The organism is Bradyrhizobium sp. UFLA05-125 (assembly GCF_059803515.1).
The window spans coordinates 114,211-226,118 of sequence record NZ_JBANBJ010000002.1 but is presented as its reverse complement, the minus strand read 5'-3'; the positions used below and the strand labels follow the sequence as shown (position 1 = coordinate 226,118).

Here is a 111,908-nt window from a genome sequence, read left to right as displayed (position 1 = left end):
GCCATTGCTCAAGAAGGCTGCCCGCGTCGACTCCGGCAATCCCAACGTTCTTTTCAACTATGCCAACGTGCTGCGTGCACTGGACAAGACGGACGATGCGCTCGCCTTGCTTGCGAAAGTGATTGCCCTGTCGCCTAACTTCGCCGATGCGCATCTCAATCGCGGAGCGATCCTGCTTGCACGGCAGGAGCTTCGCGGCGCCATCGCGGAATTCGATCGCGCCATTGCGATCGCGCCATCGAGCGCAGCATTCGCAAACCGAGGCAGTGCGTTCCATCAGCTCGGTCAGCTCGACGAAGCGCATGATAGTTACCGAAGTGCCGTCGAGCTCGCGCCGTCGAATCCACAATACCATTTCGTCTTGTCTGAGGTTCTTACCCAAATGGGCCGACACGACGAAGCGATCGCAGCGCTCGAAAGAACTGTCGCACTGAACAAGGCTTTCCCATTCGCATTGAGCAAGCTCGTTGGTTCCAGGCAGAGCCGTGCCGACTGGCGCAGTTTCGAACGTGAACAGGCCGCCCTGGACGAGGCCGTCGAATCAGGCGTGGCGATCGATCCCCTCACCTTCCTTCTTGCCTCGTCCTCTCCGGCACACCAATTGACCTGTGCGAAGACATATGTCGCCAACGTCGCCCCGGAGCGAGGTGCAGCGATACCAAGAACGCCGTCGCCGGCTTCCCGGCTGCGGGTCGCGTATGTGTCTGCCGATTTTCGCAATCACGCCACCGCGCATTTGATGGCCGGACTTTTCGAGCAGCACGACCGCGAGCGCTTCGAGATTAGCGCCATCTCCTACGGACCGGATGACGGCAGCAAGATGCGCAACCGCCTGAAGGCAGCATTCGAACGCTTTGAAGACGTCAACCATCTTACCGACGAGGACGTGGTCAAGCTGATACGCCAGCTCGACATCGAGGTCCTCGTCGATCTCGGAGGCTTCACCGCCTTTGCGCGGCCAAAAATCCTCGCGCACCGGCCGGCTCCCATCCAGGTCAACTATCTCGGCTTTCCCGGCACGATGGGCGCCTCATATATCGACTACGTCATGGCCGACCGGATCGTCATCCCCGAAGGCGAGCAGAAGCATTACGCCGAGAAGGTGATTTATCTCCCCGACAGCTATCAGGCGACCGACGCGAGGCGACCGCCCCTGCCGAATGCACCGACCCGGAGCGAGGTCGGACTGCCGGACGATGCATTCGTCTACTGTGCGTTCAACAAAATGTTGAAGATCACGCCCGTGCTGTTCGATGTCTGGATGAGGCTGCTTGCCAAGACCACCGGCAGCGTCCTTTGGCTGTTTGATGGGGGCCAGATCGCCAGCGAGAACCTGAGGCGTGAAGCCGTTGCGCGTGGCATCGCCGCCGAGAGGATCGTGTTCGCCCCACCCGTCGCTATCGACGAACACCTGGCACGCCACCAGCTCGCCGATCTGTTCCTGGACACGTTGCCCTACAACGCCCATACCACGGCCAGCGACGCCCTTTGGGCTGGCCTGCCGGTCCTGACCTGCCTCGGCACCGCCTTTGCGGGACGTGTTGCAGCCAGTCTCCTGAATGCCGTAGGCCTTCCTGAGCTGGTGACGCGATCGCTGGACGAATATGAGGCTTTGGCGCTTCGGATCGCGCACGATCCCGAACTTCGAACCGCCCTCAAGAGCAAGCTGGCGACGCATCGGTCCACTTGGCCTCTCTTCGATACTGCCCGCATGACGCGACATATCGAGAAGGCCTTCACTGAAATGTGGCGCCGACATCGTGCCGGCGAAGCGCCGGCCTCGTTTGCCGTCTAGAAGGTCGCCTCGGCGCAATCGCACCGATCGGTCAAAGTTCGGTTGCCTACCTTGAGTGAGCCGGTCAGTGCATGGTGACCCAGGCCCGCGCCTCACGCTGCGCGGCCGCGATCTCGGCATCCGACATCTGCGCCGCGACTTCCTGGCGATGGGCAATCGCATCCTTGCGGCCCTTCAGCGCCGAGAGGTTGAACCATTTATGCGCGGCGACGAGATCGACGAGGCCGGAGCGGCCGCTCGCCCAATACATCCCCCGCTCGAACAGCACGTCCGACAAAGCGCTCGCGTCGACCGGCGTCGCGGTCTCCAGATCGAAAGTCCCCTGAAACATGTCGCATCCCCTTTATTGTTGTGCCGCCTCGTTCCCCCGAGCGCGGCTCCCGTCCAAACTGTTCAACTCGTCCCAATGCCGTTCCTGCCGGCTTGTTGAGGGCGATCTTGGCGAGCAAATTTGAATGGCAGTTTAAGTATCGCGATGAAGGGGACGTAAACGCGAGGCCACGCGGCACGGCCAGGAAAATGCAAGAAGTCCGGGATTCTCAAGCACTTCTGCGATTCGTCAGACTTCGTTTACCGTCTGGATCTTCGGACGATGATAACCATCACGTGTGGTGAGGTGCGCACGATCATAGCCAAATTCCGGCGTCATCGCCCGGCCCGGGCGATCCAGTATTCCAGAGGCAGTGACGCATACAGAGAAGCCGCGGCGAACTGGATTCCCCGCCTTCGCGGGGAATGACAGTTCAGAGTGTGGGCGTGCTGTCTGACCACGGCGACCGCGAGCCTGTTCGGCTGCTCTGTGGCGACTGGGATGTGAAATTTGAGAAATGAAACGCCGGCGAGGATCCCGGCTACTCGAACGAGGGCGTCGGCGAACACGTCAGGACCAGATTTCATTTTGGCCGCGAGGCTACTCATGAAATTGCGGGGCCGATAAAGGCGAACCGCACCGAACGAAGAAAACTCGTTTCTTCTGCCGGACCGAACCTTGACGAGCAAGCTCGACAAGCATGGATGATCCGACCGTTGACCTGATGTCTCGCCGACACCCTCTATCGCCGATCAGAGCCGAATTGACCGAGACCTGTCCTGCCGAAGGCAAACCAGATCGCGGAAGGCGCTGATGACGTGCCGGCCATCTGAGAGGCCGGCGACTTCAGAAGCGAAGTTACTTCTTCTTCTTCGCGACCTTGCGGGTCTTCTTCGCAGTCTTCTTCACTGCGCTCTTCGCCTTCTTCGCCTTCTTCGCTTTCTTGGCCATGTTGCCCTCCGATGTGTGAGATGGCTTTAATCGCTGCGTGCATTCGGGGATCGAATGCACTTCATCCCGAATACACCAACACGGCGAAAAAAACATCTTCCGGCTTAAGGAAGTGTTGACGCAGCAAAGCGCGCAACTACTTCGCGCTTCGCGCACGCGCTCGACGAGTCGTTCGACCGTCTATGCGGAAAGTGCCTGCCGCATCGACGCCGGCGAAAGCATCGATTGCAAGAAAACCCTATGATGCAAGCTCATTCCGCATTCGCACGTTGCGCGCGATCGACGCTCCGTCGCGCGTTGCGTCTTGCGCGAAGGCGCACGAAACGCGTTTCGCGGACTCTGAGTCGCGAATTTTGGCAACGAAAATATTTTCATGCTTAACGGCGCGATCGCTCGCCGGAGCGTACTCGAAGCCGCCGTTCTGTACGAATCGAAGACGGCGATTCGGTGAGGCTTGGACGGTGCGATCGAGGCGACGCTGGTGTCGCCAGTGCGCGCGACGGATGCGCGAAGGCGGGATTGTGGTGACGGCACGCGCCGTCACCACAAAGGTCAGACGCCGAGCTTGGACTTGAGCAGGTCGTTGACGCTCTGCGGGTTGGCCTTGCCGCCGGACGCCTTCATCACCTGGCCGACGAACCAGCCGAGCGACTGCGGCTTGTCCTTGACCTGTGCCGCCTTGTCGGGATTGGCAGCGATGATGTCGTCGACCACCTTCTCGATCGCCGAGAGGTCGGTGACCTGCTTCATGCCGCGGCTTTCGACGAGCGCGCGCGGATCGCCGCCCTCCTGCCAGACAATCTCGAACAGATCCTTGGCGATCTTTCCGCTGATCGTGCCCTCGCCGATCAGATCGATGATCGCGGCAAGCTGCGAGGACGTGACGGGAGAGCCCGCAATAGCCCGGCCTTCCTTGTTGAGACGGCCGAACAGCTCGTTGATCACCCAGTTCGCCGCCATCTTGCCGTCGCGGGCGCGATTGGCGAGCCTGTCCAGCACGGTCTCGTAGAAGTCAGCGCTTTCGCGCTCGGCGACGAGCACGCTGGCATCATAGGCTGACAGGCCGAAATCGGCGACGAAGCGCATCTTCTTCTGGTCCGGCAGCTCGGGCAGGTTCGCTTTCAGCTCGTCGACGAAGCTTTGCGAGAACTCCAGGGGCAAGAGATCGGGATCGGGGAAGTAGCGGTAGTCGTGCGCCTCTTCCTTCGACCGCATCGAGCGCGTCTCGCCCTTGTTGGGGTCGTAGAGCCGTGTCTCCTGGTCGATCTCGCCGCCGTCCTCGAGGATCTCGATCTGGCGCCGCGCCTCGTACTCGATCGCTTGTCCAATGAAGTTGATCGAGTTCATGTTCTTGATCTCGCAGCGGGTGCCGAGCGGCCCGCCGGGACGACGCACCGAGACGTTGACGTCGGCGCGCAGGTTTCCCTTCTCCATGTCGCCGTCGCAGGTGCCGAGATAGCGCAGGATCGAGCGCAGCTTGGTCACATAGGCCTTGGCCTGCTCGGCGTCGCGGATGTCCGGTTTTGAGACGATCTCCATCAGCGCCACACCCGAGCGGTTGAGATCGACATAGGACATCGTCGGCGACTGGTCGTGCATTAACTTGCCGGCATCCTGCTCCAGATGCAGCCGCTCGATGCCGACGTTGACGCTGCGGCCGCCGTCGAGCTCGACAAGCACCTCGCCCTCACCCACGACCGGCGACTTGTACTGGCTGATCTGATAGCCCTGTGGCAGGTCGGGATAGAAATAGTTTTTTCGGTCGAACACCGAGCGCAGATTGATCTTCGCGTTCAGCCCGAGCCCGGTCCGGACAGCCTGTCTGACGCATTCCTCGTTGATGACGGGCAGCATGCCGGGCATCGCCGCGTCGACCAGCGACACATGCGTGTTCGGCTCGCCGCCGAACGCGGTGGACGCGCCCGAGAACAGTTTTGAGTTCGACGTCACCTGGGCGTGGATCTCCATGCCGATGACCATCTCCCAGTCGCCGGTTGAGCCCTTCAGAAGCTTGTGCGTGGCCGTGCTCATGTCGTGCTCCCGAGCAGCGTGGCAGCGATGCGCTCCCACTCCGCCTGCAATGAATCCTTCGCGGCCGGCTGGCCCGCCTGGCGATACCAGTAGCCGGCATTGCCGAGATCGCCTTCGACGCGATGCAGATAGGCATGCACCCAGGCGGCATCGCGGCTGTCCTCGTCCTGGACGATCTTGTGCGCCTTGTCCCAGTCGCCCTTGGCGGCCCACCAGAGCCCTGCGAGCGGCGCGCTGAGGTTCGGCGCAGGCGCTGCGCCGTCGAGGCTGGCGATGTACGCCGCCATGTTCACCACCACCTCGCGGGCGTGAAGCGGCCGGCGGCCTGCTCGATCACTTCGCCGAGCGAGAACAGCGTCTCCTCGTCGAAGGGACGCCCGATCAGTTGCAGGCCGAGCGGCAGGCCCTGCGCGTCCTTGCCCGCCGGCACGGCGATGCCGGGCAGGCCCGCCATGTTCACTGTCACCGTGAAGATGTCGTTGAGGTACATCTCGACCGGATCGGCGCCACCCTTCTCGCCAATGCCGAAGGCGGCCGACGGTGTCGCCGGCGTGAGGATCGCGTCGACGCCCTTGGCGAAGCAATCCTCAAAATCCTTCTTGATCAGAGTGCGCACTTTCTGCGCGCGCAGATAATAGGCGTCGTAATAGCCGGCCGAGAGCACGTAGGTGCCGATCATGACGCGGCGCTTCACTTCCGCGCCAAAGCCTTCGGCGCGCGTGTTCTCGTACATCTCGATGATGTTGCGTCCCTGCTCGCGCAGGCCGTAGCGCACGCCGTCATAGCGCGCGAGGTTGGACGAGGCTTCCGCCGGCGCGACGATGTAATAGGCCGGCAGCGCGTATTTGGTGTGCGGCAGCGACACCTCGACGAGCTCGGCGCCGGCCGCTTTCAGCCAGGCCGCGCCCGCTTCCCAAAGCTTTTCGATCTCGGCCGGCATGCCGTCGAGGCGATATTCCTTGGGAATGCCGATCTTCATGCCCTTCACGGACTTGCCGACCGCGGCTTCGTAGTCCGGCACGGCGCGGTCAACGGACGTCGTGTCCTTCGGATCGTGGCCCGCCATCGAGCGTAGCAGCATCGCGCAATCGCGCACGCTGCGCGCGATCGGACCTGCCTGATCGAGTGAGGATGCAAAGGCGACGATGCCCCAGCGCGAGCAGCGGCCATAGGTCGGCTTGATGCCGACGGTCGCGGTGAACGCTGCCGGCTGGCGGATCGAACCGCCGGTATCGGTTGCAGTCGCGCCCATGCAGAGCAGCGCTGCAACGGCCGAGGCGGAGCCGCCGGACGAGCCGCCCGGCACCAGCGTCGTGTTGGAGCCCTCGCGCCGCCACGGATTGCCGACCGGACCGAAGCAGGAGGTCTCGTTCGACGAGCCCATCGCGAACTCGTCGTTGTTGAGCTTGCCGAGCATGACCGCACCGTCGCGCCAGAGCTGCGAGGTGATGGTCGACTCGTAGGTCGGCACGAAATTGCCGAGAATCTTCGAGCAGGCCGTAGTGCGCACGCCCTTTGTCGCAAACAGGTCCTTGATGCCGAGCGGAATGCCGGCGAGCGGGCCGGCATCACCCCTGGCGATCTTGCTATCGACTTCACGCGCCATGGCGCGCGCCTGGTCGGGCGTCTCCAGGACGAAGGCGTTGAGCGCACGTGCAGCTTCCATCGCGCTCAGATGCGCGTCGGTCAGCTCGAGCGACGTGAATGTCTTGTCGGCGAGACCCTTGCGGGCCTCGGCGAGCGTCAGCGATGTCAAATTGGTCATTTATTGATCGGGCTACAGAAGAACGGAGACAGGGTCTTGTCGTTGGCCGGGTCGTCTTTCTTGGTGGACGCACTCGCCGCCGCCTCGAGCTGGTCGAGCACGGCATTGACGGCCACGTTGGGATCGGCAGCCTTGCCCTGCCGCTCCATCGCGTCGAGATAGTTCATATAGGCCTGATAGGCCTTCTCATCGTCGCATAGCAGGCACATCGAACAGCGTCCTGAACTAGAAACTCACTCTACGACTTTCGGCACCAGGAAAAAGTGACCTTCGGTCGCTGGCGCATTGGCAACGATATCGTCGGCGATCTCGCCGTCCTTGATGACGTCCTGACGCTTCTTCATCTCCATCGGAGTCACGGACGTCATGGGATCGACGCCCTCGACATTGACCTCCGAGAGCTGCTCGACGAAGGCAAGCATGGCGTTGAGCTCGCCCTGGAGATGCGGAACCTCGTCATCGGAAACCGCAATGCGCGCGAGATGCGCGATGCGGCGGACGGTAGCGGCGTCAACGGACATAATATAAGGCCTCGAACGGCAGAAATCAGGTCTGCCGTATAGCAGAGGCCGGTTTTGCGCCGCAACCGGCGCTGGGCGCATGATCCGGAAAAGTGCGCAGCGGTTTTCCGAAAGATCATGCGCAAACAATAGCCTAAAGCGCGATGACGATCCTCCTGGATCTCATCGGGCCTAGCCGGCCAGCGCTTTCAGGCGGGCCTGCGCGGATTTGGCCAGATCCCGGGTCAATTCGGCCGCTTGTATCTCGCGCCCCATACCGATGGCCTGCCCGGCCCAGAGATTGGTGAAATCCACCCTGCCTTGCTTCTCGGCTGCCGCCTTCAACGGCCCCAGCGCGGTCGCGGCATGGGGAAAGGCCGGCGCGTCCGGCGAAATCGGGCCGGCTTCGCGCATCAGGCGGTTCTGCACGCCGCGCGCCGGCCGCCCGGTCATCACATTGGTGATGACCGTGGAATCGTCCCGCGCCTCGGCGAGCGCCTTGCGACCGCCGGCGCTGACCTTGGATTCCGGGCAGCGCAAATAGGCACTGCCGATCTGCACGCCGGCCGCGCCAAGCGCGAAGGCGGCCGCGATACCGCGCCCATCCGCGATACCGCCGCAGGCGATCACCGGCACCCTGACGGCATCGACCACCTGCGGCACCAGCGCGAAGGTGCCGGGCTGCTCCGAGATATTCTCAGTGAGGAACATGCCGCGATGGCCGCCCGCCTCGGCGCCCTGCGCGATCACGGCATCGACGCCGTGCTGCTCCAGCCAGACCGCTTCCTTCACGGTGGTAGCGGAGGAAATCACGAGGCAGCCAGCCGCCTTGACGCGCTTCAGCAGCGCCTCCGCCGGCAGGCCGAAATGGAAGCTGACGACTTCCGGCTTCAGCTCCTCGACGACCTCGCAGAACGCCGCATCGAACGGCGCGCGGTTGGCGGCATTGATGGGCGCCGCCGGATCGAGACCATGCTCTTTGTAATAGCCCGTGAGCCGCTGCTTCCAGCGCGCATCGGCCTCGGCCGTGAGTTCGAGAGGCTTGTGGCAGAAGAAGTTCATATTCACCGGCGCAGCGACACGCTGACGAATGAGATTGACCTGCTCGCGCGCCTTCTCTGCCGACAGCATCGCGCATGGCAGCGAGCCCAGCGCACCGCCTTGCGCAGCCGCGATCACGAGCTCCGCATCCATCACGCCAGCCATCGGCGCCAGCACGATCGGGAATTCGGTCTTGAAGAGGTTGATCAGTCGACGGTCAGGCCACATGGTTGTTCTCTCTTGTTTAAGCAGCAGAAGCGACCGAGTTGCGCCGGCCGGCCAGCAGCTGCTCGGCCTCCGTCGCGATCCGCTCGACGATTTCGGCCGCCGGCGGAATATCATGGATCAGGCCGACCGCCTCGCCCGCGATCACAGCGGCGACATCGAAATTGCCGCTCGCCTTTGCGGCGGCATAATCGGCCGCAACCTTGGCGACATTCTGCATCAATTCGACCTCGCGGCCCATCCAGCGCTGGGCGTGATCGTTGATCAGGCACCGCCCGGTAAACGGCGCCGGCCAGACATTGTTGCGGGAGAGATCGAAAACGATGCCGCGCACGGTCGAGCCGCTCGTTGCATCACAGATGCGCCGCTTCGCCTCATCCGCGCCGTCGGCCTCCTGGCTCGCATAAAAGCGCGTGCCGAGCAGCACGCCGCTTGCGCCCAGCATCATCATGGCGGCGAGCCCGCGCCCGTCGGCGATGCCGCCGGCCGCGACCACCGGCACGCGACCCGCCGCGAGATCGACGATAGCAGGCACGAGGTCGACGGTGGTACGGGATGCGCCATGGCCGCCTGCTTCGGTGCCTTGCGCGACGAGAACGTCCGCGCCGGCATCGAGCGCCTGTCGCGCCATGGCCTCGTCCTGCACCTGGCAGATCAGCCGCGCGCCGGCAGATTTGATCTTTGACGCGAATGGCGCGGGATCGCCGAACGAGAGCATGATAGCGTTGGGGCGCGCTGCGAGCGCGATGTCGAGAAGTTCAGGGCGCCTGGCGAGGCTCCAGGTGATGAAGCCGATACCGAACGGCGCGCGCAGCGCGTTCAGCTTCGCCGTCTCCTGCTCCAGCCAAGCCCTCTCGCCATAGCCGCCCCCCAGAACACCAAAGCCACCGGCGCGGCTCACCGCCGTCACCAGGCTGCTTCCCGCGATGATATCCATCGGAGCAAGCAGGATCGGGTGCTCGATGCCGAGCAGCGTGGTCAGTGGTGTGGTGATCGACATGGCTCCTCCCGTATGGACAGCAAGGCTAAGTGGGAATAGCATTCTCGAAAATTGAATTCTTGCGAACGCTGCCATCTCTAAAACGAAACGACGCCATGGAACTCAGCGATATCAAGACCTTCGCCGCGGTAGCCCGCACCGGCGGCATCACCCGCGCCGCCGAAGAACTCAACACCGTGCAATCGAATGTCACCCAGCGGATCAAGGCGCTGGAGTCCGAAATCGGCACGCCGTTGTTCGAGCGCCACAGCCGCGGCATGACGCTGACCGGCGCCGGCAAGAGGCTTTTGCCTTACGCGCAACGGATGGCGGCGCTCTCGCGCGAGGCCGTGCTCGCCGCGCGCGATGACGGCGAGCCCAAGGGTCCGCTCGCGATCGGCTCTATGGAGACGACCGCCGCCGTGCGCCTGCCGCCGTTGCTCGCCGATTACCATCGCCGCTTCCCCGCCGTGCGGCTGAGCCTGCGCACCGCGACATCAGCCGATCTCGTCGCCACCGTGCTCGATGGCGCACTCGACGGCGCCTTCGTCGCGGGTCCCATCGAACATGTCGATCTCACTGCCGTCAGCGCATTCCGCGAGGAGCTCGTGCTGGTCAGCGCGCGCCGCTGGGCATCACTGAAGGAGCTGCGCGCCGGCACGCCGGAATCCGGGCCGACGGCGCTGGTGTTCCGCACCGGCTGCACCTATCGCCAGCGGCTCGAGCAGATCTTCGTCGAGTTCGGCTGGCCGTCGGCCGCGCGCTTCGAGCTCGGCACGCTCGACGGTATGATCGGCTGCGTCGCCGCCGACATGGGCGTGACGCTGCTGCCGCGCGCGGTGGTCGATCGCAGCGCGATGATCGACAACGTGTCGGTCCACACGCTTCCCGCAGCCTACGCGCGCGTCGAGACGCTGTTCATCCAGCGTCGCGCCGGCCACCAGTACAGCGCGCTAAAGGGGTTTGTGTCCTGCCTGAACAGGGATGACGAGGTCATCGCGGCCTGAGCGACCAACGCCGAAGCGCTACGACTGCCCAGATCGCCTCCACCACGCCGAACGGCCAGGCGCCTTGCAGGAAACCATAGGCCGAGCCGAGCGCACAGGATGCGGCGAACAGCATCACGAACCAATGGCTGCGATCGTCCAGCGCATAGCAGACCAGCATCGCCGTCACCGCGAACAGGCCGAATAGGGTCAGCGCATCCATTGTTCTCGGTTCACTCCGCAGCGCTTCGCATGGTATGCGCTAACGCCATGCCGGCTCCTATCCTACCTCTCATCGACGCTGCAACCCACTGGCCCGCGCGCGGTGCGCTGATCGGGCTCGATCTCGGCACCAAGACGATCGGCGTTGCCGTCTCCGATCCGGACCGGCGGCTCGCGACCGGCGTCGAGACCATCCAGCGCAAGGCGTTCAAGCAGGACGCCGCGCGCCTGCTCGCCATCGCCGCAGAGCGCAAGGCAGTCGGCTTCGTGCTCGGGCTGCCCATCAACATGGACGGCAGCGAGGGCCCGCGCGCGCAATCGACCCGCGCCTTCGCCCGCAATCTCGCCGGCCTCACGGCACTGCCGATCGGCCTGTGGGACGAGCGCCTCTCGACCTCGGCCGTCGAGCGCGAGCTGATCGGCATGGACGTCAGCCGCGCCAAACGCGCCGAGGTGATCGACGAGCACGCCGCGATCTTCATCCTGCAAGGCGCGCTCGATCGCCTCGCCAATCTTCGCACGGCCTCGGGGACGGACTGACCCATGGCGGTGGTGATTGCGGCGCTGCTGCCGGTCTTCATTCTCATTGTGCTCGGCGTGGCGCTGAAACACAGCCTGATGCGGCTCGACACGCAATGGCACGGGCTGGAGCGGCTGACCTATTACGTGCTGTTTCCGATGCTGCTGATCCAGACGCTGGTCAAGGCGGATCTCAGTCGGGTGCCGGTCGCAGGCGTCGGCGGCGCGTTGCTGCTGTCCGCGCTCGCGATGTCGCTGCTCTGCCTGGCGCTGCGCCCGGCCCTGGCGCGGCTCGACATCGACGGCCCCGCCTTCACCTCGATCTTCCAGGGCGCGACCCGCTGGCAGACCTATGTCGCGCTGTCGGTCTCCGCCAATCTGTTCGGCGATGTCGGTCTCGCCCTCGCCTCCGTTGCGATGGTCGCGATCATTCCGCTGGTCAACGTGTTCAGCGTCGCTGTGCTCGCGCATTACGCCTCGCCAAACAAGCAGCCCGTCGGCGCCATCGTCATGACCGTGGCGAGCAACCCGCTGATCTGGGCCTGCGCGATTGGCCTTCTCGTCAACGGCCTGCACCTGCCGCTGCCAAAGATCTGGCACGAGGTGGCGGATGCGCTGAGCCGCTCCTCGCTTGCGATCGGCCTGCTCGTCACCGGCGCCGGCCTGCATCTCAAGGGTCTGCTCCGCCCCAGCGTGGGCGCCGCCATCGGCGTCGCCTTCAAGCTCGTGCTGATGCCCGTGATCGCGCTTCTGCTGGCACTGTGGTTCGGACTGACCGGGACGAGCCTTGCGATCATCGCAGTCTGCGCGGCGGTGCCGACCTCGCCCAGCGCCTATGTCCTGGCCCGTCAGATGGGCGGCGATGCGCCGCTGCTGGCACAGATCATCACGCTGCAGACGATTTTGGCGGCGATCACGATGCCGATTGCGATCGCGCTGGTGGCAGCGCGCTAGACGTACGGACCCATTGCAAAGAAGACGACGATATTGGAAGTTGAGTGGGCTATCACTGTCAGCCAGGTTGAGGCACTTCTCCAACGGATATAGCCAAGAGCAAGTCCAGAGAGGAAAATATTGGTCTGCCCAATCCAGTTGTATTGGACGTGGCAGATCGCCCACAGAGCGGACGTGAGCACAATGGTCCCGATCGCCCCTAGAAATGTCTCGGACCACCCGCGGAACATGAAGCCCCGAACGATCAACTCCTCCACAACCGGCGCGGCGATGCACCCCCCGACAAGCATGATCAACAATCCGCCCGCACCGCCGATGCTGATGTACGAGTTCGTCGTTTGCTCCTGCGGACCAAGCACGAGGTAAGACAACACAGACTGCAGGCCGAATACGACGGCCACAATGCCCATGGCCCTAACTCCCCAGCCACATCGTCAGCACCACCGCCGTCAGATTGTTCAGCGCGTGGAGCACGATCGTGAGCCACAGCGAGTTGCCGCGATAGCGCATGTAGCCGAACCACAGTCCGATCGAGAACACCTCGGCAAGGAAATATATGTCGTACTGGAGATGCACGGCCGACCAGACCAGCGACGACAGGATGATCGCGCCGGGCACGCGCAGAAAGCTTTCCGACCAGCCGCGATAGAGGAAGCCTCGCGCGATCACCTCTTCGGACATCGGTGCTGCCATGCTGAAGGCGAGCACGAGCAACGTCGCCGCACCCTTGTCGCGGCCTGACTTCAAGAGATCGGTCATGAATCCCGGCGTCGACTCGCGGCCCAGCGCACGCGACAACGTCTCCCAGATCACCACGATCAGGATGAGACCGACGGCACCGAGCAGAATCTGCAACCAGGATGGCCAGCGCAGCGCGAGGTAGTCCGCGAAGGAAGCTCCCTTCAGGCGAATGGCCAGCCACACCGCAGCCAGCGTCGTCGGCAAGCCCGCGATCACCGACAGCGCGAGCGCCTGCGGATCGCGGCCGACGGACTCAAGCGACGCCATATCGATCGGGCCGCCACGATGCGCGACGAGATAAACGACCGTGCCGATCTGGCCAACGAACATCGCGGCGAAGACGAACAGGCCCCACAGCGCCGTGCCCCAGAATTTCCAAACGCGCGGCGCGCCGTCTGCAGGCGTCACGATGAGCGGCGGGTGGTCGGGATTGAGAGTGTCCATCAAGGGGCTTTCGTTGGGCGTCGCAAACTATCGAGAGATCGTCATGCCCGGGCTTGTCCCCGGCATCCACGTCCTTCGTGCCGCGCTGTGACACGTGGATGGCCGGGTCAAGCCCGGCCATGACGGGTGGTGAGAGCGTCCCCCGATCAAGGAAGCGCCCGCCCCAGAAGATTGCGAACATCGTCCACGTCCAGCTCCACCGCGCCATACATGCTGGCGTGGGTGGTGCCGAGGCGTGTCGCGGCGAACAATTCGGCGTTGCGGGGGGAGACGATGTTGAGCGCCGCGGCGGCCGACAGCAGTGCCAGCTTCTCGACCGCAAGCCGCGCCACGCGCTCGCTATCGGCGCGACGGAAGGCCTTGCGGAGGACGCTTACCGTTTCGCCTGAGCCAGGCAGCCCCTCGGTCTCGGCCTCCAGGTCTAGCAGCACGGCCATCGCGGCCTCCGGCTCGCGGGCGAGGGCGCGGAGAACATCGAGGCACATCACGTTGCCCGAACCTTCCCAGATCGCATTCACCGGCGACTCCCGATAGTGGCGCGCCAAAATGCCGTCTTCGACATAGCCATTGCCGCCGAGGCATTCCATGGCCTCATAGAGAAACGCCGGCGCACACTTGCAGACCCAGTATTTGATCGCGGGTGTCAGCAGCCGCATATAGGCGGCTTCGGTCGCATCGTGCGGCGTACGGTCGAAGGCGCGGCAGAGTCGCATCACCAGCGCAACGCTCGCCTCGACATGCAGCGCCATGTCCGACAGCACCGCCTGCATCAGCGGCTGATCGGCGAGATGTTTCTGGAATACGCTGCGGTGACGCGCGTGGTGCAGCGCATGCACAAGCCCCGAACGCATCAGACCAACCGAGGCGATCGCGCAATCCTGCCGCGTCAGCTGCACCATCTGGATGATGGTGCGGATGCCCTTGCCCTCCTCGCCGACGGCTTCGGCATAGGCGCCGACGAACTCGACCTCCGAGGAGGCATTGGAGCGGTTGCCGAGCTTGTCTTTCAGCCGCTGGAACTGGATCGCGTTCACCGATCCGTCCGGTGCGAAGCGCGGCATGAAGAAGCAGGTCAGCCCGCCCTCGGCCTGCGCCAGCACGAGGAAGGCGTCGCACATCGGCGCCGACATGAACCATTTGTGGCCGGTGATACGGTAAGCGTTCCCATCGCGCACCGCGCGCGTCATGTTGGCGCGCACGTCGGTACCGCCCTGCTTCTCGGTCATGCCCATGCCGAGCGTCATGCCGCGCTTCTCCCACCACGGCGCGAAGGTGGGATCGTAGCTTTTCGTCGAGAGCACCGGCATCACGCGCGCAAGCAGGTCGGGTTGCATCGCCAGCGCCGCGACGGAAGCGCGTGTCATGGTGATCGGGCAGAGATGTCCGGTCTCGACCTGCGAAGCGACGTAGAACTTTGCCGCGCGGATGACCTCGGCCGCATCGCCCGCAGGTTTTCCGTCCGCAGCCCAGGTGGAATTGTGCACGCCGGCATGCGCGCTGTGCGCCATCAGCTCGTGATAGGCGGGATGAAACTCAACCTGGTCGCGGCGGTTGCCCTTGGAATCAAAGGTGCGGAGTTTGGGGGTGTTTTCGTTGGCGATGCGCCCACGCTCGGCCATCGCTGCCGAGCCCCAATGCCTGCCGAACGCGGATAGCTCCTGTTCGGCAGCGGTCCCACCATTGGCCTTCACCGCCTCGACCAGCGGCCGGTCCGCAGCAAACAAGTCGACGTCCTCCAGGGGCGGCGACTGGTTGAAGACCTCGTGGGTTGCGAAGCTCGGCTGGGTCATGACGTGTCCTCGGACCGGAATCAGTTCCGCCGCGGGTGGATGGGGAAATCATAGGCTGCCCCGCCCGCCCCCGGCAGGGAAAAATGCCACCACTCCTTCGAATAGTTCACAAAGCCTTGCCGGGCCATCGCAGCGACCAGCCGCTTGCGCCAGGCGCGCTGATCGGCCGTGATCGTCGGCGCGGCGGTATGGCCCTTCGCATCCGTGCAATCATAGCCCGTGCCCATGTCGACGCTGCCTTCCGGCGGCCGGGCCTCGACCGGCGCCGTGCAGTCGTCATAGGCCTTCGCGGGATCGTATTTGGCGGAGTTGTCAGCGTTGAGATCGACGAGCGTCAGATCGAGCGCCGCACCGGTGGAATGCTGCGAGCGGCTCGCGATGTAGCCGAGCCGGAACAGGTCCGTCTTGGGAATCTTCGGGTTGTAGCGCCGCTCGGCCGCCGGCTCGCGACCGTTCTGCGCCCACGCCACCATATCGAGCGATGCGCGCACCGGCCGGTAGCAATCGAACATCTTCAGCGAGAGGTTTTGGCCGGCAAGCTCCTGCTGGATGGCCTTCAGCCGCAACCCCACCTCTCGCTTCACCACGCATTCGCCGGCACTGTAGCCTCTCAGCGGATGGCCGGTGAAATTGTTCGAAGTCGCGTAGCGGATGTCCTGGATGATGGTGGGATCGATGTCGCGCAAATACACGAAGCCGCCGGGGAGCGATTGGGCTGAGACGCAAGCGATTGAGATGATCGCAACAAATAGAGTGAAAATCGCCTTCATGTGCATCGAGCCTTTCTCGCGTCATTCCGGGGCGATGCGAAGCGTCGAACCCGGAATCCCGAGATTCCGGGTCTGGCGCTTACGCGCTATCCCGGAATGACGGTGTATCAGACAGATCAGGGGATAACTCACTTCCCTACCTTTGGCCCTTGCCCCCTTACCCATCCCCGCCTATAGCTCTGCTTTTAATGACCCCTGCATCGAAATCGACCTTCGTCCTTGGTCACCGGCATCTGCTGGGCATCGAGGGCCTTTCCGCTGCCGACATCACCGGCCTCCTTGACCTGTCCGAAGAATATGTCGAGGTGAACCGCCAGGTGGACAAGAAACGCGCCGTCCTGCGTGGACGGACGCAAGTGAACTTGTTCTTCGAGGCTTCCACCCGCACCCAATCCTCGTTCGAGATCGCCGGCAAACGCATGGGTGCCGACGTCATGAACATGTCGGTCTCCTCGTCCTCCATGAAGAAGGGCGAGACGCTGATCGACACTGCGGTGACGCTGAATGCCATGCATCCGGACATCCTGGTGGTGCGGCATCACGCCTCCGGCGCGGTGGAACTTCTGGCCCGCAAGGTTGACGGTTCCGTGATCAATGCCGGCGACGGCGCGCATGAGCACCCGACGCAGGCACTGCTGGACGCGCTGACCATCCGCCGCAACAAGGGCCGGATCGAGGGCCTCGTGATCGCGATCTGCGGCGACGTGCTGCATTCGCGAGTCGCCCGCTCCAACATCATCCTGCTCAACACGATGGGCGCCCGCGTCCGCGTCGTCGGGCCCTCCACGCTGCTGCCGCCCGGCATTGAGCGGATGGGCGTCGAAGTTGCGCGCGACATGCGCGAGGGCCTGGAAGGCGCCGACATCGTCATGATGCTGCGGCTCCAGCGCGAACGCATGAACGGCTCCTTCGTGCCGTCCACCAGCGAGTACTTCAACTATTTCGGACTAGACCAGAAAAAGCTCGCCTACGCCAAACCCGATGCGCTGGTGATGCATCCCGGTCCTATGAACCGCGGCGTCGAGATCGACACCGCGGTCGCCGACGGCGCGCAGTCCCTGATCCGCGAACAGGTGGAGATGGGCGTCGCCGTGCGCATGGCGGTGCTGGAAGCGCTCGCCCGTAACCTGCCAAACGCGTGATGCCCATGCTGACCGACCGCCGCCCGATCCTGCTCGCCAACGCCCGCGTCGTCGATCCCTCCAGGGATTTTGACGGCGTCGGCGACGTCCTGATCGCCGACGGCACCATCCGCGAGACCCGCCGCGGCATCGGCGCGGCCGGCGTCCCCGAGGGCACCGACATCGTCAACTGCTCCGGCAAGATCGTGGCTCCCGGTCTGATCGACATGCGCGCCTTCGCTGGAGAGCCAGGCTATGGCCATCGCGAGACCTTTGCGAGCGCGAGCCAGGCGGCCGCGACCGGCGGCATCACCACCGTGATCTGCCAGCCGGATACCTTACCCGTTATCGACAATTCGGCGACCGTCGACTTCGTGATGCGCCGGGCCCGTGACACCGCGATCGTCAACATCCAGCCGATGGCTGCGCTGACCAAGGGGATGCGCGGCGAGGAGATGACCGAGTTCGGTCTCCTGAAAGCCGCCGGCGCTGTCGCCTTCAGCGACGGTGACAGGAGTGTCACCAATGCGCAGGTGATGCGCCGCGCCCTCACCTATGCCCGCGATTTCGACGCGCTGATCGTGCATTACACCGAGGATCCCAACCTCGTCGGCGAAGGCGTCATGAATGAGGGCGAGTTCGCAACCCGCCTCGGCCTGATGGGCATCCCGAACGCTGCGGAAGCCGTGGTGCTGGAGCGCGACATGCGCCTCGTAGCGCTGACCGGCGGCCGCTATCACGCGGCCTCGCTCTCCTGCATCGACTCACTGGATATTCTCAAGCGCGCCCGCGACGCCGGCCTTGCCGTCAGCGCCTCCGTCTCGATCAACCACCTCGCGCTGAACGAGAACGATATCGGGCCTTACCGGACCTTCCTGAAGCTGTCGCCGCCGCTGCGCACCGAGGACGACCGCCGGGCACTGGTTGCGGCCGTCGGCTCCGGCCTCATCGACGTCATCATGTCCGACCACAATCCGCAGGACGTGGAGGGCAAGCGCTTGCCGTTCGCGGAAGCCGCTCCCGGCGCGGTAGGCCTCGAGACCATGCTGTCGGCGGGCCTGCGGCTGGTGCATAATGGTGAGATGGAACTGAAGACGCTGATCCGGGCAATGTCGACGCGGCCGGCCGAGCTGCTCGGCCTGCCCGGCGGCACCTTGCGCGCCGGCGCGCCGGCCGACGTCATCGTGATCGACGCCGACACACCCTGGGTGCTCGATCCCGCCGATCTCAAATCGCCCTGCAAGAATACGCCCTTCGACGAAGCCCGCTTCTCGGGACGGGTCGTGCGCACCATCGTCGGCGGGCGGACGGTGTTCGAGCATGTCTAGCGTAGCGTTTTCAAGCGAAGTGCATACCGGTTCGCGTCAAGAAAACGCGTCAGGACAAGGCGATGCGTGGGAAATACGCCGGACATGGAGATGCGACGATGGGACTTGAAGCCTTCCTGCCGGTCGCCTTCGTCATCGGCTACCTCCTCGGCTCGATCCCGTTCGGGCTGCTGCTGACCAGGCTTGCCGGCACGCAGGATCTCCGCTCGATCGGGTCCGGCAATATCGGCGCCACCAACGTGCTACGCACCGGCCGCAAGGGGCTTGCCGCGGCAACGCTGCTGCTCGACGCGCTCAAGGGCACCGCGGCGGTGGTGATCGCGGGCTATCTCGCCGGGCCCGATGCGGCGATGATCGCCGGGCTCGGTGCCTTCCTCGGCCACCTGTTCCCGGTCTGGCTCAAGTTCAAAGGCGGCAAGGGCGTTGCGGTCTATATCGGCATCCTGCTTGGCCTGTTCTGGCCGGGCGCGCTGTTCTTCTGCCTGCTCTGGCTCGCGACCGCCTTCACCAGCCGCTATTCCTCGCTCTCGGCGCTGGTCGCAGCCTTCGTGACGCCAATCTTCCTGTGGTGGTTCGGCCACCTCGCACTCGCCTCGCTGTCCGCGGTGCTGACGCTGCTCCTGTTCTACATGCACCGCGAGAACATCAAGCGGCTGCAATCGGGCACCGAGAGCCGGATCGGTCAAAGATCCTAATCCGGAAAAAATACGGATATCGCCGCACCTCTTCCGCAATATATGCCAATTCCTGTTCGCAACTTTCGGCCGGTTCCCGGCCGGAGTGGTCAACGGGTTCCAGGCCTGTCATTCTGGCGGCAGAAATGGCGTTACGCGGTAGCTCAGAATGAGCGAGAAGATTGTCGGCGCGCATGACGAGGGTCGCTTGCAGGGTGCTGCGCGCACGCCCGCAAGCATGCTGCTCTCCGCCGCGGACATCTGGTCTAGCGAGCCCTCTCCGCCTCCTGTCGCTGAGATCGCGCCCGCATCGGCGCCGTCGCCGCCTGCTCGTGTTGCGCCGACAGTTCCCCCAATCGAAGCTGTGACCCCCGTCGCGCCGAGCGCGACACCCTCCGAGCAATGGCCGCCGCGAAAATTGTCGCTGGCGCTCCAGGGCGGCGGCACCTTTGCTGCTTTCACCTGGGGCGTGCTGGAACGCCTGCTGGAAGAGCCGGGAATCGAATTCGACACCATTAGCGGCGCTAGTGCGGGGGCCATCAACGCGCTGCTGGTCGGCTGCGGCCTCGCCGAGGGCGGCCGCGAGGGCGCGCGGGCCCGCCTCGACCGGTTCTGGGTGCGGCTGATGCACGAGGCCTCGTTCCGCTCGCTGATGCTGGTCGGCGGCTTTTCGCCGGCGGGAAGCTCCGTGGCATTCGGGCCGACGCTGCGCTCCGGCCAGTTCGATCCGTTCGATCTCGATCCGCTGCGGCGCGCGCTGTCGCGCGACGTCAATTTTGGGGCGCTGCGTGGCAAGGCCTGCCCGAAACTTCTCATCGCGGCGACACGTATCCGCGACGGGCACCAGCAGGTATTTTCGAACGATGCCATCACCACCGACGTCGCGCTGGCTTCGACCTGCCCGCCGCTGGTGCATTGCGCCATCGAGATCGATGGCGAGGCCTATTGGGACGGCGGCTATGGCGGCAATCCGCCGCTGGTGCGGCTGGTGCAGGAATCGCGCGCGTCCGACGTGCTGGTCGTTCAGGTGACGCCATCGCGCGACAGCTACGTGCCGATCACGCTCGCCGCGATCGACCGCCGGCTCGACCAGATCGCTGCCAACGCCGCGCTCTACGCCGAGATCGCCGCGGTGGAATGGGCACGGGCCGGCTCGGCACCCGCGCTACGGCTGTTCAGGATCGCGGCGGAAGACGAGATCGAGGGGCTGGCGCAGCGGTCATCGACCGATCTTGGCCGCGGCTTCATCCGCCTGTTGCATCGGAGTGGCCGCACTGCTGCCGATCGCTGGCTGCGGCAAGAGACGCGTACCGAGCCATCCGTTCAGCGCACGCCCGCCGAGCCTGCGCTAGCTTGACGCCGCGAGTGCGTTCTCGAGGAAGCGCGCTGCGGCCAGCGCGCCCGCATCATTGCCAAAGCGCGCGATGACCTGCACGCCGACCGGCAGTCCCTCGACCTTGAGCGCCGGCACGTTGACGCAAGGATTGCCCATCAGTGTCCACAACCGGTTGTAGCGGGGATCGCCGGTCGACGAGAGCCCCTTTGGCGCGGTCCCTGGCGCGGAATAGGTCAGCAGCACGTCGACGCCCTCAAAGACTTCGCCGAGCTCGCGGCGGCCACGGCGGCCGATCCGGCGTGCCTCGTCATATTCGCGCGGCGTGACTCCGACTGACGCATCGAGGGTCGCGCGCAGCATCGGCGCGATCTCGTCATGACGCTCGGAAAACTCCCAGGCGAGCGCACGATGCGCCTCGAAATTCTGGATCACGGGGTGAATGCGCCAGGCCTCCTGCACCATCTCCGGCAGGTCGATATCCTCGACGCTCGCGCCGGCGCGCGCGGCGGCCTTGATCGCCGCGTTGAGCCCCTGCTCGGCTGCGGGCTCGACCGGACCGGCGAAGGCCTGCCTGACTACGCCGATGCGCGGCGAGGTCGCAGCGATGTCGGAAAACTCCGTCCGGCCGGTCATCCCGAACAGTCCGCGCGCGAGGTCGTCGACGCCAGCACCGAACAGGCCGACGGTGTCGAGCGCCCAGGAAAAGCACTTCACGCCCACCGTCGGCAGCAGGCGGAACGACGGCTTTATCGCGGCAACCCCGCAATAGGCCGCGGGCCGGATCACCGAGCCGCCGGTCTGCGTGCCCAGCGCCAGCGGGATCATGCCGGCAGCGACAGCAGCCGCCGAGCCAGCGGAAGATCCACCCGGCGTGTGGCCGGGATTGTGCGGATTGAGCGTGACGGTCGGATCGCGCGAGGCAAAGGCCGTCGTTGTGGTCTTGCCGATGATGGTCGCGCCCGCGCGTTTGAGCATCATCACCACAGGCGCGTCCGCGCGCGGCCGCCACCCGCGATAGATCGCCGATCCCATCTCGGTCGGGAAATCCGCGGTGTCGATGATGTCCTTGATGCCAACCGCGACGCCCCGCAGGGGACCTTTTGCTGCCGTGTTCGCCGGCTTGGCGTGGCAGACGAAGGCCCGGACCTCCTTCTCCCGCGTCTCGATCGCCTCCAGCGACTGCGCGATCGCCGCATCCGGCGAAAGCTCGCCCCTCTCGATGCGGCGCTGGAGGTCGGCGAGTGAGATCATGGCCAAATCCTTCTTGTTGGGAGCGCTTTTAGCATCGCGCGGAGGTCGCGCAAGCGCAGCGCCCTGTTGCCCACGCGCCCAGGTTGTTCCATGCTGCATCCGCAAGGAGACGCCGTGGACGCCATCACCACCACAACACCCCTCACCGAGGCCGACAGGATCGACCGCTTGCGGCTGATCCGCTCGGACAATGTCGGCCCGCGCACGTTCCGCTCGCTGGTCGATCATTTTGGCAGCGCGCGCGCCGCGTTGGAGCGGCTGCCGGATCTCGCGCGGCGCGGCGGCGCGGCGCGATCGGGACGCATCTGTTCCGCTGACGAAGCGAGAGCCGAACTCGCGGCAAGCCGAAAGTTCGGCATCAGCTGGCTTGCGCCCGGCGAGGACGGCTATCCCCCGCGCCTTGCGACGATCGACGATGCGCCACCGCTGCTCGCGGTGCGCGGTGATGCGGCCGGCTTGATGCGGCCGATGATCGGGATCGTCGGCTCACGTAACGCCTCCGGCGCCGGGCTCAAATTTGCAGGGCAGCTCGCGCGCGAGCTTGGCGAGGCCGGCTTCGTGATCATCTCAGGGTTAGCGCGCGGCGTCGACCAGGCCGCACATCGCGCTAGCGTCGCGAGCGGAACGGTCGCCGTGCTCGCCGGCGGACATGACTGCATCTACCCGCCCGAGCATGGGGATCTGCTTGCCGCGATCCTCGAGCAGAGCGGCGCCGCCATCTCCGAGATGCCGCTCGGCCACGAGCCGCGCGCCCGCGACTTTCCCCGCCGCAACCGCCTGATCTCGGGCGCCTCGCTCGGCGTGGTCGTGGTCGAGGCCGCGCAGCGTTCGGGCTCGCTGATCACTGCGCGCATGGCCGCGGAACAGGGCCGCGAGGTCTTTGCCGTGCCGGGCTCGCCGCTCGATCCGCGCGCCGCCGGCGCCAATGATCTGATCAAGCAGGGCGCCACGCTCGTCACCGAAGCCGCTGACATCGTCAATGCGGTGCAGCCGATCATGGAACGGCCAGTCATGCATCCTGCCGGCGAGCCCGACAGCGAGCCGTTTGAAACAGATCCGCAAGGACACGATCGCGAAGAGATCACCGGCCTGCTCGGCCCCGTACCGATCTCGATCGACGATCTCGTGCGGATGTCCGGCGCCTCGCCTGCTATCGTCCGCACCATACTGCTCGAACTCGAACTCGCGGGACGCCTGGAGCGTCACGGCGGAGGTCTGATCTCGCTGCTCTAAAGCGCGATGAGATTGGCATGAATCGTCATCGCGCTTTAGGTTAGTTGTTTGAGCATGATCTTTTCGGAAAACCGCTCCACACTTTTCCGGATCATGCTCTAAGGCACGATCGAAAAGGTCGAAAACAACCCCATGCAAAGTACAAAGCCCGCCATGGGCGGGCGTCGCAGGACTTCGCGCCGCCCAAAAGGTGGGCTAAATCGCTCCAACCAAACGTGATTCAGCCCAACAGCTCGCATCAGCCCTCATTGCGCTTGTCGAACCGCGCCCGCGCCGCCTCGATCTCGGTCTGGTGCGCCTTCGCCCACATCCCGAGCGCCTCGACCGGGCGCGCCAGCCCACGGCCAAGATCGGTCAGCTCGTAATCCACGCGCGGCGGAATGGTCGGGAAGATCGTGCGCGTGACGAGCCCGTCGCGCTCCAGCCCGCGCAGCGTCAGGGTCAGCATCCGTTGCGAGATCCCGTTGATCATGCGCTTGAGCTCATTGAAGCGCTTCGGCCCGTCGCCGAGCATCATGATCACGAACACGCTCCATTTGTCGCCAACCCGGGCGAGGATCGAGGCAACGCCACGGCAGTCGGAATGGTCCGGATGCGGCACCGGCAAGGCAGGCAAATGGCTGTGTGTCGGTTTCAAAAATGTGCCCTCGGCTCAAGAAAGTGCGTTCTTGCGGGGATTTCGGTAGTCACTCATGTAGTGCGGGTTACAAATCTATACCATGGGTGACCCAAATGAAACTCCTCCACATCGACTCCAGCGTACTCGGCCCCCACTCCGTCAGCCGGCAGGTTTCGGCGGCCGTCGTCGACCGGCTGCGCCAGGCCATGCCGTCCCTCGACGTCGTCTATCGCGACCTGACCCAGGTGCCGCTCGCGCACCTCTCCGGATCGCATCTCGCCGCTGCGCAAGGCGGCCCGGCGCCAGCCGAGCTCCGGCCCGACCTCGCCGCCAGCAAAACCGTGCTGGATGAATTTCTCGCCGCCGAAATCGTCGTGATCGGTGCGCCGATGTACAATTTCACCATCCCGAGCCAGCTCAAGGCCTGGATCGACCGCATCATCGTGGCAGGAAAGACCTTTCAATACGGCGCCACCGGACCTGAAGGGCTCGCCGGCGGCAAGCGCGTGATCGTGGCGATCTCCCGCGGCGGCTACTACGGCGCTGGCACGCCGCTCGCTGCTTTGGAGCACCTCGAAACCTACCTGCGCAGCGTGTTCGGCTTCATCGGGATCAGCCCGGAGTTCATCATCGCCGATGGCATTCAGGTCGGGCCGGACCACCGCGAGAAGGCCATCGCAGGCGCGCTTCAGGCCGCGACCAGCCTGCGCGCGGCATAGGCTTCACGCTAACGCCATCTGTCGCCGCCACATGCGGGCGGCGGCAGTTGCATCAGCACCTCTCTTGCCACGCTAAAACCACATCCCCTGAATGCCGAGGATAACGGCGACGAGCGAGATGAACAGTCCGATGCACGAGAACAATGCGACCGCAACGAGCTGGTGCGTGTCGGATTTCTTCGCGGGAATGGCGGAACGTTCGGTGTAAATACGCGGTGCTGAAATCGAAGAAAAAATACGCGCTGCTTTCGGCATAACGGGTTCCCTTAAAGGGGTCTTATGACCCTGCCCGTAGAAATGTCTGCGCAGCGCACGCCAAGGTTCAACGCATCACGCACTGTTTTGGAAATACGTCCCAGAGATGAGGGAACCGGCCGGCGCAACCGCGCGAGGCCGGTTCAATTTTCACTTCATTCGATCAACCGCGAAAGATCGGCGCGCCCGCAGGCGAGCCGGTCGCGCCGCCATCGACGAAGATCTCAGCACTCTGGACGTGCGCGGAATCATCGGAGGCGAGGAACAGCACGGTCTTCGCAATGTGATCTGCTTCGCCAATTCGGCCGAGCGGCGTCGTCTTGGCGATGCGGTTTTCCAGCACGGCAAACGCCTGCTCATTTGGCGCCCGGCCGTTCCAGATCGGTGTGCGGGTTCCGCCGGGTGCGACGACGTTGACACGGATGCCGCGCGGCGACAGTTCGGACGCCATCACGCGCGCCATCGCACGCACGCCGGCCTTGCTCGCTGCGTAGGCGGAATAGCCGGGATTGCCGAGCACCGAGATCACCGAGCCGTTGAGAATGATGGAGGCGCCGTCATTGAGATGCGGCAGCGCCGCCTGCACGGTGAAGAACACCGAGGTGATGTTGGTGCGGATCACCTGCTCGAAGGCGGACAGCGTGGTGCCGCCGAGCGGCGTGTCGCCGGGGATGCCGGCATTGGCAAAAACGACGTCGAGCTGGCCGAATTTTTCGACCGCGCGCGCGATCGCCTTCTCGGTCGCGGCGACGTCGTTGATGTCGGCTTCGACCGCAAGACCGTTGACCCCGAGCTCCTTCGCGGCAACCGCCAGCGTCTCCTTGTTGCGTCCTGTGATGGTGACCTTGGCGCCCTCGGCCACGAACAGCTTTGCCGTTGCCAGACCGATGCCGCTGTTGCCGCCGGTGATGAATGCCGTCTTGCCTTTCAGTCTCACGCTCGTCTCCTTGGTTGCATAATGAAACTGGATTGCCATTTAGGCTATTTGGTTTTATAATGCAACCACACAAGCGCGTGATCCGCGCGATAGCGGGAACGAGACGATGGTGAAACGAACGAGCTTCGAGGGGGACTCCTGCCCGATCGCGCGATCGCTGGAAGCAATCGGCGATTGGTGGTCGCTTCTCATCATTCGCGAGGCGCTCTTTGGCGTACGCCGTTTCGGTGAGTTCCAGGCCAAGCTCGGCATGGCCAAGAACATCCTCGCCACGCGGCTGCGCGCGCTTGTGGACCACGGGATCCTGAAGACCGCCCCCGCTTCCGACGGTAGCGCCTATTCCGAATATGTGCTCACGCCGAAGGGACGCGGCGTCTTCCCGGTCCTGGTCGCGCTCCGGCAATGGAGCGAGGAGTTCGACGACCACCCGGAGGAGATCGCGACCGTCCTGGTCGATCGCGACAAGGGCCGCCCGGTGAAGAAGCTCGAGCTGCGCGCGGAGGATGGACGGGTGCTCAGTGCCACCGACACCACGCTCAAGGCGCGGCGGAGCCGGAGCGCAGGTTAGCGGATGTCAGCTTGTCTGGAAACACTCTGCTTGTCAGAGCATGCCCGGCTCTGACCAGAGAAGATCGGCCCACTGAGCAATCCAATAGTTGGGCGCGGACTCGTTAGCACGTAGCCAAATGCGGATTGATGCGAGCTTGATGAAGGCCAGATAGTTGGCCGCGAGTTTGTCATATCGGGTCGCGACGCGCCGACATTGCGTGATCTTGTTGAAGAACCGTTCGATCAAGTTGCGCGCTCGATAAAGAAACGGGCTGAAGCAGATCGGGTCTTTACGATTGCGTTTCGGCGGAATGTTGGCTCACGCGCCTTGCTGGCGGGCAAGCTCCCTGATCCAATCCGCGTCGTATCCACGATCCGCGAGCAGCATCGTTTGTGGAAGCAAGGCGCTGAGGAGAACCGAACACAGCCGATTGTCGTGCGCCTCACCCGGCGTGAGCGCGAGATGGACCGGCAGGCCATTGGTGTCCACCACCGCGTGAATCTTGCTGGTCAGGCCCCCTCGCGAGCGACCCATATCTTGATGATTATTGTCGGTGATGCAGGCTCCGTGCTGGTGCACGCGGACGACCGAGGTATCGATCATTTGCACCGTCGCGTCACGACCGGCGGCCAGTGCATCCATGATCCGGTCCCAGACGCCAGCCCGCCGCCACCGAACGAAGCGATTGTAACAAGTGGTGCGGGGACCGTAGTTCTCCGGCAGGTCGCGCCATGGCGCACCTGAACGCAGGACCCAAAAGATGCCATTGAGCACGCGACGGTCATTTACGCGCCGAACGCCGCGCGGCTTGTTCGGCAGCATCGGTTTGATGGCGCTCCATTCGTAATCGCTGAGTTCGTAGCGCATGATTCGAGGCTCCGGTTTCGGAGCTTGAATCACGTCTCGGGCAGAGCCATCAACCGGCAACGCCCGGTGGGAGTGCCGCTAATGTTCTGAATTTACTTCCGCTTTCGGCGGCACAGCGGACGTGACTGGACTCTCTGCTGGCTCGCCCCAGTCGCGAATGACCCGAAGCCGACCTTGCGCCGATGCTGCCGGAGGCGCGGTGCGGACTCGAAAATAAATTCGTAGAGCATGTCGTTTTGGCGGTCCGCCGTTCGACTGGGTGTCGGCGGAGCCACTTCGGTTGTGGCTGGAGCCCACAATGTGACTGACTAGCTATCAGATCAATGATCTTGCGGAGGTTGGCAATGAGGATCTCGCATCGATTTATCGAGACAAATGGCATTCGAATGCACCTGGCCGAAGCAGGGAGCGGCCCCACCGTGCTTCTCTGCCATGGCTTTCCGGAGTGCTGGTATTCGTGGCGGCACCAATTGGAAGCGCTCGCTGCCGCCGGATATCGCGCCATCGCGCCCGACATGCGTGGTTACGGGCAGACGGACAAACCGGATGCGATCGATCAATACACTCTATTGCATTTGACCGGAGACATGGTCGGATTGCTCGACGCGATCGGCACGGATCAAGCAGTCGTTGTCGGACATGATTGGGGAGCGCCGGTCGCTTGGCGCTGCGCTCTGTTTAGACCGGATCGATTTAGGGCCGTCGTTGGCTTGAGCGTGCCGTTTCCGGTACGTGGTCCCGACCGACCAAGCACTGTCATGCCGAGGGCCGAAAAGCAGCGCTTCTATCAACTGTATTTCCAGACGCCGGGCGTTGCCGAGGCAGAACTCGAAAAAGACGTCCACAACGCAATCAAGACGACATTGTTCGCCCTATCTGGCGATGCGCCGGTTGAAGATCCTGCGTCGCTCACGATGCTTCCTCGTGAGGGGGGGTGGCTTGATGGGAAGCCTACAACCCAATCATTGCCGACGTGGCTCACAAAAAGTGACATCGAATTTTACGTTGAGGAGTTCAAGCGCACCGGCTTTGGAGGAGGTTTGAATTGGTATCGCAACGTTGATCGCAATTGGGAGTTGCTCGCACCATGGTCCGGCGCACAGGTTCAGGTCCCGGCACTCTATGTCGTTGGCGATCGAGACGGGGTTTACAGATCGCCGAGTTGGAGCCATCTCGTCCCTAGCCTGAAACAGTTCGTGCCCTTGCTTCGCGAGACAATAGTCTTGAAAGGTTGCGGTCATTGGACTCAGCAAGAGCGCGCCAAAGACGTAAGCAATGCGCTCCTGGAATTCCTTAAACCGTTATAGATCGCGAACGGGGATTTGCGTAGACGCGGCAAGCAACGCAGCGTCGCGTTTTGGCCCATCGCGTCATTTAGCTGCGCTGCAGAATTTGGTCGCTATTGGTGAATAGCGGACACTGGCAAGCCGTCCGCTCGGCAGATTTATGGGTTCACGGCCTAGAATCAAGCTACCATTTTCTCACCCGACTTGGGCGCAAAGGGTGCTTCATTGCGTGGCCGCTTGACAATCTTGTCGATCTTTTTCGACCAGTCGCCGTAGTAGGCCAAGGCGCATAGAATTCCGATCCCCGCGGCGCTAATCAGGATCTGAGTGAGCAGCGCTCCTGAACTGATCGTCAGCAGGAAATAGCCGAGGAACGAGAGAAATATGCCGACGCAAAACACCCGCAGGGATTGTTGACCGCATTTGATCAACGGATCGCAAATGGGGCTCTTCAGCCCCTTCCAATCCATTGGCATGAAGCGGATCACGAGTAATGCGATCACGATGAAATGCAGGACCCGGTAAGGCGCAAGATTTGTCTTGTCGTTCGGGTTGACGGCATCAATCAGCCAGTCTGGAACGATCTGCCTGACGCTTCCGAAGGAAGCCGCCAGCGTCAGGATGAGAGCAAAAACCAGATAGCCGATGCCCAAACTTACGACCCACCGTGAAATGAGGAAAGGTCGGATTTCTGTGCCTCCACCGAGCGCAGTCCACGCGCCCAGACAGAACGGGAATTGCCAACAGAAGGGATTAAAGAACCAAGAGCCTTCAGGATAGGCGGCAAGATTCCAGCCGAAATGACGGGCCGCGAGATAGAGCAAGAACGACGCCAGTAGCGTGAGACCAGGACGTCGCAGCATCATCCATAGCACCAACGGAAACAGCGCCATCAATACGATGTAGAGAGGTAGGACGTCGAGGTTGACCGGCTTGAACCGCAACAGGAGGCCTTCTATCAGCGTCGTGAAAGGCCTGTCGCCCAGTCTTGCGACGTTGAATTGATGGACAAGGGTGTCAAATTGAAAGCGATAGGCGACATATCCGACCGTCGCGATGTAGATCACAAGCACCATGACATGCGCGACGTAGAGTTGCCAAACGCGCCTCCATAGCCGCGTCGCACCGACGACAAACCCGTGGTCCCGCATCATGCGGCCAAAGACGAGCGCTGCCGTGTATCCTGATATGAACACGAATAGATCGGCCCCATCGCTGAAGCCGTAGTTGCGCGTGGTGATCCAGTTGACCACGTTATTCGGCATGTGATTGAGAAAAATCGCCCAATTTGCCACGCCTCGCAGCAAATCGAGACGCAGGTCGCGGCCCTGCGAAGGAAAGACGGCTCTAATCTTCATCTTGGCTCGTGAGCCTCAATCGAAAGCAACGCAGCGCGTTCGACTGCAAATCGTACCTCCCGTTTCTTTTGGACGTTTGATTCAAGTCAACCGTCAGAGCGTGTTACTAACAACGTTCGCATCTGACTGGAGTCCAATCCAACCGTGCCTTTGATGCCCCCATGAGGGATGGAAGCACATCAAGAACCAAAATGGTCCGTATCTCGGGGCGTGGCTTGGAATGTCAGCGTCGCGGCTCCGCTGTTGCCCGCCTATGTCGCGAGCTGACGCGAGCCAAAGTCGACTACGGTTGGCGGGCTTTGACGCTTTATTTTAAGACACCCGAAAACGGCTCATTCCTGATCCATGCCGAAGTCAAATGTCTCTGCGGGTGCTCCTTTCCGAACGGTGCCAAATTGATCGAGCGATAGCGTCAGCGCGATGGATGAAGAGTTCAGGTCCGCAAGTTCGAGCTTCAATTGCTTCCCGGAGTCTAGTTTCGCGATGAGATCAGAGTTAACCGGGGCGGCTGCAATACAGATGTTGGTCAGACACCAATTGAAGGGAATCTGAGTCGGGAGGCCTTGATCCACGCTGACTTTGACGCCCTTTTGCAGGTTCGCCCCTTGTGGAACGAAAAGTTGCATGCGAGCAGCGCCGTCCGCGCGCCGGATCAGATCGACTCTGGTCACGACCTGACCAAGATCGTCGGTGCCGGTCGATGTCGTACGGCAGATCGCAGTCCCATCACTGGAATTGAAACAGAGCTTTCTCCAAGCGGAGTACTGAATCGTTTGAGGTAGACTCACTCTGGGAGCTTTTGCTTGTAGCTCCGCACCGGAACGGGTACTGCCCATTTGTTGCTGCGCGCTGCTCGTTGCTGAATGCTTCTCAAGAAATTGGCTTACGAGCGGAGACCAGATGGGTACTGCGTCGGGGGAATCGATCATGAAATGGCCGTCGCCTCCGAATGCCGGCAGCACGTGATATTCGGCGTTTCCTCCCGCCGCTACGAAAGCGTCATGCATCCGCTTCGTCAGCTCTGGCCCGAAATAGGTGTCGTTCTCCGTGTATAACCATAGCATCGGTGCTCGCGCCGACCGGCCGAACTCGCTTGTAGTCGCGACGAGTTCGTCGGGAGCGCAGTTGTTGTTCGGTTTGCCATCTACTCTGCCTCCACGTCCCGCCGCAAAGGTAATGACGGCTTGAACTGACGATGGGTTCAAACTCGCAAGAGCAATCGATCCCCATCCTCCGCCGGACTGACCAACCACGACGACCTTGCCGGGCTGAATCGCCTTCTTCTTGCTCATGTAATCGATGACCCACTCATTCATGGTGGCGATGGCAAGTCCCGGGCCTTTGAAGTTCGGGTTGTTGCAGGTGCCGATGTGCGCAAAGACCGCTCCATAGAGCCCCTGATCTTTGTCATCCAGGCTGCTGGCTCCATATCTCACCGGTGATATCACAAAATAACCGCGACTCGCGAACCACCGCGCTGCCGCGCGGTATTCGATGGTCGGGAACATCGTCCGTTCCTGAAGGCCGAGCGCAATTCCGTGATTCATGATCACAAGAGGAAATGGGCCATCGCCGACCGGCCTTACTACGAAGGCAAGCATAGGAAGTGGGAAGGGGAGTGCCCAGATTTCCTCTTGGATTGTTGGCGCTGCTGCAACGTCTTCTGCGGCGGCCGGGGAATAAGAAGCCGGTAGAGATGCCAGCAAAGTCAGAGCAATCAGAAGGCGCTTCAGCATCTTCTTACTCCGTTCACAAGGATCAATTGCCGCAAAGAGCAGAAGGATCGTGTGCAGGAAATTTATCGGAATGTTCGTTCCATTGCTCAATTGGTCAATTCGAGGCTAAGTAGCTGCGCCGTGAGCCCTTTGACATAGATCAAGCCCGGCAGGGCGCGCGTGATCGGCGCACGATGGAGACGCCACGATGGTCAAACGAACAAGCTTCGCCGGTAAAGAAGCTCGAGCGGCGCGCGGAGAATGGACGGGTGCTGAGTGCCGTCGACACCACGCTCAAGGCGCGGCCGCGGCGGGGCCGGAGCGCAGGTTAGGGATGTCAGCTTTTCCCGGCGGAGCGGAAACGCTCCGGTTGTCGGAGGATACCCGGCTCCGGCCCGGAGCGGACATCGCCAAATCACCTTTGGTCTCCAAAGTGCCTGCTCGAGCCGGTAATATGCCTTCCTAAAACTTCGGAGCGGCCATGAGGCGGCGGGCTTTTCTCGGTGGCGTATGTGGTGCGGTGGCATGGCCGCTCGCTGCGGCGGCGCAGCAGAGCACCAACAAGAAACGTCTGGCCATCTTCGCCCCGTCCGAGCCGAGCGCGGACTGGCACGAGCATAGCGAAAACAAATATTCTCAAGCCGTTTTCGCCGAGCTTCGACGGTTGGGACAGATCGAGGGACAAACCCTCACGGTCGAAAGTTATGGTCGAGAGCAAAACACGTCCGGCCCCGATGCCCTGGCGACGCAAATCGTTCGGAGCAACCCGGATGTTGTACTTGTCGGTGGCCCTGGCGCACTCATCTTCAAAAAATTGACATCGCGGATTCCGATCGTAACGATAACTGCCGACCCCGTTAGTCAGGGGGTTGCCGAAAGTCTGGCTCACCCTGGCGGCAATATCACGGGAGTCAGCATTGACGCCGGTCCATCGATTCATGGAAAACGGATAGCACTGTTGCGCGAGATGTTTCCGGCGATATCGAAACTCGGCCTTCTCGCTCTTCGCATTCAATACAACGGGCTCTCGACGGATTCCCCAATCCCCGCGGCAGCCGAGGCGGCGGGTCTCCCTATCGCAGTGTCCTTACTGGAGGTTGGTGCCAAAGAAAAAGACTGGCGGGCGGCGGTCGAGAGGCTCTCCCGAGACGGCGCAAATGCGGTCATGGTGGTCGATTCGCCTGAGACCTTTCAAAACAGCACTTTGATCGCCAAGTTGCTTGCTGACGCGAATCTTCCGGCGATTTTCGGAGTAGCTGAATCCGTCGAGGCCGGGGGCTTGATGGCCTATTCCTTCGACCTGATCGAATTGTATACGCGCGCGGCCAACGACATCGGCGCAATTCTTCGCGGAGCAAAGCCTGGCGACATTCCGTTCTACCAGGCGACCAAATTCGATCTGTCCATCAACCTGAAGACGGCCAAGCAACTGGGCCTTTCGGTACCTCCTGCACTCGCCGCGAGCGCCGACAAGGTCATTGAGTGAACAGGCAACGGTCTGGTTATGGGCCAATCAGAGAAGTGGCTCCGCGCCTCGTCGGGGTTCGGACACGGGGGCATAACGACTAGATTGGTCACACTGCGTTCTTCGCATTTTTTCGCCCCAAAGCCGAAGTCCTCCCAAGCACGCCGCGTGGTCAGCACCCGTAGGGCGGGCAAAGCGAAGCGTGCCCACCAATTCTGTCGACGCAAGAGGGGCGGAAGTGGTGGGCACACTTCCGCCTTCGCTCTTCGATCGAAGGCGGAAGCTTCGCCCACCCTACAGCAGCTGGTGCCGCGGCGGAGCCGCAGCGCAGGTTGGCGGATGTCAGCTTTTCCCGGCGGAGCGGAAATGCTCCGCTCGTCAGAGCATGCCCGCGCTAACCCATGAGGGACAATCGCGAAGTGGCCCCCTTTTCCCGAGCCTCCTTGACAAGCCATCAACCTCGTAACCCACCGATGCAATTGAGTTGGAGCGTGCTCCAAGGTATTCGGACAAGCTCAGTGTGTTGGATCAACGAGTTGCGCCAATGACACAGGCCCCCAGGAATCTCCCGCTTCGCTGCCGGTGCGGCCACTTGCGCGGGACCGCAAACAGCGTTGCGCCAAAGTCCGGCTTCCGTTTCGTCTGCTACTGCCACGACTGCCAAGCATTTGCGCGCTTTCTCGAGCGGCCGGACGTGCTCGATGAAGCGGGCGGAACGGATATCTTTCATATGCCAGCGGGCCGGGTGAAGCTTACCGCAGGCACGGACAGCTTGCGCTGCCTCCACTTCTCCAGCCGCGTCTTCCGCTGGTACACTGATTGTTGCCAAACACCGATCGCCAACACTGCTGGCCCGCGATTTCCGGTTGTCGGCCTCATTCATTCTTTCATGAACCATGATGCTGATGCTCCCGCCCGAAACGAGATGCTTGGCGCGCCACTTTGCCGAGTTTTCGAGCACTCTGCCGTCGGGCCGCTCCCGCCAAACGCGCCTCCGCCACGTTCGCTAAGCCTCATCGCCCTTCGCCTACCGACTCTTCTCGCCTGGTGGTTGCGCGGGCTCGGTCGGCCGAACCCGTTCTTTGACGAGCATACGAACGCTCCACTCTCCGTGCCGCGTATATTTGCGCCAAGTGAACGGGCCATTTTCGCCAACGACCCAATGCACCGTCCCCCGGGACATTGATTGCTACATTCGCGCGACGATCTTCATGCCGCCGGGCGGGACACGATGTCTGCCTGTGGCCTTCAGAGAAGTGGCTCCGCGCCTCATCGAGGTCCGAATAGGGGGCAGAGCGGACTAGATTTGGTCGCACTGCGTTCTTCGCATTTTGCCCTAAAGCCGAAGTCCTTCGCAGGGTGGGCAAAGCGAAGCGTGCCCACCAATTCTGTCGACGCAAGGGAGGCGGAAGCTTTGCCCACCCTGCAGCAGCTGCAACCGCGGCCGCGGCGGAACCGGAGCGCAGGCTAGCGGATGTCAGCTTTTTTTCGGCAGAGCGGGAACGCTTCGCTCGCTGGGGCATGCCCGGCCCTGATCCAAAAGAGACCTCGCTTCGCTCCAGATAAGGTGCGAAGTTCAAGTCAAACATCGCTAACAACCTCTCCGGCTTGGAGAATGATGAATCAACGACTTTTCCGGAATTGAGGAGAGGGCCGCAATGATTGACCACACCGGCATTGGAGTGGCGGACGTCGCGCGTTCGGCCACCTTCTACGATGCGGCATTGGGAGCGCTAGGTATGCGCCGAGTGATGCAGATACCCGATGATAGGGGGACTGATGGCGTCGGCTACGGTTTCGAGTATCCTGTCTACTGGATTGACCGATTTCACCAACACTCGGTCAAACAGCACACCGCCTTTGCGGCCAAAAGCAGAGCCGAAGTCGATGCGTTCCACACAGCCGCCCTCAAGGCAGGTGGCGTCGAAAATGGAGCGCCCGGTCTGCGGAGTCCGAATTACTATGCTGCCTTTGTGCTCGATCCAGATGGCAACAACATTGAGGCGGTCTTCCGCGGCGCTCTTGCCAAATAAAATTCATCAACGTCCGTTTCTGTGCGATGTCACCGGCGATACGGACCTCGATGACTTCATCGAAGTGACTTTCACGGTATCCCCGCAGCTTCGAAGGCTTCCCTTTCACGATCCGACGTCGCTTTCGGCAGCAGCAACTGGGATAGGTCGCGGCGAATAGTGCCGACATCGAGTCGGGAACGGGTCAATGTCCCCTGTTGGCCCATCGCGATAGCTAGCGCAGTGCGGCGAGATGTCTGGAGTTGAGGTGCACCGGAAGCGACTGGTCCAAGCGGTCTCACGAGGATGCCGGCGAGCCCACGCCGAACCTACTCTCGTCTGGGTCATCGGTTTGCCGGCGTCTCCCCAGATCAGTGTTTTGTCGGACGCCGCCGTCCTTCCACTAGCGTGATAAGACCAGCAGCCACCACGGCAATAACGACGACAGTGGCAAGCGCCTCGATCGAGGCCAAGGTCTCGTAACATTTGTTCCAAAGCTCAACCATGCGCTGGCCTCCATCGAGAGCGCATACGATCGATAAAATCCCCTGTCAAAACGACGTGTCTTTGCGACAAAAACAATGTCACCTATCGTCACGCGGGTTTTGACCGCGCGGCCACATGACCTATATTCCATGGATATGCAGGCCGCTGTCTCGGGCGCCACGGTGACAGTGCCGTAGTTCGCAGTCTGACCGGGAGGACACAATGGGATGGTTTGACCGGCTGTTTGGAAGAACCTCGGGGCCTACTAGCCAGCTCTTTGGCAGATTCAGACGAAAATCACGGGCACCGACTGATCCCGATCTTCTGAAGATTGCCAAAGACCGAAAAGGGCATATTTCACGGAGAGCTGTGAGAGATGAGTATAATCGGCTGGTCTTGGAGAAGTACGCGCACGATAAGGCATAATCTCTAATGCCACCTGGTGGTGCCACTACGTGGCACCCAAAATTTTTATATGTCCGCCTCAGTGGGCAGTCTTTTTCTTGCGTCGCTTGTTGGCCCATGAGCGACGTGGCGGCACATCTCGTTGAGGTCCTCTCAGCGAAGCGGACCAGATTTGCTCATGTTACCCCTGGCCCGGACCCCAAAGCATGCATTTGTCCCTGGAGTTTTATGCTACGCTCGGGCGGTCGGAGGATGGCGCCATCTTCGCCGACACGTGAAGTCCCGTTCAACTTCCTCGACGACTTGGGTGGGAAAAATGCATCACGTTCACGAGCGGCTCCTCGAAAGCAGGATGACCGAGGTCGAGCAGGCCCGGTCTTGGAGCCCGCGGGTCATCTCCAAATTCGAAGGCTTGATCCGGGGTGGCGACGACCTCTCGCTTTATCGCGTCAATCCGCTTTCCTTTGCGCGTGACCGCGCCGTCAGCGAAGCAGAGAGCATCGACCTGTTTCTCCATGCAACGCGGAGCGGTCTGTTCGACATGAGCTGGGACGTCGTCTGCCCCCAGTCCGGCATGGTGCTCGACAGTTTCGGCGCCTTGCGAACCCTGAAAACCCACTACGTCTGCGGCCTGTGCGATGTCACCGGCGATACGGACCTCGACGACTTCATCGAAGTGACTTTTACGGTATCCCCGCAGCTTCGAAGGCTTCCGTTCCACGATCTGGCGTCGCTTTCGGTCGAAGATTTCCACTGGAAGGCTCGCTTTCTTGCCGACGGGCGCTTGCCGGGTCAGCCGATCCGCTTTCTCGACGTTCTGCGCGGTCTCGTTCGCGGCATGTCGTTCCTGCCTCCGGGCTCCGCCACGTCGCTCATGGTCGAGCTCGGTCCCGGCGCACTCGCCGGGGTCAATGTGCAGACGCAGGCCAGCTTCGCAGTGAGTGTGGCCGGCGAGCCCGCATCGGCTCCGGCGCGCTTGCCAATCAAGTATGATGGACACCGTTTTTCTCCGCTCACATCCGCCGTGCCGCCCGGACCGGTGGTGGTTGAGGTGGAGAATAGCTCCGACACACGCGGCTCCTTGCTCCTGATCAACTGGCCGCCGGAGATCCTGGCGCAGACGGTCAAGCCGGCGCTCGACTTCGATCCCTATTTGTCGGGCGGCATGCTGCTCGCCCGACAAACTTTCCGACGGTTGTTCCGATCGGAGCGCGTCGATGAAAAGGAAGGCCTTGGCATCCGGCAGGTGACCTTGCTGTTCACGGACCTCAAGGGATCGACCGCCATGTACGAGCGGCTTGGCGACCTCAATGCCTATGCGCTGGTACGCGAGCACTTTGCCCTGCTGGGCTCAACCGTGCAGGAGCATTCTGGCGCCATCGTCAAAACGATCGGCGACGCCGTGATGGCCGTGTTCTCCCGCCCGGCCGATGCCGTCTCGGCTGCGCTGCATATTCTGGCAGACATCGAGCGCTACAATGCCGAGCACGGCGATCCCAGCATCATCCTGAAGATAGGAGCCCATTGCGGCCCCTCGATCGCGGTCACGGTGAACGAGAACCTCGACTATTTCGGGCAGACCGTGAATGTTGCGGCGCGTGTCCAAGCACTGGCCGATGCCGGAGAAATTTGCCTTTCGGAAGCGCTCTATTCGGCACCAGGGGTAAGTCAGCTCCTCGCCGGCCGCAACGTCGTCGCGTTCGACGCACCGCTTCGGGGAGTCGAGGGAGCCGCCTGCGTCTATCGCGTGACGGACATGTAGACCGCAGCCGCCCTGCTCAGTCGTTGCGAGCGCAGCAATTGCAATCCGAGCCTTCCGCGCAATTCGCCAAGCGCGAACTTTGGCTACTGCGATGCACGCGCTGAATAGCCACCGCGCTGCGCGTTGCTGCTTGATCTAAGTCAAGATCGGGCGGCGGCTAAGCGAAAATGCTCGGTGTGATAATATGAAAAGAGGAACGATGTCCGGCGAGAGCAACCAGTCACTCCGTATCGCCGTTCTCGGAGCCGGTGCAATGGGATCGTTGTTCGGGGGCAGTCTCTTCGAGGGCGGAGCAAATGTTACCCTAATCGACCTCGACGTCGCTCATGTCGAATCGATCCGCAAGAACGGCCTCAACCTCAAGACGGACGCAGGCGAACGCCGCATTCACGTCCCGGTTCTATTTCCCTCGGAGGTGAGTGGGGTCTACGACCTCGTGATCGTCTTCACGAAGGCGATGCACACGAGACAGGCACTAACCGCCATACGTAGCGCGATCGGCCCAAACACGGCGTTATTGAGCCTGCAAAACGGACTCGATAACAAGCTTGTTCTCACGGAGTTCGCCGATCCCAAAAATGTGCTGATCGGCATTACAACTTACCCCGCCGATCTCAAGGGGCCGGGCCGCGTCGAATCTCATGGTCACGGCGTTGCCCGGCTTGCGGCGGCAGGCGAACCAGCCTCGCCGACACTGGACCTCCTACCCGACCTGTTCGCGCGCAGCGGGCTCGATGCAGTAGTCGATCCACATGCCGAAGCGGCGATTTGGGAAAAAGTGGCGTTCAACGCCGCATTGAACGGCCTTTGCGCAATCACCGGCTCAGCGGTGGGGCAAATCGGCGCTCACCCGGAAACGCGGGCGTTGGCTTTTCAGATTGTCTCGGAGGTCTGTACCACGGCGATCGCCTGCGGCTTTGCGGTTGAGCAGCAGCACGTGGAGGTGATGTTGGCCGATGCACTGGCACACCACATCCATCATAAGCCTTCCATGCTTCAAGATGTGATTGCAGGTAGACCCACCGAGATCGAGGCGATATGTGGCGCGGTGGTCCGCCGCGCAGACGAGCGGGGCGTAGCAGCCCCAATTACTCGTACGATCCTGGCGCTCGTACGGCATATCGACTGGCGTGCAGCCACTGCGCGAAGATCGGCCGACCAACTCAGGCGTGATCCTACAGAAGTCTAGATTATTAGCGCAGCGCCGAATTCCTCGATTCGGCTCCTCACGACAGCTTGCGCTTGCTGCGCAGGCGGAGGTGCTCGTCGGCCTCTAACTGGGTCATGCCGAGGAGATAATGCAACACGTCGAGCTTGTGGCGCTCGGCGACCTGCCGCAGATGAACCACCTGTTCGGCGATGAACGCGACAGCCTCATCCGCCCCGCCCTCACCCGGTTCCTCACTCCGCGAATGCTTTCTTCCGGCCGAGGCGGCCTGCGTCCGCTTCCTTGCTGGTTTTGTCACCAGACCCCATCCGAATCCTTGCTCGCCTCCAACTCTACGCCGCCCCGCCTCACAACTCAAAGGCGGTATTTTACAACTTATCCGATATGAAACTTTGCTCATTTTCGGCCTCTTCTACATCGCTCGATTTGACAGGGACGGCCTCACCACCCATGTTCGGGTCGAAACGGCCGACCCGAGTCCCTTCGAATTTGGCCTAAATTTCTCCCGTAAGTTACTGGAACTACATGAATATCGTCATTGTGGAGTCGCCGGCGAAAGCCAAGACGATCAACAAGTATCTGGGCTCGTCCTACGAGGTTCTGGCCTCATTCGGCCATGTCCGGGACTTGCCGGCGAAGAACGGATCGGTCGATCCGGACGAAAATTTCAAGATGATCTGGGAGGTCGACCCCAAGGCGGCCGGCCGGCTCAATGACATTGCCAAGTCCCTGAAAGGCGCCGACCGCCTGATCCTGGCCACCGACCCCGATCGCGAGGGCGAGGCGATCTCCTGGCACGTGCTGGAGGTGCTGAAGGAAAAGCGCGCGCTGAAGGACCAGAAGATCGAGCGCGTGGTGTTCAACGCCATCACCAAGCAGGCGGTCTCGGAAGCGATGAAGAATCCCCGCCAGATCGACGGCGCGCTGGTCGACGCCTATATGGCGCGCCGCGCGCTGGACTATCTGGTCGGCTTCACCCTCTCGCCCGTGCTGTGGCGAAAGCTGCCGGGCGCCCGCTCGGCCGGCCGCGTGCAGTCGGTGGCGCTGCGCCTCGTCTGCGACCGCGAGCTCGAAATCGAGAAATTCGTCGCGCGTGAATACTGGTCGCTGATCGCGACCCTGCTGACGCCGCGCGGCGACGCCTTCGAGGCCCGTCTCGTCGGCGCCGACGGCAAGAAGATCCAGCGGCTCGACATTGGCACCGGCGCGGAAGCGGAAGAGTTCAAGAAGGCGCTGGAACTGGCCACCTACGCGGTGACTGCGGTCGACGCCAAGCCGGCCCGGCGCAATCCGCAGGCGCCCTTCACGACCTCCACCCTCCAGCAGGAAGCCAGCCGCAAATACGGCTTTGCGCCGGCGCATACGATGCGGATCGCGCAGCGGCTCTACGAGGGCATCGACATCGGCGGCGAGACCACCGGACTCATTACTTATATGCGTACCGACGGCGTGCAGATCGCCGGCGAAGCGATCACCCAGGCGCGCAAGGTGATCGGCGAGGACTACGGCAACGCCTACGTGCCGGACAGCCCCCGCCAGTACCAGACCAAGGCCAAGAACGCGCAGGAAGCGCACGAAGCCATCCGCCCGACCGACCTCTCCCGCCGGCCCGCCAGCATGGCCCGCAGGCTCGATGCCGATCAGGCAAAACTCTACGAGCTGATCTGGAAGCGCACCATCGCGAGCCAGATGGAGGCGGCCGAGCTCGAGCGCACCACCGTCGACATCACGGCAAAGGCAGGCTCCCGCACGCTGGAGCTGCGCGCCACCGGCCAGGTCATCAAGTTCGACGGCTTTCTGGCGCTCTACCAGGAGGGCCGCGACGACGAGGAGGACGAGGACTCCCGCCGCCTGCCCGCGATGAGCGAAGGCGAAGCCGTGAAACGGCAGTCGCTGTCCGTCACCCAGCATTTCACCGAGCCGCCGCCGCGCTTCTCCGAAGCCTCGCTCGTCAAGCGCATGGAAGAACTCGGCATCGGCCGGCCCTCGACCTATGCCTCGATCCTCCAGGTCCTGAAGGACCGCGGCTACGTGAAGCTCGAGAAGAAGCGCCTGCATGGCGAGGACAAGGGCCGCGTCGTGGTCGCGTTCCTGGAGAGCTTCTTCAGCCGCTACGTCGAATACGATTTCACCGCTGATCTGGAAGAACAGCTCGATCGTATCTCCAACAACGAGATCTCCTGGCAACAGGTGCTGAAGGATTTCTGGCGCGACTTCATCGGCGCCGTCGACGAGATCAAGGATCTGCGCGTCGCGCAGGTGCTCGACGTGCTCGACGAGATGCTCGGGCCGCACATCTATCCGCCCCGCGCCGATGGCGGCGACGTCAGGCAGTGCCCGAGCTGCGGCAGCGGCCGGCTCAACCTGAAGGCCGGCAAGTTCGGCGCCTTCGTCGGCTGCTCGAACTATCCGGAATGCCGTTACACCCGCCAGCTCGCCGCGGACGGTGAAGCCAGCGCCGACCGCTCGCTCGGCCAGGATCCCGACACCGCTTTCGAGGTCTGGGTGAAGGCCGGCCGTTTTGGGCCCTACATCCAGCTCGGTGAGCAGAAGGACTATGAGGAAGGCGAGAAGCCGAAGCGCGCCGGCATCCCGAAGGGCACCTCGCCCGGCGATGTCGATCTCGAGCTTGCGCTAAAACTGCTGTCGCTGCCGCGCGAGATCGGCAAGCATCCGGAGACCGGTCAGCCGATCACCGCAGGTCTCGGCCGCTTCGGACCGTTCGTGAAGCACGAGAAGACCTACGCCAGCCTGGAGGCCGGCGACGAGGTATTCGACATTGGCCTCAACCGCGCGGTGACGCTGATCGCGGAGAAGGTCGCGAAGGGCCCGAGCCGCCGCTTCGGCGCCGATCCCGGCAAGGCAATTGGCGATCATCCGACACTCGGCACCGTCACCGTAAAGAGCGGTCGCTACGGCGCGTATGTCACGGCAGGTGGCGTCAACGCGACGATCCCTGCCGAATTCGAGAAGGACGCGATCACCCTGCCCCAGGCGATCGCGCTAATCGACGAGCGCGCGGCCAAGGGCGGTGGAAAGGCTGGCGGCAAGGCCAAAGCAAAGAAGGCGAAGGCGACCAAGACCACGGCAAAGACCGCCGAGGGCGAGGACGCGCCCAAGCCGGCAAAGAAACCGGCCGCGAAAAAAACCGCGGCCAAAACCAAATCTGAATCAACCAGCAAGGCACGCGCAGCCGTGTCGTCGACCGCCAAGACGTCGCCGACAAAGGGACCTGCCGCAGCCAAGGCACCGGCCAAGAAGAGTGCCGGCAAGAATTAGAGGTTAAGTGAAACGTAAGAATGACCATGGCTTTCCCGATCGGAACGCCATCGTCGCCTTCATCAAGGCAAATCCAGGAAAGGTCGGTACTCGCGAAATAGCACGCGAGTTCGGCCTGAAAAACGCCGATCGCGTCGAGCTCAAGCGCATGCTGCGCGAACTCGCCGACGACGGAATCATCAAAAAAAAGCGCCACAAGGTTTCGGAGCCGGACAGCCTGCCGCCGACGCTGCTCGCCGACATCACGGGCCGCGACAGCGATGGCGAGTTGATCGCCTCCCCCGCCGAATGGGACGAGGTCGAGAGCGGCGAACCGCCAAAGATCCTCATCGAGATGCCGCGCCGGCCGAAGCCGGGCACGGCGGCCGGCGTCGGCGACCGCGCTTTGCTTCGCATCGAGCGCTCCGACGAGACCGAAGGCCCCGCTTGGCGCGGCCGCATCATCAAGGTCATCGACAAGGCCAAGAGCCGCATCCTCGGCGTCTTCCGCAGCCTGCCTGAAGGCGGCGGGCGGCTCGTGCCGGTCGACAAGAAGTTCGCTGACCGCGAGCTCAACATTGCCAAGACCGAGACGCAGGGAGCAGAGGACGGCGACCTCGTCAGCGTCGACATCGTGCGCTCGCGTGGCTTTGGCCTTGCATCAGGCCGGGTCAAGGAGAAGCTCGGCTCGGTCAAGTCCGAGAAGGCGATCAGCCTGATCGCGATCTACGCCCACGACATCCCCCTGCAATTCTCCCCCACCGCGGAGCGCGAGGCAGAAGCGGCGGAGCCGGCGAACCTGAAGGGACGCGAGGACTGGCGCGACGTCCCGCTCGTCACCATCGATCCGCCCGACGCCAAGGATCATGACGACGCGGTGCATGCGCAAGCGGACGATGATCCCAACAACAGGGGCGGCTTCATCGTCAACGTCGCGATTGCGGATGTGAGCTTCTACGTCCGCCCGGGCACTGCGCTCGACCGCGACGCGATCGACCGCGGCAACTCCGTCTATTTCCCCGATCGCGTCGTGCCGATGCTGCCGGAGCGGATCTCCAACAATCTGTGCTCGCTGGTACCGGGCGAGCCGCGCGGCGCGCTTGCGGTGCGGATGGTGATCGGTCCCGACGGCCGCAAGCGCTCGCACTCGTTCCATCGCATCCTGATGCGCTCCGCGGCGAAGCTGCACTATGCGCAGGCGCAGGCCGCGATCGACGGCCGGCCGGACGACACCACCGGTCCCCTGCTCGATCCGATCCTCAAGCCGCTCTATGCCGCCTATGCCTGCGTCAAGCGCGCCCGCGACGAGCGCGATCCGCTCAATCTCGATCTGCCCGAGCGCAAGATCCTGTTGAAGAGCGACGGTACGGTCGATCGCGTCGTCGTGCCTGATAGGTTGGACGCGCACCGGCTGATCGAGGAGTTCATGATCCTCGCCAATGTCGCGGCGGCCGAGATGCTGGAGAAGAAGTCGCTGCCGCTGATCTATCGCGTGCACGACGAGCCGACGCTGGAAAAGGTCCACGCGCTCCAGGAGTTTCTGGAGACGCTCGACGTTCCCTTTGCCAAGAGCGGCCCGCTGCGCCCGACCCTGTTCAACCGCGTGCTGGCCCAGCTCGAGGGTCACGACTACTACCCGCTGGTGAGCGAGGTGGTGTTGCGCGCACAGGCGCAGGCGGAATATTCGGCGGAGAATTACGGCCACTTCGGCCTCAACCTCCGCCGCTACGCGCATTTCACCTCGCCGATCCGCCGTTACGCCGACCTCGTGGTGCATCGCGCGCTGGTTCGCGCGCTGGGCCTTGGCGAAGGCGCGCTGCCCGACAGCGAGACGCCGGAAACCTTAAGCGAAGTCGCCGCGCATATTTCGGTCACCGAACGGCGCGCGATGAAGGCCGAGCGCGAGACCGTCGACCGCCTGATTGCGCATCATCTTGCCGATCGCATCGGCGCGACGTTCCAGGGCCGTGTGTCCGGCGTCACCCGCGCCGGCCTGTTCGTCAAGCTCGACGACACCGGCGCCGACGGGCTGATCCCGATCCGATCCCTCGGCACGGAATATTTCAACTATGACGAGAGCCGCCACGCCCTCGTCGGCTCGCGCAGCGGTGCCATGCACCAGCTGGGTGATGTCGTCGACGTCCGTCTGATAGAAGCTGCTCCCATTGCCGGTGCGCTGCGCTTCGAGCTGCTATCGGCCGGCGAGAGCGCGCCGCGCAGCCGCAGGGATTTTCGCACATCGCGCAAATCGGCAAAGGCGCGCCCAGGACGCAGTCCCGAGAAGAAGCACAAGCCGGAGAAGCAGAGGAAGTCCGGCAAGGGGAAGAAGGGCAAGGGCGCGAAAGGCAAGGGAAAGAACAAGGCATGGAAGCGATGAGCACCGCGCCGAAGATCTGGACGCGTGAGACCGGCCTCGTCGAGAAGCGCGACGTCTGGGATGCGATGAAGCGCGGCTTCCGCGGCCGCTGCCCGCGTTGCGGCCAGGGCAAGCTGTTCCGCGCGTTCCTGAAAACCGCCGACAACTGCTCGGCCTGCGGGCTCGACTTCACGCCGCATCGCGCCGACGACCTGCCCGCCTATCTCGTGATCGTCATCGTCGGCCACATCGTGGTGCCGACCATCCTCTGGATCGAGACCAACTACACCACGCCGGCCTGGATCAGCTTTGCCGCCTATCTGCCCTTCACCTTCGTCGCCTCGCTCGCGCTGCTGCAACCCGTGAAGGGCGCCGTGGTCGGCCTGCAATGGGCCCTGCGCATGCACGGCTTTGACGAGAACCCGCCGGATGGTATTCCGCCGGTCTAATCACAATAAGCAAAACACGTTCGGTGAGGAAATGACGGATACGGCGCAGGCGGAAAAAGAGAAGGTTCACGACGAGAAGGAGCCCGATCACCATCCTTATTTTCGGCCGAAGGATGCTGCCACCCTGATCCTCGTGGATCGCAGCGGATCCATTCCAAAAGTGCTGGTCGGCAAGCGCCACGACAAGGTGGTGTTCATGCCCGGCAAGTTCGTGTTCCCCGGCGGCCGCGTCGACAAGGCCGACTATCGCGTGCCCTGCGCGGCGCCGATCACGCCGGAGCTTCAGGCTAATCTGTTCAAGGGCAGCCCGAAGACGGAGGCCTCGCGTGCAAAATCGCTGGCGATCGCGGCGATCCGCGAGGCCTGCGAGGAAACCGGTCTCTGCCTTGGGCGTCAGCACGACGGCAAGGCGCCAAAGCTTGACGGCCCCTGGAAGCCGTTTGCGGATGCGGGACTGTTGCCTGATCCCTCCGGCCTGTTCCTGATCGCGCGCGCGATCACGCCGCCCGGCCGCGTCAAGCGTTTCGACACGCGCTTCCTCACCGCGGATGCCTCCGCAATCACCCATCGCGTCGAGGGCGTGGTGCATGCCGATGCCGAACTGGTCGAGCTGGTCTGGGTCGAGCTCGGCTCACAGCCGCTCGCGGACCTGCATCCGATGACGCGGAACGTGCTCAACGAGCTGGACAGACGGCTCGCCACCGGCCCGCTTCGTCACGACGCGCCGGTGCCGTTCTTCCATTTCTACGGCGGCAAGATGCAGAAGGATATTTTGGGCTGACCTGAGACGGATCACTCGTCCGCGTCAGGCTCCGTGCCGACATAGTCGCGTGCCGGAATCTTGATCTTGCGACCGAGCTCATTCGCAAAGTCGGTCGCGTCTTCGCGCCTGGTGAAGCTCGACAGCGTGATGGGCGTGGTACCCTTGTCGCCGCAGAGGTTGACGTCGTACGTCGTCAGCTCCGCATCGCCGTCATCGGTGATGCTGATGAAATGATAGTCCGCCAGGTTGCGCCGGCTGCGGATATTCAGCAGACCGAACTGTCTGGTGATGACAACCCGGCGCTGCGTGTCGTTCAGAACGATGAAATAGCGGAACGTCAGCAGGATGAGGCCGGGAATGCCGACCGCAAGGCCGAGCCCAGCGAAAACCAGCACAGGCACCCAGTCATCGGCCAGCCGTCCGAAGCCGGACAGGTCCTGTCGCAGCCCAAGGGCGACGTTCCAAAGCAGGTATGCGCTCGCCGCCAGCAGCGGCAGCGACAGCAGCCGGCCGATCCAGGGCATCGGCCGATCGATGCGAATTGTGCCGTCCAATATGGTTGCGTCGGCGATGGGCATTGGCTCTCGTCTCGCGGAAACAAGACTTTGTCGGCCGGGACGGCTGACAGGTTCGAGAGGAGTCCCCTCCTCCCTGTCATTCCGGGCTCGCCGCTATGCGGCGCCCCGGAATGACAAACGTGCTGAATTGCGAGCGAAAAACAAAAAATTGTTCTGCGCATGGCCGATGGCGCAACTCCGCGCCGCACCTATGTCATGTCGAACGACACCCAGCACGGACACGGGGCGATGGCACAACGGCAACTCAAGCTCGGGGCGTTCATGCGCCCGATCTCCATCCACACTGGCGCCTGGCGCTATCCCGGCGCCTGGCCCGACGCCAATTTCAACTTCGGGCACATCAAGCAGCTGATCAGGAAACTCGAGGCAGGCAAGTTCGATGCCTTCTTCATGGCCGATCACCTCGCCGTGCTGAACATGCCGATCAATGCGCTCAAGCGCAGCCACACCGTGACGTCATTCGAGCCATTCACGCTTTTGTCAGCACTCTCCGCCGTGACCGAGCGCATCGGCCTGATCGCGACGGGCTCGACCACCTTTGACGAGCCCTATCACGTCGCGCGTCGCTTTGCTTCGCTCGACCATCTCAGCGGAGGTCGCGCGGGCTGGAATATCGTCACCACCTCGAATCCGGACGCGGCGCTGAATTTCGGTCTGGACGACCACATGGAGCATGCCGAACGCTACAAGCGCGCGCGCGAATTCTATGATGTCGTGACGGGCCTCTGGGATTCCTTCGCCGACGACGCCTTCCTGCGCGATGTCGAACAGGGCCTGTTCTTCGATCCCGCCAAGATGCACGTGCTCGACCACCAGGGCAAATATCTGAAGGTACGTGGGCCCCTGAACATCGCCCGCCCGGTCCAGGGCTGGCCAGTGATCGTGCAGGCCGGCGCGTCCGAGGACGGCAAGCAGCTCGCGGCGGAAACGGCAGAGGCCGTGTTCACAGGCGGCGGCAGCCTTGCCGACGGGCAGAAACTCTATGCCGACATCAAGGGCCGCATGGAGAAGATCGGCCGCGATCCAGAGCATCTCAAGATCCTGCCCGGCGCCTTCGTCGTGGTCGGCGATAGCGTCGATGAAGCCAAGGAGAAGCGCGCGCTGCTCGACAGCCGCGTGCACTACGACAGCGCCATCGCCTCGCTCTCGGTGATCCTGGGCACCGATGCGAGCGGCTTCGACCCCGACGGGCCGCTGCCGCCTATCCCCGAGACCAACGCCAGCAAGAGCGGCCGGCAGCGGATGGTCGATCTGGCGGCGCGCGACAAGCTGACGGTGCGCCAGCTCGCGCACCGCGTCGGCGGCTATGGCGGGCTCGCCTTCGTCGGCACGGCGAAAACCATCGCCGATCAGATGGAGGAATGGCTCCTCAGTCGCGGCTCCGACGGATTCAACATCATGTTCCCGTTCGTCCCTGCGGGCCTCGACGACTTCGTCGACAAGGTCGTCCCGGAACTGCAACGGCGCGGGATTTTCCGGAAAGAGTATGAAGGGCCCACTTTGAGGGAGAATCTGGGCCTGCCGCGGCCGAAAAACCGATTCTTCGAGGGTTAATCGGGCCGATTTGAGCGAGTTTCTGGCCGCAAAACCTTGACTTTGGGCGGTTTGTGGCTAGGTTGCCGGCCAACGCGGGCCGTTTGGCCGGCTCCTCAATCCCCTATTTTCAGAGGTCCTGAACATGGCCAAAGCGGTCACCATCAAGGTCAAGCTCGTGTCCTCGGCTGACACCGGCTTCTACTACGTCGCCAAGAAGAATTCGCGCACCATGACCGAAAAGCTGGTCAAGAAGAAGTACGACCCGGTCGCGCGCAAGCACGTCGAATTCAAGGAAGCCAAGATCAAGTAAGATCGGTTAGGCGCGTAGAGTTTGCGGGGCCCTCTGGGCCCCGTTTTTATTTGCGGCCGTTTTTATTTGCGGCTGTTGGTCCAGCCGTATTGTTTGCAGTCCTTTCACTCATAGGCTGGCGCAAGCTCAATAAGGGGATTTGGAACGCAGATTAGAAAACACATCGCGACGTTGTGCACGCTCCCATTTCTTGCGAGCTTGGCACTGCCGGGGTGGCGCTCGTTTGTCACTACGGGTTTCGCCGATCTCACCATCGCGGCATTGGCGGGTGTGACGACTGACGGCGGTTCGCGTCGATCGTCACGATAAGTGAGGCGGCGATGCCGTGCACGAGTCCCTGCTACTCGTTGACTGCGTCCTTCAATGATTTGGCTGCAAAAAACAGCGGCCTATTGAAAGCCCTGACCTTGATCACAGCACCAGTTGCAGGATTGCGGATCTCGGTGCCCTCACGCTTTTCAATCGCGAATTTTCCAAGCCCCGGAACCGAAACGGCTTCGCCTTTCGCGAGTCTGCTCTCGATGAACGTTACCAAAGCCTCGACTGCCACTTCTGCCTTGTCCGACTCGATGCCGGATTGCCGGGCTACCCAATCAATCAGTTCCCCCTGCATTGGATCTTGCACCTTGGCTATCATCGTACCGAGTCTATGCTCCACAAAAGCATAGGTCTTTGACGCCGCCGTCCGGATCGAGGTTCAAGCAATGGTGCCAATTTCATCGGCCCTTGCGCGCCACTTCTCACCGAAGAACCCGCGAGCACACGCCCCCCTAGGCGGTCCGCAATACCGGCGGCGCCGTCGGCCGAAGCAAGGCGAACGCGATCTGGACGATGCCGGCGGCAAGCCCGACCGCGACGCCAATACGCCAGGCCATGTTGTACGAGCCGAGCGCGTCATAGATCAGTCCGCCGCCATAGGCGCCGACGAAGCTGCCGATCTGGTGGCTCATGAAGGCGAGCCCCTGGATCATTGCCTGCCATTGCAGGCCGAACATCTCGGCCACTGCGCCCGCAACGAGCGGCCCGACGCCGAGCCACAAGAATCCCATCAGCGCACCGAACACCAGCGTCGAAGCCTCGGTCGGCGGCAGCATGAAGTACCAGGCGAGCACTAGCGAGCGCGCGACGTAGATTCCGCCCAAGAGTGCGAGCTTGTTCCAGCGCTGGCCGGCCCAGCCGAAGAACAGAGAGCCCAGCACGTTGAAGCCGCCGATCACGCCGAGCGTCTTCGCGCTCAGCATCGGATCCATGCCGCAGATCTGCAAATAGGACGGCAGGTGTGTGGTGATGAAGACGAGTTGCATGCCGCAGACGAAATAAGCAGCCGTCATGACCGAGAAGGATGCGTTGCCGAAGGCCGTGGCAGTCGCAGTCGCGGCCGACACGTTGCCGAGCCCGCTCGTCTTCGGCAGCGGAATGCGATCGATGCGCCCAGCGAACCAGGCCGCCGGCAGCATCAGAAGCGAGAGCAGCACGAAACCGGCGAGCCCGATCCGCCAGCCGTAGCCCTCGCTGAGCACCTGTCCGATCGGCGCCGACAACAGCGCGCCGAGCGAGCCCGTGGCCGAGACCATGCCGAGCACCGTCGAACGCACGGTCTCGGGTGCTGCCCGCGCGGCCACCGACATCGCCATCGCCGCCGCCGTGCAGGCGAGCGAGGTGCCGATCAGCACCCCTGCCCCCAGCATCACGAAAATCATGCCCTGCGCACTCGCCATCAGCGCAAGGCCCACAATGTAAATGAGCGCACCAGCCATCATGATCGCGCGAAAGCCGTGGCGCACGGTGAGCGCGCCGGCGAGCGGCTGCAGGAAGCCCCAGGCGAGGTTTTGCACGGCGATTGCAAGGGTAAAGTCGGAAATGGAGATGCCGACGTCGTGGGTCAGCGGCTGCATGAAGATGCCGAGCGATTGCCGCAGGCCCATGCTGAGAGTGAGCATCAGCGAGGCGCCGATCAGGATCGGAAGCGTTGGGCGGAGCACCTGCAGCAGCGGCATGGTCGTTCTCCCTTTTCTTGTCACGGCCGCAGGATTCCTCCCGAAGCCGCGGCCTGCGACCGCGTCCGGCTTGATTACACAGGTCTGTGTAATTAGGATTGGAAGATGGAATGGCTGTCAAGCGCCGAGTAAACAGATCTGTGTAATGGCTGCTACCACAAAAACGGATATGAAGGAGCGGATCCTCGAGACCGCCGATAGGCTGTTTTATCTTCAGGGCATCCGCGCCATCGGCGTCGATACGATCGCGGCCGAGATCGGCATCTCCAAGCGCACGCTCTATAACCACTTCCAGTCCAAGGACGCGCTGATCGCCGCCTATCTCGAGCGACGTTTCGTTCACGCCCGTCCATCGGATAAGCCGCCGGCCGAGCAGATCCTCGCCACCTTCGATTCGCTGGAGCGCCGCTTCGCCGCCAAGGATTTTCGCGGCTGCCCGTTCGTGAATGCGGTGGCAGAGCTCGGGCCTGCGGATCGCGCGGTGAAGAAGATCGCAAAGGCGTTCAAGGAAAGCCGGCGGCTCTGGTTTCGCGATCGGCTGAATGAGCTTGGCGTCGCTCAGGCCGAGGCACTCGCGACACAGCTCGTGCTCCTGGTCGATGGCTCGATCGCACAGGATCTCGTGCGCGATGATCCGGCGATGGCGCGGGCGGCGAAGGAAGCCGCGAAGGTGCTGCTGCGGAATGCGGGGGTGGATGTGGGGGATGCGGCGGCGCCGGCAGCGAAGCGAGCCAAGTGCTCGCCAAATTCATCTCCGTCGTCCCGGACAAGCGAAGCGCAGAACCGGGACCTATAACCCCAGGAAGTCGTTTGGCGAAGACTCGCGGTTGGCTGTGTGCGCCACTCTCTCTAGGGTTATGGGTCCCGGCCTTCGCCGGGACGACACCGAAATTGTTGCACGGCCGTCGTGCAGGACATCGCCCGCGTCACGCCGCCTGCGACACCACGCGGTTGCGGCCGTCGTGCTTGGCGCGATAGAGCGCGGTATCCGCGCGCTTGAGCACGTCGGCGACGGACTCGCCCTTCTGCTCCAGCGTAGTCAAGCCGATCGAGATCGTGACCTCGATGCGCTTGCTGCCCTTGTGGACGGAGAACGGCTCGCCCGCGATCGAGCGGCGCAGGCGCTCGGCGACCATTCCGGCGACGTGCAAATCGGTTTCCGGCATCACGATCACGAATTCCTCGCCGCCATAGCGACAGGCGAGATCAATGCCGCGGATCGATTTGCGCACGCGCACCGCGAACTCGCGCAAGACGTCGTCGCCGGCATCATGGCCGTAATTGTCGTTGATCGACTTGAAATAGTCGATGTCCAGAATCATCAGCGCCAGCGGCTTGCCGCGCGTCGAGGCCTGCTCGGCAAGCGTTGCCAGATGGCTCTCCATGTAGCGGCGATTGTGCAGGCCGGTGAGCGCGTCGGTGATCGCCATCTCGATCGAGTTCTGCACATTGTCGCGCAGATGATCCGTGTAGCGGCGGCGGCGGATCTGCGTACGGGCGCGGGCGAGCAGCTCGTTCTTGTCGACGGGGCGGAGCAGATAGTCGTTGACGCCGATTTCGAGCCCGCGGAGCAGCCGCGTGCCGCTGTCGGCGTCGGCAATGGCGAGGATCGGCACGTGGCGGGTGCGCTCCAGCGAGCGCGCCTGGCTGCATAGCCGAAGCCCGTCGAAATTGTTGAGGTCGAGCGAGACGATCAAGAGGTCGTAATTGCCCTCGGCGGCGTGGAACAGCGCCTCCGTCGGGTTGGACTCGACGTCGACGGTGTGCTCGGAGGCAAGCAGGTTCGCCAGCCGTTCATAGGAGGATTGGCGGTCGTCGACCAGGAGGATACGGCCGCCCTTGCCGGTATCGGCCACCGCGCTGCGCTCGGGCGCCTGCACGCCGATCTCGAGCGAGGTGATGGCGCGCATGCGCAGCTCATCCGTCATCATCTTCAGCCGCGTCAGCGAGCGCACGCGCGCGATCAGCACGACGTCGGAGACGGGTTTTGTGAGAAAATCGTCGGCGCCGGCTTCCAGCCCGCGCACGCGATCGGCGGGGCTGTCGAGCGCGGTCACCATCACGACGGGGATGTGATGCGTTACCGGATCGGTCTTCAGCCGGCGGCAAACCTCGAACCCGTCAATGTCGGGCATCATGACGTCGAGCAGGATGATGTCGCACTCGGCTCTTCGGCAGATCGCCAGCGCCTCGGCGCCGTTCGCGGCCGTCATCACGTCGAAATATTCGGCGGAGAGGCGGGCTTCCAACAGTTTGACGTTGGCAGGGACGTCGTCGACGACGAGGATACGCGCGGACACCAGAATTACTCCCTACCCGATAAAACGCCGGACCGTCTCAATGAACTTGCCGACCGAGATCGGCTTGGAAAGATACGCCTCGCAGCCGCCCTCGCGTATGCGCTCTTCGTCACCCTTCATCGCGAATGCGGTCACCGCGACGACGGGAATGTTGCGCAATTCCGGATCGTCCTTGATCCAGCGCGTCACCTCCAGCCCCGACACCTGCGGCAGCTGGATATCCATCAGCACGAGATCGGGACGCATCTTGCGAACGAGATCGAGCGCCTCGTAGCCGTTGCTGGTGCCCGACGTTTGATAGCCGTGCGCCTCCAACAGGTCGCGGAAGAGCTTCATGTTGAGCTCGTTGTCTTCCACGATCAGGACGGTCTTAGCCATCCCGTTCCTCCCCATTGTCAGGAGACCTGTTCGACATGTAACGCCTCAGGCGCCTTCCGCCGGCGCTTCGAAAACTGGATTCAAACTAGCGTCAGATTCGCTCTAGTTTCGTTAAACCCGAGGGCCAACTTTCCGCGATTTGGTTTCCAGTTGCTTGTCTGGGCTCACCAGACTCGGGCATGATGATTCCAAATTAGAGCCCGAAAGTTAACGGAAAGGCAAATCGTCCGCTTGAAAAAGCCTGTTCAAAACCCCCGCGAAGTGGCTGAAATCGTTGCGATTCAGGCATTATCCTTCGTCGCCGGCGACCCCGAGCGGTTGGGCCTGTTTCTGGCCGAGACAGGCATTGGCCCGGAGACGCTGCGGAACGCCGCCTCCGACCCGAATTTCCTGATCAGCGTGCTCGATTTCGTGCTGCGCGATGACGCAACCGTGAAGGCCTTTGCCAGCGCCTCGGAGCTGCATCCGACCAACATTGCCGCCGCCCGGCAGGTTCTGGGCGACCCGCATTGGGAGCGCGACGTGCCGTGAGCGCGCCCGAGGCGGCCGGGCCCCGCTGCTTTTGCCGGGATTGCCTGGCCGACCAGGGCATTTCAACGCGGCGCTGTTCCGCCTGCGGCTCCCCGCGCCTCGTCCGCCACCGCGCGCTCGCCGCGCTGACGATCGCCCATATCGACTGCGACGCGTTCTACGCGACGGTCGAGAAGCGCGACAATCCCGACATCGCCGACAAGCCAGTGATCATCGGCGGGGGAAAACGCGGCGTGGTGTCGGCCGCCTGCTACATCGCGCGCACCTTCGGCGTGCGCTCGGCGATGCCGATGTTCAAGGCGCTGGAGGCCTGCCCGCATGCAATCGTGATCCGCCCCGACATGGCGAAATACGTCCGCGTCGGCCGCGAGGTGCGCCACGCCATGCAGGCGCTGACGCCGCTGGTCGAGCCGCTCTCGATCGACGAGGCCTTTCTCGATCTTTCCGGCACAGAGCGCGTTCACGGCATGATCCCGGCAAAGGTGCTGGCGCGCTTCGTCCGCGACGTCGAGCGCGACATCGGCATCACCGTGTCGGTCGGGCTGTCTTGCAACAAGTTTTTGGCCAAGATCGCCTCCGACCTCGACAAGCCGCGCGGCTTTGCGCCCCTCGACCAGGAGGAAGCGCACCTGATGCTGGCTTCGAGGCCGGTCGGATTCATTTTCGGCGTGGGGCCGGCGACGCAGGAGCGGCTGGTGCAGCGCGGCTTCCGCATCATCGCCGACCTGCAGAAGGCGGACGAGATCGAGCTGATGCGACAGTTTCCGAGCGATGGCCGCAGGCTCTGGCGGCTCGCTCGCGGCATCGACGATCGCCGCGTCGAGCCGGACCGCGGCGCCAAGACGATTTCCAGCGAAACCACGTTCGAGAGCGACATCCGCGACTTCGCCACGCTGGAGAAGATCTTGTGGCGGCTCTGCGAGAAAACCTCGTCACGGCTCAAGAGCAGCGAGCTTGCGGGCTCCACGATCACGCTGAAGCTGAAGACCGCCGACTTCCGCCAGCGTACCCGCTCGCAGTCGATCAACGCGCCGACGCAGCTCGCCGCAAAAATCTTTTCGATCTGCCGCGAGATGCTGGCCAAGGAGATCGACGGCACCGCCTTCCGCCTGATGGGCGCCGGCGTCAGCGCCCTGCGCACGGGCTCGGCCGCCGACGACACCGACATGCTCGACCGCCGCGCCGCCCACGCCGAACGGGCGGTAGACAGTTTGCGGAAGAAGTTCGGCAGCGCCGCCGTGATCCGCGGCATCGCATATGACGGACCGGAGAAGACGGAGCGGGAGTGAGCAGCGCGCCTGTTGCTGTGGTTATGGCCGATCGCCACGTGCCTCGGTGTCGTCCCGGCGAAAGCCAGGACCCATTTCCACCGGCCGTGGTTTGGCGAAGATTCGTTGTCGACAGCTCGGCGCCGCAACTTTTCCCTGGGGTAATGGGTCCTGGCTTTCGCCAGGACGACGTCGAAATAGCAACCCCTCAATCCGCGACTGCCACCGCCTCGATCTCGATCAGCCATTCCGGCGCCGCGAGCGCGGTGACGCCGACGAGCGTGCTGGCCGGCGGCTCCATGCCTTCGAAGAAGGCGGAGCGGGCCTTGCCGATGATGGGGCGCAGCTCCGGCTTGTAGCCGACCACGAAGGTGGTGATCTTCACGATGTTGGCGTAGCTCGCACCCGCAGCCTTCAGTGCAAGGCCAAGGTTCTGCATCACCTGCGTCGTCTGCGCGGCAAGATTGCCTTCGCCGACGATCCTGCCCTCCTCGTCAGTCGATACCTGCCCCGAGATGTAGATGGTGCGCGCGCCGGAGGCCGTGACGACGTGGGAATAGGCCGGATTGTGGTGCAGGCCGCTCGGGCGGAGATGATCGATCTTCGGCATGTGTGCCTCCCTGACGTTTGTGGTTGGGAGGGAGCGTAGCGGGGGACAGTGCTCAAAGCCAGACCGTCATTGCGAACACTGCAAAGCGACGAAGTGCCGGACCCTCGGCCTGAGGAGCGCGCTCTTCGCGCGCGTCTCGAAGGGCGAGGCCACCAGCGGAGCCTTCATCCTTCGAGACGCGCGTTCCGCGCTCCTCAGGATGAGGAATCAAGGTTGGACGATCTCGCGCGCCCCGGAAGGACGACGCTTTGTCAATTACAAGGCTTGGCATCCTTGACGTCGAACTTGCCGAGTGCACCCGAGATGACGAAATCGTTGTAGTCGAGCACCAGCGCGCGGGAAACGCCGTTTTCGTAGAGCTCGAACGACATCGCGTAAACCGGAGTCTGCTCGCCCTCTTTCTGCTGGGCTTCGCGGTCGAAATAGCTGACGGTGACCGGCCAGCGCGTCAGCGACTTCATGTGCTCGTCGGACGTCGTCGGATCGGGCGAGAACGCTGCGCGGTCGGCCGGGATCGGCTGGCCGATCACGGTCAGCGTGTTGTAGACCTTCTCGCCATTGTCGGAGCCGTCATAGACGGAGAGCTCGAGCAGCGACTTGCCCTCCTTGGCGGCGGCAATGATGCGCTGGATCTGCTCGGTCGGAAACACCGTCGTGCCGTCGAGCGTGAAATTCTTCGTCACCGGCAGCTTCAATTTGACGTTGATGTGGTCGCCATCGCGCTCGGCCGATCCGTCGACCTGGCTCGAGTCGGCGTCGTTCATCCGCGTCTCGATCTTGAAACGATAGCTTTTGCCGGCCGCATCCTCCCAGGAGTTGGAACGGAGGTCGCTGAGCGTGACCTTGCCCTCGCCGCTGTCGAGCTCGGAGACCTGGCGGAATTCCGACGTGTAGCCCTCGCAGGAATTGCCGGCGAAACTGTAGAGGATGCGCCCGCGCGCGCTGTTGATCGAACTCGAACGCGACTTGACCAGGCTTAAATCGTACAGGGCCTGATGCGAGAGGAACGGACCATTCGCGGCCTCAGCCCCGCCAGAAACGCCAACAGCGACAACCGCGAGCGCCATGACACCGAGCGACGTCCGGAAAAGGTGCACCATGAATATTCCTTGGGGAAATCGAGATTCGTTATTTTAATGACCGTCGCATTACGTCGCAACTGCGGCCGCTTCACGGAAAGTTGCGCTTTTCCCCCGAAAATCGCTGCCTTGCCTCGGAAACATGCAACACTGCCGGGCGCCCGGGCCACCGTTTCGCCGCCTTGCATGTCACTGCGCAATCGGCGAAACAGGCGCGCTGGCCGGCTTGAGGCCGGGCAGAATTTTCCAGAAGACATCGAGGTCGGAACATGGCGGGCACGGTCGAGCAGAAACTGGCGGAACAGGGCATCAAGTTGCACGAGGCCCCCACTCCCGTGGCCAATTACGTGCCGTTCGTGCGGACCGGCAACCTCCTCTTCGTCTCGGGCCAGGTCTGCTTCGATCCCGCTGGCAAGCTGATCGCCAAGGGCAAGCTGGGCGCCGGCGTCTCCATCGAAGAGGGTGCGGCGGCGGCGCGCGGCTGCGCCATCAACCTGCTGGCGCAGGTCAAGGCGGCGCTCGGCGACCTCGACAAGGTCGTGCGCGTGGTGCGGCTCGGCGGTTTCATCAACTCGGCGCCGGATTTCGTCGACGGGCCGAAGGTGCTGAACGGCGCCTCCGACCTGATGGTGGCGGCCTTCGGTGACAAGGGCCGCCACGCCCGAACCACCGTCGGCGTTGCCTCGCTGCCGGCGGACGCCGCAGTTGAGGTCGAAGGCCTGTTCGAGGTCGCCTGATCCGGGAGCAAGAGGCGTGCGTGCTCCGGATTGGCTGACGGCGCGACCGGTCGCCCATCGCGGCCTGCATGACATTTCACGTGGGATCGTCGAGAACATGCCGGGCGCAGTGCAGGCTGCGATCGCGGGCAATTTCGCCATCGAGGTGGACATCCAGCTCTCCGCCGACGGCGAAGCCATGGTGCATCACGACCATGCGCTCGGCCGGCTCACAGAGGGCGACGGCGACCTGATCGCAAAGACCGCGGCCGAACTCAGGGCCGTCAAGTTCAAGGACACGTCCGAGCGGATGATGTCGTTGTCCGACCTTTGCACGATGGTCGCCGGGCGGGTTCCGCTGGTGATCGAGGTCAAGAGCCATTTTGACGGCGACCGCAAGCTCGTGAAGCGGATGGCGGAGGTGCTGGCCTCCTATGACGGGCCCGCCGTCGGCATGTCCTTCGATCCGGACCAGGTGCTGGCGCTGCGCGAGCTGTTGCCTTCGCGCCCGCGCGGCATCGTCGCGCAGCGGACCTATGAGGACGAATATTGGGCGAAGCTGACGCAAGCCCAGCGCGACAGCATGTTGTACTTGCGGCACGGCTTTCAAACCCAGCCGCATTTCGTTGCCTTCAAGGTCGACCATCTGCCGGCGCCCGCGCCCTGGATCGCGCGCAACATGTTCGGCTGCGCGCTGCTCGGCTGGACCGTGCGCACGCCCGAGCAGCGGACGCGGGCCGGGCAATATGCGGACCAGATGATCTTCGAGGGGTTTGTGCCGTAGCGTGCCCGTCACGTGTCCCGGGCGCGCTGCGCTGCATCCGGGCACGAGAGCGTCAGTTCCCACCCCTTGAAGTCGCTGCTGCAATGCACGATCTTCGGCTAGTGGGTTCTTCAAGACACGCAATGGCATCATCCGAAATCACGCTCGAGGCCGTGCCTTCCATTGGCGACGTTTGCGCTGAGGATTGGGACGCCTGCGCCAATCCTGCGCGTGTCTGCAATGGCAAGGACGCAGGAACTTCATCCGGGCTGCCCGGCGCCTCCCTCGCGCTCTCAAAACCCGCCTATAACCCCTTCGTCTCCCATGCCTTTTTGTCCGCAGCGGAGAATTCGGGTTCGGCCACGGCGCGGACCGGCTGGGGGCCGCGGCATCTCGTTGCAAAGCTCGATGGCCACGTCGCCGGCATCGTGCCCTGCTATCTGAAATCGCATTCGCAAGGCGAGTATGTGTTCGACCGCGGCTGGGCGGATGCCTATCAGCGCGCCGGCGGGCGCTACTATCCGAAGCTGCAGGTCTCGGTTCCCTTCACCCCCGCGACCGGCCCGCGCCTTCTGATCCGCGATGGCGTCGATCATGAGCGCATTGCGTCTGCGCTGGCGAGCGGACTGATCGCGCTGTGCGGGGTGAGCAAGGCCTCTTCGGTGCACGTCACCTTCGCGCGCGAGGCCGAATGGAGGCTGCTCGCCGAGCACGGCTTCCTGCAACGGACCGACCAGCAGTTCCATTGGCACAACGAGGGCTTCGCATCCTTCGACGACTTCCTCGCCACGTTGAATTCGCGCCACCGCAAGTCGATCAAGCGCGAGCGGCGCGATGCGCTGGCAGCCGGCATCACCATCCACTGGCTCACCGGCAGCGACATCACCGAGGAGGCCTGGGACGCGTTCTTCGATTTCTACATGGAGACCGGCTCGCGCAAATGGGGCCGGCCGTACCTAACGCGAGAATTCTTCTCGCTGATCGGCGAGACCATGAGCAACGACGTGCTGCTGGTCATGGCCCGCCGCAATCACCGCTGGATCGCGGGCGCCATCAACTTCATCGGCTCGGATACGCTGTTCGGCCGCAACTGGGGCGCGGTCGAGCATCATCCGTTCCTGCATTTCGAGGTCTGCTACTATCAGGCGATCGACTTTGCGATCAAACACGGCCTGACATATGTCGAGGCCGGCGCCCAAGGCGAGCACAAGATCGCGCGCGGCTATCTGCCGCGAACGACGCATTCGGCGCATTTCATCGCCGATCCGGGCCTGCGCCGCGCCATCGACGAATACCTCAAGCGCGAACGTGCCTATGTCGCGGAAGCCGGCCGCGAGCTCGCCGAGTTGGGCCCGTTCCGCAAGGGCGCCGAAGAGGCGCCTTGACGCCTTCTTAGAGGTGATGACAGTAAGGCCGCAACTTCAGGAGCTGCCGCATGACCGCCTACGATCCCAACAATATCTTCGCGAAAATCCTGCGCGGCGAATTCCCCTGCTACAAGGTCTATGAGGACGAGCACGTGCTCGCGTTCCTCGACATCATGCCGCGCTCGCCCGGCCATACGCTTGTCATCCCGAAAGCCCCGGCCCGCAACATCCTCGACATCAAGCCGGACGACTACGCCCATGTCGCGCGCGGCGCGCACAAGATCGCAGCCGCAGCGATGAAGGCCTTCGACGCCGACGGCATCACAGTGCAACAATTCAACGAGCCCGCCGGTGGGCAGGTCGTGTTTCACCTGCACATGCATGTGATGCCACGCCACGACGGTGTCGCGCTGCTGCCGCCCGCGAGCCGCAAGGAGGACGGCAAGGTGCTGGAAGAGCATGCGACGAAGCTGATGGCGGCGTTGAAGGGCTAGGTTTTTCCCTCGTCATGGCGAGCGAAGCGAAGCAATCCAGAGTGCCTCCGCGGGGACAGTCTGGATTGCTTCGTCGCTTCGCTCCTCGCAATGACGACGGTTATACCGTCACTCCGTCTCGAAATCCCCCGGCTGCGGCGCGGCCAGCGGCGTGAACTCGCAACGGTCGGGCTTGATGTCGATCAGCGGCGTGTTGTCGATGCAGTCGAGGCCGCGCACCAGGATCGTGTCGCCCTCGATGCCGACCAGCTTGACGATCGAGGTGCCGATCGGATTGGGCCGCACTGGCGAGCGCAGCGAGAAGGTGCCGCGGGTATTCTGGTTGTTCTTCGGGCTCTGCAGGACGATGTCGCGGCGCGAGCGGTCGAGCCAGTAGAGCACTTCGAGATTGCTGTAGAAGTCGACGCCCTTGATCGCCGGCACGAAGGGCTCGAAGATCTCAAGCCGGCATACCGGTCCGTCATGCCGTCCTTGCCGCGGCGTCTGAAGCCGCGAGGTCCAGGGCGTGCGGATCCGGCCGATGAAGACGAGGCCGGCATCCTGCGTCGCCGGCAGCTCGATAGCCACCTCGCCTTCGCGGAGCTCATTTTCGCGAACCATTTTTCCTGTTCCTTGCTGTTTGCTGGCGGTTTTAGCCCAGCCACCACGTGCCGGCCAGCATGAACAGCTCGCCGGCGACGACGCCGGCGAAGATCGAGCGTCGGGTCAGCATGAAGACGATGAAGCCCGCGACCACCGCGCCATAGCGCAAGACATCGGGCACGCCGGCGAGCGCGCCCGGCGGCTGGACCACGATCTGGGCGATGACACCGGCCAAAATCGCGGTCGCCACCGCCCTCACCCAGACCAGGAGCTCCGAGCCCTCGTCGATGCCGCCACCGAACCACAGGCCAAGCATGCGCCATATCTGGTTGGGAATAACGCCGGCCACGAACAGCACGGCAAGCGCATGCCAGTCGCCGATGAAGCCACTCATGTGCGCGCCTCCCGCCAGAAATGGACGCCATAGGCGATGGTGCCCGCCACGACACCGCTGACCAGGATGTCGAGGCCGCTGTTCATTTTCGCGGCCAGCGGGTAGAGCACGAGCCCGAGCACCAGCGCGACGACATCGGCGACCTCGCGACTGTTGCGCGCGGTCGAGAAAAGGAACGACAGCGGCGTGAGCAGCAGGATCGCGGCGCCCAGCGTCTGCGTGAGGTTGGCGGCGAGGAAATAGCCGACCGTGTTGGCGGTCAGGCACACCGAGACCAGACCGCAGCCGAGCCCGTGGACGAAGGCGATCCGCCGCTCGCGCGGCACCTGCGGCAGGAAGCGGTGGCATTCGACCCATAGCGTCACGGCGGTGAGATGCGCCGCGAAGATCAGCTCGCGCCGTTTTGTCTTCGGCGTGCGCATCAAGGGCAGGACCGACACCACCATCGGAAACAGGCGGATGGCGCTGACCGTCACTGCGATCGCCGACTGGATGACGGTCGCGCCGGAGCCGAGCGTGGTGATCAGGATGATCTGGGCCGGCCCCGCCCAGACGAACAGCGTGGAGGCCAGCGCCCAGGCCAGGCTGAAATGCGTGTCATGCGCGAGCGCCCCGATGCCGAGATAGGTCACGAACAGCACGACGGTGAGGATGGTCTGCGTGATCGAGCGCAGCCCCCACGCAAAAGCGCGAAAGGCACTGTGCCATTCGGGAGAATCGAGCGGAGGAAGCGCCACGGGGTCTTGGCCGGGAGAGGAATCGTGCCTGCATAACGGGCAATGCGAGGCGACACGTCAAGGAACCACGCGGCGGGGCTGGCATGCACGCGGACGCCACCCCTTCGTCATTCCGGGGCGCGCCCCCTTGGGCGCGAGCCCGGAATCCATAGGGCCACAGATGTTGCTGCGCGATGGATTCCGGGCTCGCCGCTTCGCGGCGCCCCGGAATGACGGCGAGCGCTGGCACGCTACCCCGTCACGCCCCTGTTCCTAAGCACGAAGCAGGCGCCGCCCGCTTTCCGGATGCGGTTGCAGAGATCGTCCGCCTCTGGCCGGGTGTCGGCGCCGATGCGCACCTGATAGAAGGCGTGCGTGCCGCGGCTGCGCATCACCGAGGAGAGCAGGCTCGGGTCGCGGCCGCCGATCACCGAGCTCAGCCGCGTAACCGCGCGCGAATACATCGCGAGCGCCTTGTTGCGGTCGAAGCCGGCGGCAAGCTGCACGCCCCAGATCTTTGCGGCGGCAAGCTCGACGTGCTGCTCGAGCCCGGCGACGAACGGATTGGGCGCACGCTTGAGCAGCGCCATCAGCTCGCGGCAGCTCGTCGGCGGTGAGCTTTGCGGCGTCTTGCCGCCGCGCCCGGCCGCCTTCCAATCCTCGACCGTCGAGCCGGTGATGGCGGCCACATAGTGGCGGGTCTGGTCCGGCATGCCGCCGGTGCCGGCGAGCCATTCCTGCACGCGGCGCGGACCTGCATTGTAGGCCGCCGCTGCAAGCCCGAGATTGCCGAACTGGTTGCGCAGCTCGTTCAGGAACTCCGCCGATTTCGGCAGAGCCTGCACCGGATTGAAGGGATCAAGCAGTCCGCGCTCGCTGGCGGTGCCCGGCATGAACTGCGCGATGCCCTGCGCGCGGTCGCCACTGCGCGTCACCGGGCCCACCGCGTCGCTCTGAAACCGGCTCTCCTGCCAGATCACGCGGGCAAAGAATTCGAGCGGCAGGCTGGCATCGCGCGCCGCCGCCTCGATGATCAGGCAGATCGATTCCCGCGTGTCGCTCTCGCGCGCCGCCTCGGCAGGCTTTACCGGCGGCATCGCGAGCTCCTCGACGCTCGGCACGGCGACATCGGTCTTCGCGGGCGAATTGTCCCACGCCGCAGCCGGCGCAACCAAGAACAGCGCGGCGGCGGCCTGGCAGAGCGCATATCGGGCTCGTGTCATCGGCAGGGTACCGGCGATATCGGGCAAATCGGCCTTGAACTCCAAGGCCCTTGAATTCCAAGGCCAAGCCAACTAGCAACTGGCGGCATAATCAACGCAGGCGGGGGCGGAATGGCAACAATCTATTTTGATCTCGACGGCACGCTGACCGATCCGAAGCCAGGGATTACCCGCTCGATCCAGTATGCGCTGGAACGGCTCGGACAGCACATCCCCAGCGAGGACGAATTGACCTGGTGCATCGGGCCGCCGCTGCATGCGAGCCTGAAGAAGCTCACCGGAACCGACGAGCTCGCCGGGCGTGCGCTGCTGCTCTATCGCGAGCGCTTTGCCGATATCGGCCTGTTCGAGAACGAGGCGTATTCCGGGATCGAGGAGACCTTGTCCGCGCTGTCGGCAACGGGCGCGCGCATGTTCGTGGCGACCAGCAAGCCGGCGGTGTACGCGACCCGGATCGTGGATCATTTCGGGCTCAAGCATTATTTCGAGCAGGTGTTCGGCTCCGAGCTCGACGGCACGCGCGTCGACAAGGGCGACCTCCTGGCTTACGCGCTCGACACCGCCAGGGTCGACCCGCAAACGGCCGTCATGATCGGCGACCGCAGCCACGACGTGGTCGGCGCCCGGAAGAACGGCATGACCTCGATCGGCGTGCTCTATGGCTATGGCAGCGAAGCCGAGCTCAGGGACGCCGGCGCGCATCATATCTGCGCCGCGCATCCCGAGCTGCTCGCCCACTGCGCGACGCGCAGCGCCTGAACGTCAGGCACTGACGGTCGCCATCCCTGGTTAGCTCGCTGCCGCCGCGATGTCCGCCGGCTCGACGCTGTCGACCGGCAGCGCGAATTGCTCGACGCGCTTGTAGGGCTTCTTGTTGAGCAAGAGCCGGGTCACGTCGGGCCGCGAATAGTGCCCAGCAGGATCGGCCGCGTTCTTGGCGACGCCAATGGTGCCAAGATCGATCTCGGCGATCAGAAGCCCCTCCTGATCCGGCGCCAGCTTGTCGCCGATCTGACTGCCGTCGGGGCCGTAGATCGCGGCAAAGCCGCCGCCGGCATGCAACAGCGCATGCTTGTCCGGGCGGTCGCAGAGCTCGTCGATCATCGCCTGCGAGACGGTCGCGCAGGGTGCAAGCACGAAGCACGAGCCCTCCACCGCATAGACGCGCGAGGCGGCGTTGTTGACCTCCGCTCCCAAGGCGGGCGCGAAGGGGTCGTAGAGCGAGAAGCTCGGCCAGGACGCCACATGAACCTGCTCGTTCTGGGCGTACATCGCATATTTCGACAGCGGCTGGAGATGCTCCCAGCAGCACAGCGCGCCGATACGTCCGATGTCGTGGCGCTCGTGCACGGCAAGATCGCTGCCGTCGCCCTCGCCATAGACGGTCCGCTCGGCATGGGTCGGCCGCAGCTTGCGACGCTTTGCAATGGTCTCGCCATCGGGCCCGATCAGCCATTGCGCGATGTAGAGGCTGCCGCCGTCGCGCTCGGAGAGCCCGATGACCGCGGTCAGGCCGGCCTTGCGCACGGCCTGCCGCAGCTTCTCGGCCTGCGGGCTGTCGTAGGCGAGCGAATTGTCGAAATAGCGCTGCACGAAGCCGCGGCCTATCGACCAGGCCGGCGAATCCAGCCAGATATGCCAGGGGTATCCGGGGATGAACACCTCCGGGAAAGCGATCAGCTTCGCATCCTTTCCTGCGGCCTCCTCGATCAGCGCGATCGACTTGTCGACGGACGCGTCGAGGTCGAGCCAGGCCGGCGCCGCCTGCACCACCGCGACTTTGTATTTCGGATGTTGGATGCCCATTCCCGCCTCCACGTGATCCACCAGGACACGCCGCTTTCCGGTTGATCGCGGCAGACGTCCGATGCAGTCTATTGAGCCACGGCTGGACCAGGCCTGCTCGACTGCCACGGCATGAAAATTCGACCGGACGGCGGCACCGAATTTCCCTGCGCCGGGGCCAATCCATGTTCGGAGTGTGAAAGCGAGGCCCGCGCATGACCATCCAGTTCACGACGGACGGCAGCCCCGGCCACCGGCGCCTCGCGCTCTGGCAGGACATCGTCTGCGACGTCTTCGTCGAGCTCGACTGCAGGTCGGATCTCGGCAGCGCCTTCCGCGGCTCGGTGACGCAAGCTTCCCTTGGGCGCGCGGTCTGTTCGGATGTCTGCTCGGACCGCCAGCACGTCTTCCGCACGCCGTCGCGGATCGCCCGTTCGGATCTGGATTTCGTTCTCGTCGCGCTTGGCAATCAGGGCGCCGGCGGCGTCGTGCAGGACGGCCGCGAGACCGTGATCCATCCCGGCGAGTTCGCACTCTACGACACCACGCGCCCCTATGAGCTGAGGTTCGATCACGCCTTCACGCAGACCATCTTCAAGGTGCCGCGCGAGATGCTGCAGCGGCGCCTCGGAGCCACCGAGACGCTGACTGCGATCTCGTTCGGCTCCGACGCGCCACTGCAAAAGCTCGCCTACGATTTCATCTTCAAGCTTTGCCATAGCGCCGATCAGATCGATCCGCAGCATGCCGTCGCGCTCTCCGAGCAGGCGGTCGATCTCGTCGCCATGGTCCTGAGCGAGCGGCTCGGCAAGACGTCGCCGCCCTCCTCGACGCATCGCTCGGCCCTGCTCTACCGGCTGAAGGCACATATCCGCAGTCACCTCGCCGATCCCGATCTGTCGCTGTCCGACACCGCAGCCGCGCTTCGTATCTCGCCGCGCTATGTCAATGATCTCCTCGCCGACGAGGATACGTCGTTCCAGCGCTACGTGCTCGCCGAACGTCTCGCCCAATGCAGGCGCGACCTCGCCTCACCCGTGCTAGCCCACCGCCATGTCGGCGAGATTGCGTTCGCCTGGGGCTTCAACGACCTCTCGCATTTCGGCCGCGTCTTCCGCGAGCATTTCGGAATGTCGCCGCGCGACTTCCGGCAGAGCCAATTGCCGCACTAGACTGGAAATGATTTGATGCTTTGCGCCAATCTCGCGGTCCGTTTTCGTGCAGGGACCGTCCGGCTCTTCCTGATGCTCGTGCGCTGCGCAGCGCTTGACGCAGCCCTTGGGCTGGCGTTGGCGCTATTTGTCTGCATCTCCGGCAGCATTGCCCAGGAAGGGACCACCAAGCTCCGGGTCGCGACCCGCATCGTGCCTCCCTTGGTCATCGAGAAGAACGGCACCCTGAGCGGCTTCAGCATTGAGCTCTGGAACGGCATTGGGGAGCGACTGCATCGCGAGACCGAGTACGTCATCACGCCCGATGTCGGTGAATTGCTTGCGGCCGTGGAAAGCGGACGGGCAGATCTCGGGATCGCAGCCATCTCGATCACATCAGATCGCGAGAACAGGTTCGACTTCTCCCAGCCGATCCTGAATTCGGGACTACAGATCCTGGTGCGCGGTACCACTGCGAATGTCGAGCCGAATCCGCTGCTCGAGTTCGTGGAGTTGTTCTTCTCGCGCACTCTCCTGATCTGGCTTGGTATTGCGCTGCTCCTGATCCTCATTCCGGCGCATCTGATTTTCCTTGTGGAGCGACATCATCACAACGGCATCATTCCAACGAGCCGGTATTTTCCGGGAATCTTCCATGCGATGTTCTGGGCCGCAGGCACGCTGGCGACCCAGGCGGATCAAATGCCCCGGCACTGGATCGCTCGCATCGTCGCCGTGCTCTGGATGTTCACGGGCGTGGTCTTCGTGGCCTTCTATACGGCGCAACTGACGGCATCGCTGACGGTCCAGCAGATCAGGGGACCGATCAACAGTCCGCAGGATCTCGTCGGCAAGCGCGTCGGCACGACACGGGGAAGCACGGCCACACTCTATCTGAACGAGGTCAAGGCCGAGGTCCGCGAGTTCGATAAAGTCGATGACCTCTACAAGGCTCTGCTCGATCAGGAGATCGACGCGGTCGTCTTCGATTCACCTGCGCTGCTTTACTACACAACCCACGACGGCAGGGGATTGGCACGAACCGTCGGGAGCGTCTTCCATCGGGAAGACTACGGCATCGTCTTTCCGACCGGCAGCCCGCTGCGCAAGCACGTGAACGAAGCGCTTCTCGCGCTGCGCGAGAGCGATGCGTATCAGCGGATGCACGAGGAATGGTTCGGCAAGCGCTAGGCCAATGACGCCACAGCGCCGCCCCGATGCCGCCGATGTGACTGATCGTGAAGCCGGGAGCGATTGCGGCGCCGCAACGCGAACCTCACCTAAGGCCGGTATCAGGTTCCACCCGGGGAGAACGCAATGCGTCCCGTCTTGCTCTTGAGCCTTCTGATCGCGCTATCCAGTGCTGCCAGCGCCGCTCCGGTGCATCACACGCACCGGCACTATGCCGTTGACCCTGCCCCTCGCGCGTATAGGGATCCCATGTCGAGTTTTGGCTATGCGCCGCCTCGGGCGCCGGCCCCCTATCTGTACGTGCCGAGCGATCAACCCGATCCGACGGTTGACAGTCCCTACAAGAACTGGGGCGGCTAGCTGACATCGCGTGCAGCCGGTCACCCGGTTGCATGCGGGTCACGCATTGACGTGCATCAAGCCGATCTTCGCCGGCCCGTGTCATTCGTACACGGGCGAGGATTTGCTGATGCGCCGATTTGCCATGAAGGCACTGTTCACCGCCCTCAGCCTCAACAGAGAGGACAGGAAGCGGATCGATTGGGATCGCAACATCCTGGTCTTCTCGACGCTGGTGACTGCAGGTCTGATCGCGCTCTATGTGTTCGGCAAGGCAACGTCGCGCTGGTAGGACGCATGAAGCGATTGCTGCCTTTACTTGCGATCCTCGCCGTGCTGTCGGGCTCGCCGAGCCACGCGCTGGATGCCGAGCAGCAGCACGGTCAAGCCCTCCTGCAAAGAATGTGCGCACGCTGCCACGCGGTGGGCACCTCCGGCGCGAGCCGGAACCGACGGGCCCCGGCGTTCCGCACCCTCGGCGAGAACAAGCTCTACGACACCGACTTCGTGCAACGCCTGCAGAACGGCTATAGCAGCATTCATCGCTTCATGCCGACCTTCCGTTTCGAGCGTGCCGACGCCGAGGCCGTGGTCAACTACCTCAAGGCGATTCAGGAGCCGCGGAAGTCAAACTAGCGCCGAAACAGCGCGCGGAATGCCCTCGCTTGCACTGGAACTATGCCGGGGCGGACCAAGTTGCGACAACGACAGCCGCTCGCGCGACCAAACGCCGTTCACGATGTTGACAACCACCATCGAGCATGCCGATGGCCTGCCGCTGCCGCAGCGCCGCTGGGCGATCCTCACCATTGCGCTCGGCCTGCTCATGGCGGTGGTCGACGGCGCCATCGCCAATGTGGCGCTGCCGACGATCGCGGCCGATCTCGACGCGAGCCCGGCATTCTCGATCTGGATCGTCAACGGCTATCAGCTTGCGATCACGATCTCGCTGTTGCCGCTGGCTTCGCTCGGCGAGATCCTCGGCTATCGCCGCGTCTATCTCGCCGGATTGCTTCTCTTCACGCTTGCTTCCGTGTTCTGCGCCGTCTCGCACGCGCTTGCGATGCTGACGGTTGCGCGCATCGTCCAGGGATTTGGCGCGGCCGGCATCATGAGCGTCAACGCTGCGCTGGTGCGCTTCACCTATCCGCACGCCTTGCTCGGACGCGGCATCGCCCGCAACGCGCTGGTGGTGGCGGTGTCGGCTGCGGTCGGGCCGACGCTTGCTTCGGGCATTCTGGCGCTCGCGACCTGGCCCTGGCTGTTCGCGATCAACGTTCCGATCGGCATGGTAGCGCTCGGGCTCGGCTGGCAATGCTTACCGCACACGCGCCTTGCGGAGCATCGCTTCGATTGGCAGAGCGCGGGCCTCAGTGCGGTTACCTTCGGCGTCGGTATTTTTGCGATCGACAGCGTCGGCCATGGCGAGCCGCTCCTCATTTGCCTGATCGAGTTCGGCGTTGCCGCCATCGCGGGCGCCGTCCTCGTCTGGCGCGAGACGCATATGGCCGTGCCGCTCCTGCCGATCGATCTGTTGCGCATTCCGATCTTCGCGCTCTCGATCGCGACCTCGATCGCCTCGTTCTGCGCCCAGATGCTGGCTTTCGTCGCAATCCCCTTCTACCTGCAAAGCCGCTTCGGCTATTCCGCCGTGCATATGGGGCTCCTGATCACGCCCTGGCCGATCGCCGTGGCGTTTGCGGCACCGCTCGCAGGCCGGCTGGTCGAGCACTATCCGGCCGGCCTGCTCGGAGGCATCGGCCTCGTGTTGTTCGCAGGCGGGCTCGCCTCGCTTGCCCTGCTGCCAGCCGTACCCGGGCCGCTGAATATCGCCTGGCGCATGGCGCTCGCAGGTCTCGGCTTCGGTTTGTTCCAGACGCCCAACAACCGCACCATGATCGCAGCCGCACCGCGCGAGCGCACGGGGGGCGCCAGCGGCATGCTCGGCACCGCGCGCCTGCTGGGCCAGACCACCGGCGCCGGGCTGGTCGCGCTGTTTCTTGGCCGTTACCCACAGGAGGGCACGCGGGTCGCGTTCCTCACCGGCGTCGGCTTCGCCCTCTGCGGCGCCTTCCTGAGCATGCTGAGACTGTCGCCCACCGGCGCCCGCGGGGCGGAGCGTGTGCGAGTTCAGGACGGGCAGCAGATGAAGGGGGATTAGCGCTACCCCGGTGGCACAGCCTTGTGCGGCTGGAAGTGCCGACCGCCTGCATGCTCAGACAATGAGCTAAGGCGCGACGATTGACGCGAACCGGTCGCTCGTCTGCCGCGACCAACACGCAGTCCTGTACACGGCTGGCGCTTGGCAACAGAGCCCATCGGCCATCTGGCACCGCCAATCCGCGAGACTGCATTGGGGTGACGCGTGGCCTTCGAATATTGGTGGATCGGTTTGTTCGTCGACGAGCGCGAGCATGCGCTCATTCAGCCGCACTTTGCGGCGGCCGAGGCGAAGAACGTGTTGCCTGCGGAGGCACGCCATGGTCTTGAGGCCGCAACCGCACGGCGAGCCGGCTTTCTTGCGCTGGCCCGTCCGCAGATATGAGCGCGCGACGTTTGCTCGTTCGCAACAAAAAGGCCGGCTTCGCAGCCGGCCCTTTCAGTTCATGACGCTCCCGGTCAAACCTTGACCAGCGGGCCTCTGGAGGTCGGCCCCTTGGAGGGGCCGCCGGGACCGCCCGGCCTGGATTTGCCTGACGGCGGGCGCTTGCGGGCGCCGGGCAGCTTCTCCTGCTTCGGCGTGACCGGCCCCTCGACGAACTCGAAGCCGATCTTGTCCTTCTCGGCGTCGGCCTCATCCTTGACCAATACGACGCGGACATGGCCGCCGCCCTTGAGCTTGCCGAACAATACCTCGTCGGCGAGGGGCTTCTTGATGTGCTCCTGGATCACGCGCGCCATCGGCCGCGCACCCATCTGCTCGTCATAGCCGTGCTTGATCAGCCAAGCCTTGGCCTCCTCGGAAAGCTCGATCGTGACGTCGCGGTCACCGAGCTGCGCCTCGAGCTGGAGCACGAACTTCTCCACGACCATGCCGATCACGTCGGCATTGAGATGGGCGAAGGAAACGATGGCGTCGAGGCGGTTGCGGAATTCCGGCGCGAACTGCCGGTTGATCGCCTCGTGGTCGTCGCCTTCCCGCTTCGAGCGGGTGAAGCCGAAGGCCTGCCTGGCGAGATCGGCCGCGCCGGCATTCGTGGTCATGATCAGGATCACGTTGCGGAAGTTGACCTGCTTGCCGTTGTGATCGGTAAGCCGGCCATGGTCCATGATCTGGAGCAGCACGTTGTAGAGATCGGGGTGTGCCTTCTCGATCTCGTCGAGCAGCACCACGCAATGCGGATGCTGGTCGACGCCGTCGGTGAGCAGGCCGCCCTGGTCGAAGCCGACATAGCCGGGAGGCGCGCCGATGAGGCGCGACACCGTGTGCCGCTCCATGTATTCGGACATGTCGAAGCGCAACAGCTCGACGCCGAGGCTGGACGCAAGCTGCTTTGCGACCTCGGTCTTGCCGACGCCGGTCGGACCCGAGAACAGGTAGCAGCCGATCGGCTTCTCCGGCTCGCGCAGGCCGGCTCGCGCCAGCTTGATCGAGGCGGACAGCGACTCGATCGCCTTGTCCTGCCCGAACACGACACGCTTCAAGGTCTGCTCGAGATGCTTGAGCACCTCGGCATCGTCCTTTGACACGCTCTTCGGCGGGATCCGCGCCATCGAGGCGATCGTGGTCTCGATCTCCTTGATGCCGATCGTCTTCTTGCGCTTGTTCTCGGCAACCAGCATCTGCGCCGCGCCGGATTCGTCGATCACGTCGATCGCCTTGTCCGGCAGCTTGCGGTCGTGGATGTAGCGCGAGGAGAGCTGTACAGCCGCTTCAATGGCCTCGTTGGTATATTTCAACCGGTGATAGTCCTCGAAGTAAGGCTTCAGCCCCTTGAGGATTGCGATCGCGTCCTCGACCGTCGGCTCGTTGATGTCGATCTTCTGGAAGCGCCGCACCAGCGCGCGGTCCTTCTCGAAATGCTGGCGATATTCCTTGTAGGTGGTCGAACCCATGCAGCGGATGGTGCCCGAGGCGAGCGCCGGCTTGAGCAGGTTCGACGCATCCATGGCGCCGCCCGACGTCGCACCCGCACCGATCACGGTGTGGATCTCGTCGATGAACAGGATGGCGTTGGGATGCGCCTCGAGCTCCTTCAGCACCTGCTTCAGGCGTTCCTCGAAGTCGCCGCGATAGCGCGTGCCCGCGAGCAGCGTGCCCATGTCGAGCGAGAACACGGTTGCAGCCGCCAGAACCTCCGGCACCTCGCTGTCGACGATGCGCTTTGCAAGGCCTTCTGCGATGGCGGTCTTGCCGACGCCGGCCTCGCCCACGAACAGCGGGTTGTTCTTCTGCCGCCGGCACAGCACCTGGATGGCGCGGTTGATCTCGGAATTGCGGCCGATCACCGGATCGATCTTGCCGTCGCGCGCCTTCTTGTTGAGGTTGACGCAGTAGGTCTCGAGTGCCTCGCCCTTTTTCTTGGAGTCCTCGTTACCCTTGGTCTCGGTTTCCTCGTCGACGCCGCGAACGGGGCGCGCCTCGGAGACGCCCGGCCGCTTGGCGATGCCGTGGCTGATGTAGTTGACCGCGTCGTAGCGCGTCATGTCCTGCTCCTGCAGGAAATACGCGGCATGGCTCTCGCGCTCGGCGAAGATCGCGATCAGAACGTTCGCACCGGTCACTTCCTCGCGGCCGGATGACTGCACATGAATCACCGCGCGCTGAATCACGCGCTGGAAACCGGCCGTCGGCTTGGCGTCGTCGGCTCCATCCGTCACCAGATTTTCGAATTCGGTCTCAAGATAGTTGACGAGACTGGTGCGCAGCTTGTCGAGATCGACGCTACAGGCCCGCATGACGGCTGCTGCGTCGGAGTCATCGATCAGCGACAGCAGCAGATGTTCGAGCGTCGCGTATTGGTGATGACGCTCATTTGCGATCGCCAGTGCACGATGCAGGGATTGTTCAAGGCTTTGAGAAAAAGTCGGCATTCGCGTCCTCTGTGGCCCCCACCATCATGATCGCCATCGCCCGGTCAGGCAACAACAACCTTTGTCACATATAGTTATACAAGATCGCGGCGAAAGAGCGGTTCCGCGACGCTGGACTCACGCGCGGTATTTTCGATGCAAAACCCGTTCCGATTTGGGCGGAGGTGGCGCCGGTCCCCGCTACTCCGGCAGCTCGCCGGCCATGACGGCCGTGAGGATACGACCGGGTGTCATGGATGTCAGAAGGCGCACAGGACGCGGGACGCGCCTACTTCTTTTCCATCACGCATTGCAGCGGGTGCTGGTGCTTGCGGGCAAAGTCCATCACCTGTGTGACCTTGGTCTCGGCGATCTCGTAGGTGAAGACGCCGCATTCGCCGATGCCGTGATGGTGGACGTGCAGCATGATCTTGGTCGCCGCCTCGATGTCCTTGTTGAAGAACTTCTCCAGCACGAGCACCACGAACTCCATCGGCGTGTAGTCGTCGTTCAGGATCAGCACCCGGTAAAGATTGGGCCGCTTGGTCTTGGGCTTGACCTTGGTGATGACCGAGGTGCTCGGGCCGGACGGAGCATTAGAACGGTTCTCGTCACCGCTCATCCGGGGAGCATAGGCGACGGCTGACGCGGGCAGATCGAGGCTGGAAGTTAGTTGCGGCATGGCACAGGCGTTCAAAATCCCCACGGAAGCGTATGGCAACCCGCTGCGCTGCTCCGCCGTCGGAGCCTCGCATAGGCGAGCCTTCTTGTTCGATCGCCGCTCCCGACCGGTCCGGTCCTCACCGGAACGACATCGGTGAATATGGGCCTGCCTCCGGCCCGCCGCAAGCTTGCAAAGGCCCGACCTATGCGGCCGCAGCGGTCCCGATTCCCGGTCCCTGGCGATCCTGACCAAGGTTAATCAATCCGGACCCATTTGACAAAAAAATCGATCGGCAGATTTTTCTGCCCTCTTCCAGGAACCCGACGTCAACCCGCGGCAACCATTTCCAGGCCGGCACCTCCGGTTTTCTACGGTCGAATTGACCAGCCATCCAATCGCGCTCTTCACCGGCAAAGCCTCGCCGGCGACAGCCCGTGTCACGAACTGCAGCGACCATCAAATCAACGAGCGCAAGCAGCAGCAGAACTGCGCGAGCAGCTCAGACAAGTTCTTCATGCTGCCGAGTTCGACCGCGATCGCGACGACCTTCAACAAGGTCCGCATTGCGCTCAGCAAGCTCTGGGTCTCGCAAATAGGCCTCGCGAACGCGGCCACGAAAAAAGCCCGGCTGAACCAGCCGGGCTTTTCCGATTCCAGGACTTGACGAAGTGTTACTGAGCGGCCGGGGTGAACTTCGAGACGATGGTCTCGACCGGCTTGAACGCCTGCTTGGCGAGGTCGTTGTAAAGGCCGGCGATCTTCTGCGATTCCGCAACGAAGGTCTCGTAGGCGGAGCGTGCGAAATCGGTCTGCGCTTCAAGCGCCTTGTCCAGCGACTTCACGCCGGAAAGCTTCTCAACGAAGGACTTGGTGTCTTCGAACGACTTCTTGGTGTAGTCGCCATAGGCGCTGGCGATCGCCTGGATGCCGTGCTGCACCGAGGTCGCGGAGGCGACGCACTGCTCGAACTGCTCTTTCCCGTAGCTCTGAAAGTCTTCAACCTTGAACATCATGGAATCCTTTTTTCCCTGGCTCTCGTCCGGAAGCCTTAGATTTTTCAAGCCTTGGATCTCTCAAGCCTTGGAGTTCTCCTTGGGGCCGCCCGACGCTGCCCATAATTAGTGCAACGCACAAAAAAGTCAAGAATCTTGTGCGACGCACAATAATGCATGCAACTTGAGGTGATTCTCGGATATCTACGCAAGGGTTCCTTAAGCTTTTGGAAACCGAGCGCCCCTACCCTGATTCCCTGGACGTGTTCAGCTTCCGACAAGCGGTCAAAACCGTTTGAGAACATCGCCTTAGCCAGAACAGCGGCTTGAGCCCCAATTGCCGACGATGAGCGCCGGCGGATTGGCGGATCAAGCCGGTCATGGTCCCGGATCTGGAGGGCACAATTTTGCCTCACGAGCCGGTGATCAAGTCAGAAACGGGGACGGGGTTTCATGCTTCGTAAGAACTGGTCTTCCTCGCGCTTGGCGCGGGCTGGGGTCTTCGGGCTTCTTACAATCACCACCGCGGTCATCTTCACGACCGATGCTGCCGAGGCGCGGCGCCATCGCAGCCGGCACTATGCGCACCGCGTGCATCGCGACTCCGGTGAGAGCTACAGCCCGCAATTCGCGTCGATCATCGTCGACGGCAATTCCGGCGCGGTGCTGCAAGCGACGAGTCCCGACGGAATTCGTCACCCCGCTTCGCTCACCAAGATCATGACGCTCTATTTGCTGTTCGAGCGTCTGGAGTCCGGCAAGGTCAAGCTCGACACCGAGATGCCGGTGTCTGAACATGCGGCCGATCAGGATCCCACCAAGCTGGGCTTGCGGCCCGGCCAGACCATCCGGGTCGAGGACGCGATCAAGGGCCTCGTCACCCGTTCCGCCAACGACGCCGCGGTCGTCATGGCCGAATATATCGGCGGCACCGAGGACGATTTCGCCAGCATGATGACGCGCAAGGCGCGTGCGCTCGGCATGTCCAGGACGGTCTATCGCAACGCCTCAGGCCTTCCCAACGACGAGCAGAACACAACGGCGCGCGACCAGGCCACGCTTGGCCGTGCGATCCAGGATCGCTTCCCGCGCTACTACCGCTACTTCTCGACCACGGCGTTCAATTTCCGCGGCCGGACGATCACGGGCCACAATCACCTGCTCGGCAGCGTCGAGGGCGTGGACGGCATCAAGACCGGCTACACCCGTGCGTCCGGCTTCAATCTCGTCAGCTCGATTCACCGCGGCAACCGCTTCCTGGTCGGCGTGGTCCTGGGCGGCCGCAGCGGCGGCTCGCGCGACGCCATCATGCGCAACCTGCTCGCGGAGAACCTCGAGAAGGGCGCGGGCACCCGCACCGTGGCCGCCATCACCGAGCGCAATGGTGCCGACACCAGCACCGACGTCGCCGACACGCCAGCGCGTGCAGCACCGCAGGTCCAGGCCGCCGCAGCCCCCGCTCCGGAAGCGCCCGCGCCGCGCCCCTCGCGCCTCGCCGCGCTTGCCGCTGCCACCGCGGCGATGCCGCCGGCCGCCAAGCCGGAGCCCAAGGCAGTCGAATCCAAGGTCGAACCCGCGCCGCTGACCAATGGCGTGATCTCGAGCCAGCCGCTCTCGATCATTCCGGGCTCCTCCGAGCCGATGAAGCCGGTCAAGGTAAAGACGGTTCAGGTCAAGGCCGGCGCCGTGAAGGTCGCTTCCGCCGCCCCGTCGCAACCGGCCCCGCCAATCACCAACACGATCTCCAGCGCCCGTGCTGAAGTCGCGGAAACCTCCGGCGCCGTCGTCGCCAAGGCCGACATCGTCAACAAGCCGGACGTCATTGCCAAGCCTGAAGTCGCCCGCAGCGAGATGCCGCCGCAGCCGCCGGGCTTTGGCACCGGCAACGGCATCCTCGGCGTCCTGCCGGCGTCCAGCGCCGCGGCCCCCGCGCCCGCGCCTGCCGCAAAACTCGCCTCGGCGGAGCCGGCCCCGCAGCCGATCCAGATGAGCGCAACGACCAAGCCGGTCGTCACACATAGCGGCTGGATCGTCCAGGTCGGCGCGCTGGAGAGCGAGAACGAGGCGCAGCAGCGCATCGAAGCCGCCCGCAGTTCGGCCCGCGGCCTGCTCAGCAAGGCCGATCCGTTCACCGAGGTCGTCGCCAAGGACAATCGCAAGCTGTTCCGTGCCCGCTTTGCCGGGCTCGAGCGCGACCAGGCGGAGGCGGTCTGCCGGACGCTGAAGCGCGCCGACATCTCCTGCATCACCGTCCGCAACTGACGGTGACCAAATAGACCCGATCCCGATGCCCGCGCCTCGTGCGCGGGCATCGTCGTTTCAGGCAAGCGCGAAGGCCGTTTCGCAACAACCTCTCGTCAACGATTTACGGTTAAGTTTTTGCTCAAAGGATCGACCACGCCGACAATGGCGGGCGACATCGGGGCGACGGCAGACAGAGCAGTACGGAGCTGACGCGGTACGGGCGTTTGTAGCGTTAGTTGCCGGAGTTAGCCGTTATGCGTGCGAAGCAGAGTATCCTTGGCCTCGTTTACCCGGGCAGCGAGATACGTCGAGCCCCCCTGGTCGGGATGCAATTTCTTCATCAAGGTCTTGTGGGCCCGGCCGATCTCCTCGCGCCCCGCTCCCGGCTGCAGGCCAAGGATCTGATAGGCTTCCTCCGCCGTCATTTTGCCGCTCGGCGCCGCGCGTCCCTGCCGCCCTGCCGCATCTCCCTGCGCGTTCTGACGCCAGGCGGGAAACCGGCGGTCCAGATAGCTTTCGAGTAGCGCGACGCTCTCCGCGTCGAAGGCGGGGCACATCGCAAGCAGCGCGGCGAGATCGAACTCGTCGAGCGAACGCCCGGCATAGGGCCCGGCGACGATCTCGCCCGCAAGCTGGCCGGATTCGTGGTCCAGCCGCATGTCCAGAAATTGCGAGCGGACGCGCGAGGTCTGCCCGGGCGAGCGCGTCGCACCGCCGAACAGGCCGCCGATATTGCCGAAGCTGGAGTTCGCGAGCGGCGTCCAGCCAAGCAGGCCTGCACCGAAGATGCCAAGCGGGATCGCGACCGCCAGTTCGCCCCGCAGCCCCGTAAACGCCGCGACCGCCAGCGCCACGACCCCGCCGCCGACCTTGATGGCACGCGCGAGCACCGCCGGATTGGCGGAACGGAACATCTGGAGCAGCAGATAAAGCGTGACAACGGCGACAGCGCCGGCAATCAGGGTCGGCATGCTCCGAATATAGTCTGCCCGCTCGCAAAAAGCATGGACGACCTTCCGACACACGAGAAGTTCGTTTGCCGCGGGCGCTCTTCCGCCGGAAAGTGAGGCCGACGCAGCGCAGAACGGAGCGTGCGATGAGCGCCGAGGGATTGGTGACCCGATCGAGCCATCACGGGCCAAGGGAAACGATGGACCGGCTCGAAGCCGAGGTGAAGGCGAAGGGCATGCGGGTCTTCGCGCGGATCGACCACGCCGCTGGCGCCGCGGAGGCCGGGCTGTCGCTGCCGCCGACCGAGGTCTTGATCTTCAGCAACGCCAGGGCCGGCACGCCGCTGATGCAGTCCGTTCAGACCATCGGCATCGACCTGCCGCTGAAGGCGCTGGTCTGGCAGGATGCGTCCGGCGACACTTGGCTGTCCTACAATGATCCCGCCTGGCTCGCCCGACGGCACGAGGTCGGCGCCGATGCTGCCGAGGCGGTCGGCAGGATGAGTGCGGCGATCCGAGCGGTCGTGGATACGGCGGCCGCCTGACTACCTCACCTGGCCGATCAGCTTGGCCGCGCCGCTCGTGGTCTTGGCCAGCCTGAGCAGCGCCTCGCGGCCACCCGCGGCGTAAGCCGCTGCCGCGCGCAAGAGTTCGCGCAGTTGCGCCGCCGCGCCCGGATCGAACCTGCACCAGGCCCCGCCGGTCAGCCGTGCGATCTCGCGGAACGCCTGCTCGGCGGTCGCATCATGGCCCTCCTGAAACATGAAGACGGGGACCTTGAGCATGCCGAGCTCGCCGGCCTTGGCGCAGAGCTCGTCGACCTTCTCCTCCATGGCATCGCCGACGAAAACCACCGCACGCACGCCTGAGGATGCCGCTTCGCGTCGCGCCTCCGAAAGCACCCTGCCGATCTGGGTGTCGCCACCGCGGCAATCTATCTTGCTCATCAGGTGCGCGAGCTTGGTGCTGTCGGAGATCCATCCTGTCGCACGACACTCGTTGAAACCGCGGTAGTAGACGAGCCGGATGTCGAGGCTGCCGAGGGCGGCCGCCTCGCGGAACATGTCGGCCTGGAGCGCACAGGCCATGTCCCAGGTCGGCTGCCGGCTCATCGTGGCGTCAAGCGCGAAAATCAACCGCCCCTTCGCGCCCGGCGCATGTGGCGACATCGCGCGCGCCTTGGCGACGAAGGCCGCGATGTCGTCGCTGGTCGACGTCTTGGCCTGCGGCAAGCTGCCGTCGGCCTCAGCCCGCGCCGACACGGCATCGCCGCTTCGTGGTTTGGTCGGTTCGCCGGACATCCCTGCTCGCACACTGGACTACACCGCCAATATGTGGCGAGCGCGCCATGATCGGTCAATGTGCAAAGGCCTCCGCGGCAGTCAGCAGCGGAGGCCTGGCAATGAGAAAAATTCGCCGCCGACGGAAGCGTCAGCTCTTGGAGCGTCCCATCAGCGCGACCGGGCCTGGCTCGAGCACCTTGGGCGGCGCGTTGAGGGTATCAACCGGCGCCACTTCGCTGTCGGTGTCCGCCAGGAACTTGTCGAGCATGCCCTGGATCGAGCTCTTCGCGCCATCCGGTCCGGTGTCGCGCATGTCGTTGTGCTGGAAGTCCGTCTTCACGACGGTGATGCCCGCCTTCTCGCACTCCTCGTCCGTCGGGAGCACGCCGGGATCAGTCTTGAACTGCGGATCCTTCGAGCGGAAGGACAGGATCTTGAACTTGCCGGCAGTGACGAACGGAACGCGCAGATTGTCGAGCGTCACGACCTTCTTGACCTCGTCCGGATACTGCTTGGCGAAATACATGGTGATGTCGCCGCCCATGGAATGGCCGACCATGGTCACCCTGTCGTAGTTGGCGTTGGGCTGGACGCCTTTCATTTCGTGCAGCGCCAGATGGATGTTGGCCACACCACGCAAAATCTGCGGCAGGCGGCCGACATAGAGTTCGCCCGGCTTGGTCACCATCGGCGGATCGGTCGGCAGATCATGCTGCGGGCTGACCACGAGATATCCGCGCATCGCAAAGACGTTGGCGAGGAAGCCATACTCGGTGTTCTTGACGGTGTTGCCGTGGTTGATCACTGCGACCGGCAGCGTGATCAAGCCGCTATCCGCCTGCATCTCGCGGTCACGACGGACGGCGATATCAACCGGCACCGGGCGGTTGTCGCGCGAGGCATCGTAGAAGGTGATCGTCTCGTGCTTGATGGCCCACTTCGCCATCGTGAAATAGGCAACGCCTACCAGGGCGGTGACGGAAACCAGAACGGCAATTCCACGCTTCATGTTCGTCCTCAGCCTCACGCTCAGGCTCTTCTGGCCTGAACTCCCGTTTGAAATTGTGTTGCTTGAAGGCTCTTGGGCCCCTTGTCGGTTATTCCCTAATATATGTCACAGTGACGTGACGGGAAGGCTAAATATTGTGAACCGGCAGCCCTTTCGTTGTGCGCTGCACTCGTCTAGCGGGCACGGTATTCCAAGACCACAAAGACCACTACGTTCGGTACTATGGTCCTTTTGACGCAACCTGTCTGCGCGGGGTTCAATCGCGACTGCCCCACCCGGTTCCCGTGGAACCGTCGGCTCCGTCGAAATAATCTTCAGTGGAAGTAGCTGCGTACCGCGCCCGGTCAGGCGCCGAGGATGTCGTGAAGTTCGAGCGGCTTGTCGACCTGGCTGAACCATTCGGCGCGGTTCGCGGCGCGGCGGCGTCCGCGCTCGTCGAGCGGCAGCTTGAGCTGGCGGAGCAGGCTGGTCACCTCCTCGCGGGCGGTGACGTGGCCGAGATTGGGCCGCATGCCGAGGGTCGCTTCATCGATATCGTCGAGGGCCGTCAGGCCACGCGGAAAAAATTCGCGGTAGACGACACGTTCGGCAAAGCCGTCGACATAGCGGAAGCCGAGCCGAAGCGACAATTCCTTCAATCCGTCGGCGACGAGCTGCTTGTTGCGCGAGCCCAGCATCGACAGGCGGTTGCGCACGACGATCCAGTCGGAGGTCGAGCCGTCGAGCTGGCGGCGCTTGCGGCGGGTGTCGCGAACCATCTCGGCATAGTGGCTCTCGCCGGTCACCGCATAGTTGGCGGGATCGACGGTGCCGAGCACATCGAAGTCGAGGAAGCTGTCGTTGATCGGCGTGACCAGCGTATCCGCCATCGAATGCGCGAGCCGCATCAGGTAGCTGTCGGTGCCGGGCGTATCGATCACGATGAAATCGAAGTTGCTCTCGACCGCCGAGACCGCCTCCATAAACTGGAGGAACTCGGAGTTCTCGTTGTCGGCGATCTGCATCGTCTCGCCGAGCTTGATGCAACGATGCACCGGCAACTCGAGGGCGAGGCCGGTGCGGCGCGCCCAGGCGGAACGGTTGTTGATGTAGCGCGTAAAGCTCTGCTGGCGGCAGTCGAGGTCGATGGTGGCAACGCGCTGGCCGGCCTTCAGCAGCGCGACCGCGATGTGCAGGGCAGTGGTGGATTTCCCAGAGCCACCCTTCTCGTTGCCGAGCACGACAACGTGCGCCGAGCCCAATTGGCCTTGGCTAGCCTGCACAAGCATGTAGGAATCCTCGACGCCCCGAACAATTATCTTCACTTGACCGCGTCTGCGGTCAAGTGAAATGCGTGACAGGAAATGCAAATCGCAACGCGCAGTTCTTAATCATGAATCGCACACGCATTTCGCGTCTGTGATCCAGCTGCATTGTTGCTCGCGCGAAACTTCTCTGACTCCAGCGGGGTGCATGGCGTCCACCAGTGCCGCTTGTTAAGGTTAGCCCCTGTTCCGCGGAACGTCGCCCGGCGGCCACGACTTCAGCCAAGACTCCGGAAGCCAGGAATCCGGAAGCCAAGACTCCAGAAGCCAAGAGTTGCGATGCCAAGAAGCCCCTTGATCGCCCGCACGGTCCCTGCCCTGCGGCGCAGCCTCGATGCTCTTCGCAAGCGGAAGGCCACGGTCGCACTGGTGCCGACGATGGGCGCGCTCCATGACGGGCATGTGTCGCTGGTGCGCCTCGCCAGGCGACGCGCGAGCCGGGTCGTCGTCTCGATCTTCGTCAACCCCACTCAGTTCGCGCCGACCGAGGATTTCGGCGCCTACCCACGCACCTGGAACGCCGATATCGCCAAACTCGCGGCGGAGGATGTCGACCTCGTCTGGCACCCGACGGTCGAGGCCATGTATCCGGAGGGCTTTGCCACCCGCATCGTGCCGCAGGGACCGGCGCTCGCCGGATTGGAGGATCGCTTCCGGCCGCATTTCTTCGGCGGCGTCGCCACCGTCGTCGCCAAGCTGTTCACGCAGTGTCGCCCGGATGTCGCGATCTTCGGCGAGAAGGACTTTCAACAGCTGCGGGTGGTGACGCAGATGGCCGGGGATCTCGACCTCGGCGTCAAAGTGGTTGGCTCGCGCACGGTGCGCGAGCGCGACGGGCTCGCGATGTCCTCGCGCAACGTCTATCTGTCGGCCGAGGAGCGCAAGCTCGCCCCCACCCTCTACCGAGCCATGACGGAGAGCGCTGGGCGGATCCGCGCCGGCGAAGCGATCGCGTCGGTGATGGCGGATGGCGCCGGGATGATCGAAAAGGCCGGCTTTGCGCCCGACTATTTTGAAGCCCGCCATGCCGAGACGCTGGCGCCGGTCACCTCGCGCAAGGACGGGCCACTGCGCATCCTGGTGGCGGCGCGACTCGGCACCACCCGCCTGATCGACAATATCCCCGTGTAGGACGCCCAGGTTGCGCTTGCGCGGTTCCTCGCCTGCATGGATGATCGGCGCGGGCGTGGAAAGCCAGGGCATGTCATCCATCCGCACGATCATCGCGAGCTGTGTGCTGGCGCTCGCCGCCGGCGGCATCGCACAAGCGCAGCAGCGGCCGCCGATCGGCGTGTTCGGCTCGCCGCCGAACGCCATGATCTTCTATGTCGCCCATGGTCCCGCCGGCGCCTGCGGACCCGGCTGCTCGGACTGGATCGCCGCCGAGGGCACCGTGCAATGGGACAGCTACAAGCGACTGATCGCGATCCTCGACCGCCAGCAAGGCCGAAAGCTCCCGCTCGTCATCCATAGCTGGGGCGAGTCCGATCTCAATGTCGCGACCAGCCTCGGCCGCATCCTGCGCGACCACGGCCTCGACGCCACCGCCGGTGCAACCGAGGTCGAGGCCTGCGCCGGCAAGCCCGAGGCCGAATGCTTTGTGTTGAAGCGCCCGGGCGGACCGCTCGACGCCAGGGTGACGGTACCGAACCCGGCCTGCGACTTCGCCTGCCTGCTCATGCTCGCTGGCGGCGTGCATCGCAGCCTGCCGCAGGGCGCGAAGGTGGTGCTGACGGGACGCTTTATCCGCAACCGCGTTGCGCCCAACGTCTCGGCTGAGCAGCGCGAGAGCCTGACGGCGCATTTTGGCGAGCAGTACCGCCGATACCTGCACGATATGGGGGTCGAGCCGGAGCTGATCGACATCGTGGACCGTCTTGGCGAAGGCGGGCGCGGGATCGAGATGCCGTCAACCGACTGGGCGCGGCTGCATCTCGTCACGCCGCCTTAGCGGCCACCTACAGCAATCCGAGATCGCGCAACTCGCGCCGCATCGGCTCGGGCATCGCCGCGATGGTTCCGGCGGCGGCCTTGCCGAGATCGGGCGGCACGGCATCTTCCGTCAGATAGCGCCACCCCTGGAATGGCCGCATCGGGCGCGGCGACACCGAGATCACCTTGGGCTGCATCACGATGCGGCAACGTCCTATGCCGTCCTTGTCGCGGAACGGCTCGATGCCGATGATCTTTTCGCGCGCGGCGATCTCGCCCTTGATCACCCAGTAGAGCGAACCGCCCGAGAGGATCTCGTCGCCACGCTTGGGCACCATGCGGGTGACGTGGACGTGGTGTTGCGGCAGCCCCTTCTTCTTGGCGGCCTGCATCCGCTCGGCGATCCACTCCTTCAATTCCTTGACGGAGTCGCAACCGACGGCGAGCTTGATCAGATGTAGTGACATGCCCCCAGCATTAGCGGGCCGGCCGCGGCTTTGAAAGCCGAACTAATTGTTATCCGCAGCCGCGGGAGCCGGAGCCGGCGCGGGCTGCGCAGCCGGCGCGATCTGAACCGGCGGAGCCGCAGGCGCACGCGCAGCCTTCGGAGCAGGCGGCTTCTTGGCAGCCGGCGGCGGCCCCGAGGCTTGCGCCGAAGTTGCCGCAGCAGGCGCGCGCGGCGCAGCCGGCGCTGCTGCGGTTCCCGATGGCGGGGCCGGCCTCGTGGCTGGCTCCGGCGCCATGATGCTCACCGCGGGCGTATTCGCGGCGCTCGGGAACTCTGCATTGGTCGGCTTGCCGGTCGGCACGGAAGGCGGCAGCGCGGCGACCGCACCCGGCATCGCCGCCACCGGCGTGTTCCAGCTCGATGCGTAGCGCGCGACCAGCCCCTCATAGACATGGGCGTCCATGTTGGCGGCGACCCGTTGCTGATCCGTCAGCGAACGGAACGCGGGGCAATCGAATTGCGTGCAACCGTCGCGGGCCACCAACACCTGCGCAACGAGACCATAGCGGTCGTGCTCGATGGCCCGTCGCAACGCCTTGAGTTCCGGGCTCAGGTTTTTGCCGGCGGCCGCAACATCGCCGAGCGCGGTGAGACGGCCGATCTGGGCCGCGGTGTAGGAGACGGCGGCGGCGGTCGCTTCGGGCGAGCCGAACAGCGCCTTCTCGCAGGCCGCCAGAACGGTGTCGCCGGCCAGATCGTCAATGCAGGACAGCGCGGGCAGCGCGGCGGTCGTCACGGGCCGCGCGCGGGCTTCGCTCGCCGGTCCCTCTCCGCTCGGTGTGTAGGCGCGAATGGTCGCCGCGACCGCGATGCCGATCGCGAGCAGCGTGATCACGGTCAGCGCTCCATTGGCGACCGATCGCTCGGCGCGCAGCAGCGTGATCAGAAGGATCAGGCCGAAGAAGCCGGCGGCGGCCAGCGTCAGCCACATCGGAAAGCCCGCCGAGCGCCAGACTTCGTCGAGCGAATTGGTCCATGCCCAGTTCATGCGCGACGTCCCCTCACGCGAGCCGAGATGAAATTCAGTGATGGTAGCTGCCCGCAAAGCAGCAGCAGCCCGCTCACGATGTCGACTTGAACCGGGCCTTTTGACGGCGGGTCGACCTCCAATTCGTCATCCCACCCTTGCGTACCCTGTCACGACAAGGCGAGCTGGCTTTCCTTGGCAACCCGTTCGAAGGCTTCGGTCGAGCTCTTGATCCGATACTGACAATCGTCACCCTCGGTCGGCAGCAGGCGAATGACCTCGTAGGTACCACTGGCAGCCGGGCGCGCGATATTGCTGGCCGTGAAAAGGACGCGCGCGCCCACCGGGAATTTGTGCTTCAACACCCTCTCCATCACTCAAACAACGCCTGCCGCGCCCACGTGTCCCGCTGCGGCGGCCGGCCGGAAGCCCGGCGCGGTGTATAGCACGCGGCCGGCCTTCTTGGCCAGCGCTATGCCACTATGGCAAATGTGTGATTTTGGTAATATTTTCAGCACGATAGCGGGCAGATCGTCCGCCAGGGGTACCGTCTGGAACCGCCGACCGCCTCAGGCCCCGTGGGGCAGCTTTCCGTCGGGGCTCGCATTATCCACAGCCTTGGGCAGCTCCTGGGCCAGGATCTGGCTGATCTGGTCGACCGGGATGTTGTAGCGCGCGGCAAGCTGCCTGACCGTGTCGTTGCCGAGCACCTGGCGGAGCTGGTCGGCCGATATCGGCAGGTTCTGGCCGTTGCCGAGCCACGACTTGACCTGATCCCCGAAGCCCGCCTGCTCGAGCTTGGCGACGATGGCGCCCAGGCCGCCCTGGTTGTTGCTGCCGAGCACCTCGTTGAGCACGGCCGGCAGCACCGCTGCGCCAAGCTGGCCGAGCGCGCTACGGAATGCGGGGTTGTTCTCAAGCGCGTCGAAGATTCCCATGGCCCGTCTCTCTCCCCTTGCGCCCGATGCGCGTTTCTCGTCGCCGATTGAGCGCCGCCTGCCGACCTGCCGTCAAGCCGCGCCCAATCACATTCCTGTCTGCGCGCCGATCCCGCCTCGCCTACGCGGTTTCGAACTTCTCGATGACCAGCGTTTCGGCGAGCCCGTCTCGCGTCCATTCCTGGAATGCTGGCTGCGCCAGCATGGTGTCCATATAGGCACGCGTCTGCGGCGTGACCTCGATCGCATAGGTGCGGAAGCGGTGCACAACTGGCGCATACATCGCGTCCGCCGCGCCGAAGCGGCCGAACAGGAACGGTCCGCCCGCGCCATAGCGCTCGCGGCACTGCTGCCAGATCTCCTGCACACGCGCGATGTTGGCTTGCGCATCCGCCGACAGCGTCACGGCACGCATCGGCCGATGCAGGTTCATGCCGCATTCGCCGCGCAGCGCCATGAAGCCGGAATGCATCTCGGCGCACACCGAACGGGCATGCGCGCGCGCCGCGACGTCGTCGGGCCAAAGCTTCTTCTCCGGAAAGCGCTCGGCGATGTATTCGATGATGCTGAGCGAATCCCACACCGTGACGTCGCCGTCGACCAGCACCGGCACCTTGCCGGCGCGGCTGAAGGAGATGATGCGCTGCTTGTCGGCGGGATTGTCGGTGTAGAGCGGGATCACGACTTCCTCGAACGGGATGTCGTTGGCGCGCAGCGCGAGCCAGGGGCGCATCGACCATGACGAATAGTTCTTGTTGCCGATCGCGAGTCTTAGCGCCATGTGACTGGTCCTTCTCAAACGCTGGTCCATCAAGCCGCTGCTTTTAACGCCATCGCCTGCACGCAATCAATCGTTGCCGCGGCGAACCATGCATGGCAATCCTGCGCGCCAATGAGGGGGTCACAATGAGCGGATACTGGATCGACATCGCCGCGGTCGGCTTCTTCGTGCTGGAATGGCTGGTCTACGCCATCACGCTGGAGCACTCGGCCTATGGCCGCGACAGCCTGTCGGCCCGCATGAACCGCTACCGCGAGGTCTGGGTGCGCCGGCTGCTCGATCGCGAGGCACGCATGGTCGACATGCAGATCATGGCCTCGCTCCAGAACGGCACCGCCTTCTTCGCCTCCACCAGCCTGTTCGCGATCGGCGGCGCGCTGGCACTGCTGCATGCGACCAACGACGCGCTCGTCATCCTCTCCAAGCTGCCGGTCGATCTCAGCCCCTCGCCCGCGCTGTGGGAGCTGAAGTGCGTCGGCCTCGTCCTGATCTGCGTCTACGCCTTCTTCAAGTTCGCCTGGGCCTATCGCCTGTTCAACTATGTCGCGATCCTGTTCGGTGGCATGCCGCCGGCCTCCCAGCGCGGCACGCCAGAGGCCGAAGCGCATGTCCTGCGCACCTCCCGCCTGTTCGAATCGGCCGGCCGGCACTTCAACCGCGGCCAGCGCGCCTTCTTCTTTGCGCTCGGCTATCTCGGCTGGTTCGTCAGCCCCTGGGTGCTGTTCGTGACGACGGCCGCGGTGGTGATCGTGACGTGGCGAAGACAGTTTGCGTCCAGTGCATGGGCGGCGATGGCGCCTGAGCGGGCGGCGCCGAAGGGGCTAGATCAATCGTCATGGCAAGGCGGTGAACCGTCATCCTGAGGTGCGAGCCGCGCAGTGCAAAAGCATTGCGCTGGGAGCCTCGAAGGATGAACGGCCGAGGTGCAGCGCGGCCGATTGCCGACGTGAGACAGCATTTGCGCTGCGGACAGGACCTACGAGGAAACCGCGCCAGCTTCGCGCCAGCTTCGCGCCGTAAACGACCTCAACGGGATGCTACGGTCGCGCTCGGTGGACTCCGCCAGCATTGCTGAACGCGAACTGACGGAACGAGAAGGCAAGTGCGACGGACGCCCCCTTCTCGCGTGACTGAAAATCGGCGAGCCATCCGACGTTGTCCACTTTTTCCTGGTCAGCTTATGAACCGTCAAGAGCGCCGGGCTGCGGCCAAACAATCCCAGAAGATCGCACCGCAAAATCTGGAGGCCGCAAAACGAAGTTTGGAGGCCGCGAAGCAGGGCAAATCGCTGTTTGATCTCGGCCGGTATGCCGAAGCCCTGGAGTGCTTCAACCTGTTCGAGAAGCTCAATCCGAATATCGCAGCTCTGCATCAAACGCGCGGCCTTTGCTTCCAGCGGTTGGGCCGGTTCGAGGAAGCGCAGGCCGATTTCGAGAGGTCCATTGTGCTGAACCCCGGCGAGGCGGAGACGCACAAGAACCTTGGCACGCTCCATTCGAGATTTGGCCGGATGGAGCAGGCACTAGCGAGCATCGATCGCGCGCTCGAACTTCGTCCGAATTTTTCCGCAGCGCTCAACGAAAAGGCACGGGCGTTGTGGAGCCTGCAATTTGTGGATGAGGCTTTCGCGGCCTTCCACAAATCGCAGGCGATAGATCCGGGCAATGCCCACACGATCTGGAATCTCGCGCTGCTTCAGATGCTGACCGGAGATTTTGAGCGGGGCTGGTTGGGACGCGAGGCCCGTTGGAAAGCGTCTCTCGGCCTCGTCGATCGCGGATTTTCGCAGCCCCTCTGGCTTCGTCACCAGCCGATCGAAGGCAAGACCATATTGCTTCATGCCGACGAGGGATTGGGCGATGCAATTCAGTTTGCGCGCTATGTGCCCATCGTGGCCGCGCTCGGCGCTCAGGTCGTCCTGGAGGTCCCGCCTCCGCTCCAGCGGCTCCTGGCTGAGGTGTCCGGCGTCGCAACATGTATCGGCCGATCGTCTTCGGCGTCGCTGGGGTTCGACCTGCACTGCCCGCTTGGAAGCCTGCCCCTGGCGTTCGGGACGCGGCTCGATACGATCCCGTTCGCCGAGCCGTACCTCCCTGCGCCCCCGCCGGCGCGCGTGAAGGCCTGGGAAGACCGGTTTGAAGACCGGATTGGCCCCCGCAATCGCTTCCGCGTCGGTCTTGCCTGGTCGGGGAATCCGGATCACAACAACGATCACAACCGATCGATGGCACTGCGCACGCTTGCTCCCCTGCTGGATTGCGACGTCCAGTTCGTCAGCCTGCAAAAAGGCGTCCGGGATCAGGACCGCCCGTTCCTCGGCGAACGCTCCGACATCGTCGACCTGACGGACCAGCTCACGGACTTCAGCGACACCGCGGCGCTGATTTCCTGCCTTGATCTGGTGATCTCGGTCGACACCAGCGTCGTCCATCTCGCCGGCGCGCTGGGCGCTCCCGTCTGGACCATGTTGCCTTTCAACCCGGATTGGCGCTGGCTGCTCAACCGCGACGACAGCCCGTGGTATTCGTCCATGAGGCTGTTCAGGCAACCCAGGAGAGGCGACTGGGCCAGCGTCGTGGACAGCGTTCGCCTCGAACTGGAGGGCCTGGTTTCCGCGCGGCAGTCGGAACCGCGGCAACACCCGGGCAAGGCCTTGCCCCCCAAACCCCAGGATGCGCTCCTCTCGAATTACCTCGGCTATCAGCACTGGCAACTCGGGCGCATGGACGAGGCTGTGCTGCATTTCCAGCGGGCGCTGAAACTGAATCCGCAATACCTGGAGGCAACGAATAACTGCGGCAAGCTGCTGTTTGATCTCGGCCGATATGCGGAAGCCCTGGAATACCTGGACGTAGCAGAGAAACTGAATCCGAATTCCGCAGTTCTGTATCAAATGCGCGGCGTTTGCCTCCAAGAGGCGAACCGGTTCGAGGAAGCGGAGGCCGACTACGGGAAGTCTATTGCACTGGACTCCGGTCTGCCGGAAACGCACAACAACCTTGGCTTGCTTCATTCGAGACTTGGCCGGATCGAGCAGGCACTCGCGAGCTTCGATCGCGCGCTCGAGCTTCGTCCGGATTTTGCCGCAGCGCTTTCCAACAAGGCATGGATATTGTTGGATCTGCAATTGCTGGATGAAGCCTTCGCGACCTTTCACAGATCCTTGGCGATCGACCCAGACCGCGCGCCGACGATTTTCAATTTCGCTCTGCTTCAGCTGCTGACCGGAGACTTTGCGCGGGGCTGGCTGGGACGCGAGGCCCGTTGGAAAGCATCGTCCCTCGGCCTCGCCGGTCGCGGTTTTTCCCGCCCCCTTTGGCTTGGTGACCAGCCGATCGAAGGCAAGACCATATTGCTTCATGCCGACGAGGGATTGGGCGATGCAATTCAGTTTGCGCGCTATGTGCCCATGGTGGCCGCGCTCGGCGCTCGAGTGATCCTGGAAGTCCAGCCTCCGATCCAGCAGCTCCTGGCTAGGGTGCCCGGCGTCGCAACGTGTACCGTCCGATCGTCTTCGACGTCGCTGCCGTTCGACCTGCACTGCCCTCTTGGAAGCCTGCCGCTGGCGTTCGGGACGCGGCTCGATGCGATCCCGTTCGCAGAGCCGTACCTTCCTGCGCCTCCGGCGGCGCGCGTGGAGGCCTGGGAAGACAGGCTTGAAGACCGGATTGGCCCCCGCAATCGCTTCCGTGTCGGTCTTGTCTGGTGGGGGAATCCGGATCACAAGAACGATCACAACCGGTCGATGGCACTGCGCACGCTCGCTCCTCTCCTGGATTGCGACGTCCAGTTCGTCAGCCTGCAAAAAGGCGTCCGGGATCAGGACCGGGCGTTCCTCGGCGAATGTTCCAACACAGTGGACCTGACGGAACAGCTCACGGATTTCAGCGACACGGCGGCACTGATTTCCTGTCTCGATCTGGTGATCTCGGTCGACACCGGCGTCGTTCACCTCGCCGGCGCGCTGGGCGCTCCCGTTTGGACCATGTTGCCTTTCAACCCAGATTGGCGCTGGCTGCTGAACCGCGACGACAGCCCGTGGTATCGGTCCATGAGGCTGTTCAGGCAAAACGCGCCGCGCGAATGGTCGGGAGTCATCGAGCAGGTGCGCACCGAATTGCGCAAGGTCATTGCTGGCTGGAGCCCGGAGAAAAGGACGATCGGCGCAGAGTAATCCCCCGGCAAAGCCGGGGCCTTAGGAATTGGGAAGCCCCCCGAGATGCTGCCTCAGCTCGTTGTGCAACGTCTTTGTCCGCTCTCGGGGGGCAAAGTAGAAGCTTTGTGCTTGCGCCGAGGATTTCGCTTTATGACCCTGGCTGTGTGAAAAGCCACGAGTCGGCTAGGATTTCTCCGTTTCCTGATGGGGGATACGGATGGGACGCTTCGTTAAAGGCGCGGACAGATCCCAGCTGACGCTCTTGCCGGAATGTCTGGAGGATTGGGTAAGCAAGGACAACGCGGTTCATGTGATCGATGCGTTTGTCGAGGCGATCGACCTGCATGGAATGGGGTTTGAGCGTGTGATCGCCAAGGAGACAGGCCGGCCGTCCTATCATCCGGCAGTCCTTCTGAAGCTTTACATCTACGGTTATCTCAATCGGGTGCAATCCAGTCGCCGTCTAGAACGTGAGGCGTGCCGCAATATCGAGGTGATGTGGCTGATCGCCCGCCTGGCTCCCGATCATAAGACGATCGCCGATTTCCGGAAGGACAATGGAGCGGCGATCCGGAAGGTTTGTGCGAAGTTCATTGCACTATGCCGGCAAATGGGCCTGTTGCAGACCCCAAGCGTCGCGATCGACGGCAGCAAGTTCAAGGCGGTGAACAACCGCGACCGCAACTTCACGCATGCCAAGATGACGAGGCGGATGGCGCAGATCGAGGAAAGCGTCGGTCGATATCTGCGTCAACTCGATAGCGCCGATCGGCAGGGGCCATCGGAAGCGATTAGCATCAAGACGACGAGAATCAAGGAAAAGATCGCTCGGCTGAAGCAGGAGATGAGCCGCCTGGAAGTGCTTGATGCGGAGATGCGCAACACGCCGGATCAACAGATATCGCTCACCGATCCGGATGCCCGTTCGATGGCCACCAGCGGACGCGGATCGGGTGTCGTCGGCTACAATGTCCAGGTCGCGGTGGACACCGAACACCATCTGATTGTCACGCACGAGGTCATAAACGTAGGCAACGACCGTGGGCAGCTTGCTCGGATGTCGAAGCAAGCCAAAGAAGTGCTCGAAGTGGACAAACTCGAGGCGATCGCCGACCGTGGCTACTTCGACGGAGAGGAGATATTAGCCTGCGAAGAGGCTGGCGTTGCAGTCACCTTGCCCAAGCCCATGACGTCGAACGCCAAGGCGGAGGGCCGGTTCGGCAAACAGGACTTCGCCTACCTGCCTGATGAGGACGTCTACCGCTGCCCATCCGGCCAGCTGCTGCCCTATCACTACACCAACATCGAGCATGGAATGACGCTGCGCCGTTACTGGTCGACAGCGGCGTGCCAAGGCTGCGCGATCAAGAGCCAATGTACGCCGTCCAAGGAACGCCGCATCGCGCGCTGGGAGCATGAGCATGTGGTCGAGGAGGTCCAGAGACGGCTCGATTCCGATCCCGACGCCATGCGGACGCGGCGCGAGACGGTCGAGCATCCCTTCGGCACGATCAAAGCCCGTATGGGTGCGACCCACTTCCTGATGAAGCGCCTACGGAATGTCGCCGCTGAGATGGCGCTGCATGTTCTCGCCTATAACCTCACACGGGTGATGAACATCGTCGGCAAACCGAGCCTGATTGCAGCCATCCGCGCCGCCTGAAGGCCGGAAAGTGCGTCCAAAAGCGCAATACCGCGTCGCGATACCCACTTTGGCCGTCATCGAACGATCCGACGCGAGAACATGAGCCGCCTGCAACGATTGACGATCACGGCCGCGTGCCGACCTATCCGTTTACACACAACCATGACCCGATTGCGACATGGCTAGACCAGAGTCGTCTTACCAGTGTCACAACGACGCGATCGACCCAACGGTGTGCCGCACACCAGCGCCCTCGCCTAGCTTTGCGACGTCCTCAGCGCCCAGCTGGCGGGAAGATTGCGAAAGGCCAGATGGACCCCAGCATTGAGGGAAGCCGTCTTGAAGCCGTATTTGCCCCAAGCCGCAGCCAGCGCCTGTTTGGTGAAGATCGAGATGTGACCATTGCGCGGCCCGACGTACCACCAGGCGACACCGGAATTGCATATGTCCTCGGGCTGGGTCAGCGTGGAATAGAGCACGGCACCCGGCTCGCCCACGAATTCGACGATCCTGCCGATCCCGTCCACCGGATCAGGCAGGTGCTCGAGCGTCTCGAAGCACGTCACCAAGTCGAACCTCCCGCTGGGTTGACCTGCATGCTCCTCGACCATCGGATCGTAGGTGACGGCTTCCTTGAAGCCATGCGCCCTCAATCTGGAACAAAGCACGTCGTTGCCGCCGCCGTAGTCGAGCACCCTCATGCCGGCCTTGTGAGGAGCCCACAGGTTGGCCACCCAATCGGCGTTTCCGCTCGGACGCTTGCTGCGATAGTCAGGATCGAAGATGTGGTAGTCGTCGTTGTAGATGTGGGTCTTGAAATCGCCGAGACCCCAGTCGTCGAACGCATCGGTGAACAGGAAGCCGCAGGTTGCACACCGGCGATAATAGATCGGGATGCCCGAGAGCGGGGTGTGCTGGTCTCTCGAAATCTCACAAGGGCGGTTCATGTCGACGACGCCATAGAGCGGCGATCGGCCGCCGCAGATCTTGCAGGCCATGTGCGCCTTCGAGACCGGCCTGAGTCCCAGTTCAGCTACTGACATGCTCTACGCATTTGCTTCCGCGACGCCGCGTGCTTCAGGATGCTGGCCGGAGCCTTGAAGTCCGTTGATATCCTTCGAACACTCATCGCTTTGATGTACTGCCAGAATGTTGATGCCGAGAGCCAACGACTGGTAGCTGTTGTCCCGTAGCCAATGCTCGAGTTGCCGGTTATCCGTCTTGATTTTTTCGATGAACAGCATCGGGCGATACTTCTTGATCGTCTCCCAAGCACCCGCAAGGGCTTCCATTTCCATTCCCTCGATATCAATCTTGATGAAATCGACTCGAGGCAGGTTGAGCTCGTCCAGCGTCATTTTTTGTACGGGCACCGTGTTGTCGGTATAGTTGATCGACTGACCTATGAATTCGTTACCCGGGCGCTGCCGCAATTCCAGGCTGCCGAAGCTGGAAGGCGTAAGATAGTTTGGATTTGGAATTTGCATCGTGCCGGATTCGGAGGAAACGGCAGCATGCACCGCTAACGCATTAAAGCAGTTGTTAATGGCAATGTTGCCCGCCAGCGCATAGTAGATCCGCTCCTGGGCTTCGATCGCAATCACCGAACCCCAGCCTGTCATCGACGAGGCCCATTCGATCGTGTGCACGCCGATATTCGCGCCACAATCAATGGCGATCACTCCGTCACCGTGGTGCCGCCGTCGTAATGCCAACAAGTCGAGAGCTGCCTTGACTTCGCCTGGATCGAAGGCGGCCGTTTCCAGGATCTGAAACCCCACGCCGTAGCCACGGTCAGGACTGACCATGCGATAGTCGAATCGATTGACTATCATCGTTCCATGGTTGGACGAGGCCAAGACAAAGGCCAGCTTTTGCCCCGCGATAGGCATTGCAGAATCTCCTTTAACCTAGATCAGATGCCACTATTCCAATTTCCGCTTGTGCGAAGCTGATCCCGAGATCAGCCAGCTTGACGTGGGATCTTTTCCCACATATGCCTGCCGTCGGCGAATTCAGACGGCGGCCGGCGCGCATGCATCCTCATCTTTGGCCGGCCTCTGCACACCCTGGCGTGGAGCCGCGTCGTTACAAGCACACCGCCTGCGCAGGCCTGCTGGCAGTGATCATTGCCGTTGTCGCGGCCGCCCTGTCCGTTCGGCTGAATTCGTTTCCCGGTCTTCACGGCGACGAAGCCTGGGTCGGCCTGCGCGCGTTCGAGCAGGAGGCGCGCGGGATGTTCACGCTCCGGGGCATGAACGGCTACACGGGATCGCTCTTCCCGGAGATCGTGACGATCATCTTCTCGATCATCCCGCCCGGCGTCGGCAGCCTGCGGCTCGCGGGCGTCGTTCTGAACAGTCTGGCCCTTTGCCTGACCGTTCTTGCTCTCTGGCGAGGAGGAGCCGCAGCAATCTACTTCGTGCTGCTGATGGGATCCTCGCTCCTGTTCCTTTTCTACAGTCGTATCGCCTGGGAAGTGAACGCATTGCAGAACCTTCTGCTATCGCTTGTACTCCTGGCGCTCCCGCATGTGCTGGAGCCAGGTCGAAGCCAACCGAAATGGCTCTTTCTTCTTCTCCTCACCTTCTCGCTGGGATGCTGGAGTCACGCGATCTTTGCGGCTGCCGCGCTGTCCTTTGCTGCAGCGGCAACATTTATCGCGCTCAAATGGCCGGGTGAAGGCAGTGCGCGGCTGCTGCTGATCGGGCAGTTGAACCTGCTTGTTCAATTCGTCCTGTCCGCCAGATATTTCGTCGGCGACGGCAGCTTCGTCGGCCGCGTGCTGCCGGCGATGCTGATGGGCCTCGCTTTGGTCGCGCTCGCAACGCATGCCTATCTTCGTCTGGAATGCCGCCTTCTTCCGCACGTGCTGAGGGCGATCACCGAGCGGCGCGTCGCGAGATACGTCAATGTGCTGCTTGTCGGCTTCGTGGTGCTCTCGCTGGCCGCCTCGCCGATCGGCGATGTCAGCTTTATCGGGACGGTGTCGGGCGTAATCCTGCTCGAGCGCGTCGTCTCCTACCTGCCCGGCCCGGTCGAGATGATCGCGCTGCACGCGCGCTTGGCGTTGCTTCTCGCACTATTTGCGGCGACCGCGCTCGGAGCGTTCCGCTCCAAACGAAGCGCGCCGGAGCAACTGATCCTGCCGCTGTTCGTCTTGTGGACGATTGCCTATTTCCCCGCGCTGCGCCTCTCGATCGCCAGCGTTGCCGATCGCTACTACATCATACCGCAGTTCCTCCTCTTCGTTTCGATAGCCTCAGGTCTCGGCAACCTTCGCACGATCTGGCGAGCTCCCGTCATCGCGTTGCTGCTGGTCGGGTTTGTCGCCGCGCAAGTCACGGCGTTCCGTGAAGCCCTTCGCGAAGATGACCGGCCGCCATTCGAGCTGTTCAACTATGCCGGCTACACCGACACCTCCCGCCATTTCATGAAGCTCGATGCGCTCACGGATTATCTGAAGTCGCGGAGCTATTGCCGGGTCGAGTCGTCCAGCTTCTTCATCACCCAGCCCATGCGCTTCCTGATGGCGGTGGACCCGCCCTGCACGGGCGCCGACACTGTGTGGGTAGAGTATTGTGCGACATGTCTCGCGCCGCTTCGCGGGTTTGAGGTGCAGTTGCCGAAGTAGCTGGTCATCCGCCGATCAAAGCATCGTGTGGCGTCGCGACCGCAATTACGGTGACAGCACTGGACTCGCGGCACGCTCAGCCCAATCATCTACTGCGATCGATTGACAGGTTCGTGGAGCTCGATGGCGCAATTGAAGCGTCAGGTCAGCCATTCCCGTTTTGCGGCGTCACGGAAATCAGATGGCGTGGCACCGAACTGGCGACGGAACGCCCGATTGAAATGGGAGATATCGTTGAAGCCGTTTTCATGAGCGATCTGCGCAATGTTGAGATGGGCATAATACCGATCAATCAGCATGCGCCGGGCTCCAATCAAGCGTTCGGCTAGGACGAACGAGGAAAACGACGAGCCCTCTTCCTCGAATAATTTGCGCAGATAGCGCGATGATATTCCGTGGCTCGCAGCGATGCCCTCCGCGGATAGATCGCCATGACCAAGCCTGCGCAGGACGTCGGACCTGATCGCCGCAAGGCGTGCAGCCCTTGCCCCACGCTGTTTGGCGATATCGGCGCTGTCGCCACGAGCACCAAGCGCGAGCGCGGCAAGATCAAGAATGTGCGTCGACACGCTATGGGCGATTTCGCGATTCCCCAATTCATCGCCGGTCTGGACGATATCGAGATACCTGGTCAGGAGACGCAACGCCCGATTCTCGCTCGGAATCGGGCGGCCGAAGGCCGACGAAAGGTTCGGAACAAGCGCGGCAATAGCCGGGCGCAACAAGCCAAGAGTGATGAAGCTCCCCTCAGAATGCAAACTGCTCGTCGACGGAGCGTCAGACGTCAACACGCTGGCGCTGCCAACTCCGCTCATCAGTTCCTTGTTGAATTGCGTGGCGCTGGCGGCTCCGCTCCGCAAGATGCTGATCGTGATGCCATCGCGGCTCCGCCCCGCAAGCTCGCGCGTGACCCGGTAGTGCGCGGGGGACCGCGAGCCAGCTGCAATGTAGACGTCCGGCATCAGGCTGAACGTGACATCGGCATGGAACGGCGCATCGCCGATCGGATCGATATCGACACTGGCAATCCCTCGCCCATAGATCTCGCGCCAGGTGGCGAGGCGTTTTTTTTCGGGAATGTCCTGCGTGGAAATCCGAACGTGCCGAAACGGTTGTAGATCCTGCATGGGCCCCCCGGCCTGTAAGAAGCACTCGTCGTCCTCGGTCGCACCGAGGCGGCTTCCGGTTCAAATGGCCGACGCGCCGGCGTGTTGTCGCACGATTTCCAATCATGCGACAATGCCTGATCGATCGCTACAATCCCGCCGTACCGCCAATCCAGCGTTCCGTTTGGGACGTGCTTGACCTGTGTCGATCGGGCCACAGGCCGCTCGCAGGCCGCCAGAGGGCCGGATTAGCATATCGGCTGTTCCGGTCTCGCCAAGACGATTCGCCTCAGCATCCGATAAGTCACAACCGAACCTATCGCCGGGTGGGAGAATGCTCGTGCGATCGCTTTTTGGGATGTGAATGATAAAGACGACTATTGTTGCCGTTGCCGCGACCAGAACGCTGACGCGTGCCGCGCTGCTGGCAGGAACTTCCCTAGCTGCGATCGTGGTCCTCGCCGCACCAGCGCGGGCGCAGAATGCCGCCTGGAATACGAACCCCGCGGATAACAATTACAATAACAACGCGAACTGGACCCCCGGAGCGGTGCCTACAGGCGCGGGCACGGCATCTTTCGGCGCTACCAGCACTACGGGTAGCAATATTACGTTTTCCAGCGCGGCTACCTCTGTGGGAGGTTGGACTTTCAATGCCAGCGCGAGCAATTATCTATTCTCGCTAGGAGCAGCACAGTCTCTCACGTTCACGGGCGCCGGTATTGCCGTCAACGGTGGCAGCGTCTCGATCGCCAACAGTGGCACCCTAAATTTCGCCGGGCAGAGCACGGCGGACGATGTCGCCATCGGCAGCAGTGTGGGTGCAACGACGGATTTCTCGCAAACGGTCGGACCCGCCGCCGACCAGCGGGTGTCGGTCGGCTCCATCGGGGGAGCCGGGACCTTCTATCTTGGCGGCAACATGTTGACAGTCGGTGGCAACAATGCGTCGACGACGGTGGCCGGGATCATCTCCGATGGAGGAGCCGGTGGTGGCGTTGGCGGTGGGCTGACCAAGATTGGGACCGGCACTCTGACACTCGCTGGCGTCAACGCCTATACTGGCCTCACAGTCGTGTCGGCAGGTACGCTACAGGTCACCAACAACAGCTCGGTCGGCAGCGGCCCGATCGAGGTGGACGGCGGTACATTCCAGTCCGGCGCGGCGGGCCTTTCCTTTGCCAATCTCTTCTTAGTAGGGCCGTCAGGCGCTACCATCGACACGCAGGCCAATACCCTGACGCTCAGTGGTGTTGTCGAGGACGGATTCCCCGGACACCCCGGGAACTTCACGAAAATCGGCAGCGGGACCCTGATTTTGTCTGGGAGCGGCATCAACACCTACAGCGGTCTCACGAACGTGGCCGCCGGTACGCTGCAGGTCACGAGCAACAGCTCAATCGGCAGCGGTTCGATCGAGGTGGACGGCGGTACATTCCAGTCCGGCGCAGCGGGCCTTTCCTTTGCCAATCTCCTCTTCGTAGGACCGTCAGGCGCCACCATCGACACGCAAGCCAACACCTTGACGCTCTCCGGTGTCGTCGAGGATGGATTTCCAGGCCACAGCGGCATTCTCGTAAAAATTGGCAGCGGGACCCTGATCCTGTCAGGCACCAGTACCTACTCGGCAGCGACCGATGTCAATGCAGGCACATTGCAGGCCGGAGCGGCGAATGCGTTTGCACCGAAAAGCACGTTCACGGTTGCGACCGGAGCGAAACTCGACTTGGCCGGTTTCGACCAGACCATCGGCTCGCTCGCTGGGGCCGGCAATGTCACGCTGGGGTCGGCGACGCTGACGACTGGTGGCAACAATGCCAGCTCGATCTATTCCGGCGGGATCTCCGGTGCCGGCGGCCTGAACAAGAGCGGCTCTGGCAAGATGGTCTTGTCCGGCACTAACACCTATACTGGCCAGACCATCGTCAATGGCGGCGCGCTAGAGGTCGATGGTTCGATCGCCACCTCAGGCCTTACCACAGTGAACAGCGGTGCCACTCTTTTCGGCACGGGCACGGTCGGCAATACGCAAGTCAATTCGGGCGGCGCACTATTCGGCGGCGATAGCACGCCGGGAACATCGCTCGCGATCTCCGGCAGTCTCGCCTTCCAGTCCGGTGCGATTTACGAGATCATGCTGAACCCTTCGACCGCCTCCTCTGTGAATGTCACGGGGACGGCAACGTTGGGCGGGGCGACCGTCAATGCCGCGTTCGCTCCCGGCAGCTATGTCAGCAAGCAGTACACAATCCTGACCGCAACAGGTGGAGTCTCCGGGACGTTTTCATCCGCTCTGAACAACGTCGGCCTTCCCGCCAACTTCCACGATAGCCTGAGCTATGACGCCAACCACGTCTATCTCAATCTCACACTGGGCTTCGGTGGGCCGGGGATCAATCAAAATCAGCTGGCGGTCGGCAACGCGCTGGTCGGCTACTTCAATTCCACCGGTGGCATTCCGATGGTCTATACCAGCCTGACGCCCGCCGGCCTGACGCAGGCCTCGGGCGAGCATGCGACCGGGTCGCAGCAGACCACCTTCAACGCCATGGGCCAGTTCATGGGCCTTCTGACCGATCCCTTCATGCGCGACATCGGCTGTGGCACCAATTCGGCTGTCGTGCGCGACCGCTGCGGCGACAGTCCCGCGGGCGCGGCGGGGTATGCGGAAGAAGGTCCCGCGAACGCCTATGCCATGTTCACCAAGACGCCGCTGCGCGCACGCCCGTTCGAGCAGCGCTGGAGCGTGTGGGCCGCGGGATTTGGCGGTTCGCAGACCACCGACGGCAATACCGTCGTCGGATCGAACCGGGCGACCAGCAGCATCTTCGGAACGGCCGTCGGCGCGGACTACCTGTTCTCGCCGAACACGCTGGCCGGCTTTTCGGTGGCCGGCGGCGGCACCAATTTCGGCGTCAACGGGCTCGGCGGCGGACGCTCCGACCTGTTCCAGGCCGGCGCGTATGTGCATCACACCAACGGCCCCGCCTATGTCACGGCCGCAGCTGCCTATGGCTGGCAGGATGTGACCACCGACCGCACCGTGACGATTGCGGGCATCGATCATCTGCGCGCCGAGTTCAACGCCAATGCGTGGTCGGGTCGGCTCGAAGGCGGCTATCGCTTCGTGGCGCCGTGGATCGGCGGCGTCGGGTTCACGCCTTATGCGGCCGCCCAGGCCACGACGTTCCAACTCCCCGGCTATTCCGAACAGGTGATCTCCGGCGCGTCGGCCTTCGCGCTCAACTATGCGGCCAAGGACGCGACGGACACGCGCACCGAGCTCGGCCTGCGCACCGACAAATCCTTTGCGCAGCCGAACGGCGTCCTGACGCTGCGCGGCCGCGTTGCGTGGGCGCATGACTTCAACCCGGATCGCACGATCGCCGCGACCTTCCAGGCACTGCCGGGCGCGAGCTTCGTCGTCAACGGCGCCGCGCAGGCGCACGACTCCGCGCTCACCACCGCATCCGCCGAAATGAAATGGCTGAACGGCTGGTCGGCGGCGGCGACCTTCGAAGGGGAATTCTCGCAGGTCACCCGCTCCTACGCCGGCAAGGGCGTGGTGCGCTACGCGTGGTAAGGGCGCCGCTTCGTGCGCGGGCCTGCCGACCCGACACGCCCTCGAACGCGGCCAGTTCGGCTCGAAACACGAACGACCAGCGCGTCAAGGAGACATTGGCGATGAAGTTTTGATTCGACGCGCGCCGCGGCCTGGGCGGGGCCGGGTCAAGTCATGAACCGAAAGGCAAGGAAACCACATCGCTCTCCAGCCCCGAGATGTGGATCCCGCTCCATGGCGAATGATCAGATCCGGCGCGGCCGCGGCGCGCCAACTTCATCGACCTCACGTGCCCCGCGGCGACCCGATCAAGGCGCTACGGTTGCAACGAAATTTCAATGCCTCCCAATCTGCAAGAGCCTTCGTCGTCCTCGGTCTAGGCCAAGCGGCAGCCGGTTCAAATGGCCGACGCGTCGGCGCGTTGTTGCTTGATTTCCATCATGCGCCATCGCGTGATCGATCGGGACATCTCACGGTACTGCCAATCCAGCGTTTCGCATGGGACAAAGCCTTCGCCTCAATGCCGGCGTGGGCGGTGGCGTTGCGAGACCCTGATCGCGGCGACGCTTATCATGCTGATGACTATGGGCGTTGCCGCTCCGGCAGGGGCGCAGAACGCCAACTGGAATGCGAGTCCCGCCGACGGCAACTATAACAACAACAATAACTGGACTCCCACGACGGTGCCGAACGGCACCGCGACGTTTGTTCGGTATTTCGGTCTCGGTCGGATCGGCGGCTCCCGCCGCGCCCATGCCTGCTCCGGCGAATCAGCCTCCTTCCGCCAGTGCCAAGCCGCCTCCGCTGGCCGCGAACCAGAAAGCGCAGCCCGTCCCAGCGGCAAGGCCGCAATGAGAGCCCCGTGTCCAAGCTCGCGATTGCGCTGAACCCTTCGCACCGTCATGCAACTGGGCTGCGTCTCTTGCCGCAAGCTGGCATACCTCGTGAATTCCTTTCCCCCTGCCGGAAAGCGACCGGAGCGCGCAGTGGCGCGAACCCTGCTGCCGGAGGTTCATGAAAGTGGGTATGGAGCCGGTCTACAACGCACCCTTTCACTGCGAGGCAATTTTACGCTCACTTTCCCGGTCTTGAGCTTGCATCGTTCGGCATCTCGCCGCGGGCCCCGGAAGGCACGGACCGAAGCCGCACGAAGGCCAGGCAGGTGAAGCGATGGCAATTAACTGCACTGTCCCCGCAATTTACCGTAATTCGAACCTTGTAGAGCCCGCTGACGACCAACGGGGCATCGCTCCCAGTTGGATTTGCTTGATGTCGGATGAGCTGAATTTTCTGCGATCGCTCGCGGCCGTTCGGCCTGGAGATTCCCTGCAATCGCTGCGTCAGCTCATGGGCGACAGATGGCGCGGACCTCTGCCGCATGAGCAAGGCAAGGTCATGTGCCTCCGGCGCAGTCACGCTTTCGTCGCCCAGATCGACGTCAGCGGGGTGGTCGGCCGCGTCGAGTATGGCACGCTGTGGGTCGATCCACCGTTTTCGCCTGACGTGGATATTGCCGGACTTCGGGCGGGCATGCCGCTTCGTAAGGCACAACTCGTTTATCCCGACCTCCTTATTCGCTCCGGCCAGCATCCCATGCCGACTCTCGGTTCTGTGAAACTCGATGCAAACACCACCCTGCGCCTTCAGTTTCTGTTCGACGAGCTGCGCGTGATCGGGTTCGTCAGCGAAAAGGCGGCGTTTCCTGCGAAAGTCGATATGGTGTACCCGGCGCCAACTGAGCCACCAGGACACCCGTTCCGTGACCCCAATTTCAAGCTGGCAGTCCTGAGCGACCTGCTTGATCGCAACATCATCCATCTTGGTACAAAGCGCGAGCTTGCCTCTTTTGTGCATGGCCGGCCCTTTGATATCGATGCGAAAGGCTATGAATTCATTCGCCCCGTCTACGACTATCTCGTGCGCTATCCGCTAACGGCCGACCAACTGGGTGCGGTCGAACGCATCGATTGCGCCGATGGAGGATCATCGATCCATTCCTACATTTGGCCGTTTTGGTCCGGGGAATCGAATGAGTTCGACGTTCAAAGCGTCGATGGCATCGAGCTTTGCAGGAATGTGACGGAGCTTTTGGATCTGCCGACTGTGGATGTATTCGACTTCAAGAGCGCGCCGCTTCGGCGTCTGCCAAAGCTGACCCGACTCACGCTGACCATTGGGCCTTATTCAAATATCGAGGCGCTGCTCGATCTGCCCGCACTCGGGGAATGCCATCTCTGGGGCAATCAGATCTTTGCCGACGTCACGACGCCAGGTCATCCGTCGCGTCGGGTCATGGAGGCGTTGCGCGCTCGCGGCGTAAGAATCCGCGTTCAATTCATTTTTTGTGATGGACCACCGCCGTCGGCGTTCGAATGACGGCGCACCCGAGGGCTGAACGACGCCGACCCGGATCGCGAGGTCATTGCCGAAGAATGACGCCTCGCTTGTGTCGAGCATTCTCGACCGCATTGCGTAATTCCTCTTCCTCCGCTGTCCCGAACCGATCTATCACGTCGTCATAGACCGCGATGGCTTCCTTGCGCCGGCCCAATTGTTCGAGCAATGAGCTCTTGCTAAACAACGCCTCGGCGGCCTCCTCGCGCAATCCCACCTCCTCCGCCGCCCCGAACCGCCGGACCACATCGTCATAGACCGCGATCGCCTCCTCGTTGCGGTCAAATCGTTTGAATGCGTAGCCCTTTTCGTGAAGAGCCCTCGCAGCCTGTTTGCGCAACCACGCCTCGCTTGCTGTCCCGAACCGCCGCACGACATCGTCGTAGACCGTGAGAGCTTCGTTGAAAGCTTCGTTTCCTCGACCCGAGAAAGCCAGGGTCATGGCCTTGTGGCGCAGCGCCTCCGCGACCTGCTCGCGCAACTCTGGCTCGCTCGCCGCGCCGAACCAGCGCACGACATCGTCGAAAGCAGCGATCTCCTCGTCGTTGCGATCCAGTAGCGCAAGGGCCATGCCCTTGTAGACAAGAGCCTTCGCGACCTCCTCGCGCAATGCTGGCTCGGTCGCCGTCCCGAACCGGCGCACGAGATCGTCGCAGACCGCGATAGCTTCGTTGAAAGCTTCGTTTCGTCTTGCCGAGTTGGCTCGGATGATGGCCTTGTAGCCCGAGTAGCCTAGGGTCATGGCCTTGTTACGCAGCGCCTCCGCGACCTGCAGGCGCGAACTGGGCTTCGTCGGACTTGCCGAACCGGCGCACGATATCGTCGTAACCTGCGACCTCTTCGTCGCTGCGGCTTGATTGTGCGGCGGTCCCGCTATCGGTCTGCGCTACGGCGGCGTCTTTCCCCGCAAAAGCCGAACCAACCAATACGATCGCGAGAGCGACCAGCCAGCGGTTGAGGTGGTTGGACGAGAGGATGGTACGGTGAAATTGCGGCGATGCCATATTCGGTCCGACGACTAGCAGATTTGACGGCCCTTTTGTCGCTGTTGCAAAGGCTGCGGTTCAGAGATGGCGGGGAGAAGCGGCTGTCCAACGTTCGTGGCCGGTCGATTGAACCGGCAGACGGCTTCCTGCGACGAACAGCGCGGGAAGCGGCCGTCCATCATGCACGGCCGGGTTCATTCATGAGGGCGCTCTTGAAAATCTCGTCTACGATCTTCGCCGCCGTGGTTATCCTGCATTGTGCAACCGCCATGGCACAGCAACAACAATCGCCGCCTCCCGATCTTGGCCTGCACGAGATCGCGGATTCGGACACGGATCGTTACATCGCAAAGTCCAACGGCGTCGTCGGCCTCCTGAACGCCTCGCTGCGCGGCAAAGAATCCTGGAACAGGTATCTGAGCTGGGTCGATGTGAGGCGCGGCCCGACAGGCAAGGAACGCATCATCTATGGCCTGTACTCGGTCGGATCGTCGGCCAAGGACGCGATCGAGAAGGCGCGCAAGGCAGCGGGCGACAAGCCGGCGATCCCTGCACTCGACGACGCAACGAAGCAGCTCGCCTCAGCCTTCGAAACGCTGATTCCGATCCTGAACGAAGCGGAAGCCTACTACGATCGAAAGGACTATCTTTCCGACAACATGACCGGCGGCAAGGCGCTGCATGAAAAGCTGGTGCCGGCGGCAACGGCGTTTCTCGCTGCGCGCGCCACGACCGAGGCACTGCAGAACCAATTCAAGGACATGCTCGATCATCAGCAATTGGCGAAGATCGAAAAGGCCGAAGGCAAAAGCGTGCGCTGGCACGTACTCAACACCATGACACTGGCGAAGAAGGCGGTCGACCTGATGCCGTCGAGCCCGAAGGGTGGCGAAGACCTCCAGCAGTTCGATGCAGCGCTCGCGGCCTTCGGCAACGCCGTGCGTGACTTCGATACGGCGATCCGCGAGTCCGGAAAATCCACCTCGATCGATTCGGCTCCGCGAGATATTCTCGGCAAATTGCGCGAGATGCGCGACAACATCGCCAAGGGCCACGCCGACAACATGACGTACTCGATGGACTACAACGGCGTCATCCAGCGGTATAACATGATGGTGACGATGTCGAACGCATTCCGTTGAACTGACGGTCGACGGGCTTTCCTGATGCTCCACCGACAAATCGAGTCCGGCCGCCTGCTTCGCTCAAGACGCTGTGCAATTACAACTACGCAATCACAGCAACCAGCGCTGTCAACGTAGTTTCCCGTTTCGCTACGGTTGTGGTTGCGAGATGGAGACGTTCTTAGGCACCAACATGCGTCTAAAGCTGTTACATGTCCTGATTGTTTTTACGATTTCCGCAACAAGCCTTACCAGAGCGTGCGTGATTTCCCGGCTATCCGGCGAGGAGTTGAAAGAACAAGCGTCGGTAGTCGTCGAGGCGGTTGTTCTGGCCAAGCAGGCCGCTGGCCATAGCTTCAGAGGGGGTGACCATCGTTACGATATTCGAGTCGATGCAGTATTCAAGGGGGAGATATCCGAAGGACCGAATGTAGCTGCGTATAAGGACCTGAGAGTACACGGCCGTGGAAATCCAAAAGTCTGCCCCCAGAAGCACGGGTCGGGAATTGAACATGACCTTGTGCCTGGGCGACGGTATAAATTGTTTATGCGCTCTACTGAAGATCCAGAAGTGCTCCTTGCGGAGAATGGCTACTGGCCTCCTATGAGACTTGAAGGAATATCCGGCATTGTGGCTTATGCCCACACAATCGATGGCGCCAGCGCGAGCGCGATTGACGATCTACTGAGAGGGCTTGAAAACCAGGATGCGGGAATTCGAGAGAGTTCTGCTAGGTGGCTCGGCTCTATAGGTCGGCCAGCACAACGCGCCATTCCAGTATTGCGACAACTCCTGGAAAGCGATCTCGATGAAAGCGTGCGAACAGCGGCCGAGAAGGCCATAGGTGAGATTGAGAAGCGCTAAACCAGTGCCTTTAACCGACTCGCGTTCGACCTTCGAGGCCACAATATCTTGTGTTGCCGGTCGACGCGGCGGTCAATCCCTACTTTGCATGAGGTTGATTTCGATAAAACGAAATTAGATTTACCGACTGCACCCGCGATGACGGAACCTACGACGCCCCGAAATCCTTCGGCGTAAACGTCAGATCCAGCACCTTCCACTCCTCGTACTTGTCGGCCGGCAGCATGGTGTAGGGCTGGCAGGCCTGGAGCGCGGCCCTGGCGGCCTGCATCAGGGCGAGGCCCTTGGCGGGCGATGCGCTGGCCTCGATGAGTGCGGGGACGGTGGCGAGCTGGCCATCAGTCGTCATGAAGGTGCGCATCTTGATGTGGATGTTGTCGGACGGCGCGATCGTGTCCGGCAGCTTGGCGCAGCTTCGCAGGTGGCGGCGGAATTCGGCGATGACGTTGGCCGGAAGCTTGGCCGCCTCAGCGGTCGTGGCACCGCCAGTGTCATCATCCTTGGGAGCGTCTTTCGACAAGGGCGGCAGCTCGGCGGGCAAGCCGAGCATCACGCCGTATTTGAGTGTGACATCGGGCTCCGCTGGTTTGTAGCTCGGGGCCTGCGGCGCAGGTTGCTGCTGAGGCTGAGGCTGCGGTTGAGCTTTGGCCTCGCGCTTGATCGGCGTGGGCGAAGGCTGCGGCTGCGGTGAAGCCTGTGGCGTCGGCAGCGGCGATGGCTGCTGTGCTGGTTGCGGCGGCGGAGGCGGTGGCGGCGCAGGCGCTTCCGCCTTGTCCTTCGCGGTCAGCTCGGGCAACGATAGTTGCGGCGACGGCGTCGGTTCCGGCTCCTTCTGCTTCAGTTCCTCCGGCGTCACGATGTCGACGGCGACCGTGTCGCTCGGCGGGGGATGGAACGGATGCACCTCGCTGATCAGGACGATCAGCGCGACCAGCGTCAGGTGCACGACGGCCGACGCCGCGAGGTCCGTCCGTATGATCCGCCGCCAATCCATGGCCCAACTTCGGTTGCTATCCACGGTCCTAGCATATGAATGCGGCGCCTCAATCCCATTTCGGCGCGAAGCCGAAATCGGTCAGCCGGCCCTTGGGATGGGCGAGCGCGGCAATCTGGCCCATTTCGTCGGGCGACAATTCGAAGTCGAAGATCTCGATGTTTTCCGACAGACGTTCGACGCGCGAGGTGCGCGGGATGGCGACGACGTTCTGCTGTACCAGCCAGCGCAGGCAGATTTGCGCGGCTGTCTTGCGATGGGCTCGGCCGATCCCGGCCATGGTCTCGTCGTTCTTGATGCGCCCCCTGGCGATCGGGCTGTAGGCGACGACTGCAAGACCGTGCTTGTCGCAGGCCGCCCTCACCTTGCTCTGATCCAGATACGGATGAAACTCGACCTGGTCGCAGACCAGCGGCTCCGGACACGCAGCGATCGCTTCCTCGATGAGCGCCACCGTGAAGTTGGAGACGCCGATATGCCGCGTCAGCCCGAGCCGCTTGGCATGCGCCAGCGCGCCGAGCGTCTCGACAAGCGGCACGTGCGGATTGGGCCAGTGCAGCAGCAACAGATCGACCGACGGCAGCCGAAGCCTGACCAGGCTTTCCTTGACAGAGCGCTCGAGATCGTTGGGGGCGAAATGATTGGTCCAGACCTTCGTGGTGATGAAGACGTCGTCGCGGCGCACGCCGGAGGCGCGAACACCGTCGCCGACCTCGCGCTCATTGTCGTAGACCTGTGCCGTGTCGATATGGCGGTAGCCAAGCCGCAGCGCCTGCTCCACCACGCGCGCGCAGTTCCGGCCGCTCAGCTCCCAGGTCCCGAGCCCGAGAGCCGGAATGCTTGCACCATTGGCCTCGACGAACAGCATGAGGAATCCTCTCCTCGCTCGCCCCCGGTTGCATTATGGACCCCGAGCCCGCGGCTGCCAACCGAGGTGGCTGGCGATATCCGGATTGGCCGGATGAGCCTTATCGTCAGGCCTTGGCGAGCGCCCGGAAGACCGTGTCGGGCGCATGCGCGATCACCGCGAGCAGCGCCCGCGCAGGTCCGCGCGGCGCGCGCTTGCCCTGCTCCCAGTTGCGGATGGTCTCGACGGGCACGCCGAGTTTTGCGGCGAACTCCATCTGGGTGAGACAGGCGCGACGGCGCAGGTCGCGCACTTCAAGCGGGCCGGCTTCGCTCGGCGCAGCCGCGTCTTGCAGCGGAAGCTCCTGCCCGTCCCGCAACTCGACGATCCGTCCGTCCGCTTTCAGCCGCAACCGCATGTTCATCCCCAAGCGGAGCGATCATGATCGAGGTGGCTTAAGTTCGGATTAATGATAGTCGCCGGTAGCCCGGATGGAGCTAAGCGCAATCCGGGACCGGCTGTCACTTGGGGCAAAAACCCGGATTACGCTTCGCTCCATCCGGGCTACGAACTCCCACGCCTATTTCAGCCCGAACCACAAGCTCGCAATGCCGAGGAAGGAGAAGAAGCCGACGACATCGGTCACCGTCGTGACGAAGGTGCCGGAGGCGACCGCGGGATCGGCCCGCACCCGTTCGAGCCCCATGGGGATCAGAATGCCGCCGAGCGCGCCGGCGACGAGGTTGCAGATGATCGCAAGACCGATGACGATGCCGAGGCCCGGGATCTTGAACCAGGCCACCGCGGCAATGCCGGTGATCACCGCAAAGGCGAGGCCGTTGACGAGGCCGACGAAGGTCTCGCGCATCACCACGCGCCAGGCGTTGGAAGAGCCGAGTTCGCGGGTGGCGAGCGCCCGCACCGCGACCGTCATGGTCTGGGTCGCGGCGTTGCCGCCCTGGCTGGCCACGATCGGCGCCAGCACGGCGAGCGCCACCATTTTCTCGAGCTGCCCCTCGAACAGGCCGAGCACGGAAGACGCCAGGAACGCGGTGGCGAGATTGACCAGGAGCCAGTTGAAGCGGGCGCGCGCAATGGTCAGCACGCTGTCGGACAGTTCTTCGTCGCTGGTGACGCCGCCGAGCGCCTTCAGGTCCTCGTCCGCCTCCTCCTCGATGACGTCGACGACGTCGTCGACGGTGACGACGCCGACCAGGCGATCCTGGGTATCGACGACGGGAGCCGCAACCAGATTGTACTTGCCGAACATGCGCGCCACCTCCTCCTGGTCCTCCAGGACGGAGACGCGGCGGCGATCCTCGTCGCAGAGATCCGCGAGCGGCACCGGGCGGCGAGCGCGCAACAGCACGTCGAGCGGAACGGCGCCCTGCCAGTGCTGGTCCTTGTCGACGACGTAGATCTCGTAGAAGCGGTCCGGCAGATCGGGCGTCTCGCGCATGTAGTCGATCGCCTGGCCCACGGTGAAATCCTGGGGCACCGCGATGAACTCGGTCTGCATCCGCCTTCCGGCTGAGTTTTCCGGATAAAGCAGGCTGCGTTCGAGCGCGACGCGCTCGGGCAGTGGCAGTTTCTCGAGAATCTCCTCCTGATCCGCCTCATCGAGGGTCTCGAGCAGCTCGACGGCGTCGTCGGATTCGAGCTCGCGGACACCCTCGGCGACCGTTTCCGGGGGCAGTTCCTCGAGGATCTCCTCGCGCACGGCCTCGTCGACCTCGTTCAGGGCCGAGAAGTCGAAATCGCGCCCCGTCAGCTCGACCAGCCGGACGCGGTCGTCCGGCTCCAGCGCGCCAATGAGGTCGCCGAGGTCCGCCTCATGCAGTTCCGCGACGATGGCCCGCAACTGGGTGCTGTCGGAGGCTTCGATGGCCCGTGCGATCTCCGCGACGAATTCGTGACGAATTTCGCCATCTTCGTTACGCATGGGAACGTGCTCGAGGACCGAGGCCCCGGCGGCCTCGGCAACGTCCATATGTTCGTCCAAGGCGCGCCTCGCCGTTTGACAGGATGGATCAATTGGTCTGAGCTGGAGTTCAGGCAATAGTCACAAGGCAATATCGAGCGCAATGAGAAAGATGCGTCTGCACCAATGGCCCCTGTCGGTCGCCGTCGCGGCGGCTGTGCTTGCCGGCACCACGGCGGCGGCGGACGCGGCCGACTGCCCACGCCAGGATGCGCTCGGCACCGCGCGCGTGCTCAGCGTCGATGCCAAGGCCTACCCGCGGGTCGGGCTGAAGAGCTTTCCGCAGACCCTGCCGCTCGCCGATCACGAGGTCGTGCTGACCTTCGATGACGGGCCCCGGCCCCCGCACACGCAAAAGGTGCTGGCGGCACTCGCTCACGAATGCGTGCGCGCCACCTTCTTCCTGGTCGGCCAGTCGTCAGCGGAGTCCCCGGCACTGGTGAAGCGGATCGCGGCCGAAGGTCACACGGTGGCGCATCACACCTGGTCGCATCCAATGGCATCGAAAATCTCCTTCGAACAGGCAAAGGAGAACATCGACCGCGGGATCGAAGCCGACGAGAAGGCACTCAATGGCGTGGCGACCAGCACGCCGTCGACGCCGTTCTTCCGCTTCCCCTATTTCGATTCCACGCCGGCGACGCTCGATCTGCTCCAGTCGCGCGGCATCGCCGTGTTTGGAGCAGACCTTTGGGCGAACGACTGGGACGACATCACCCCAGAGCAGGAGCTGAAGAAGGTCACGGAGCGGCTCGAGGCCGCCAAGAAGGGAATCATCCTGTTTCACGACGCGCAGGCGCGAACCGCGGCCATGATGCCGGCCTTCCTGCGGTACCTGCACGACAATGCCTACCACGTCGTTCACATTGTCCCGGCGGCGACGGAAAAGAACGCCAATGCGCATTGATGCCGGAATGTCACGGCGGCCCAAAATGGCGTGATCGCGAGGCAATTAAGCTTCCGTTCATGCTAGGCCATGCAAATTCGACCAGGGACCCGCGCCTGAACCATTTCGGCCGGGCTTCGACCAAGGTTCGGGCGTCGCATGGATGTTCGGTCGCGGATCGCGTACGAGGGCAAACGGAGAGCAATGATCGGTCGTAGAGTTTCCTACCGAACACGGTCCTGGATCGTCTGCCTCGGATTTTTGACGGCCGGCCCTGCCGCCGCGCTCGCGGCCGACTGTCCCGGCCATCCCGACGCGCTCGGCACCTCGCGCACGATCGTGGTCGACCCCCGCGAGCATCCGCGGATCGGCACAATGCAGTACCGGGAAACGCTGCCGCTGAGGGATCACGAGGTGGTCCTGACCTTCGATGACGGACCGCTGCCGAAATACTCGAACCAGGTGCTTCAGATCCTGGCCAATGAGTGCATCAAGGCGACCTTCTTCACCATCGGCAATCAGGCCAAGGCGAACCCCGAGGGCGTGCGCAAGCTGGTCGCGGCCGGCCACACCGTCGGCACGCACAGCCTCACCCATCCCCTGACCTTCGAGAAGATGCCGATCGAGAAGGCGCAGGCCGAGATCGAAGGCGGCATCCAGTGGACCACGGCGGCGATGACCGATCCGTCGGCGCTGGCGCCGTTCTTCCGGATTCCCGGGCTGCTGCGCGCTGATGCCGTCGAGAACTATCTCATCTCGCGCGGCATCCAGGTCTGGAGCGCCGATTTCCCGGCCGACGACTGGCGGCACGTCTCGCCCGAGCGCGTCCATCAGCTCGCGATCCAGCGGCTGGAGGCCAAGGGCAAGGGCATTCTGCTCCTGCACGACATCCAGCCGCGCACGGTGGCGGCGCTGCCGAAGATCATCCAGGACCTCAAGGCACGCGGCTATCGCATCGTGCATGTGGTGCCGGCGACTGCCGATCGGCCGGCGACGCCGACCGAGCCGGTCGAATGGCTGCTGCATCCTGCGAGCGAGAATGTGGCCGCGGTGCGCTGGCCGAGGATTCCGAACTTCGTCTTCACGCGGAGCGAAACGCTGCCGGCCCCACTGCTGTCGGATCTGAATGCCGAGCTGCCGCGCCGGGTGGCCTCGTCGCACTGGGGCGTCGCGAAGGCCGGCGCGGAGAACCTGCCGGTTCCGAGCCGGGACCTTTTCGAGATCAAGGAAGGCTCGCTCGAAGTGCTCTTCGCCACGACGGCGGCGCGCCACGTCGCGACGACGCTGGCGCGGGGCAGCGCGGCCGATGCGATCTCATCGAGGAACGCAAAGGGCCGCGGCCGGGCAGCGGCGGTCGCCGCCCATGGTGGCCGACGCGCGCCGGCCGCACGCACCACGGCCAAGCACATGGCGCAAAACGCCAACGCAAGCGCGGCACGCCCGACCAAGCTCGCGAGCCTGAAGAAGCGGCAGCAGTAAAATCCTTACAAGCCGTCTACTGCCGCACGATGGCAGCGACGCATAGCAGCACGATCAGCGCCAGGAAGAACAGGTCCATATAGGACTTGAGCTCGCCGTCGCGGCGCAACCGCGCCACATCGGTCACGATCTGCTTGCGGGCATTGGTTCCGCCGCTACCGTCATTGATCGGCGCCTGCAGGCGCCGCGTCTCGCCTTCCAGCTTCTCGATCTTCTGGTAAAAATAAAAGGCGCGCAGCGTCGAGGCCGCGCGCATGCCGGAATAGACCAGCACGAGAATCGCGAGTATCGCGCGGTTCGGGTACTTCTCCATGAAGTTCAGGCTGAAATAGACCATCGCCAGGAACGCGAAGTTGGTCACGAAGCGGTAGACGAAGCTTAAAAAGACCATGCTGGCTCCAGCGAAGGGCGGCGCGACCGTGCGACGTTGCGAATTGCGGAGATATTGGACGCAAGCCGGAAAGGCCGGCCTGGAATGCTGTGGGTGCTGGTCTACGCCAACATTGTTGCAGCAAAGATAAGAGTGCCTGCGCGGCGCAGGCCGGGAATCGACCGGGTGGCTGATGCGCGCGTGCGCCTTTTAGCTACGCTTGGCCATAATGCAAGAGAGCGCAGGCGGCTTGCCGCGACGCCGCGTGGACGGCGGCGGCCGCATCGGCTCAATGGAGATTCAGCGGAAGTCGCGTTACACTGCGTTGCCACCAGACTTGCCGATGTGGGGTCTGCCGATGCCGAAGAAGGGAATCACGGGCCACGACGATTGGGTGCTCACCGAGGCGCTGGCAACCGCGCTGGTCGCGCTGGAGCAGCTCGCGCCAAAGCACCAGCCGCGCGCACATATGGACGACATCCGGAAGATGCTCGCCAGCGGCAAGGAGCCGGCGGCCGTCAGCCTGCACCTCGCCCAGGCAAAATGCCGCCTGTTCCCCGAAACCGATCCACTCGAGATCTACCGGGAAT

109 protein-coding genes and 2 pseudogenes (2 of these 111 only partly in view) are annotated in these 111,908 nt (G+C 63.3%); 56 read left to right on the top strand and 55 right to left on the bottom strand.

All coding sequences use genetic code 11. The features are described 5' to 3' along the window. Positions 1–1,795, top strand: partial view of an O-linked N-acetylglucosamine transferase, SPINDLY family protein gene (locus SO156_RS04485; protein ID WP_498533982.1) — the 3' portion only. It extends 215 nt beyond the left edge of the window; only the last 1,795 of its 2,010 coding nucleotides appear in the window; the start codon falls outside the window, past its left edge; its stop codon occupies positions 1,793–1,795. 64 nt (positions 1,796–1,859) lie between these two features. Here SO156_RS04485 and SO156_RS04480 read toward each other — a convergent pair whose 3' ends face one another. The 8 genes from SO156_RS04480 to SO156_RS04445 form a co-directional block, all read right to left on the bottom strand. Beyond that, on the bottom strand, positions 1,860–2,126 hold the full coding sequence (locus tag SO156_RS04480; RefSeq protein ID WP_498533981.1) for a hypothetical protein: 267 nt from the start codon (positions 2,124–2,126) through the stop codon (positions 1,860–1,862). Positions 2,127–3,608: 1,482 nt separating this feature from the next. Further along, positions 3,609–5,087, bottom strand: a complete 1,479-nt coding sequence (gene gatB, locus SO156_RS04475; protein WP_498533980.1) for an Asp-tRNA(Asn)/Glu-tRNA(Gln) amidotransferase subunit GatB — start codon at positions 5,085–5,087, stop codon at positions 3,609–3,611. Next, the gene (locus SO156_RS04470) at positions 5,084–5,374 is read right to left on the bottom strand and encodes a hypothetical protein (RefSeq protein WP_498533979.1); all 291 of its coding nucleotides are present in this window, start codon (positions 5,372–5,374) and stop codon (positions 5,084–5,086) included. Before SO156_RS04470 ends, gatB begins: the two co-directional genes overlap by 4 nt. A gap of 2 nt (positions 5,375–5,376) precedes the next feature. Next, positions 5,377–6,852, bottom strand: coding sequence for an Asp-tRNA(Asn)/Glu-tRNA(Gln) amidotransferase subunit GatA (gene gatA / locus SO156_RS04465; protein ID WP_498533978.1), 1,476 nt, complete (start codon positions 6,850–6,852; stop codon positions 5,377–5,379). Next, positions 6,849–7,061, bottom strand: coding sequence for a hypothetical protein (locus tag SO156_RS04460; RefSeq protein ID WP_458143125.1), 213 nt, complete (start codon positions 7,059–7,061; stop codon positions 6,849–6,851). Before SO156_RS04460 ends, gatA begins: the two co-directional genes overlap by 4 nt. 24 nt (positions 7,062–7,085) lie before the next feature. Next, entirely contained in the window at positions 7,086–7,373 is a 288-nt protein-coding gene (gene gatC / locus SO156_RS04455) for an Asp-tRNA(Asn)/Glu-tRNA(Gln) amidotransferase subunit GatC (RefSeq protein ID WP_458143123.1), read from the bottom strand. A 171-nt stretch (positions 7,374–7,544) separates the two neighbouring features. Beyond that, on the bottom strand, positions 7,545–8,621 hold the full coding sequence (locus SO156_RS04450) for an NAD(P)H-dependent flavin oxidoreductase (RefSeq protein WP_498533977.1): 1,077 nt from the start codon (positions 8,619–8,621) through the stop codon (positions 7,545–7,547). A 16-nt stretch (positions 8,622–8,637) separates the two neighbouring features. Then, positions 8,638–9,660, bottom strand: a complete 1,023-nt coding sequence (locus SO156_RS04445) for an NAD(P)H-dependent flavin oxidoreductase (RefSeq protein ID WP_498533976.1) — start codon at positions 9,658–9,660, stop codon at positions 8,638–8,640. A gap of 53 nt (positions 9,661–9,713) precedes the next feature. Between SO156_RS04445 and SO156_RS04440 the strand changes: the two genes are divergently transcribed. Next, positions 9,714–10,604, top strand: a complete 891-nt coding sequence (locus SO156_RS04440; protein ID WP_498533975.1) for a LysR family transcriptional regulator — start codon at positions 9,714–9,716, stop codon at positions 10,602–10,604. Here the strand turns inward: SO156_RS04440 and SO156_RS04435 are convergent. Continuing rightward, positions 10,591–10,806, bottom strand: coding sequence for a hypothetical protein (locus SO156_RS04435; RefSeq protein WP_498533974.1), 216 nt, complete (start codon positions 10,804–10,806; stop codon positions 10,591–10,593). The two genes, SO156_RS04440 and SO156_RS04435, sit on opposite strands and share 14 nt — an antisense overlap. A 47-nt stretch (positions 10,807–10,853) precedes the next feature. Between SO156_RS04435 and ruvX the strand changes: the two genes are divergently transcribed. Continuing rightward, positions 10,854–11,345 (top strand): Holliday junction resolvase RuvX, encoded by a 492-nt coding sequence (gene ruvX / locus SO156_RS04430; RefSeq protein WP_498533973.1) that lies wholly within the window; start codon positions 10,854–10,856, stop codon positions 11,343–11,345. 3 nt (positions 11,346–11,348) lie between these two features. Beyond that, on the top strand, positions 11,349–12,278 hold the full coding sequence (locus SO156_RS04425) for an AEC family transporter (RefSeq protein WP_498533972.1): 930 nt from the start codon (positions 11,349–11,351) through the stop codon (positions 12,276–12,278). Here the strand turns inward: SO156_RS04425 and SO156_RS04420 are convergent. The 4 genes from SO156_RS04420 to SO156_RS04405 form a co-directional block, all read right to left on the bottom strand. Beyond that, the gene (locus SO156_RS04420; RefSeq protein WP_498533971.1) at positions 12,275–12,688 is read right to left on the bottom strand and encodes a CPBP family intramembrane glutamic endopeptidase; all 414 of its coding nucleotides are present in this window, start codon (positions 12,686–12,688) and stop codon (positions 12,275–12,277) included. The genes SO156_RS04425 and SO156_RS04420 overlap by 4 nt on opposite strands. A 4-nt stretch (positions 12,689–12,692) precedes the next feature. Beyond that, entirely contained in the window at positions 12,693–13,463 is a 771-nt protein-coding gene (locus SO156_RS04415; RefSeq protein WP_498534051.1) for a CPBP family intramembrane glutamic endopeptidase, read from the bottom strand. A 146-nt stretch (positions 13,464–13,609) separates the two neighbouring features. Continuing rightward, complete coding sequence (locus tag SO156_RS04410) at positions 13,610–15,253, bottom strand: acyl-CoA dehydrogenase family protein (RefSeq protein ID WP_498533970.1); 1,644 nt, start codon at positions 15,251–15,253, stop codon at positions 13,610–13,612. Between the two features lie 20 nt (positions 15,254–15,273). Beyond that, entirely contained in the window at positions 15,274–16,023 is a 750-nt protein-coding gene (locus SO156_RS04405) for a M15 family metallopeptidase (protein WP_498533969.1), read from the bottom strand. A 188-nt stretch (positions 16,024–16,211) separates the two neighbouring features. On the opposite strand from SO156_RS04405, the gene SO156_RS04400 reads away from it, so the two are divergent. The 4 genes from SO156_RS04400 to SO156_RS04385 all read left to right on the top strand — a co-directional run bounded on the left by SO156_RS04400 (position 16,212) and on the right by SO156_RS04385 (position 20,503). Continuing rightward, positions 16,212–17,165, top strand: coding sequence for an aspartate carbamoyltransferase catalytic subunit (locus SO156_RS04400; RefSeq protein ID WP_027522965.1), 954 nt, complete (start codon positions 16,212–16,214; stop codon positions 17,163–17,165). Between the two features lie 5 nt (positions 17,166–17,170). Then, positions 17,171–18,472: a dihydroorotase gene (locus SO156_RS04395; RefSeq protein WP_458143208.1), complete on the top strand. Its 1,302-nt coding sequence runs from the start codon at positions 17,171–17,173 to the stop codon at positions 18,470–18,472. A gap of 98 nt (positions 18,473–18,570) precedes the next feature. Beyond that, positions 18,571–19,167, top strand: a complete 597-nt coding sequence (gene plsY / locus SO156_RS04390) for a glycerol-3-phosphate 1-O-acyltransferase PlsY (protein ID WP_458143108.1) — start codon at positions 18,571–18,573, stop codon at positions 19,165–19,167. 148 nt (positions 19,168–19,315) lie between these two features. Further along, entirely contained in the window at positions 19,316–20,503 is a 1,188-nt protein-coding gene (locus SO156_RS04385; RefSeq protein ID WP_498533968.1) for a patatin-like phospholipase family protein, read from the top strand. Here the strand turns inward: SO156_RS04385 and SO156_RS04380 are convergent. Beyond that, entirely contained in the window at positions 20,495–21,733 is a 1,239-nt protein-coding gene (locus tag SO156_RS04380; RefSeq protein ID WP_498533967.1) for an amidase, read from the bottom strand. The two genes, SO156_RS04385 and SO156_RS04380, sit on opposite strands and share 9 nt — an antisense overlap. Before the next feature lie 90 nt (positions 21,734–21,823). On the opposite strand from SO156_RS04380, the gene dprA reads away from it, so the two are divergent. Further along, positions 21,824–22,966 (top strand): DNA-processing protein DprA, encoded by a 1,143-nt coding sequence (gene dprA / locus SO156_RS04375; RefSeq protein ID WP_498533966.1) that lies wholly within the window; start codon positions 21,824–21,826, stop codon positions 22,964–22,966. A gap of 238 nt (positions 22,967–23,204) precedes the next feature. Here dprA and SO156_RS04370 read toward each other — a convergent pair whose 3' ends face one another. Beyond that, positions 23,205–23,603, bottom strand: coding sequence for a winged helix-turn-helix transcriptional regulator (locus tag SO156_RS04370; RefSeq protein WP_458143104.1), 399 nt, complete (start codon positions 23,601–23,603; stop codon positions 23,205–23,207). A 95-nt stretch (positions 23,604–23,698) separates the two neighbouring features. On the opposite strand from SO156_RS04370, the gene SO156_RS04365 reads away from it, so the two are divergent. Beyond that, entirely contained in the window at positions 23,699–24,304 is a 606-nt protein-coding gene (locus SO156_RS04365; RefSeq protein WP_498533965.1) for an FMN-dependent NADH-azoreductase, read from the top strand. Between the two features lie 72 nt (positions 24,305–24,376). Here the strand turns inward: SO156_RS04365 and SO156_RS04360 are convergent, their stop codons facing one another. Next, positions 24,377–24,559 carry a hypothetical protein gene (locus tag SO156_RS04360; protein WP_458143101.1) on the bottom strand — a complete coding sequence of 61 codons (183 nt, stop codon included), beginning with the start codon at positions 24,557–24,559 and terminating at the stop codon, positions 24,377–24,379. A gap of 163 nt (positions 24,560–24,722) precedes the next feature. After that, entirely contained in the window at positions 24,723–25,496 is a 774-nt protein-coding gene (locus SO156_RS04355; protein WP_498533964.1) for an SDR family NAD(P)-dependent oxidoreductase, read from the bottom strand. A gap of 106 nt (positions 25,497–25,602) precedes the next feature. Here SO156_RS04355 and SO156_RS04350 point away from each other — a divergent pair, with 106 nt between their 5' ends. Further along, positions 25,603–26,064 (top strand): winged helix-turn-helix transcriptional regulator, encoded by a 462-nt coding sequence (locus tag SO156_RS04350; protein ID WP_498533963.1) that lies wholly within the window; start codon positions 25,603–25,605, stop codon positions 26,062–26,064. Positions 26,065–26,097: 33 nt separating this feature from the next. Here SO156_RS04350 and SO156_RS04345 read toward each other — a convergent pair. Continuing rightward, a pseudogene (locus tag SO156_RS04345) lies at positions 26,098–26,913 on the bottom strand (IS5 family transposase). 344 nt (positions 26,914–27,257) lie between these two features. Here SO156_RS04345 and SO156_RS04340 point away from each other — a divergent pair. Then, positions 27,258–28,220: an alpha/beta fold hydrolase gene (locus SO156_RS04340; RefSeq protein ID WP_498533962.1), complete on the top strand. Its 963-nt coding sequence runs from the start codon at positions 27,258–27,260 to the stop codon at positions 28,218–28,220. A 158-nt stretch (positions 28,221–28,378) separates the two neighbouring features. Here SO156_RS04340 and SO156_RS04335 read toward each other — a convergent pair whose 3' ends face one another. Together SO156_RS04335 and SO156_RS04330 are read right to left on the bottom strand one after the other, a co-directional pair. Next, positions 28,379–29,557, bottom strand: a complete 1,179-nt coding sequence (locus SO156_RS04335) for an OpgC domain-containing protein (RefSeq protein WP_498533961.1) — start codon at positions 29,555–29,557, stop codon at positions 28,379–28,381. A gap of 332 nt (positions 29,558–29,889) precedes the next feature. After that, positions 29,890–31,293: an invasion associated locus B family protein gene (locus tag SO156_RS04330; protein WP_498533960.1), complete on the bottom strand. Its 1,404-nt coding sequence runs from the start codon at positions 31,291–31,293 to the stop codon at positions 29,890–29,892. Positions 31,294–31,753: 460 nt separating this feature from the next. Between SO156_RS04330 and SO156_RS04325 the strand changes: the two genes are divergently transcribed. The 6 genes and pseudogenes from SO156_RS04325 (at position 31,754) to SO156_RS04300 (ending at position 38,591) form a co-directional block, all read left to right on the top strand. After that, on the top strand, positions 31,754–32,758 hold the full coding sequence (locus SO156_RS04325; RefSeq protein WP_498533959.1) for an ABC transporter substrate-binding protein: 1,005 nt from the start codon (positions 31,754–31,756) through the stop codon (positions 32,756–32,758). Between the two features lie 523 nt (positions 32,759–33,281). Next, complete coding sequence (locus tag SO156_RS04320) at positions 33,282–33,923, top strand: DUF6151 family protein (RefSeq protein ID WP_498533958.1); 642 nt, start codon at positions 33,282–33,284, stop codon at positions 33,921–33,923. A gap of 472 nt (positions 33,924–34,395) precedes the next feature. Continuing rightward, the gene (locus SO156_RS04315; RefSeq protein ID WP_458143089.1) at positions 34,396–34,770 is read left to right on the top strand and encodes a VOC family protein; all 375 of its coding nucleotides are present in this window, start codon (positions 34,396–34,398) and stop codon (positions 34,768–34,770) included. A 13-nt stretch (positions 34,771–34,783) separates the two neighbouring features. Further along, a pseudogene (locus SO156_RS04310) lies at positions 34,784–34,897 on the top strand (DUF5939 domain-containing protein); the annotation flags it as partial. A 1,059-nt stretch (positions 34,898–35,956) separates the two neighbouring features. Then, on the top strand, positions 35,957–37,402 hold the full coding sequence (locus SO156_RS04305; RefSeq protein ID WP_498533957.1) for an adenylate/guanylate cyclase domain-containing protein: 1,446 nt from the start codon (positions 35,957–35,959) through the stop codon (positions 37,400–37,402). Between the two features lie 199 nt (positions 37,403–37,601). Then, on the top strand, positions 37,602–38,591 hold the full coding sequence (locus tag SO156_RS04300) for a ketopantoate reductase family protein (protein WP_498533956.1): 990 nt from the start codon (positions 37,602–37,604) through the stop codon (positions 38,589–38,591). A gap of 37 nt (positions 38,592–38,628) precedes the next feature. On the opposite strand, the gene SO156_RS04295 is transcribed toward SO156_RS04300, so the two are convergent. Then, on the bottom strand, positions 38,629–38,868 hold the full coding sequence (locus tag SO156_RS04295) for a hypothetical protein (RefSeq protein ID WP_498533955.1): 240 nt from the start codon (positions 38,866–38,868) through the stop codon (positions 38,629–38,631). A gap of 227 nt (positions 38,869–39,095) precedes the next feature. Here SO156_RS04295 and topA point away from each other — a divergent pair, with 227 nt between their 5' ends. From topA to SO156_RS04275, 4 genes are read left to right on the top strand one after another with little or no spacing between them, the layout of a single operon-like run. Further along, positions 39,096–41,849 (top strand): type I DNA topoisomerase, encoded by a 2,754-nt coding sequence (gene topA / locus SO156_RS04290; protein ID WP_498533954.1) that lies wholly within the window; start codon positions 39,096–39,098, stop codon positions 41,847–41,849. A 7-nt stretch (positions 41,850–41,856) separates the two neighbouring features. Beyond that, positions 41,857–44,205 (top strand): ribonuclease R, encoded by a 2,349-nt coding sequence (gene rnr, locus SO156_RS04285; protein WP_498533953.1) that lies wholly within the window; start codon positions 41,857–41,859, stop codon positions 44,203–44,205. After that, entirely contained in the window at positions 44,193–44,633 is a 441-nt protein-coding gene (locus SO156_RS04280) for a DUF983 domain-containing protein (protein WP_458143081.1), read from the top strand. The genes rnr and SO156_RS04280 overlap by 13 nt, the downstream gene beginning before the upstream one ends. Positions 44,634–44,664: 31 nt before the next feature. After that, a complete protein-coding gene (locus tag SO156_RS04275; RefSeq protein WP_498533952.1) occupies positions 44,665–45,414 on the top strand; it encodes an NUDIX hydrolase in 750 nt (249 codons plus the stop codon). Between the two features lie 11 nt (positions 45,415–45,425). Here the strand turns inward: SO156_RS04275 and SO156_RS04270 are convergent, their stop codons facing one another. After that, complete coding sequence (locus tag SO156_RS04270) at positions 45,426–45,974, bottom strand: hypothetical protein (protein WP_498533951.1); 549 nt, start codon at positions 45,972–45,974, stop codon at positions 45,426–45,428. Between the two features lie 228 nt (positions 45,975–46,202). Here SO156_RS04270 and SO156_RS04265 point away from each other — a divergent pair, with 228 nt between their 5' ends. Both SO156_RS04265 and rpmG read left to right on the top strand, forming a co-directional pair. After that, positions 46,203–47,528, top strand: a complete 1,326-nt coding sequence (locus SO156_RS04265; protein WP_498534050.1) for an LLM class flavin-dependent oxidoreductase — start codon at positions 46,203–46,205, stop codon at positions 47,526–47,528. Between the two features lie 124 nt (positions 47,529–47,652). Then, complete coding sequence (gene rpmG, locus SO156_RS04260) at positions 47,653–47,820, top strand: 50S ribosomal protein L33 (protein WP_027522986.1); 168 nt, start codon at positions 47,653–47,655, stop codon at positions 47,818–47,820. Between the two features lie 340 nt (positions 47,821–48,160). On the opposite strand, the gene SO156_RS04255 is transcribed toward rpmG, so the two are convergent. Together SO156_RS04255 and SO156_RS04250 are read right to left on the bottom strand one after the other, a co-directional pair. Next, on the bottom strand, positions 48,161–48,457 hold the full coding sequence (locus SO156_RS04255; protein ID WP_498533950.1) for an HU family DNA-binding protein: 297 nt from the start codon (positions 48,455–48,457) through the stop codon (positions 48,161–48,163). A gap of 133 nt (positions 48,458–48,590) precedes the next feature. Continuing rightward, positions 48,591–49,817 (bottom strand): MFS transporter, encoded by a 1,227-nt coding sequence (locus SO156_RS04250; protein WP_498533949.1) that lies wholly within the window; start codon positions 49,815–49,817, stop codon positions 48,591–48,593. Positions 49,818–49,986: 169 nt separating this feature from the next. On the opposite strand from SO156_RS04250, the gene SO156_RS04245 reads away from it, so the two are divergent. Continuing rightward, complete coding sequence (locus SO156_RS04245) at positions 49,987–50,613, top strand: TetR/AcrR family transcriptional regulator (RefSeq protein ID WP_498533948.1); 627 nt, start codon at positions 49,987–49,989, stop codon at positions 50,611–50,613. Between the two features lie 130 nt (positions 50,614–50,743). On the opposite strand, the gene SO156_RS04240 is transcribed toward SO156_RS04245, so the two are convergent. Beyond that, positions 50,744–52,117, bottom strand: coding sequence for a PleD family two-component system response regulator (locus SO156_RS04240; protein ID WP_498533947.1), 1,374 nt, complete (start codon positions 52,115–52,117; stop codon positions 50,744–50,746). Between the two features lie 12 nt (positions 52,118–52,129). Continuing rightward, on the bottom strand, positions 52,130–52,495 hold the full coding sequence (locus tag SO156_RS04235) for a response regulator (RefSeq protein ID WP_027523000.1): 366 nt from the start codon (positions 52,493–52,495) through the stop codon (positions 52,130–52,132). A 231-nt stretch (positions 52,496–52,726) separates the two neighbouring features. Here SO156_RS04235 and SO156_RS04230 point away from each other — a divergent pair, with 231 nt between their 5' ends. Both SO156_RS04230 and SO156_RS04225 read left to right on the top strand, forming a co-directional pair. Continuing rightward, positions 52,727–53,026 carry a DUF3572 domain-containing protein gene (locus SO156_RS04230; protein WP_254095767.1) on the top strand — a complete coding sequence of 100 codons (300 nt, stop codon included), beginning with the start codon at positions 52,727–52,729 and terminating at the stop codon, positions 53,024–53,026. Further along, positions 53,023–54,315 carry a DNA polymerase IV gene (locus SO156_RS04225; protein ID WP_498533946.1) on the top strand — a complete coding sequence of 431 codons (1,293 nt, stop codon included), beginning with the start codon at positions 53,023–53,025 and terminating at the stop codon, positions 54,313–54,315. The genes SO156_RS04230 and SO156_RS04225 overlap by 4 nt, the downstream gene beginning before the upstream one ends. Positions 54,316–54,502: 187 nt before the next feature. Here the strand turns inward: SO156_RS04225 and SO156_RS04220 are convergent, their stop codons facing one another. Continuing rightward, a complete protein-coding gene (locus SO156_RS04220) occupies positions 54,503–54,904 on the bottom strand; it encodes a RidA family protein (RefSeq protein ID WP_498533945.1) in 402 nt (133 codons plus the stop codon). A gap of 251 nt (positions 54,905–55,155) precedes the next feature. Beyond that, the gene (locus SO156_RS04215; protein WP_498533944.1) at positions 55,156–56,004 is read right to left on the bottom strand and encodes a cell envelope integrity EipB family protein; all 849 of its coding nucleotides are present in this window, start codon (positions 56,002–56,004) and stop codon (positions 55,156–55,158) included. Between the two features lie 248 nt (positions 56,005–56,252). Here SO156_RS04215 and SO156_RS04210 point away from each other — a divergent pair, with 248 nt between their 5' ends. The 4 genes from SO156_RS04210 (at position 56,253) to SO156_RS04195 (ending at position 59,323) form a co-directional block, all read left to right on the top strand. Continuing rightward, complete coding sequence (locus SO156_RS04210) at positions 56,253–56,720, top strand: RidA family protein (RefSeq protein ID WP_254095771.1); 468 nt, start codon at positions 56,253–56,255, stop codon at positions 56,718–56,720. Between the two features lie 16 nt (positions 56,721–56,736). Continuing rightward, positions 56,737–57,483: a glycerophosphodiester phosphodiesterase gene (locus tag SO156_RS04205; RefSeq protein WP_498533943.1), complete on the top strand. Its 747-nt coding sequence runs from the start codon at positions 56,737–56,739 to the stop codon at positions 57,481–57,483. Positions 57,484–57,605: 122 nt separating this feature from the next. Continuing rightward, positions 57,606–58,847 carry a GNAT family N-acetyltransferase gene (locus SO156_RS04200; RefSeq protein WP_498533942.1) on the top strand — a complete coding sequence of 414 codons (1,242 nt, stop codon included), beginning with the start codon at positions 57,606–57,608 and terminating at the stop codon, positions 58,845–58,847. 50 nt (positions 58,848–58,897) lie between these two features. Beyond that, complete coding sequence (locus SO156_RS04195) at positions 58,898–59,323, top strand: HIT family protein (protein ID WP_498533941.1); 426 nt, start codon at positions 58,898–58,900, stop codon at positions 59,321–59,323. A 108-nt stretch (positions 59,324–59,431) separates the two neighbouring features. Here the strand turns inward: SO156_RS04195 and tsaA are convergent, their stop codons facing one another. The 4 genes from tsaA to SO156_RS04175 form a co-directional block, all read right to left on the bottom strand. Beyond that, the gene (gene tsaA / locus SO156_RS04190) at positions 59,432–59,923 is read right to left on the bottom strand and encodes a tRNA (N6-threonylcarbamoyladenosine(37)-N6)-methyltransferase TrmO (protein ID WP_458143063.1); all 492 of its coding nucleotides are present in this window, start codon (positions 59,921–59,923) and stop codon (positions 59,432–59,434) included. 31 nt (positions 59,924–59,954) lie between these two features. Then, positions 59,955–60,299 carry an AzlD domain-containing protein gene (locus SO156_RS04185; RefSeq protein ID WP_458143062.1) on the bottom strand — a complete coding sequence of 115 codons (345 nt, stop codon included), beginning with the start codon at positions 60,297–60,299 and terminating at the stop codon, positions 59,955–59,957. Next, positions 60,296–61,036, bottom strand: coding sequence for an AzlC family ABC transporter permease (locus SO156_RS04180; RefSeq protein ID WP_458143060.1), 741 nt, complete (start codon positions 61,034–61,036; stop codon positions 60,296–60,298). Before SO156_RS04180 ends, SO156_RS04185 begins: the two co-directional genes overlap by 4 nt. 230 nt (positions 61,037–61,266) lie before the next feature. Continuing rightward, the gene (locus SO156_RS04175) at positions 61,267–62,238 is read right to left on the bottom strand and encodes a transglycosylase SLT domain-containing protein (RefSeq protein ID WP_498534049.1); all 972 of its coding nucleotides are present in this window, start codon (positions 62,236–62,238) and stop codon (positions 61,267–61,269) included. Positions 62,239–62,349: 111 nt separating this feature from the next. Between SO156_RS04175 and SO156_RS04170 the strand changes: the two genes are divergently transcribed. After that, positions 62,350–62,997 carry an HAD family hydrolase gene (locus SO156_RS04170; RefSeq protein ID WP_498533940.1) on the top strand — a complete coding sequence of 216 codons (648 nt, stop codon included), beginning with the start codon at positions 62,350–62,352 and terminating at the stop codon, positions 62,995–62,997. Positions 62,998–63,027: 30 nt separating this feature from the next. Here SO156_RS04170 and SO156_RS04165 read toward each other — a convergent pair whose 3' ends face one another. Further along, positions 63,028–64,044: a carbon-nitrogen hydrolase family protein gene (locus tag SO156_RS04165; protein ID WP_498533939.1), complete on the bottom strand. Its 1,017-nt coding sequence runs from the start codon at positions 64,042–64,044 to the stop codon at positions 63,028–63,030. 194 nt (positions 64,045–64,238) lie between these two features. Here SO156_RS04165 and SO156_RS04160 point away from each other — a divergent pair, with 194 nt between their 5' ends. The 7 genes from SO156_RS04160 (at position 64,239) to SO156_RS04130 (ending at position 69,249) form a co-directional block, all read left to right on the top strand. After that, positions 64,239–65,195 carry an AraC-like ligand-binding domain-containing protein gene (locus SO156_RS04160; RefSeq protein ID WP_498533938.1) on the top strand — a complete coding sequence of 319 codons (957 nt, stop codon included), beginning with the start codon at positions 64,239–64,241 and terminating at the stop codon, positions 65,193–65,195. 15 nt (positions 65,196–65,210) lie between these two features. Then, positions 65,211–66,365, top strand: coding sequence for a transporter substrate-binding domain-containing protein (locus SO156_RS04155; RefSeq protein ID WP_498533937.1), 1,155 nt, complete (start codon positions 65,211–65,213; stop codon positions 66,363–66,365). 126 nt (positions 66,366–66,491) lie between these two features. Then, positions 66,492–66,725: a hypothetical protein gene (locus SO156_RS04150; protein WP_498533936.1), complete on the top strand. Its 234-nt coding sequence runs from the start codon at positions 66,492–66,494 to the stop codon at positions 66,723–66,725. 109 nt (positions 66,726–66,834) lie between these two features. Continuing rightward, positions 66,835–66,996, top strand: a complete 162-nt coding sequence (locus SO156_RS04145) for a hypothetical protein (protein WP_458143051.1) — start codon at positions 66,835–66,837, stop codon at positions 66,994–66,996. A 5-nt stretch (positions 66,997–67,001) separates the two neighbouring features. After that, entirely contained in the window at positions 67,002–67,340 is a 339-nt protein-coding gene (locus SO156_RS04140) for a c-type cytochrome (RefSeq protein ID WP_498533935.1), read from the top strand. Between the two features lie 103 nt (positions 67,341–67,443). Beyond that, complete coding sequence (locus tag SO156_RS04135; protein ID WP_498533934.1) at positions 67,444–68,865, top strand: MFS transporter; 1,422 nt, start codon at positions 67,444–67,446, stop codon at positions 68,863–68,865. Positions 68,866–69,069: 204 nt separating this feature from the next. Further along, positions 69,070–69,249, top strand: coding sequence for a hypothetical protein (locus tag SO156_RS04130; protein ID WP_498533933.1), 180 nt, complete (start codon positions 69,070–69,072; stop codon positions 69,247–69,249). 74 nt (positions 69,250–69,323) lie between these two features. On the opposite strand, the gene clpA is transcribed toward SO156_RS04130, so the two are convergent. Both clpA and clpS read right to left on the bottom strand, forming a co-directional pair. After that, positions 69,324–71,738 carry an ATP-dependent Clp protease ATP-binding subunit ClpA gene (clpA, locus tag SO156_RS04125; protein WP_458143045.1) on the bottom strand — a complete coding sequence of 805 codons (2,415 nt, stop codon included), beginning with the start codon at positions 71,736–71,738 and terminating at the stop codon, positions 69,324–69,326. A gap of 268 nt (positions 71,739–72,006) precedes the next feature. Next, positions 72,007–72,339: an ATP-dependent Clp protease adapter ClpS gene (clpS, locus tag SO156_RS04120; protein WP_458143206.1), complete on the bottom strand. Its 333-nt coding sequence runs from the start codon at positions 72,337–72,339 to the stop codon at positions 72,007–72,009. Positions 72,340–72,760: 421 nt separating this feature from the next. Between clpS and SO156_RS04115 the strand changes: the two genes are divergently transcribed. Then, entirely contained in the window at positions 72,761–73,045 is a 285-nt protein-coding gene (locus tag SO156_RS04115) for a hypothetical protein (RefSeq protein WP_458143044.1), read from the top strand. 7 nt (positions 73,046–73,052) lie between these two features. On the opposite strand, the gene SO156_RS04110 is transcribed toward SO156_RS04115, so the two are convergent. Further along, positions 73,053–73,391: a phasin family protein gene (locus tag SO156_RS04110; RefSeq protein ID WP_458143042.1), complete on the bottom strand. Its 339-nt coding sequence runs from the start codon at positions 73,389–73,391 to the stop codon at positions 73,053–73,055. Positions 73,392–73,826: 435 nt separating this feature from the next. Here SO156_RS04110 and SO156_RS04105 point away from each other — a divergent pair, with 435 nt between their 5' ends. Next, entirely contained in the window at positions 73,827–75,635 is a 1,809-nt protein-coding gene (locus tag SO156_RS04105) for a serine hydrolase (RefSeq protein WP_498533932.1), read from the top strand. 227 nt (positions 75,636–75,862) lie between these two features. Here the strand turns inward: SO156_RS04105 and SO156_RS04100 are convergent, their stop codons facing one another. Next, positions 75,863–76,588 carry a DnaJ domain-containing protein gene (locus SO156_RS04100; RefSeq protein ID WP_458143040.1) on the bottom strand — a complete coding sequence of 242 codons (726 nt, stop codon included), beginning with the start codon at positions 76,586–76,588 and terminating at the stop codon, positions 75,863–75,865. A gap of 125 nt (positions 76,589–76,713) precedes the next feature. Here SO156_RS04100 and SO156_RS04095 point away from each other — a divergent pair, with 125 nt between their 5' ends. Then, positions 76,714–77,112, top strand: a complete 399-nt coding sequence (locus tag SO156_RS04095; protein ID WP_498533931.1) for a DUF302 domain-containing protein — start codon at positions 76,714–76,716, stop codon at positions 77,110–77,112. Here the strand turns inward: SO156_RS04095 and SO156_RS04090 are convergent, their stop codons facing one another. The 3 genes from SO156_RS04090 to SO156_RS04080 form a co-directional block, all read right to left on the bottom strand. Beyond that, entirely contained in the window at positions 77,113–77,868 is a 756-nt protein-coding gene (locus tag SO156_RS04090) for a VWA domain-containing protein (protein WP_498533930.1), read from the bottom strand. Between the two features lie 130 nt (positions 77,869–77,998). Continuing rightward, positions 77,999–78,859, bottom strand: a complete 861-nt coding sequence (locus SO156_RS04085; RefSeq protein ID WP_458143037.1) for an alpha/beta fold hydrolase — start codon at positions 78,857–78,859, stop codon at positions 77,999–78,001. 344 nt (positions 78,860–79,203) lie between these two features. Continuing rightward, complete coding sequence (locus SO156_RS04080; protein ID WP_458143035.1) at positions 79,204–80,127, bottom strand: division plane positioning ATPase MipZ; 924 nt, start codon at positions 80,125–80,127, stop codon at positions 79,204–79,206. A 315-nt stretch (positions 80,128–80,442) separates the two neighbouring features. Here SO156_RS04080 and panC point away from each other — a divergent pair, with 315 nt between their 5' ends. Both panC and SO156_RS04070 read left to right on the top strand, forming a co-directional pair. Next, on the top strand, positions 80,443–81,294 hold the full coding sequence (gene panC, locus SO156_RS04075) for a pantoate--beta-alanine ligase (RefSeq protein ID WP_458143033.1): 852 nt from the start codon (positions 80,443–80,445) through the stop codon (positions 81,292–81,294). 70 nt (positions 81,295–81,364) lie between these two features. After that, the gene (locus SO156_RS04070; RefSeq protein ID WP_498533929.1) at positions 81,365–82,114 is read left to right on the top strand and encodes a hypothetical protein; all 750 of its coding nucleotides are present in this window, start codon (positions 81,365–81,367) and stop codon (positions 82,112–82,114) included. Positions 82,115–82,121: 7 nt separating this feature from the next. Here the strand turns inward: SO156_RS04070 and SO156_RS04065 are convergent, their stop codons facing one another. The 5 genes from SO156_RS04065 to SO156_RS04045 form a co-directional block, all read right to left on the bottom strand. Then, entirely contained in the window at positions 82,122–82,562 is a 441-nt protein-coding gene (locus SO156_RS04065; protein WP_458143029.1) for a DUF1489 family protein, read from the bottom strand. 42 nt (positions 82,563–82,604) lie between these two features. Then, on the bottom strand, positions 82,605–83,591 hold the full coding sequence (locus SO156_RS04060; protein WP_498533928.1) for a hypothetical protein: 987 nt from the start codon (positions 83,589–83,591) through the stop codon (positions 82,605–82,607). A gap of 149 nt (positions 83,592–83,740) precedes the next feature. After that, positions 83,741–83,944, bottom strand: a complete 204-nt coding sequence (locus SO156_RS04055; protein ID WP_156944292.1) for a hypothetical protein — start codon at positions 83,942–83,944, stop codon at positions 83,741–83,743. Positions 83,945–84,139: 195 nt separating this feature from the next. Beyond that, positions 84,140–84,508, bottom strand: coding sequence for a YidB family protein (locus SO156_RS04050; RefSeq protein WP_458143025.1), 369 nt, complete (start codon positions 84,506–84,508; stop codon positions 84,140–84,142). 121 nt (positions 84,509–84,629) lie between these two features. Next, complete coding sequence (locus SO156_RS04045) at positions 84,630–85,289, bottom strand: glutathione S-transferase family protein (protein ID WP_498533927.1); 660 nt, start codon at positions 85,287–85,289, stop codon at positions 84,630–84,632. A gap of 125 nt (positions 85,290–85,414) precedes the next feature. Here SO156_RS04045 and SO156_RS04040 point away from each other — a divergent pair, with 125 nt between their 5' ends. The 3 genes from SO156_RS04040 (at position 85,415) to SO156_RS04030 (ending at position 91,108) form a co-directional block, all read left to right on the top strand. Beyond that, a complete protein-coding gene (locus tag SO156_RS04040; RefSeq protein ID WP_498534048.1) occupies positions 85,415–86,152 on the top strand; it encodes a DUF599 domain-containing protein in 738 nt (245 codons plus the stop codon). 398 nt (positions 86,153–86,550) lie between these two features. Continuing rightward, positions 86,551–89,463 carry a tetratricopeptide repeat protein gene (locus SO156_RS04035; RefSeq protein ID WP_498533926.1) on the top strand — a complete coding sequence of 971 codons (2,913 nt, stop codon included), beginning with the start codon at positions 86,551–86,553 and terminating at the stop codon, positions 89,461–89,463. A gap of 199 nt (positions 89,464–89,662) precedes the next feature. Then, positions 89,663–91,108 carry an IS1182 family transposase gene (locus SO156_RS04030; protein ID WP_498533925.1) on the top strand — a complete coding sequence of 482 codons (1,446 nt, stop codon included), beginning with the start codon at positions 89,663–89,665 and terminating at the stop codon, positions 91,106–91,108. A gap of 239 nt (positions 91,109–91,347) precedes the next feature. On the opposite strand, the gene SO156_RS04025 is transcribed toward SO156_RS04030, so the two are convergent. Next, entirely contained in the window at positions 91,348–92,133 is a 786-nt protein-coding gene (locus SO156_RS04025; RefSeq protein WP_458143021.1) for a class I SAM-dependent methyltransferase, read from the bottom strand. A 3-nt stretch (positions 92,134–92,136) separates the two neighbouring features. After that, positions 92,137–92,982, bottom strand: coding sequence for an FkbM family methyltransferase (locus SO156_RS04020; RefSeq protein WP_498533924.1), 846 nt, complete (start codon positions 92,980–92,982; stop codon positions 92,137–92,139). 182 nt (positions 92,983–93,164) lie between these two features. Between SO156_RS04020 and SO156_RS04015 the strand changes: the two genes are divergently transcribed. Beyond that, the gene (locus SO156_RS04015; RefSeq protein ID WP_498533923.1) at positions 93,165–94,724 is read left to right on the top strand and encodes a hypothetical protein; all 1,560 of its coding nucleotides are present in this window, start codon (positions 93,165–93,167) and stop codon (positions 94,722–94,724) included. A 140-nt stretch (positions 94,725–94,864) separates the two neighbouring features. Here SO156_RS04015 and SO156_RS04010 read toward each other — a convergent pair whose 3' ends face one another. After that, a complete protein-coding gene (locus SO156_RS04010) occupies positions 94,865–95,686 on the bottom strand; it encodes a helix-turn-helix transcriptional regulator (RefSeq protein ID WP_498533922.1) in 822 nt (273 codons plus the stop codon). 21 nt (positions 95,687–95,707) lie between these two features. On the opposite strand from SO156_RS04010, the gene SO156_RS04005 reads away from it, so the two are divergent. The 3 genes from SO156_RS04005 (at position 95,708) to SO156_RS03995 (ending at position 101,768) form a co-directional block, all read left to right on the top strand. Then, positions 95,708–95,842 carry a hypothetical protein gene (locus tag SO156_RS04005; RefSeq protein ID WP_498533921.1) on the top strand — a complete coding sequence of 45 codons (135 nt, stop codon included), beginning with the start codon at positions 95,708–95,710 and terminating at the stop codon, positions 95,840–95,842. 352 nt (positions 95,843–96,194) lie between these two features. Beyond that, positions 96,195–99,413, top strand: coding sequence for an autotransporter outer membrane beta-barrel domain-containing protein (locus SO156_RS04000; RefSeq protein WP_498533920.1), 3,219 nt, complete (start codon positions 96,195–96,197; stop codon positions 99,411–99,413). Positions 99,414–100,661: 1,248 nt separating this feature from the next. Beyond that, positions 100,662–101,768 (top strand): DUF6892 domain-containing protein, encoded by a 1,107-nt coding sequence (locus SO156_RS03995; RefSeq protein ID WP_498533919.1) that lies wholly within the window; start codon positions 100,662–100,664, stop codon positions 101,766–101,768. A 43-nt stretch (positions 101,769–101,811) separates the two neighbouring features. Here SO156_RS03995 and SO156_RS03990 read toward each other — a convergent pair whose 3' ends face one another. Next, on the bottom strand, positions 101,812–102,528 hold the full coding sequence (locus SO156_RS03990; protein ID WP_498533918.1) for a tetratricopeptide repeat protein: 717 nt from the start codon (positions 102,526–102,528) through the stop codon (positions 101,812–101,814). A 7-nt stretch (positions 102,529–102,535) separates the two neighbouring features. Beyond that, a complete protein-coding gene (locus tag SO156_RS03985) occupies positions 102,536–102,790 on the bottom strand; it encodes a hypothetical protein (RefSeq protein ID WP_498533917.1) in 255 nt (84 codons plus the stop codon). Positions 102,791–102,984: 194 nt separating this feature from the next. Between SO156_RS03985 and SO156_RS03980 the strand changes: the two genes are divergently transcribed. Both SO156_RS03980 and SO156_RS03975 read left to right on the top strand, forming a co-directional pair. Further along, positions 102,985–103,914 (top strand): YiiG family protein, encoded by a 930-nt coding sequence (locus SO156_RS03980; RefSeq protein ID WP_498533916.1) that lies wholly within the window; start codon positions 102,985–102,987, stop codon positions 103,912–103,914. Positions 103,915–104,065: 151 nt separating this feature from the next. Continuing rightward, positions 104,066–104,761, top strand: coding sequence for a HEAT repeat domain-containing protein (locus tag SO156_RS03975; RefSeq protein WP_498533915.1), 696 nt, complete (start codon positions 104,066–104,068; stop codon positions 104,759–104,761). Positions 104,762–104,909: 148 nt separating this feature from the next. Here the strand turns inward: SO156_RS03975 and tolA are convergent, their stop codons facing one another. The 4 genes from tolA to mgtE form a co-directional block, all read right to left on the bottom strand. Next, the gene (gene tolA, locus SO156_RS03970) at positions 104,910–105,755 is read right to left on the bottom strand and encodes a cell envelope integrity protein TolA (RefSeq protein ID WP_498533914.1); all 846 of its coding nucleotides are present in this window, start codon (positions 105,753–105,755) and stop codon (positions 104,910–104,912) included. Positions 105,756–105,804: 49 nt separating this feature from the next. Continuing rightward, positions 105,805–106,623 carry an aldo/keto reductase gene (locus tag SO156_RS03965; RefSeq protein ID WP_498533913.1) on the bottom strand — a complete coding sequence of 273 codons (819 nt, stop codon included), beginning with the start codon at positions 106,621–106,623 and terminating at the stop codon, positions 105,805–105,807. Between the two features lie 106 nt (positions 106,624–106,729). Then, positions 106,730–107,026: a helix-turn-helix domain-containing protein gene (locus SO156_RS03960; RefSeq protein ID WP_498533912.1), complete on the bottom strand. Its 297-nt coding sequence runs from the start codon at positions 107,024–107,026 to the stop codon at positions 106,730–106,732. A gap of 156 nt (positions 107,027–107,182) precedes the next feature. Next, entirely contained in the window at positions 107,183–108,604 is a 1,422-nt protein-coding gene (mgtE, locus tag SO156_RS03955; protein ID WP_458143004.1) for a magnesium transporter, read from the bottom strand. Positions 108,605–108,686: 82 nt separating this feature from the next. On the opposite strand from mgtE, the gene SO156_RS03950 reads away from it, so the two are divergent. Together SO156_RS03950 and SO156_RS03945 are read left to right on the top strand one after the other, a co-directional pair. Then, positions 108,687–109,490 carry a polysaccharide deacetylase family protein gene (locus SO156_RS03950; RefSeq protein WP_498533911.1) on the top strand — a complete coding sequence of 268 codons (804 nt, stop codon included), beginning with the start codon at positions 108,687–108,689 and terminating at the stop codon, positions 109,488–109,490. A 183-nt stretch (positions 109,491–109,673) separates the two neighbouring features. After that, positions 109,674–110,948, top strand: coding sequence for a polysaccharide deacetylase family protein (locus tag SO156_RS03945; RefSeq protein WP_498533910.1), 1,275 nt, complete (start codon positions 109,674–109,676; stop codon positions 110,946–110,948). Positions 110,949–110,964: 16 nt separating this feature from the next. Here the strand turns inward: SO156_RS03945 and SO156_RS03940 are convergent, their stop codons facing one another. Beyond that, a complete protein-coding gene (locus tag SO156_RS03940; protein ID WP_449379937.1) occupies positions 110,965–111,339 on the bottom strand; it encodes a hypothetical protein in 375 nt (124 codons plus the stop codon). A 337-nt stretch (positions 111,340–111,676) separates the two neighbouring features. Between SO156_RS03940 and SO156_RS03935 the strand changes: the two genes are divergently transcribed. After that, positions 111,677–111,908 carry the 5' portion of a hypothetical protein gene (locus SO156_RS03935; RefSeq protein ID WP_458142999.1) on the top strand. 26 nt of this gene lie beyond the right edge of the window, so 232 of the gene's 258 nt are visible here — the first part of the coding sequence; its start codon is at positions 111,677–111,679; its stop codon lies off the right edge, out of view.

Coding starts and splice junctions, on each gene's coding strand:
- SO156_RS04480 (WP_498533981.1), bottom strand. CDS start 2,126: ATGTTTCAGGGGACTTTCGATCTGGAGACCGCGACGCCGGTCGACGCG.
- gatB (WP_498533980.1), bottom strand. CDS start 5,087: ATGAGCACGGCCACGCACAAGCTTCTGAAGGGCTCAACCGGCGACTGG.
- SO156_RS04470 (WP_498533979.1), bottom strand. CDS start 5,374: ATGGCGGCGTACATCGCCAGCCTCGACGGCGCAGCGCCTGCGCCGAAC.
- gatA (WP_498533978.1), bottom strand. CDS start 6,852: ATGACCAATTTGACATCGCTGACGCTCGCCGAGGCCCGCAAGGGTCTC.
- SO156_RS04460 (WP_458143125.1), bottom strand. CDS start 7,061: ATGTGCCTGCTATGCGACGATGAGAAGGCCTATCAGGCCTATATGAAC.
- gatC (WP_458143123.1), bottom strand. CDS start 7,373: ATGTCCGTTGACGCCGCTACCGTCCGCCGCATCGCGCATCTCGCGCGC.
- SO156_RS04450 (WP_498533977.1), bottom strand. CDS start 8,621: ATGTGGCCTGACCGTCGACTGATCAACCTCTTCAAGACCGAATTCCCG.
- SO156_RS04445 (WP_498533976.1), bottom strand. CDS start 9,660: ATGCTATTCCCACTTAGCCTTGCTGTCCATACGGGAGGAGCCATGTCG.
- SO156_RS04440 (WP_498533975.1), top strand. CDS start 9,714: ATGGAACTCAGCGATATCAAGACCTTCGCCGCGGTAGCCCGCACCGGC.
- SO156_RS04435 (WP_498533974.1), bottom strand. CDS start 10,806: ATGGATGCGCTGACCCTATTCGGCCTGTTCGCGGTGACGGCGATGCTG.
- ruvX (WP_498533973.1), top strand. CDS start 10,854: ATGCCGGCTCCTATCCTACCTCTCATCGACGCTGCAACCCACTGGCCC.
- SO156_RS04425 (WP_498533972.1), top strand. CDS start 11,349: ATGGCGGTGGTGATTGCGGCGCTGCTGCCGGTCTTCATTCTCATTGTG.
- SO156_RS04420 (WP_498533971.1), bottom strand. CDS start 12,688: ATGGGCATTGTGGCCGTCGTATTCGGCCTGCAGTCTGTGTTGTCTTAC.
- SO156_RS04415 (WP_498534051.1), bottom strand. CDS start 13,463: ATGGACACTCTCAATCCCGACCACCCGCCGCTCATCGTGACGCCTGCA.
- SO156_RS04410 (WP_498533970.1), bottom strand. CDS start 15,253: ATGACCCAGCCGAGCTTCGCAACCCACGAGGTCTTCAACCAGTCGCCG.
- SO156_RS04405 (WP_498533969.1), bottom strand. CDS start 16,023: ATGAAGGCGATTTTCACTCTATTTGTTGCGATCATCTCAATCGCTTGC.
- SO156_RS04400 (WP_027522965.1), top strand. CDS start 16,212: ATGACCCCTGCATCGAAATCGACCTTCGTCCTTGGTCACCGGCATCTG.
- SO156_RS04395 (WP_458143208.1), top strand. CDS start 17,171: ATGCTGACCGACCGCCGCCCGATCCTGCTCGCCAACGCCCGCGTCGTC.
- plsY (WP_458143108.1), top strand. CDS start 18,571: ATGGGACTTGAAGCCTTCCTGCCGGTCGCCTTCGTCATCGGCTACCTC.
- SO156_RS04385 (WP_498533968.1), top strand. CDS start 19,316: ATGAGCGAGAAGATTGTCGGCGCGCATGACGAGGGTCGCTTGCAGGGT.
- SO156_RS04380 (WP_498533967.1), bottom strand. CDS start 21,733: ATGATCTCACTCGCCGACCTCCAGCGCCGCATCGAGAGGGGCGAGCTT.
- dprA (WP_498533966.1), top strand. CDS start 21,824: ATGCTGCATCCGCAAGGAGACGCCGTGGACGCCATCACCACCACAACA.
- SO156_RS04365 (WP_498533965.1), top strand. CDS start 23,699: ATGAAACTCCTCCACATCGACTCCAGCGTACTCGGCCCCCACTCCGTC.
- SO156_RS04360 (WP_458143101.1), bottom strand. CDS start 24,559: ATGCCGAAAGCAGCGCGTATTTTTTCTTCGATTTCAGCACCGCGTATT.
- SO156_RS04350 (WP_498533963.1), top strand. CDS start 25,603: ATGGTGAAACGAACGAGCTTCGAGGGGGACTCCTGCCCGATCGCGCGA.
- SO156_RS04340 (WP_498533962.1), top strand. CDS start 27,258: ATGAGGATCTCGCATCGATTTATCGAGACAAATGGCATTCGAATGCAC.
- SO156_RS04335 (WP_498533961.1), bottom strand. CDS start 29,557: ATGAAGATTAGAGCCGTCTTTCCTTCGCAGGGCCGCGACCTGCGTCTC.
- SO156_RS04330 (WP_498533960.1), bottom strand. CDS start 31,293: ATGCTGAAGCGCCTTCTGATTGCTCTGACTTTGCTGGCATCTCTACCG.
- SO156_RS04325 (WP_498533959.1), top strand. CDS start 31,754: ATGAGGCGGCGGGCTTTTCTCGGTGGCGTATGTGGTGCGGTGGCATGG.
- SO156_RS04320 (WP_498533958.1), top strand. CDS start 33,282: ATGACACAGGCCCCCAGGAATCTCCCGCTTCGCTGCCGGTGCGGCCAC.
- SO156_RS04315 (WP_458143089.1), top strand. CDS start 34,396: ATGATTGACCACACCGGCATTGGAGTGGCGGACGTCGCGCGTTCGGCC.
- SO156_RS04305 (WP_498533957.1), top strand. CDS start 35,957: ATGCATCACGTTCACGAGCGGCTCCTCGAAAGCAGGATGACCGAGGTC.
- SO156_RS04300 (WP_498533956.1), top strand. CDS start 37,602: ATGTCCGGCGAGAGCAACCAGTCACTCCGTATCGCCGTTCTCGGAGCC.
- topA (WP_498533954.1), top strand. CDS start 39,096: ATGAATATCGTCATTGTGGAGTCGCCGGCGAAAGCCAAGACGATCAAC.
- SO156_RS04280 (WP_458143081.1), top strand. CDS start 44,193: ATGGAAGCGATGAGCACCGCGCCGAAGATCTGGACGCGTGAGACCGGC.
- SO156_RS04275 (WP_498533952.1), top strand. CDS start 44,665: ATGACGGATACGGCGCAGGCGGAAAAAGAGAAGGTTCACGACGAGAAG.
- SO156_RS04270 (WP_498533951.1), bottom strand. CDS start 45,974: ATGCCCATCGCCGACGCAACCATATTGGACGGCACAATTCGCATCGAT.
- SO156_RS04265 (WP_498534050.1), top strand. CDS start 46,203: ATGGCACAACGGCAACTCAAGCTCGGGGCGTTCATGCGCCCGATCTCC.
- rpmG (WP_027522986.1), top strand. CDS start 47,653: ATGGCCAAAGCGGTCACCATCAAGGTCAAGCTCGTGTCCTCGGCTGAC.
- SO156_RS04255 (WP_498533950.1), bottom strand. CDS start 48,457: ATGATAGCCAAGGTGCAAGATCCAATGCAGGGGGAACTGATTGATTGG.
- SO156_RS04250 (WP_498533949.1), bottom strand. CDS start 49,817: ATGCCGCTGCTGCAGGTGCTCCGCCCAACGCTTCCGATCCTGATCGGC.
- SO156_RS04245 (WP_498533948.1), top strand. CDS start 49,987: ATGAAGGAGCGGATCCTCGAGACCGCCGATAGGCTGTTTTATCTTCAG.
- SO156_RS04235 (WP_027523000.1), bottom strand. CDS start 52,495: ATGGCTAAGACCGTCCTGATCGTGGAAGACAACGAGCTCAACATGAAG.
- SO156_RS04220 (WP_498533945.1), bottom strand. CDS start 54,904: ATGCCGAAGATCGATCATCTCCGCCCGAGCGGCCTGCACCACAATCCG.
- SO156_RS04215 (WP_498533944.1), bottom strand. CDS start 56,004: ATGGTGCACCTTTTCCGGACGTCGCTCGGTGTCATGGCGCTCGCGGTT.
- SO156_RS04210 (WP_254095771.1), top strand. CDS start 56,253: ATGGCGGGCACGGTCGAGCAGAAACTGGCGGAACAGGGCATCAAGTTG.
- SO156_RS04200 (WP_498533942.1), top strand. CDS start 57,606: ATGGCATCATCCGAAATCACGCTCGAGGCCGTGCCTTCCATTGGCGAC.
- SO156_RS04195 (WP_498533941.1), top strand. CDS start 58,898: ATGACCGCCTACGATCCCAACAATATCTTCGCGAAAATCCTGCGCGGC.
- tsaA (WP_458143063.1), bottom strand. CDS start 59,923: ATGGTTCGCGAAAATGAGCTCCGCGAAGGCGAGGTGGCTATCGAGCTG.
- SO156_RS04185 (WP_458143062.1), bottom strand. CDS start 60,299: ATGAGTGGCTTCATCGGCGACTGGCATGCGCTTGCCGTGCTGTTCGTG.
- SO156_RS04175 (WP_498534049.1), bottom strand. CDS start 62,238: ATGACACGAGCCCGATATGCGCTCTGCCAGGCCGCCGCCGCGCTGTTC.
- SO156_RS04170 (WP_498533940.1), top strand. CDS start 62,350: ATGGCAACAATCTATTTTGATCTCGACGGCACGCTGACCGATCCGAAG.
- SO156_RS04165 (WP_498533939.1), bottom strand. CDS start 64,044: ATGGGCATCCAACATCCGAAATACAAAGTCGCGGTGGTGCAGGCGGCG.
- SO156_RS04160 (WP_498533938.1), top strand. CDS start 64,239: ATGACCATCCAGTTCACGACGGACGGCAGCCCCGGCCACCGGCGCCTC.
- SO156_RS04155 (WP_498533937.1), top strand. CDS start 65,211: ATGCTTTGCGCCAATCTCGCGGTCCGTTTTCGTGCAGGGACCGTCCGG.
- SO156_RS04150 (WP_498533936.1), top strand. CDS start 66,492: ATGCGTCCCGTCTTGCTCTTGAGCCTTCTGATCGCGCTATCCAGTGCT.
- SO156_RS04145 (WP_458143051.1), top strand. CDS start 66,835: ATGCGCCGATTTGCCATGAAGGCACTGTTCACCGCCCTCAGCCTCAAC.
- SO156_RS04140 (WP_498533935.1), top strand. CDS start 67,002: ATGAAGCGATTGCTGCCTTTACTTGCGATCCTCGCCGTGCTGTCGGGC.
- SO156_RS04135 (WP_498533934.1), top strand. CDS start 67,444: ATGTTGACAACCACCATCGAGCATGCCGATGGCCTGCCGCTGCCGCAG.
- clpA (WP_458143045.1), bottom strand. CDS start 71,738: ATGCCGACTTTTTCTCAAAGCCTTGAACAATCCCTGCATCGTGCACTG.
- clpS (WP_458143206.1), bottom strand. CDS start 72,339: ATGAGCGGTGACGAGAACCGTTCTAATGCTCCGTCCGGCCCGAGCACC.
- SO156_RS04110 (WP_458143042.1), bottom strand. CDS start 73,391: ATGTTCAAGGTTGAAGACTTTCAGAGCTACGGGAAAGAGCAGTTCGAG.
- SO156_RS04105 (WP_498533932.1), top strand. CDS start 73,827: ATGCTTCGTAAGAACTGGTCTTCCTCGCGCTTGGCGCGGGCTGGGGTC.
- SO156_RS04100 (WP_458143040.1), bottom strand. CDS start 76,588: ATGCCGACCCTGATTGCCGGCGCTGTCGCCGTTGTCACGCTTTATCTG.
- SO156_RS04095 (WP_498533931.1), top strand. CDS start 76,714: ATGAGCGCCGAGGGATTGGTGACCCGATCGAGCCATCACGGGCCAAGG.
- SO156_RS04090 (WP_498533930.1), bottom strand. CDS start 77,868: ATGTCCGGCGAACCGACCAAACCACGAAGCGGCGATGCCGTGTCGGCG.
- SO156_RS04085 (WP_458143037.1), bottom strand. CDS start 78,859: ATGAAGCGTGGAATTGCCGTTCTGGTTTCCGTCACCGCCCTGGTAGGC.
- SO156_RS04080 (WP_458143035.1), bottom strand. CDS start 80,127: ATGCTTGTGCAGGCTAGCCAAGGCCAATTGGGCTCGGCGCACGTTGTC.
- panC (WP_458143033.1), top strand. CDS start 80,443: ATGCCAAGAAGCCCCTTGATCGCCCGCACGGTCCCTGCCCTGCGGCGC.
- SO156_RS04070 (WP_498533929.1), top strand. CDS start 81,365: ATGTCATCCATCCGCACGATCATCGCGAGCTGTGTGCTGGCGCTCGCC.
- SO156_RS04065 (WP_458143029.1), bottom strand. CDS start 82,562: ATGTCACTACATCTGATCAAGCTCGCCGTCGGTTGCGACTCCGTCAAG.
- SO156_RS04060 (WP_498533928.1), bottom strand. CDS start 83,591: ATGAACTGGGCATGGACCAATTCGCTCGACGAAGTCTGGCGCTCGGCG.
- SO156_RS04055 (WP_156944292.1), bottom strand. CDS start 83,944: ATGGAGAGGGTGTTGAAGCACAAATTCCCGGTGGGCGCGCGCGTCCTT.
- SO156_RS04050 (WP_458143025.1), bottom strand. CDS start 84,508: ATGGGAATCTTCGACGCGCTTGAGAACAACCCCGCATTCCGTAGCGCG.
- SO156_RS04045 (WP_498533927.1), bottom strand. CDS start 85,289: ATGGCGCTAAGACTCGCGATCGGCAACAAGAACTATTCGTCATGGTCG.
- SO156_RS04040 (WP_498534048.1), top strand. CDS start 85,415: ATGAGCGGATACTGGATCGACATCGCCGCGGTCGGCTTCTTCGTGCTG.
- SO156_RS04030 (WP_498533925.1), top strand. CDS start 89,663: ATGGGACGCTTCGTTAAAGGCGCGGACAGATCCCAGCTGACGCTCTTG.
- SO156_RS04025 (WP_458143021.1), bottom strand. CDS start 92,133: ATGTCAGTAGCTGAACTGGGACTCAGGCCGGTCTCGAAGGCGCACATG.
- SO156_RS04020 (WP_498533924.1), bottom strand. CDS start 92,982: ATGCCTATCGCGGGGCAAAAGCTGGCCTTTGTCTTGGCCTCGTCCAAC.
- SO156_RS04010 (WP_498533922.1), bottom strand. CDS start 95,686: ATGCCGGACGTCTACATTGCAGCTGGCTCGCGGTCCCCCGCGCACTAC.
- SO156_RS04005 (WP_498533921.1), top strand. CDS start 95,708: ATGGAACGGCGCATCGCCGATCGGATCGATATCGACACTGGCAATCCC.
- SO156_RS04000 (WP_498533920.1), top strand. CDS start 96,195: ATGATAAAGACGACTATTGTTGCCGTTGCCGCGACCAGAACGCTGACG.
- SO156_RS03995 (WP_498533919.1), top strand. CDS start 100,662: ATGTCGGATGAGCTGAATTTTCTGCGATCGCTCGCGGCCGTTCGGCCT.
- SO156_RS03990 (WP_498533918.1), bottom strand. CDS start 102,528: ATGACCCTAGGCTACTCGGGCTACAAGGCCATCATCCGAGCCAACTCG.
- SO156_RS03985 (WP_498533917.1), bottom strand. CDS start 102,790: ATGGCATCGCCGCAATTTCACCGTACCATCCTCTCGTCCAACCACCTC.
- SO156_RS03975 (WP_498533915.1), top strand. CDS start 104,066: ATGGAGACGTTCTTAGGCACCAACATGCGTCTAAAGCTGTTACATGTC.
- tolA (WP_498533914.1), bottom strand. CDS start 105,755: ATGGATTGGCGGCGGATCATACGGACGGACCTCGCGGCGTCGGCCGTC.
- SO156_RS03965 (WP_498533913.1), bottom strand. CDS start 106,623: ATGCTGTTCGTCGAGGCCAATGGTGCAAGCATTCCGGCTCTCGGGCTC.
- SO156_RS03960 (WP_498533912.1), bottom strand. CDS start 107,026: ATGAACATGCGGTTGCGGCTGAAAGCGGACGGACGGATCGTCGAGTTG.
- SO156_RS03950 (WP_498533911.1), top strand. CDS start 108,687: ATGAGAAAGATGCGTCTGCACCAATGGCCCCTGTCGGTCGCCGTCGCG.
- SO156_RS03945 (WP_498533910.1), top strand. CDS start 109,674: ATGATCGGTCGTAGAGTTTCCTACCGAACACGGTCCTGGATCGTCTGC.
- SO156_RS03940 (WP_449379937.1), bottom strand. CDS start 111,339: ATGGTCTTTTTAAGCTTCGTCTACCGCTTCGTGACCAACTTCGCGTTC.